The organism is Litchfieldella anticariensis FP35 = DSM 16096 (assembly GCF_000409775.1).
Lineage (GTDB): Bacteria > Pseudomonadota > Gammaproteobacteria > Pseudomonadales > Halomonadaceae > Litchfieldella > Litchfieldella anticariensis.
Genome location: NZ_KE332392.1, coordinates 1 through 102,409 on the forward strand (window position 1 = coordinate 1; position 102,409 = coordinate 102,409).

Annotated in this window: 92 protein-coding genes; 61 read left to right on the forward strand and 31 right to left on the reverse strand. The window is 60.0% G+C overall.

Going from position 1 to position 102,409, the window contains the following annotated elements:
* The 6 genes from L861_RS24810 to L861_RS15590 form a co-directional block, all read left to right on the forward strand.
* The coding region (locus tag L861_RS24810; RefSeq protein ID WP_371828297.1) for a bacteriophage T4 gp5 trimerization domain-containing protein at positions 1–674 on the forward strand (674 nt) is incomplete at its 5' end.
* Positions 675–791: 117 nt separating this feature from the next.
* A complete protein-coding gene (locus L861_RS15570) occupies positions 792–1,337 on the forward strand; it encodes a DUF4123 domain-containing protein (protein ID WP_016417586.1) in 546 nt (181 codons plus the stop codon).
* Positions 1,334–3,307 carry a toxin VasX gene (locus tag L861_RS15575; protein ID WP_016417587.1) on the forward strand — a complete coding sequence of 658 codons (1,974 nt, stop codon included), beginning with the start codon at positions 1,334–1,336 and terminating at the stop codon, positions 3,305–3,307. Before L861_RS15570 ends, L861_RS15575 begins: the two co-directional genes overlap by 4 nt.
* 2 nt (positions 3,308–3,309) lie before the next feature.
* On the forward strand, positions 3,310–3,894 hold the full coding sequence (locus L861_RS15580) for a hypothetical protein (protein ID WP_016417588.1): 585 nt from the start codon (positions 3,310–3,312) through the stop codon (positions 3,892–3,894).
* Between the two features lie 5 nt (positions 3,895–3,899).
* On the forward strand, positions 3,900–4,895 hold the full coding sequence (locus tag L861_RS15585; RefSeq protein WP_016417589.1) for a DUF6708 domain-containing protein: 996 nt from the start codon (positions 3,900–3,902) through the stop codon (positions 4,893–4,895).
* Positions 4,896–4,898: 3 nt separating this feature from the next.
* Entirely contained in the window at positions 4,899–5,885 is a 987-nt protein-coding gene (locus tag L861_RS15590) for a DUF6708 domain-containing protein (protein ID WP_016417590.1), read from the forward strand.
* 139 nt (positions 5,886–6,024) lie between these two features.
* Here L861_RS15590 and L861_RS15595 read toward each other — a convergent pair whose 3' ends face one another.
* Both L861_RS15595 and L861_RS15600 read right to left on the reverse strand, forming a co-directional pair.
* Positions 6,025–6,825, reverse strand: coding sequence for a TraX family protein (locus tag L861_RS15595; protein WP_016417591.1), 801 nt, complete (start codon positions 6,823–6,825; stop codon positions 6,025–6,027).
* Between the two features lie 46 nt (positions 6,826–6,871).
* The gene (locus L861_RS15600; RefSeq protein ID WP_016417592.1) at positions 6,872–7,294 is read right to left on the reverse strand and encodes a gamma-glutamylcyclotransferase family protein; all 423 of its coding nucleotides are present in this window, start codon (positions 7,292–7,294) and stop codon (positions 6,872–6,874) included.
* A gap of 230 nt (positions 7,295–7,524) precedes the next feature.
* Between L861_RS15600 and L861_RS15605 the strand changes: the two genes are divergently transcribed.
* The 9 genes from L861_RS15605 to L861_RS15645 all read left to right on the forward strand — a co-directional run bounded on the left by L861_RS15605 (position 7,525) and on the right by L861_RS15645 (position 18,498).
* Positions 7,525–8,064, forward strand: a complete 540-nt coding sequence (locus tag L861_RS15605) for a TRAP transporter small permease subunit (protein WP_016417593.1) — start codon at positions 7,525–7,527, stop codon at positions 8,062–8,064.
* The gene (locus tag L861_RS15610) at positions 8,061–9,389 is read left to right on the forward strand and encodes a TRAP transporter large permease (RefSeq protein ID WP_016417594.1); all 1,329 of its coding nucleotides are present in this window, start codon (positions 8,061–8,063) and stop codon (positions 9,387–9,389) included. Before L861_RS15605 ends, L861_RS15610 begins: the two co-directional genes overlap by 4 nt.
* A 129-nt stretch (positions 9,390–9,518) precedes the next feature.
* Complete coding sequence (locus L861_RS15615) at positions 9,519–10,574, forward strand: TRAP transporter substrate-binding protein (protein WP_016417595.1); 1,056 nt, start codon at positions 9,519–9,521, stop codon at positions 10,572–10,574.
* A gap of 99 nt (positions 10,575–10,673) precedes the next feature.
* A complete protein-coding gene (locus L861_RS15620; protein ID WP_016417596.1) occupies positions 10,674–11,633 on the forward strand; it encodes a LysR family transcriptional regulator in 960 nt (319 codons plus the stop codon).
* Between the two features lie 230 nt (positions 11,634–11,863).
* On the forward strand, positions 11,864–13,327 hold the full coding sequence (eat, locus tag L861_RS15625) for an ethanolamine permease (protein ID WP_027948090.1): 1,464 nt from the start codon (positions 11,864–11,866) through the stop codon (positions 13,325–13,327).
* A 98-nt stretch (positions 13,328–13,425) separates the two neighbouring features.
* Positions 13,426–14,805 (forward strand): glutamine synthetase family protein, encoded by a 1,380-nt coding sequence (locus L861_RS15630; protein ID WP_021029212.1) that lies wholly within the window; start codon positions 13,426–13,428, stop codon positions 14,803–14,805.
* A gap of 194 nt (positions 14,806–14,999) precedes the next feature.
* Complete coding sequence (locus tag L861_RS15635) at positions 15,000–16,385, forward strand: aldehyde dehydrogenase family protein (RefSeq protein WP_016417599.1); 1,386 nt, start codon at positions 15,000–15,002, stop codon at positions 16,383–16,385.
* Positions 16,386–16,527: 142 nt separating this feature from the next.
* A complete protein-coding gene (locus L861_RS15640) occupies positions 16,528–17,709 on the forward strand; it encodes an iron-containing alcohol dehydrogenase (protein ID WP_016417600.1) in 1,182 nt (393 codons plus the stop codon).
* 69 nt (positions 17,710–17,778) lie between these two features.
* Complete coding sequence (locus L861_RS15645; RefSeq protein ID WP_016417601.1) at positions 17,779–18,498, forward strand: glutamine amidotransferase-related protein; 720 nt, start codon at positions 17,779–17,781, stop codon at positions 18,496–18,498.
* On the opposite strand, the gene L861_RS15650 is transcribed toward L861_RS15645, so the two are convergent.
* Both L861_RS15650 and corA read right to left on the reverse strand, forming a co-directional pair.
* On the reverse strand, positions 18,467–20,713 hold the full coding sequence (locus tag L861_RS15650; RefSeq protein ID WP_016417602.1) for a heavy metal translocating P-type ATPase: 2,247 nt from the start codon (positions 20,711–20,713) through the stop codon (positions 18,467–18,469). The two genes, L861_RS15645 and L861_RS15650, sit on opposite strands and share 32 nt — an antisense overlap.
* A gap of 78 nt (positions 20,714–20,791) precedes the next feature.
* Positions 20,792–21,745 carry a magnesium/cobalt transporter CorA gene (gene corA / locus L861_RS15655; RefSeq protein ID WP_016417603.1) on the reverse strand — a complete coding sequence of 318 codons (954 nt, stop codon included), beginning with the start codon at positions 21,743–21,745 and terminating at the stop codon, positions 20,792–20,794.
* Between the two features lie 163 nt (positions 21,746–21,908).
* Here corA and cadR point away from each other — a divergent pair, with 163 nt between their 5' ends.
* Positions 21,909–22,373, forward strand: a complete 465-nt coding sequence (gene cadR / locus L861_RS15660) for a Cd(II)/Pb(II)-responsive transcriptional regulator (RefSeq protein ID WP_016417604.1) — start codon at positions 21,909–21,911, stop codon at positions 22,371–22,373.
* A 100-nt stretch (positions 22,374–22,473) separates the two neighbouring features.
* On the opposite strand, the gene L861_RS15665 is transcribed toward cadR, so the two are convergent.
* From L861_RS15665 to L861_RS15690, 6 genes are all read right to left on the reverse strand, one after another.
* Positions 22,474–23,250, reverse strand: coding sequence for an ABC transporter substrate-binding protein (locus tag L861_RS15665; RefSeq protein WP_016417605.1), 777 nt, complete (start codon positions 23,248–23,250; stop codon positions 22,474–22,476).
* Between the two features lie 133 nt (positions 23,251–23,383).
* On the reverse strand, positions 23,384–24,115 hold the full coding sequence (locus L861_RS15670; RefSeq protein ID WP_016417606.1) for an ABC transporter permease: 732 nt from the start codon (positions 24,113–24,115) through the stop codon (positions 23,384–23,386).
* Positions 24,115–24,819 carry an ABC transporter permease gene (locus L861_RS15675; protein WP_016417607.1) on the reverse strand — a complete coding sequence of 235 codons (705 nt, stop codon included), beginning with the start codon at positions 24,817–24,819 and terminating at the stop codon, positions 24,115–24,117. Before L861_RS15675 ends, L861_RS15670 begins: the two co-directional genes overlap by 1 nt.
* A gap of 10 nt (positions 24,820–24,829) precedes the next feature.
* Complete coding sequence (locus L861_RS15680) at positions 24,830–25,600, reverse strand: ABC transporter ATP-binding protein (protein ID WP_027948089.1); 771 nt, start codon at positions 25,598–25,600, stop codon at positions 24,830–24,832.
* A 245-nt stretch (positions 25,601–25,845) separates the two neighbouring features.
* A complete protein-coding gene (locus L861_RS15685; protein WP_016417609.1) occupies positions 25,846–26,844 on the reverse strand; it encodes a succinylglutamate desuccinylase in 999 nt (332 codons plus the stop codon).
* Position 26,845: 1 nt separating this feature from the next.
* Positions 26,846–27,658, reverse strand: a complete 813-nt coding sequence (locus L861_RS15690; protein ID WP_016417610.1) for a DUF1338 domain-containing protein — start codon at positions 27,656–27,658, stop codon at positions 26,846–26,848.
* 307 nt (positions 27,659–27,965) lie between these two features.
* Here L861_RS15690 and wrbA point away from each other — a divergent pair, with 307 nt between their 5' ends.
* On the forward strand, positions 27,966–28,571 hold the full coding sequence (wrbA, locus tag L861_RS15695; RefSeq protein ID WP_016417611.1) for an NAD(P)H:quinone oxidoreductase: 606 nt from the start codon (positions 27,966–27,968) through the stop codon (positions 28,569–28,571).
* A 136-nt stretch (positions 28,572–28,707) separates the two neighbouring features.
* Here the strand turns inward: wrbA and L861_RS15700 are convergent, their stop codons facing one another.
* Both L861_RS15700 and L861_RS15705 read right to left on the reverse strand, forming a co-directional pair.
* Positions 28,708–29,397 (reverse strand): GntR family transcriptional regulator, encoded by a 690-nt coding sequence (locus L861_RS15700; RefSeq protein ID WP_016417612.1) that lies wholly within the window; start codon positions 29,395–29,397, stop codon positions 28,708–28,710.
* A gap of 119 nt (positions 29,398–29,516) precedes the next feature.
* Complete coding sequence (locus L861_RS15705) at positions 29,517–31,250, reverse strand: IlvD/Edd family dehydratase (protein ID WP_016417613.1); 1,734 nt, start codon at positions 31,248–31,250, stop codon at positions 29,517–29,519.
* A 182-nt stretch (positions 31,251–31,432) separates the two neighbouring features.
* Here L861_RS15705 and L861_RS15710 point away from each other — a divergent pair, with 182 nt between their 5' ends.
* Genes L861_RS15710 through L861_RS15740 form a run of 7 tightly spaced genes read left to right on the forward strand, consistent with a single transcriptional unit; the run spans position 31,433 to position 38,792 of the window.
* Entirely contained in the window at positions 31,433–32,410 is a 978-nt protein-coding gene (locus tag L861_RS15710; protein ID WP_016417614.1) for a tripartite tricarboxylate transporter substrate binding protein, read from the forward strand.
* Positions 32,411–32,455: 45 nt separating this feature from the next.
* Entirely contained in the window at positions 32,456–32,935 is a 480-nt protein-coding gene (locus L861_RS15715) for a tripartite tricarboxylate transporter TctB family protein (RefSeq protein ID WP_016417615.1), read from the forward strand.
* Between the two features lie 36 nt (positions 32,936–32,971).
* Positions 32,972–34,480 carry a tripartite tricarboxylate transporter permease gene (locus tag L861_RS15720; RefSeq protein WP_016417616.1) on the forward strand — a complete coding sequence of 503 codons (1,509 nt, stop codon included), beginning with the start codon at positions 32,972–32,974 and terminating at the stop codon, positions 34,478–34,480.
* Positions 34,481–34,512: 32 nt separating this feature from the next.
* Positions 34,513–35,634: a mandelate racemase/muconate lactonizing enzyme family protein gene (locus L861_RS15725; protein ID WP_016417617.1), complete on the forward strand. Its 1,122-nt coding sequence runs from the start codon at positions 34,513–34,515 to the stop codon at positions 35,632–35,634.
* 48 nt (positions 35,635–35,682) lie between these two features.
* Positions 35,683–36,621 (forward strand): dihydrodipicolinate synthase family protein, encoded by a 939-nt coding sequence (locus L861_RS15730; protein ID WP_016417618.1) that lies wholly within the window; start codon positions 35,683–35,685, stop codon positions 36,619–36,621.
* Positions 36,614–37,597 (forward strand): 2-hydroxyacid dehydrogenase, encoded by a 984-nt coding sequence (locus L861_RS15735; protein WP_016417619.1) that lies wholly within the window; start codon positions 36,614–36,616, stop codon positions 37,595–37,597. The genes L861_RS15730 and L861_RS15735 overlap by 8 nt, the downstream gene beginning before the upstream one ends.
* Positions 37,598–37,625: 28 nt before the next feature.
* Positions 37,626–38,792, forward strand: coding sequence for an alpha-hydroxy acid oxidase (locus L861_RS15740; protein WP_016417620.1), 1,167 nt, complete (start codon positions 37,626–37,628; stop codon positions 38,790–38,792).
* A gap of 8 nt (positions 38,793–38,800) precedes the next feature.
* On the opposite strand, the gene L861_RS15745 is transcribed toward L861_RS15740, so the two are convergent.
* Positions 38,801–39,874 (reverse strand): tartrate dehydrogenase, encoded by a 1,074-nt coding sequence (locus L861_RS15745; RefSeq protein ID WP_016417621.1) that lies wholly within the window; start codon positions 39,872–39,874, stop codon positions 38,801–38,803.
* 105 nt (positions 39,875–39,979) lie between these two features.
* On the opposite strand from L861_RS15745, the gene L861_RS15750 reads away from it, so the two are divergent.
* Positions 39,980–40,924: a LysR family transcriptional regulator gene (locus tag L861_RS15750; RefSeq protein WP_016417622.1), complete on the forward strand. Its 945-nt coding sequence runs from the start codon at positions 39,980–39,982 to the stop codon at positions 40,922–40,924.
* On the forward strand, positions 40,921–42,234 hold the full coding sequence (locus L861_RS15755) for a glycosyltransferase (RefSeq protein ID WP_016417623.1): 1,314 nt from the start codon (positions 40,921–40,923) through the stop codon (positions 42,232–42,234). The genes L861_RS15750 and L861_RS15755 overlap by 4 nt, the downstream gene beginning before the upstream one ends.
* Before the next feature lie 4 nt (positions 42,235–42,238).
* Here the strand turns inward: L861_RS15755 and L861_RS15760 are convergent, their stop codons facing one another.
* The 3 genes from L861_RS15760 to L861_RS15770 form a co-directional block, all read right to left on the reverse strand.
* Complete coding sequence (locus L861_RS15760; RefSeq protein ID WP_016417624.1) at positions 42,239–42,937, reverse strand: TVP38/TMEM64 family protein; 699 nt, start codon at positions 42,935–42,937, stop codon at positions 42,239–42,241.
* A gap of 104 nt (positions 42,938–43,041) precedes the next feature.
* Positions 43,042–43,851 carry a M90 family metallopeptidase gene (locus L861_RS15765; RefSeq protein WP_016417625.1) on the reverse strand — a complete coding sequence of 270 codons (810 nt, stop codon included), beginning with the start codon at positions 43,849–43,851 and terminating at the stop codon, positions 43,042–43,044.
* Between the two features lie 9 nt (positions 43,852–43,860).
* Positions 43,861–45,432: a carbon-nitrogen hydrolase family protein gene (locus L861_RS15770; RefSeq protein ID WP_016417626.1), complete on the reverse strand. Its 1,572-nt coding sequence runs from the start codon at positions 45,430–45,432 to the stop codon at positions 43,861–43,863.
* Positions 45,433–45,695: 263 nt separating this feature from the next.
* Here L861_RS15770 and L861_RS15775 point away from each other — a divergent pair, with 263 nt between their 5' ends.
* The 6 genes from L861_RS15775 (at position 45,696) to L861_RS15800 (ending at position 51,352) form a co-directional block, all read left to right on the forward strand.
* A complete protein-coding gene (locus L861_RS15775) occupies positions 45,696–46,868 on the forward strand; it encodes an ABC transporter ATP-binding protein (protein ID WP_016417627.1) in 1,173 nt (390 codons plus the stop codon).
* Positions 46,865–48,154 carry an ABC transporter substrate-binding protein gene (locus L861_RS15780; protein ID WP_016417628.1) on the forward strand — a complete coding sequence of 430 codons (1,290 nt, stop codon included), beginning with the start codon at positions 46,865–46,867 and terminating at the stop codon, positions 48,152–48,154. The genes L861_RS15775 and L861_RS15780 overlap by 4 nt, the downstream gene beginning before the upstream one ends.
* A gap of 169 nt (positions 48,155–48,323) precedes the next feature.
* Positions 48,324–49,211: a carbohydrate ABC transporter permease gene (locus tag L861_RS15785; protein WP_016417629.1), complete on the forward strand. Its 888-nt coding sequence runs from the start codon at positions 48,324–48,326 to the stop codon at positions 49,209–49,211.
* A gap of 19 nt (positions 49,212–49,230) precedes the next feature.
* Positions 49,231–50,082, forward strand: coding sequence for a carbohydrate ABC transporter permease (locus L861_RS15790; RefSeq protein ID WP_016417630.1), 852 nt, complete (start codon positions 49,231–49,233; stop codon positions 50,080–50,082).
* Between the two features lie 39 nt (positions 50,083–50,121).
* Positions 50,122–50,649: a YciI family protein gene (locus tag L861_RS15795; protein ID WP_016417631.1), complete on the forward strand. Its 528-nt coding sequence runs from the start codon at positions 50,122–50,124 to the stop codon at positions 50,647–50,649.
* Between the two features lie 73 nt (positions 50,650–50,722).
* Positions 50,723–51,352, forward strand: a complete 630-nt coding sequence (locus tag L861_RS15800; protein ID WP_016417632.1) for a glutathione S-transferase family protein — start codon at positions 50,723–50,725, stop codon at positions 51,350–51,352.
* Between the two features lie 496 nt (positions 51,353–51,848).
* On the opposite strand, the gene L861_RS15805 is transcribed toward L861_RS15800, so the two are convergent.
* The 3 genes from L861_RS15805 to L861_RS15815 all read right to left on the reverse strand — a co-directional run bounded on the left by L861_RS15805 (position 51,849) and on the right by L861_RS15815 (position 54,025).
* Entirely contained in the window at positions 51,849–52,292 is a 444-nt protein-coding gene (locus tag L861_RS15805; protein ID WP_016417634.1) for a VOC family protein, read from the reverse strand.
* Between the two features lie 122 nt (positions 52,293–52,414).
* Complete coding sequence (locus L861_RS15810; RefSeq protein ID WP_016417635.1) at positions 52,415–52,981, reverse strand: gamma-glutamylcyclotransferase; 567 nt, start codon at positions 52,979–52,981, stop codon at positions 52,415–52,417.
* Between the two features lie 186 nt (positions 52,982–53,167).
* Entirely contained in the window at positions 53,168–54,025 is an 858-nt protein-coding gene (locus tag L861_RS15815) for a LysR family transcriptional regulator (protein ID WP_201766427.1), read from the reverse strand.
* A gap of 107 nt (positions 54,026–54,132) precedes the next feature.
* On the opposite strand from L861_RS15815, the gene L861_RS15820 reads away from it, so the two are divergent.
* The 10 genes from L861_RS15820 (at position 54,133) to L861_RS15865 (ending at position 64,292) form a co-directional block, all read left to right on the forward strand.
* On the forward strand, positions 54,133–55,242 hold the full coding sequence (locus L861_RS15820; RefSeq protein WP_016417636.1) for an ABC transporter ATP-binding protein: 1,110 nt from the start codon (positions 54,133–54,135) through the stop codon (positions 55,240–55,242).
* 40 nt (positions 55,243–55,282) lie between these two features.
* On the forward strand, positions 55,283–55,981 hold the full coding sequence (locus tag L861_RS15825; RefSeq protein ID WP_016417637.1) for an HAD-IA family hydrolase: 699 nt from the start codon (positions 55,283–55,285) through the stop codon (positions 55,979–55,981).
* A 1-nt stretch (position 55,982) separates the two neighbouring features.
* Positions 55,983–57,290, forward strand: coding sequence for an NAD(P)/FAD-dependent oxidoreductase (locus tag L861_RS15830; RefSeq protein WP_016417638.1), 1,308 nt, complete (start codon positions 55,983–55,985; stop codon positions 57,288–57,290).
* A 47-nt stretch (positions 57,291–57,337) separates the two neighbouring features.
* Positions 57,338–58,393, forward strand: a complete 1,056-nt coding sequence (locus tag L861_RS15835) for an ABC transporter substrate-binding protein (RefSeq protein ID WP_016417639.1) — start codon at positions 57,338–57,340, stop codon at positions 58,391–58,393.
* A gap of 76 nt (positions 58,394–58,469) precedes the next feature.
* Entirely contained in the window at positions 58,470–59,372 is a 903-nt protein-coding gene (locus tag L861_RS15840) for an ABC transporter permease (RefSeq protein WP_016417640.1), read from the forward strand.
* Entirely contained in the window at positions 59,369–60,160 is a 792-nt protein-coding gene (locus L861_RS15845; RefSeq protein WP_016417641.1) for an ABC transporter permease, read from the forward strand. The genes L861_RS15840 and L861_RS15845 overlap by 4 nt, the downstream gene beginning before the upstream one ends.
* A 107-nt stretch (positions 60,161–60,267) precedes the next feature.
* Positions 60,268–61,191 (forward strand): 2-hydroxyacid dehydrogenase, encoded by a 924-nt coding sequence (locus L861_RS15850; protein WP_016417642.1) that lies wholly within the window; start codon positions 60,268–60,270, stop codon positions 61,189–61,191.
* 81 nt (positions 61,192–61,272) lie between these two features.
* Positions 61,273–62,724: an NAD-dependent succinate-semialdehyde dehydrogenase gene (locus L861_RS15855; RefSeq protein ID WP_016417643.1), complete on the forward strand. Its 1,452-nt coding sequence runs from the start codon at positions 61,273–61,275 to the stop codon at positions 62,722–62,724.
* A 206-nt stretch (positions 62,725–62,930) separates the two neighbouring features.
* Positions 62,931–63,818, forward strand: a complete 888-nt coding sequence (locus tag L861_RS15860) for an NAD(P)-dependent oxidoreductase (protein ID WP_016417645.1) — start codon at positions 62,931–62,933, stop codon at positions 63,816–63,818.
* 174 nt (positions 63,819–63,992) lie between these two features.
* On the forward strand, positions 63,993–64,292 hold the full coding sequence (locus tag L861_RS15865) for a hypothetical protein (protein ID WP_016417646.1): 300 nt from the start codon (positions 63,993–63,995) through the stop codon (positions 64,290–64,292).
* Between the two features lies 1 nt (position 64,293).
* Here the strand turns inward: L861_RS15865 and L861_RS15870 are convergent, their stop codons facing one another.
* The 4 genes from L861_RS15870 to betC form a co-directional block, all read right to left on the reverse strand.
* Positions 64,294–64,560, reverse strand: a complete 267-nt coding sequence (locus L861_RS15870) for a DksA/TraR family C4-type zinc finger protein (protein ID WP_016417647.1) — start codon at positions 64,558–64,560, stop codon at positions 64,294–64,296.
* Positions 64,561–64,701: 141 nt separating this feature from the next.
* Entirely contained in the window at positions 64,702–66,351 is a 1,650-nt protein-coding gene (locus L861_RS15875; protein ID WP_016417648.1) for a BCCT family transporter, read from the reverse strand.
* Positions 66,352–66,481: 130 nt separating this feature from the next.
* A complete protein-coding gene (locus tag L861_RS15880) occupies positions 66,482–68,131 on the reverse strand; it encodes a SulP family inorganic anion transporter (RefSeq protein WP_016417649.1) in 1,650 nt (549 codons plus the stop codon).
* Positions 68,128–69,675 (reverse strand): choline-sulfatase, encoded by a 1,548-nt coding sequence (gene betC, locus L861_RS15885; RefSeq protein ID WP_016417650.1) that lies wholly within the window; start codon positions 69,673–69,675, stop codon positions 68,128–68,130. Before betC ends, L861_RS15880 begins: the two co-directional genes overlap by 4 nt.
* A 139-nt stretch (positions 69,676–69,814) precedes the next feature.
* On the opposite strand from betC, the gene L861_RS15890 reads away from it, so the two are divergent.
* Entirely contained in the window at positions 69,815–70,732 is a 918-nt protein-coding gene (locus L861_RS15890; protein ID WP_021029214.1) for a choline sulfate utilization transcriptional regulator, read from the forward strand.
* 18 nt (positions 70,733–70,750) lie between these two features.
* Here L861_RS15890 and L861_RS15895 read toward each other — a convergent pair whose 3' ends face one another.
* Entirely contained in the window at positions 70,751–71,002 is a 252-nt protein-coding gene (locus L861_RS15895) for a PA2433 domain-containing protein (RefSeq protein ID WP_016417652.1), read from the reverse strand.
* Positions 71,003–71,265: 263 nt separating this feature from the next.
* Here L861_RS15895 and metX point away from each other — a divergent pair, with 263 nt between their 5' ends.
* Positions 71,266–72,369, forward strand: a complete 1,104-nt coding sequence (gene metX / locus L861_RS15900; RefSeq protein ID WP_016417653.1) for a homoserine O-acetyltransferase MetX — start codon at positions 71,266–71,268, stop codon at positions 72,367–72,369.
* Between the two features lie 9 nt (positions 72,370–72,378).
* On the opposite strand, the gene L861_RS15905 is transcribed toward metX, so the two are convergent.
* The 4 genes from L861_RS15905 to glcD form a co-directional block, all read right to left on the reverse strand.
* Positions 72,379–72,780, reverse strand: a complete 402-nt coding sequence (locus L861_RS15905; RefSeq protein ID WP_016417654.1) for a GlcG/HbpS family heme-binding protein — start codon at positions 72,778–72,780, stop codon at positions 72,379–72,381.
* 81 nt (positions 72,781–72,861) lie between these two features.
* Positions 72,862–74,133 carry a glycolate oxidase subunit GlcF gene (glcF, locus tag L861_RS15910; protein WP_016417655.1) on the reverse strand — a complete coding sequence of 424 codons (1,272 nt, stop codon included), beginning with the start codon at positions 74,131–74,133 and terminating at the stop codon, positions 72,862–72,864.
* Positions 74,134–74,136: 3 nt separating this feature from the next.
* On the reverse strand, positions 74,137–75,222 hold the full coding sequence (gene glcE, locus L861_RS15915; RefSeq protein ID WP_016417656.1) for a glycolate oxidase subunit GlcE: 1,086 nt from the start codon (positions 75,220–75,222) through the stop codon (positions 74,137–74,139).
* A gap of 9 nt (positions 75,223–75,231) precedes the next feature.
* Positions 75,232–76,731 carry a glycolate oxidase subunit GlcD gene (gene glcD, locus L861_RS15920; RefSeq protein WP_016417657.1) on the reverse strand — a complete coding sequence of 500 codons (1,500 nt, stop codon included), beginning with the start codon at positions 76,729–76,731 and terminating at the stop codon, positions 75,232–75,234.
* Positions 76,732–76,917: 186 nt separating this feature from the next.
* Between glcD and glcC the strand changes: the two genes are divergently transcribed.
* A complete protein-coding gene (glcC, locus tag L861_RS15925) occupies positions 76,918–77,700 on the forward strand; it encodes a transcriptional regulator GlcC (RefSeq protein ID WP_016417658.1) in 783 nt (260 codons plus the stop codon).
* A gap of 27 nt (positions 77,701–77,727) precedes the next feature.
* On the opposite strand, the gene L861_RS15930 is transcribed toward glcC, so the two are convergent.
* Positions 77,728–78,411 carry a GntR family transcriptional regulator gene (locus L861_RS15930; RefSeq protein ID WP_016417659.1) on the reverse strand — a complete coding sequence of 228 codons (684 nt, stop codon included), beginning with the start codon at positions 78,409–78,411 and terminating at the stop codon, positions 77,728–77,730.
* Positions 78,412–78,732: 321 nt separating this feature from the next.
* Here L861_RS15930 and L861_RS15935 point away from each other — a divergent pair, with 321 nt between their 5' ends.
* From L861_RS15935 to ltaE, 9 genes are all read left to right on the forward strand, one after another.
* Positions 78,733–79,194 carry a GlcG/HbpS family heme-binding protein gene (locus tag L861_RS15935; RefSeq protein ID WP_016417660.1) on the forward strand — a complete coding sequence of 154 codons (462 nt, stop codon included), beginning with the start codon at positions 78,733–78,735 and terminating at the stop codon, positions 79,192–79,194.
* A gap of 336 nt (positions 79,195–79,530) precedes the next feature.
* On the forward strand, positions 79,531–80,508 hold the full coding sequence (locus tag L861_RS15940; protein ID WP_016417661.1) for a TRAP transporter substrate-binding protein: 978 nt from the start codon (positions 79,531–79,533) through the stop codon (positions 80,506–80,508).
* 87 nt (positions 80,509–80,595) lie between these two features.
* Positions 80,596–81,177 (forward strand): TRAP transporter small permease, encoded by a 582-nt coding sequence (locus L861_RS15945; RefSeq protein WP_016417662.1) that lies wholly within the window; start codon positions 80,596–80,598, stop codon positions 81,175–81,177.
* 32 nt (positions 81,178–81,209) lie between these two features.
* The gene (locus L861_RS15950) at positions 81,210–82,493 is read left to right on the forward strand and encodes a TRAP transporter large permease (protein WP_016417663.1); all 1,284 of its coding nucleotides are present in this window, start codon (positions 81,210–81,212) and stop codon (positions 82,491–82,493) included.
* 60 nt (positions 82,494–82,553) lie between these two features.
* Positions 82,554–83,339, forward strand: a complete 786-nt coding sequence (locus L861_RS15955; protein WP_016417664.1) for an enoyl-CoA hydratase/isomerase family protein — start codon at positions 82,554–82,556, stop codon at positions 83,337–83,339.
* A 23-nt stretch (positions 83,340–83,362) separates the two neighbouring features.
* Positions 83,363–84,550: a CaiB/BaiF CoA transferase family protein gene (locus L861_RS15960; RefSeq protein ID WP_016417665.1), complete on the forward strand. Its 1,188-nt coding sequence runs from the start codon at positions 83,363–83,365 to the stop codon at positions 84,548–84,550.
* A 57-nt stretch (positions 84,551–84,607) separates the two neighbouring features.
* Positions 84,608–85,816 (forward strand): pyridoxal-phosphate-dependent aminotransferase family protein, encoded by a 1,209-nt coding sequence (locus L861_RS15965; RefSeq protein WP_016417666.1) that lies wholly within the window; start codon positions 84,608–84,610, stop codon positions 85,814–85,816.
* A 38-nt stretch (positions 85,817–85,854) separates the two neighbouring features.
* Positions 85,855–88,851, forward strand: a complete 2,997-nt coding sequence (locus L861_RS15970) for an FAD-binding and (Fe-S)-binding domain-containing protein (RefSeq protein ID WP_016417667.1) — start codon at positions 85,855–85,857, stop codon at positions 88,849–88,851.
* Between the two features lie 127 nt (positions 88,852–88,978).
* The gene (gene ltaE / locus L861_RS15975) at positions 88,979–89,992 is read left to right on the forward strand and encodes a low-specificity L-threonine aldolase (protein ID WP_027948081.1); all 1,014 of its coding nucleotides are present in this window, start codon (positions 88,979–88,981) and stop codon (positions 89,990–89,992) included.
* 93 nt (positions 89,993–90,085) lie between these two features.
* Here the strand turns inward: ltaE and L861_RS15980 are convergent, their stop codons facing one another.
* Positions 90,086–91,786, reverse strand: a complete 1,701-nt coding sequence (locus tag L861_RS15980; RefSeq protein WP_016417669.1) for an L-lactate permease — start codon at positions 91,784–91,786, stop codon at positions 90,086–90,088.
* A gap of 302 nt (positions 91,787–92,088) precedes the next feature.
* Between L861_RS15980 and L861_RS15985 the strand changes: the two genes are divergently transcribed.
* The 6 genes from L861_RS15985 (at position 92,089) to proX (ending at position 97,695) form a co-directional block, all read left to right on the forward strand.
* Positions 92,089–92,799: a glutathione S-transferase N-terminal domain-containing protein gene (locus L861_RS15985; protein WP_016417670.1), complete on the forward strand. Its 711-nt coding sequence runs from the start codon at positions 92,089–92,091 to the stop codon at positions 92,797–92,799.
* Positions 92,800–92,858: 59 nt separating this feature from the next.
* Positions 92,859–93,548, forward strand: a complete 690-nt coding sequence (locus L861_RS15990) for a glutathione S-transferase N-terminal domain-containing protein (RefSeq protein ID WP_016417671.1) — start codon at positions 92,859–92,861, stop codon at positions 93,546–93,548.
* A gap of 69 nt (positions 93,549–93,617) precedes the next feature.
* Positions 93,618–94,142, forward strand: coding sequence for a gamma carbonic anhydrase family protein (locus L861_RS15995; protein WP_016417672.1), 525 nt, complete (start codon positions 93,618–93,620; stop codon positions 94,140–94,142).
* Between the two features lie 219 nt (positions 94,143–94,361).
* Positions 94,362–95,663: a quaternary amine ABC transporter ATP-binding protein gene (locus tag L861_RS16000; protein WP_016417673.1), complete on the forward strand. Its 1,302-nt coding sequence runs from the start codon at positions 94,362–94,364 to the stop codon at positions 95,661–95,663.
* Positions 95,656–96,588, forward strand: coding sequence for an ABC transporter permease (locus tag L861_RS16005; protein ID WP_016417674.1), 933 nt, complete (start codon positions 95,656–95,658; stop codon positions 96,586–96,588). Before L861_RS16000 ends, L861_RS16005 begins: the two co-directional genes overlap by 8 nt.
* Before the next feature lie 57 nt (positions 96,589–96,645).
* Entirely contained in the window at positions 96,646–97,695 is a 1,050-nt protein-coding gene (proX, locus tag L861_RS16010) for a glycine betaine/L-proline ABC transporter substrate-binding protein ProX (protein ID WP_016417675.1), read from the forward strand.
* A gap of 88 nt (positions 97,696–97,783) precedes the next feature.
* Here proX and L861_RS16015 read toward each other — a convergent pair whose 3' ends face one another.
* Entirely contained in the window at positions 97,784–98,731 is a 948-nt protein-coding gene (locus tag L861_RS16015; protein WP_016417676.1) for a threonine ammonia-lyase, read from the reverse strand.
* A gap of 329 nt (positions 98,732–99,060) precedes the next feature.
* On the opposite strand from L861_RS16015, the gene putA reads away from it, so the two are divergent.
* Positions 99,061–102,409 (forward strand): bifunctional proline dehydrogenase/L-glutamate gamma-semialdehyde dehydrogenase PutA (gene putA, locus L861_RS16020; protein WP_016417677.1); only part of this gene is annotated, 3,349 nt, incomplete at its 3' end.

Genomic DNA, 102,409 nt, shown 5'->3' on the forward strand with positions numbered 1-102,409 from the left:
GCGGTGGCTACGGCATGTTGGCGCTGCCGCGGATCGGCCACGAGGTGATTGTCTCGTTCCTGGAGGGCGATCCCGACCAGCCGCTGATCACCGGGCGCACCTACCATGCCGCCAACATCCCGCCCTACGCGCTGCCCGAGCACAAGACGCGCACCGTGATTCGTACCCAGACCCACCAGGGCGACGGCTTCAACGAACTGCGCTTCGAGGATGCCAAGGACCGCGAGCAGATCTGGCTGCACGCCCAGAAGGACCTCGAACTGCTCACCGAGCACGACCGTACCGAGGAGATCCGCAACGACAGCCACCTCACGGTCAAGCGCGACCGTATCGGCGAGATCGACCGCGACGACCACCTCAGCGTGGCGCCAAGAAAAGCCCGACGGCAGCCGACACCTGATCGTCGAGGGCAGCCTGCACGTCCGGGCCGGCCAGGCCTGGCTCAGCGAGAGCGGGCGCGAACTGCACATCAAGGCCGGCCAGCAGGTGGTGCTGGAAGCCGGCAGCGAGCTGACCCTCAACGCCGGCGGCAGCTTCCTCAAGCTCGATGGCAGCGGCGTGACCATCGTCGGCCCGACGGTACGAATGAATGCCGGTGGCAGCCCCGGCCGGGGCAGCGGCCAGGCGGTGGAGAGCCCGCTGCTGCCAGGGCATGCGGTCCCGGAAACCAGTGAAGACGTCACGCTCAAGGCGCCAGCGGCCTTGCTCAAACAGGAGTATGCGTTGCACGAAGCGGCACAAGTGGGTGATGGGGTATGCGAGGTTTGCGAAGCCGCCAAGGGGGATAGCTGATGTCCAGCACCTGGATGATGATCGATGGCAAACTCAATCCGCAGGCCATGCAATCGCTCTACACCCAGGGCATGGCGGAGGAAGTCCGGCCCATTCTGCTGGGCACCCCCTATGCTCCCATTGCCGCGTCAGGACCTCTGCTGGCGCGTATTGGCGATGACAGCCAGCTTCATGAGCACTGGCGCGCCAACGAGTCACCGGCGCTTCATGCGTGGTGCCTGAATAGTTCACTACCTGCCTTGTCACTGGTAGCGCATTGGCGTCGGCGCCTTCTGCTTCAGGGGCCACAGGGGCGCCGCCTTTGGTTGCGTTATGCCGATGCTCGTGTCATTACGCGTGGTCTCGCACACGCCGTCTTTCCCCGCGGCTTCTGGCATGCCACGACATCGCTGCAACTCGCCGCTAACCAGGGTGCCTGCTCCCTGCTTCCCGAGCCGGACTGGGAGGAGCCCAGCACCCCCACGATGACACCACACTTCTCTCTCGGTGAGCAGCAACTGGCCTTGCTGTCACCTCTCTCCAGGACTCAGGAGATGCCGACATGAGCGCTGCCCAATGCCCTCTGCTGGCCGCTATCATCCCGGTGCGTTACGCCATTGGCCATGAAGGGCTGACCAGCGATTTCCTCGATGACCTGCCACTCCCCGCCCTCGAAGGACGATGCTTGGCTGAAGACGCCGACGCGGACACCCGAGCGCTGCGCTATGTCGCCCGCCCGCTTCGCGATGGCTGGTGCTATGTATGGCTGGACAGGCAGCAACGCCTGGTGGAATACGAAGTGGCCCAAGGACGCCTCGATGAAACAGCGCGTGGCGGTCCGGTGATAATGCCAGGAGGTGGGCCCTACCTGTTCCTGCCAGCGGGCGAGACGGCCAGGCTCGCCTGGTCCCCAGTGCGTTGGAGCGATACGCATTATGCCGAACTAAGCGCTCAAGCGAGTCGACGCCAAGCCTTGATGCGAGCCATCATTCCTGGCCAGGGCCCAGCCAGCGGGCCCCTGGAATGGGCCGCGCAAGTACCGGAACTGAGCGACGCACCGCCTGCCTCATTCGCCTGGAGCAGTGAGCCCGACGTTGATCTCCCTCGCTGGGAGACATTGACGCCAACCCTGACCCAGGCCGAGGTTCAGGCCGTGGCGGTGCTCGACGACCCTTGGGGCGTCGTCATCGATCTGGCCTTTCTCGTTCGGCGTGGCTATGCCCGCCGTGAGGATTGGTTCGCCAAGGAGGGCGAAGAGCGGACCCTGGCTCAGCATATCCTGGCGCTGGCCAGGCAGAACCGCGAATTCTGGGCCGAACTGCCCACCCTGGCGGACCAGCCGCGAATCGAGGAAGCCGCCAAGCGTTACGATGCCGAGATCGCCGAACTGGAAGTGATGATAGGCAGCGTCGTTGCCGACTGGCGGCGCTGGATGGAAACGTGCTGGGAGGACGGCAATCCCGCCACCCTGGCCGCCGCGCAAAGCCACTTCGAACCTTCGCGCGCCGAGGATCACGATGCCATGGAGACCCTGTGGACCGCCGCCCTGCTGGGCCCCACCCAAAGCCAGATCGGCGCCGCCCTGGTCGAAAGGCTGATGGATCCCGAGCAAGGCCCCCAGGACCCGGAGGCGGGACACTCGCTGTGGACGGTGCTGCTCGGCCAATCCCGGGCCATGACGCTCTCCGATGTCACACGGCTGCTGACGGCGGGCGACCTAAGCGGTGAGAATGACTGGCAGGGCTGGGCCACCAACCTCAACCAGCTTTCCAGCCAGATGGGCAACGGCGTAGTCGCCGCGCGTGAAGGCTTGTTCCTGGCCCTGGGCAGCGTCGTAGGCCCTCACCTGAACGCGCTGGGCGCCACCTCGCTCCACAAGCCCCTGGTGGCGGGGTACTTCGCCGCGGCGCTGGCGCGCAGCGGTCAACGCGTGTTCGCCGAACCGGTACCCGCCAAACAGGTGATCGACTGGCTCAATAGGCCCATGGCAAGCGCCGTCGGCGCGCCGGAATCACTGGCCCGGCTACGCCCGGACCTGCTGCCCGATCTCGAAGGCAAAAATGTCACCACGCTACGCCTGGCCGCCAACGATGCCAGCGCGCCGCCGCGCGGCAACCCCTTCGTCGAGGCACTTAGCGACGCGCCGCTCAAGGGCATATTGTTAGGGCTCAATGGGTGGATGCTGGGAGATGCTTTGGACGACTTCATTCAAGATGTTACGACTGAAACAAGCTTGTCTTTGGGATCCAGCTTGTTTGGTACTGGGGCGGCAACCATGGCCTTGGCTCAGCACACACGACAACTGGAGGCGGAGAAGCTGCGGATAACTACGGGCATGTCTGCGGAGTGGGTCGAGCGTTACCGTCAGTTTCTGGTCCTGGGTCAGGCGACCAACTTTGCCCTGGCGATGGCTGCCGTCCTGGATACCTTCTCCTTTGGCCGTCAGGCCCTGGATAGCCTGGGCAGGGGCGACCGCGACAGCGCCGCCGTGCAAGCTGGCATGAGCGCCGCCAGCGCCGGTCAGACCGCGCTGTGACCATGGGCCAGGCCGCCGAAGCCGCCGCCCTGGCCAGTCGTGCCAGCACGCCGGGCCTGATGCTCAGCCTGGTGATCCTGGTCATCGGCGGGGCGATCAGCCTGCGCTACACGCAGGAAACGCCGCTCCAGAACTGGGTGCGCCGGACCCGCTTCGGCACCCACCCCGCCGCCTGGGCCGGCGACCTGGAAAAGGAACTCGACCACCTGTTCCAGTTGCTCTATGCGCCGCGTATCCGCCTGGAGCGCCGCGCCGAGTGGAACCAGCGGCTGAATACCCACTATACGGCGGTATGGCTGCTGGTCGAATTCCCCGCCGCCAGGGCGCGCTTCCCGGGCATGTTCACCCTGGAAGCCTCCGAGCGCTGGAAAGCCGGCTGGTTCGGCACCGAAACCCGCCGGGTGGTGCTGACGGAAAAGGACCTGGAGCTGGATATCGGCGGCAGGCACCGGCATGATCGGCCCGTCTACCGCAAGGTCTACCATGCCACCCCCGAGGACGAGACGCTGCGCGAGATCGTCGGCACACTGTACTACCGCCCCCTGCCGGAGCTGACCCTGTCGCCGGTGGACATCAGGATCGATTGAGGCCCATGCACAGCATCCATAACTTCTTCGCCGACCTCTCCCAAAAACTCGGCCTGGCCGACGAGGTCATCCGGCTCTCGCCGCGCCGGCCGGCGGCCAAACAGCCGTTCCAGCTCGGCGACGTCCAGGAGCAGAACGAGGTCTATCTCGACCTGGGCACCGGCGCCGATTTCAGCAAGGGCGGGATGACCGGTACGCTGGCCTGGGGAGCCTTTTATATGGCTATGTTCGGACTCCTCGCTTTGCGTCATGAAGGACAACTCGACAATTACCTGATTTTAATTAGTGTTCTGTTCGGTATTGTCTCTGCGATCTTTCTAATCGAGGTATTGTTGCCCTTTCCCATGCCGGTGCGCTTCAACCGCCGCACCCGCGAGGTGTACTTCCAGGACCGCCACAAGCTCTACCATGTGCCGTGGGACGAGGCGGTGGCGTGGATGCAGCAGACCCGTCAGGTCACCCAGTACACCGGCGCCACGCGCATGACCCTGCTGCAGTTGCTGCTGCAGCGCTTCCGCCGCCCCGAGGAGGTGATCGCCCTGCAGCTCTCGCTGCCGTTGGGCAAGACCCCGGAGATCCAGGGCATGCTGTGGGAGTACCTGCGCTGCTATATGGAGAAGGGCCCGTGGTTCGACGATCACGGCACGCCGTTGGCGGAATCCAACCGTGGGGAGGTGCTCAAACGCCGCGCTGGAAACAAGGCCAATCTGCGAGGGTTGTGGCGAAATTACATGAAAGGCCTGGAAATAGGCGTCGATACCAAGGCGTCCGTCGCGTTCTCGGTAGCCATCCACTTGCTTTTATACCCCAATTTACTGGTGCAGGACTGGACCACCGCCGTGGCCCGGCGCCGCGCCGAGAAGAATCAGTGGCACGCGCTGGTGCGGGAACGCTGCCGCGCGGACGGCCCCACCACCCGGCTCTACGACCTGGAACTGGCCGAGGGGCTACATCCCGAAGCGGGTGACGATGCCCCGGCCGCGTCCTCCACAGGCGGATAGGCCATGCACAGCATCCGCACCTTTTTCGCCGATCTCTCCCAAAAAGCGGGCCTCGTCGACGAGGTCATCCGGCTCTCGCCGCAGCGGCCGGCCGCCAAACAACCCTTCCAGCTCGGCGATGTCCAGGAGCAGAACGAGGTCTATCTCGACCTGGGCACCGGCGCCGATTTCAGCAAAGGGGGGTTGACCGGAATACTGGCCTGGGGGGCTTTTTATATGGCACTACTCGGACTTCTCGCCTTGCGTCAGGAAGGACAACTCGACAATTATCTAATTTTAATTGGCACTCTGTCCGGTGTCGTCTCAGTAATCTTTCTGATCGAGGTGTTGCTGCCCTTTCCCATGCCGGTGCGCTTCAACCGCCGCACGCGTGAGGTGTACTTCCAGGATCGCCACAAGCTCTACCATGTGCCGTGGGACGAGGCGGTGGCGTGGATGCAGCAGACCCGTCAGGTCACCCAGTACACCGGCGCCACGCGCATGACCCTGCTGCAGTTGCTGCTGCAGCGCTTCCGCCGCCCCGAGGAGGTGATCGCCCTGCAGCTCTCGCTGCCGTTGGGCAAGACCCCGGAGATCCAGGGCATGCTGTGGGAGTACCTGCGCTGCTATATGGAGAAGGGCCCATGGTTCGACGATCATGGCACGCCATTGGCGGAATCCAACCGTGAGGAGGTGCTCGAACGGCGGCGGGGAAAGAAGGCCGATCTCAAGGGCATCTGGCGAATGCATATGGACGACCTGAGAAAGGGCACGGAAACCAGGTCGGGCGTGGCGATGTTCGTGGCCGTCCACTTGCTTTTCTACCCAAATTTCCTGGTGCAGGACTGGACCACCGCCGTGGCCCGCCGCCGCGCCGAGAAGCGCCAGTGGCACGCGCTGGTGCGGGAGCGCTGCCGCGCGGACGGCCCCACCACCCGGCTCTACGACCTGGAACTGGCCGAGGGGCTGCATCCGGAAGCGGCTGCGGCCGCTTCCTCCACAGGCGGATAGGCCATGCACAGCATCCATAACTTCTTTGCCGATCTCTCCCGGAAACTCGGCCTGGCCGACGAGGTCATCCGGCTCTCGCCGCAGCGGCCGGCTGTCGCCAGCGGGCGGCAACTCTTCTCGGGACAGGAACTATCAGGTGTCAACCGAGCCCTCCGGTTAACCACAACCATAGGGCGATGGCAGCAAAATGACCTGGGTACCACGCCAGCCACAAGCGGCGCGGCATCTTCATGCCGATCTTGGGGATATGCCGTGCGGCACCGGTTGCCAGCAGCAACATTACCAGGCTGGTGGCGACGGTAAATGACTTGGCCATGTCCGAACTGTTCATGAGCCCTGCAACGACCAGCAAGGGGAGGGCGGCGCTCACCGCCAGCAGGCGTTCAGTCAGTGTTTCTCCTCCATGACTCAGGTGATGCATCGCCAGCATGTACAGCGGCACCATCAATAGGCCGCGATGACCGTATTCCACCCAGTTTCCGAGCAGGAGCCATGCCACCAGGGACGCCGTCATTGCCAAGCCCAACCAAGCGGTGCTCAGTTCCTGGCGCTGGTAGCGTTCGAGTAGATCGCGCCACCAGGCGCTCCAGGCGAGTCCGGCGGACAGGGTGAAGCAGATATTGAGGATCAGAGCATCGGAGACCCTGGGCATCAACATGTAAGGGAGTTGGGCGATCAGGCCGATCACCAGGATCCGGCGTGCATAGCGCAGCGGGTTACGGGTATTGAACAGGGCGTGCCAGGCGACCATGGCGGCGAACAGCGGAAAGGCGATACGCCCGATGGAGCCTCCTGTCCAGCCCATATCCCAACTGGCTGGCACGACATAGCGGCTCAGATGGTCGATCGACATGGTGACGAGCGCTAGCCACTGTCCCCAGCCGGTCCAGTTCGAAGAAGGGCGCGTGTCATCGGTTGCCACAATGGCGGGTGCGGGCATCGTTACCTCCGGTTTGTAATCGATGTCGGGGAAGCAGGGCATGCCCTCAAGGCGTGCCAATATTACCGTAAAGTGGGCGATCATGGCGCTTATCATAGACGGCCAGCGGTTGGCTCCTGACATCTTCCGCCCTGGCCGGCGACTTGAAATAACCCCATACGGAGTGCATGCCGCCCCGGCTATCGGTGATCATTAGCCGCTGGCGCCGATAGCCATCCTGTTCATTGACACCTTCCAGGCGATCGAGTTTACCCAATGTCGGGTTGTCGACCCGAAAAAGCTCACCGCTTACCCGATGTCCTCGACCGCGAGCATCGATCAGCACCGGCGTATGGGATACGCCATGTAGCACCAGGGGAAAGGGATGACAGGTCGTTGCCGTGTCGAGGAACCTGGCCGTCGTCATGTAGGGCCCATGGTTGGTGAAGCCGCGTTTGAGTGTGCCGTAGACGAACAGGAGATGTCGCATCGTTGGCCTCTTCGGGACGCTAGTGAACGGCTGGAGGTTGGCCGGTCGCCCAGATTTCGTATCGCTGCATCATGGTGAAGTTGACATGCTTCAGGGCGCTCGATAGGTGCACTATCGATTTTATCGATAGGCAAGGCGTCACCGTTACTGATGTTTATTGCGGTTTTTCAAAACCTCTGCAAACACTGAAGCGTATCGAATTGTTACCTACTACAGGGCAATGAGACGAGATGCCAAGAACAATAAGACTCTATGTACGCTTCGTCGACGCTTTCAGTCGACGAGTGGGGCGCTTCATCATGTACCTGATATTCGTGATGATCGGCGTCCTGTTGGCTTCCTCGATCGCACGCACGGTTTTCAACAGCCCATTCAACTGGGTGGTGGAGTCGTCGCAATTCATGATGGTGGCCTACTTCCTGCTCGGTGGCGCCTACTCCATGCAAATGGAAGCCCACGTCAGGATGGACCTGATCTATGGTCGCCTCTCGCAGCGGCGGCGTGCCTTGCTCGACGTGGTGACCATCCTGTTCCTGATAACGTTCCTGGTGACGCTGCTGCTGGGCGGCATTTCCAGCACCCAGTACGCGTTGCAGTACGGTGAGCGCAGCTATTCCGCCTGGGCACCGCCCCTGGCGCCGATCAAGATCATCATGACCTTTGGCATCTTCCTGATGCTGTTGCAGGCGATATCGACCTTCTTCAAGGACCTGGCGTGCGCCCTTGGTCGTCCCCTTGAAGGCAGCTCCCCCGCGGAGGCGCGTTCATGAGCTACCAGATGATCGCGCTTAGCATGTTCTCGAGCATGATGGTGCTGCTGCTCACCGGGCAGCGGGTATTTGGGGTGATCGGCTTCGTCGGTGCCGTTTCTGCTCTGCTGCTATGGGGCAACGGTGGGGTAGAGATGCCGTTCAATGCCAGTTTCATACTGCTCAACTGGTATCCGCTGCTGACCTTGCCGCTGTTCATTTTCATGGGCTACATGCTCTCCGAGTCGGGCATTGCCAGCGAACTCTACGACATGTTCCACGTGTGGATGGGCTCGCTGAAGGGCGGCCTGGCCGTGGGCACCGTCGGCTTGATGGTCATCGTCTCGGCGATGAACGGGTTGAGCGTCGCCGGTATGGCGATCGGTGCCAGCATCGCACTGCCGGAACTGCTCCGGCGTGGCTACGACAAAATCATGGTCACTGGCGTCATCCAGGCGGGCAGTTCGTTGGGCATCCTGGTGCCACCCAGCGTGGTGCTGGTGCTTTACGGCATGATCGCTCGGCAGCCGGTGGGCAAGCTATGGATGGCCGGGGCGATTCCTGGGTTGCTGCTCGCGGCATTGTTCATTCTTTATATCGTGATTCGTTGTCACCTGCAGCCGCAGCTGGCGCCGACATTGCCCGAAGAGGAACGTCGTCACACCACACGCGAGAAACTTCTCGTGCTACGTGCGGGCATCCTGCCGCTGCTGATCTTCTTCGCCATGACCGGGCTGTTCATCCTCGGCGTGACCAGCCTGGTGGAGAGCGCTGCCGTCGGCGCGACCTCGGCGCTGGTGGCGGCCTGGATCAAGGGTCGCCTGACCCGGCAGGTGATCGAAGCCACTGTGCACAAGACGCTCGGCATCACCTGCATGTTCATGTGGATCATCCTCGCCGCGCTATGCTTCGGCGCCGTGTTCGACGGGCTGGGGGCGGTACGTGCCATCGAGGGGCTATTCCTCGACCGCATCGGCATGAGCCCGTGGGAAATCCTGCTGATGATGCAGCTCTCCTACATCCTGATGGGCATGTTCCTGGACGATACCGCCATGCTGGTGATCGTGGCCCCGCTCTATGTACCACTAGTGATCAGTCTGGGCTTCGATCCTGTGTGGTATGGCGTGCTGTATACCATCACCGTGCAGATCGCCTACATGACACCGCCGTTCGGCTACAACCTGTTCCTGATGAGGGCCATGGCGCCGCCGGAGATCTCGCTCGGCGATATCTACCGCTCGGTGTGGCCCTTCGTCACGATCATGCTGATTGGCTTGGCTCTGGTCACGGCTTTCCCGCAGATCGCCATGTGGCTGCCCGACAACTTTTATGGGATACGACGCTAAAGGTATGGGATGCGCCGCTAAAGGTGGCGTCTTTTATCACTCACGTTACGCAGGCAAGGAGACCGAGCGACCCGTCAGCCGACACCCAAGACGCGACAACAACAACCTTCCACAGCAGGAGTCGAAGCAATGACCAATAACAGACGCGATTTTCTCAAGAAGGCGGGGGTGGCTACCGCCGCCAGCGTGGGTGCGGCGGCTTTCCCGGCCCCATACGTGCATGCACAATCCAAGATTCGCTGGCGTTTGCAGACCTATGCTGGCCCCGCGCTCGCCGAACATGTCATCAAGCCGTCGATCGAAGCCTTCAACAAGGCGGCCAATGGCGAGATGGAAATCGAGCTGTACTACTCGGACCAACTAGTGCCTACCAGCGAGCTGTTTCGCGCCATGCAGCGTGGCACCATCGACGCCGTGCAGAGCGACGACGACTCCATCAACGCCCCCGTGGACGTCTCGGTGTTCGGTGGTTATTTCCCGTTCGCCTCGCGCTACAGCCTCGATGTTCCCACGCTGTTCCATCACTACGGCCTCAAGGAGATCTGGGAAGAGGCCTATGGCGAGATCGACAACGTCACTTGGTTGGGTTCTGGCTCCTGGGACCCCTGCAACTTCGTGACTCGTGACCCGATCCGTACCCTCGAGGATCTCAAGGGCCAGCGCGTGTTTACCTTCCCTACCGCGGGACGCTTCCTGGAACGTTTCGGTGTGGTGCCGGTAACCCTGCCGTGGGAAGACATCGAAGTGGCCATGCAGACAGGCGAGCTCGATGGTATCGCCTGGGCGGGGATCACCGAGGCCTACACCGTGGGCTGGGCCGATGTCAGCAACTATTACCTCACCAACAACATCTCGGGGGCTTGGTCGGGTTCCTACTTCGCCAACACCGAGCGCTGGGAGGCGTTACCCGAGCATCTCAAGACCCTGTACAGGCTGTGTATGGACAGTTCGCACTACTACCGTCAGCACTGGTATTGGTGGGGCGAGGCGCACTACCGCACCAAGGGTGGCAAGCTCGAGCTGACCTCGATTCCCGAAGAGGAATGGCAGACCATCGAGGACGAAGCGCTCAAGTTCTGGGACGAGATCGCCCAGGAAAGCGAGCGCAGTGCCAAGCTGGTGCAGATCCTCAAGGATTATCGTCAGACCATGCAGCAGGCAGGGCCTCCGTACCGATACAGTTAAGAGGGTGTTTATAAACTACTGCGCTCGGCCATGCTGTGTCGCGAGACAGTTACGGGATAGGCTTGGAACGATGAGCTTCCCGAGTGTAAGGAGACAGGCATGCGTAGCGGTTTCGGGTTCGATTTGCGCAGTATGGAGATCTTCGTCGAGACCCTCGAACGTGGCAGCCAAACTGCCGCAGCCGAGAGTCTCGGCCTCAAGCAGTCATCGGTATCCCAAAGCCTGGCCAACCTCGAGGAAGCCATGGGTGTGGCCTTGCTGAACCGTCATTCACGACCGCTGGAACCTACCAGCGCCGGTCGATTTTTCTACGATCGTGCCAAACGTCTGCTCAATGAGGCGCGCAGCACACGGCGCGAGTTGGTCTCGGGAGCGTTCGGCCGCTTGCATCAGGTACGCATGGCGCTGGTAGATTCGTTGGCCACTGCCGTGGGCCAGCCATTGATCGAGGTCATCAAGCGCCATACCAGCGACTATACCCTGACTACCGGTTTGTCCCACATGCATGGCCATGCACTGTTGACGCGCCATGTGGATATCATCATCTCCGACGACCGCCTGGAGAACTACGACGGCCTGGAACGTCATGCCATCCTCGGCGAGCCTTTCGTGTTGGTATTGCCCGCCGATTGGGCCGGTCCGGTCGACAACCTGCGCTGGCTGACCCGCAAGCTGGACTTCGTTCGCTACACACCGCAGTCGCTGATAGGGCAGAGCATCGAGCGGCATCTGCGGGTCCACCAAATGGAATTGCCAGCTCGGCTACATCTCGACAATACCTATGCCGTGTTGAGTCTGGTCAGCGCCGGTGCCGGCTGGACCATCACCACGCCATTGTGTCTCTACCAGGCCGGTCTCGATCGCTTGAACGTCAGGGTCGTGCCGCTACCGACCGAACCACTGCGCCGCGAGTTGACATTAGTGGCTCGACGCGACGAATTGGGCGACCTGCCTTCGCAACTGGCGCGTGATAGCCGTCGCCTGTTGGAGCGTCGTTATCGTGGCGAACTGGAACGGCATTTGCCCTGGGTGTTATCCGATGTCGTCACCTCGCGCTGATCTGGCAGGAAATGTCTCCCCATACTGGCACCGAAAGGGAGTTCGACTGCCCATTGCGAGGGCATTATCGGGCTTTTCGATAGCGATGCTGTCAGCCCCACTGATGCTGTTTGCGCCTGGTCTTGGCCCCCACTCACACTGCCTGGGCGTACCCATGATTGGCAGCGGTGGGACATCTACGTCACCTCCGCGACTTCGACCATGACAATTACAAGCATTGGGGGTATTCGATGAGTCATTCCCGCACATCCACGGCTTCGGTGGACTATGAAACGGTCGACAAGGCGTATCTCGACAAGCGCAAGTTGAAAAAGGGCGCGGCTGGTTGGATCCTGCTAGCCAGTCTCGGCGTGTCCTATGTGATCTCAGGCGATTATGCCGGCTGGAACTTCGGCCTCGCCGCCGGTGGCTTCGGTGGCATGCTGGTGGCCACCATCCTGATGGCGATCATGTATACCTGCATGGTGTTATCGATTGCCGAATTGTCCTCTTCATTGCCCACTGCCGGAGGTGGCTACAGCTTCGCTCGACGCGCCTTCGGCCCCTGGGGAGGCTATATCACCGGCACGGCGATCCTGCTGGAATACGCCATTGCGCCGGCAGCCATCGCCATCTTCATCGGCGGCTATGTCAACGAACTCATAGGCCTCAATGGCCCGCTGGTCTACGCCGCCTTCTATGCACTATTCGTCGGTATCCATCTGTGGGGGGCTGGTGAAGCCCTGAAGATCATGATGGGAATCACCGCGCTGGCGGTCATTGCCATCGTCGTCTTCGCCGTCGGTATGCTGCCGCACTTCAGTTTGGGCAACCTGTTCGATATCCAGGTCAATTCCAGCGCGGTGGGGGCTTCGGCCTTCCTGCCTGAAGGTTTCATCGGTATCTGGGGCGCGTTGCCGTTTGCCATCTGGCTGTTCCTGGCGGTGGAGGGGGTGCCCCTGGCCGCGGAAGAGGCCGGCGATCCGGCCCGTGACATGCCGCGTGGCATCATCACCGCCATGCTGGTGCTGTTGGTGTTTGGCGCCTGCGTGCTGTTGTTGGCGCCGGGCGGTGCCGGTGCGGCGGCAATGAGCGAGCACGCCGCCCCTCTGGTCGGTGCCCTGCAAGCGGTCTACGGCATCGACTCCTGGGCGGCGGGGTTCGTCAATCTGGTGGGCCTGGCCGGCTTGATCGCCTCCTTCTTCTCGATCATCTATGGCTACTCGCGTCAGACCTTCGCCTTGTCGCGGGCCGGTTACCTGCCGCGCTGGCTGTCGGTCACCGGCGGCCGCAAGGTGCCCTTCCTGGCGCTGATCGTGCCGGGGGTGATCGGTTTCCTGCTGTCACTGACCGGCAAGGGCGACCTGATGATCACCATGGCGGTGTTCGGGGCCACCATCTCCTACGCCATGATGACCCTGGCGCACATCCTGCTGCGTCGTCGCGAGCCGGAACTCGAGCGTCCCTATCGTACCCCGGGAGGCACCTTGACCTCGGGCGTGGCCTTCGTGCTGGCTATCGTTGCCTTCCTCTCGACCTTCGTGGTCAGTGTGGAGGCGGCACTGTGGTCGGCCGTGTTCTACGCCGTCATGCTCGCCTATTTTGGTTTTTATAGCCGTCATCATCTGGTAGCCCAGGCACCGGAGGAAGAGTTTGAAGCCATCGCCCTGGCCGAGCGGGAACTCTCGGGCGAAGTGGCCACCAAAGGCGCCTAGGCAAGCGGCGTCTCGGCAATGTGTTCAGGCACAGGGACGTGCCGGCTTACCGCGAATCGGTGAGCGCAACAACAACAGTCAAGATTGAGGGTAGCTCGATGAGCCGAATGCAAGCGAGAGACATCAAGACCGCGGAAGAGGCCCGACGTATCGTCGAGGAGCGTGGCTTGAGCCACGTCAAGGTGGGCATGTTCGACATCGATGGCGTGATGCTCGGCAAGTACATGCAGCGCGACAAGTTCTTCTCGGCCCTGGAAGACGGTTTCGCCTTCTGCGACGTGGTGTTGGGGTGGGATAGCAAGGATGAACTCTACGACAACGTCAAGTTCACCGGCTGGCATACCGGCTATCCCGATGCACCGTTGAAGATCGTTCCCGACAGTTGCCGCGAGCTACCCTGCGAGGGCGACATGCTGCTGTTTCTGGCCGAGTTCGCCGGCCCGGCCGGGGAGCTTTGTCCGCGTGGTCTGTTGAAGCGGATATTGGAACGCGGCCGTGGGATGGGCTTCGAGGCTTTCGGTTCACTGGAATACGAGTTCTTCATGTTCCAGGAGACGCCGGAGTCGGTGCGCGAGAAGGGCTTCCGCAATCTCAAGCCGCTGACGCCGGACATGATGGGCTATTCGATGCTGCGCAGCTCGGTGCACAGCGAACTCTATCGCGAGTTACTGGCGCTGGCGGAAAGCATGGATTTTCCGATCGAGGGGTTGCATACCGAAACAGGCCCCGGGGTGATCGAGGCGGCGATTGGTGTGGATAGTGCCCTGGCGGCCGGTGACAAGGGCGCGTTATTCAAGGTCTTCACTAAGGTTTGGGCTCAACGGCGTGGCCTGATGGCCACCTTCATGGCCAAGTGGTCGCCCGACTATCCCGGCCAGAGTGGGCATATCCACCTGTCGCTACGCGAAATCGACAGTGGCAAGTCGGCGTTCTTCGATCCTGAGAAGCCCTATCAGATGAGCGACGTTCAGCGTCACTTCGTAGCCGGACAGCAGAAGCTGATGCCGGAATTCCTGGCCATGTTCGCACCGACCATTAACAGCTACACGCGCTTGATCCCCGGCTTTTGGGCGCCTACCGATGCCACTTGGGGGGTGGAGAACCGGACTACGGCGCTGCGCGTGATTCCCGGCAGTGACAAATCGCAACGGGTCGAATACCGCCTCGGCAGCGCCGATGCCAACCCCTATCTGGCGCTGGCGGCAGCGATCGGTGCCGGCCTGTACGGCATCGAGCACCGACTCGAGCCCGATGAGCAGGTCAAGGGCAATGCCTATGAGCTCGACCATCCTGAGCATCAAGCCTTACCGCGAACCCTGTGGGAAGCCGCCCAGCGGCTGAAGGCTTCCGAAGCGGCCCGGACACTGTTTGGTGACGCCTTCGTTGAGCACTTCGCCGCTACCCGGGAATGGGAGGAGCGGCAGTTCCGAAGGCATATCACGGATTGGGAGTTGGATCGCTATTTCGAAATCATCTGAGACTTCAATCGCGCAGAAATCTGCGCTCCCACGAGAGTTGGGCTTGTGATTTATGGGTGGGAGCGCAGCTCCGCTGCGCGATGGCTCTGGCGCTGTTGTAGAAGATGCCGACCTGGCGGTCGGATCGCGCAGAAATCTGCGCTCCCACGAGAGATTCGATGGTGGCTCGGGATGGCAACGAATGAGGACAAGTAATGACCACACAGAAAACGATTTCCCCGGTCGACGGCTCGGTCTACGTCGAGCGTGAACAGGCCGATGCGGCTCAGGTGGAGGCGACCCTCGAGCGGGCGGTGGCAGCACAGCGATCTTGGCGCGAGGTACCGCTGGGGGAGCGGGCCAGGCTGTGCTCGGCGATGGTCGATGCCTTCGTCGCTCGCCGCGACGAACTGGCCGAGGAATTGACCTGGCAGATGGGCCGGCCGATCGCTGCCGCTGGTGGCGAGATTGGTGGTTTCGAGGAGCGTGCGCGTACCATGATCGGTCTGGCCGAGTCGGCACTGGCGCCAATCGAGCTCCCCGGCAAGCCGGGCTTTACCCGCTACATCACCCGCGAACCGCTGGGGGTGTCGTTCATCGTCGCGCCCTGGAATTTTCCGTTCATGACGGCGGTGAACGCCATCGTGCCGGCGATCATGGCTGGCAACTCGGTGATTCTCAAGCACTCGGCCCAGACACCGCTGTGTGCCGAGCGTATCCAGCAGGCCTTCGATGAGGCCAGGGTGCCGGAGGGTGTGTTCCAGTACCTGCACCTGTCGCACGAGGCCACCGAGGCGCTGATTCGCGATTCACGCATCAAGCATGTCTCTTTCACCGGCTCAGTAGGTGGTGGCGAAATGGTCGAGCGCAATACAGCGGGACGCTTCATCGCCACCGGACTCGAGTTGGGTGGCAAGGATCCGGCCTATATCCGCGCTGACGTCGATCTCGACAGTGCCATCGAGGGTGTGATGGACGGGGCCTTCTTCAATTCCGGCCAGAGCTGCTGTGGCATCGAACGGATCTACGTGCACCGCGAAATCTTCGAAACTTTCGTCGAGCGTGCGGTGGCTTGGGTCAAGCAACTCCGGCTCGGTAACCCGATCGACCCTGCGACCACCCTGGGGCCGATGGTCAAGCCAGCAGCGGCGGATTTCGTGCGCGGCCAGATCGAAGAGGCGGTCACTGCCGGTGCCAAGGCCTGGATCGATCCTGGTGATTATCCATTGTCTACCCCTGGCAGTGCCTATCTGGCGCCACAGGTCCTGACTGGCGTCGACCATTCGATGCGGATCATGCATGAGGAGAGCTTCGGCCCGGTGGTGGGGATCATGCCGGTGGATTCCGACGACGAGGCCGTGCGCTTGATGAACGACAGTGACTTCGGACTGACCGCGGCGGTCTTCACCCGCGATATTGCTGCCGGTGAGGCCATCGCGCGGCGCTTGGAGGCTGGCACGGTGTTCACCAATCGTTGTGACTACCTGGACCCTGAACTGGCCTGGACCGGCGTCAAACACTCCGGGCGTGGCTGTTCGTTGTCACGACTGGGATACGAAACCCTGACAAGGCCCAAGTCATTTCATTTGAAGCATGGATAAGGGGGGAGAAAGAAGTGAGAAGAATGAAGAGGGAAGAAGGAAGGTAATATTCCGCTTTTTCTTCTTCCTTCAAGGCACGAAGTGCCGTTTCTTCCAGCCGCACAGCGCGGTCTTCCATCTACCAAATTTGTGTGAGGGTGCTATGAGCCACGATATCGATTACTTCACCACCGGCTGGAACTATCCAGCCAACATCCTTACCGGTGCCGGGCGTATTCGTGAGTTGCCCGAGGTGTGCAAGGCACTTGGCATGAAAGCGCCATTGCTGGTCACCGATCCGGGGCTGGCGGGGTTGGCGATGGTACGCGACCTGGTACTGGCTTGCCATGACGCTGGCTTGGGCATCGCCGTGTTCAGTGAGATCAAGGGCAATCCCACTGGCAAGAACGTCTTGGATGGGGTGGCGGCGTTCCGTGATGGGGGACACGATGGGGTGATCGCCTTCGGCGGTGGTTCGGGATTGGATGCCGCCAAGGCGGTGGCGTTGATGGCCAACCAGCGCCGGGAGCTGTCGCTATGGGCGCTGGAAGACGTCGGCGACAACTGGAAGAACGCTGATGCCGAGGCCATCGTGCCCATCGTCGCCGTGCCCACTACCGCAGGCACCGGTTCCGAGGTTGGCCGTGCCTCGGTGATCACCGATGAGGTCGAGCACGTCAAGCGCATCATCTTCCACCCAGGCATGGTGCCAGCCACGGTGATCCTCGACCCTGAGCTGACCGCTGGTTTGCCGCCCTCCATCACTGCCGCTACCGGCATGGATGCGTTATCGCATTGCATGGAAGCCTGGTGTTCGCCGCTTTACCACCCCATGGCCGAGGGCATCGCCGTGGAAGGTATGCGTAGGATCCGCGATTTCCTGCCACGCGCTCATGTCGATGGCAACGATCTCGAGGCGCGCATGAACATGCTGGTGGCATCGATGATGGGGGCGACCGCCTTCCAGCGCGGGCTGGGCGCCATGCATGCCTTGGCACACCCGCTCGGTGCTTTGTACGACGCCCACCATGGTACTCTCAACGCCATCCTCATGCCCTATGTGTTGCGTGCCAACGAGTGTGTCATCGGTGAACCCATGGTGCGGCTGGGGCGCTATCTCGATCTGCGTCAACCGGGGACGGCGGCGGTGATCGACTGGGTGCTGGAGTTGCGTGAGCGGCTGGGGATTCCTCACACCCTGGCCGAACTCGACATCGATGCTCATCAGGCCGACAAGGTCGGGCAGATGGCAGTGGTGGACCCTTCATCCGGTACCAATCCCGTTGCCTTCAATGCTGATCAGTACCGCGAAATCTTCGTCAACGCCGTCGAAGGGCGCCTCTAAGCCGCAGCTTAGAGGCAGCATGAACATGAGCCGCAGTTTCGGGCGGCATGAATAGAAGGAGATTCGCCGATGCGTATAGGGCTTCTGCAATGCGACGACGTGGCGCCGGAATTGCGCGATGAGCATGGCAATTACCCCGAGATGTTCCAGCGACTGTTCACATCGGTGGATCCGACCCTGACGTTTCGCGTGTGGCGCTGTCTGGACGGCGAGATCCCCGACGATGTGGATGCCGTGGATGCTTGGCTGACTACCGGCTCCAAGTTCGGTGTCAACGACGGTCTGGCCTGGGTCGACGAGCTGTGTGGCTTCGTGCGCAAACTATGGGATGCCAGCAAGCCGTTGGTCGGAGTGTGCTTCGGGCATCAGGTGATCGCCAAGGCTCTGGGTGGCAAGGTGATCAAGAGCCCCCGTGGATGGGGGGTGGGAATGTCCTTCAACCGGGTCAGCGAACGTGCCGGATGGATGGAGCCTTGGCAACCGAGCCTGGATTTGTTGGTCAGCCATCAGGATCAGGTGGAGGAATTGCCGCCGCACACCAGGGTGCTGGCGGAAAGTGATTTCTGCCCCTTCTATCTGATGCAGGTCGGTGAGCATTTCCTCGGCGTGCAGGGCCACCCGGAATTCCCCAAACCCTATTCACGCGACTTGATGCAGTTACGCAGCGATCTGGTGGGCGCCGAGCGGGTCCGCGAGGGATTGGCATCCCTGGAGGCCCCGGTCGACGACCAGTTGATGGTGCGCTGGATCCTCAACTTCATGCGCTCGCCACAGCAGCGTTCTGGCTAGTCTGCTGAGAGCGGCTGGAACGCATGACGCGCAGCAGCCGTAGCCCATTGGCCACCACCAGCAGGCTAGCGCCCATATCGGCGAACACTGCCATCCACAGAGTGGCATGACCACTGAAGGCCAGCACCAGGAACACCAGTTTGATGCCGATGGCGAACGCGATGTTCTGGACCAGCACCGAGCGCGTGGCTCGAGAGAGTCGCACGAACGTCGGCAGCTTGCGCAGGTCGTCGTCCATCAGTGCCACGTCGGCGGTTTCGATGGCCGCGTCGCTGCCGGCTGCACCCATGGCGAAACCGATATCGGCACGCGCCAGCGCCGGAGCATCATTGATGCCATCGCCGACCATACCGATGGTGGTGTGCCGGGCGCGTTCCTCGATAGTGGCCAGTTTGTCGTCGGGCAGCAGGTGCCCCCGGGCTTCGTCGATGCCGGCTTCACGGGCGATGGCATCGACGCTGGCGGTGTTGTCGCCACTGAGTATCAGTGTCTTCACGCCGAGTTGGTGAAGATCATCGATCGCCTCCCGGCTCGTGTCCTTGAGCGGGTCGGCAACGGCGAACAGTGCCAGTGGACGTCGGGCATCGCCCAGCACCACTACTGTATGGCCCTGGCGTTCCCAACTATCGAGCAGGGCTTCGAGTTCCGATGAACACAGACCACGCTCTTCCACATAGCGATGATTGCCGAGCCATAGCGTTTCGCCGTCGATGCAGCCTTGAACGCCGCGCCCGGCGTGCTCGGTGAAGGCTTCCACTTCGCTGGCGACAATGCCATCGTCCTGTGCCGCTTCATGCACGGCGCGGGATACCGGATGATTGGAACGTCCGGCCAGACTTGCCGCCAGTTGCTGCAGTCGCCTGCGTTCAGTGGCATCCGCATCGGATGATAGCGGCTGCCAGTGGTGCTGACGCGGTTGGCCACGGGTCAGGGTGCCAGTCTTGTCGAATGCCAGCCAAGCAAGACGATGCCCCAGTTCGAGGAAGCTTCCTCCCTTGATCAGGATGCCGGCACGTGCAGCGGCCGACAAACCGCTGACGATGCTCACCGGGGTCGAAATCACCAAGGCGCAGGGGCAAGCAATCACCAGCAGCACCAGGGCACGATAGATGCCATCTAGCCAGGCACCCGCAAACAGCAGTGGCCAGATCAGTGCAGTGGCGACAGCCAGCACGAACACCGCCGGTGTATAGATGGCAGCAAACCGGTCGACCAGGCGTTGCGTCGGGGCGCGATTTGACTGGGCTTCTTCCACGGCATGAATGATACGTGCCAGGGTGGTGTCGCTGGCCGCGCGGGTGGTGCGATAGTCGAATTCGCCATTGTGGTTGATGGTGCCGGCGAAAACCGTATCGCCAGGAGCCTTGTCACGGGGCAGGCTCTCGCCGGTGATCGGCGATTCGTCCAGCGCCGGATTGCCACGCACGACGTCGCCATCCAATGCTACCCGCTCACCGGCACGCACGCGCACGAGGCTACCGACGCTGACCTGGTCGGCCTCCATCTCTTGCCAGTTGCCGTCGAGTTGCTGGACACGGGCCCGCTGTGGTGCCAGTGCCAGCAGATCGCGAATGGCGTGGCGGGCACGGTCCAGTGAACGGGCCTCGATACGTTCGGCGAGAGTGAAAAGCACGAGAACCATGGCCGCTTCGGCCCACTGACCGATCAACAGAGCACCGGCTACCGCCACGCTCATCAAGGCGTTGATATTGAGGGTACGGTGGCGCAAGGCGACGAAGCCCTTGCGCCAAGTGGGCAAGCCGACCATGGCGATGGCGGCCAAGGCCAGGATCGGCGGCGCCCAGGGCGTGGCCAGCTCAAACCAATGACTGGCTTCTGCACCAAGGGCGAACAGCGCCGCTATCACGAGGGGCCACCAGCGTTCGCGTCTTGCGGGAGCGGACTCATCGCGGCGAGAGGTGGAGTCTATCTCGTCAGGCGTCATGCCAAGGCTACGGACATTCGCTTTCAGGGCTTCGGGGTCGGCATTACGATGATGGATCGTCAGCACGCGATCCATCAGGTTGAAGTCCAGCGCCGCTACACCTGGCTGCCCGACCAGCGCCTTGCGCAGCAGAGTCTCCTCGGTGGGACAATCCATCTCTTCAATGCGTAGACGTAGCGTCTCGCTGTCCTCCGGGGCAGCAGCGGTAGATGGCTGCTCCTTGACTTGCTGTCCTTCACAGCAGGTATGGCAGTGCGAGTGTTTGGACATGCCGAACTCCTGATAGATGCGTGCATGTCCAATCACACACCCTGTAGTCACTACAGGGTCAAGTAAAGATGGAAGAGTCTAAAGCCAGTTCTTGTGCTTGAAGTACAGATAAGGCGAAATCCCGGCAACCGCCATCAGGCCTAGCGCCAGGGGGTAGCCGAAGGGCCAGGACAGTTCGGGCATGATTTCGAAGTTCATGCCGTAGATACTGGCAATCATCGTGGGGGGCAGGAAGACAACGGCGGCGATCGAGAAGGTCTTGATGATCTGGTTCTGCTGGATGTTGATGAAGCCTTGGGTGGAATCCATCAGGAAGTTGATCTTGTCGAACAGGAAGGTGGTATGTGTCATCAGCGTTTCGACATCGCGCATCACTTCGCGGGCGGTGTCCTGGAGTTCGGGTTCTCCGCGCAGGTGGCGGATCAGGAATGACATCGAGCGCTGGGTATCCATCAGACACAGGCGGATCTTGCCGTTGCTGTCCTCGAGTTTCGCCAACTGGTCGATGGCATCCTCGAGGTCGGAGTCTTCTTCTTCCAGTACCAGATGGCTGACATCCTCGAGCTTACGGTGTATGTCCTCCAGGGTGTCGGCGAGATTTTCCACCTTCTGCTCGAAGATCGTCAGCATCAATGACTGTGCCGAATCGGTTTCCACCTGACCGCTGCGCGCACGCAAGCGTAGAAGACGGAAGTCGGCGATCTCCGTATCGCGGAAGGTGATCAGTCGCTCGGGTTGCAGGATGAAGGCCACAGTGGTGTTGCCGTGGCGACCTTCGCTCTGCGACAGGAACAACGAGTGCACGTGAATGCCATCGGCATCGACGAAATAGCGTGCCGATGATTCGATTTCCTCGACGTCGTCGGTAGCTGGCAACTCGTCGGCGAGGAAGGCATTGAGCCGTTCGCGCTCTTCCTCGTCGGGTTCGTGGGCGTCGATCCAAGTGGCATTGACTAGGCGCTGGGACAGCGGCTGGGCGTCTTTGGTGACTTCTTGAATGGCCTGGCGGTTAAGCTGAAAGGTGCGGATCATCGACGTCCCTGAGTTGTCTCGTTACACCCGCACAGATTAGGCGTTTGCGACCACCAAGCCAACCGTGGCGATCAAGTCCTCACGCGGAACTCCTCATTATTCCTCTTTGTCTGATGACATACCCTATAGTTACTATAAGGTGGTATCCAGGAGAGGGCGATATATGAAAATCGGCGAACTGGCCAAGCGCACGGGCTGCCAGGTAGAGACGATCCGCTATTACGAACGTGAAGGTCTGCTGCCTCAACCAGTGCGCAGTACGGCCAACTATCGCCTGTATGGCGAGTCTCACGCTGAGAGGCTGGGATTCATTCGTCACTGTCGCGCGCTGGACATGACGTTGGGCGAAATACGCTCACTGCTCGATTATCACGATCATCCCCAACAGCCCTGCCACGAGGCCGATACCCTCATCGACGAGCATTTGGCCCATGTGGAATCACGTATCGCCCAGCTACAAGCGCTCAAGCAAGCACTGGTCAAGCTACGTGCGAGATGTAACGGCGAAAGTGCGGCGGGCGAGTGCGGCATTCTCAATGAACTGGCCAGGCCACTCGATGCCGAAGAGTTGCCTTCGGTCGAGCCTGGGGATGTACATGTGCCGGGGGCTCACCGCAGTGTGAGTTAATTGGCGTGAGCTAATCGCGCAAGGAACATGGCGACCAAGGAAATGGAGCGACAGGAGGGACGTCATGCCTCCCCCAGCCTGGCCGGGGGAGGCAATCAGATTATTCGGCGTTGTTGTTACCGAAGTAGCGGTTGTAGATGTCGTCGTAGGTGCCGTTTTCGCGCAGGGTGGCCAGGGCCTCGTTGAACTTGGCAGCCAGTTCCTCGTCACGTTGACGGAAGGCGATGCCGAAACCATCGCCGAAGTATTTCTTGGGTTCGGTGATCATTTCGCCGACCACCTTGTAATTGCCTGCTTCGCTGTCGAGCAGGGTGGCCTTGCCTACCGGGAAGTCGAGGAACACGATGTCCAGACGTCCGGCATCCATGTCCAACACCATATCGTCGGCAGTGGCGTAGCGGTTGACGTCAGCTACGTCGCCGAAGTTGTCGGTCACGTAGTTGTCCTGCAGGGTACCGCGCTGCACGCCGATGGTCTTGCCTTCCAGCGTCTGCGGGTAAGGCATTTCGATCTCACTCTCGGCAGGAGCGAACCATGCGGACGGCGGGGTGAAGTACGGGTCGGAGAACAGTACCTGTTCACGGCGTTCGTCGTTGATGGTCATCGACGACATGATGGCATCGTACTTGCGCGACAGCAGGCCGGGGATGATGCCATCCCAACCTTGCACGATCCATTCGCATTCGATGTTCATCTCTGCGCACAGGGCATTGCCGAGATCGATGTCGAAACCGGTCAGTTCGCCATCCGGGGTGCGATACTCCATCGGTTCGTAGGGAACGTCGACGCCGAAACGGACTTCTTCGTAGTCGCGGGCCTGGGCTGTACCGGCCAACAGTGCGGTACCCAGGATAGAGACGATCAGTAGTTTTTTCATGGTGTATTTCCCTGTCATTGTATGTATTCACTCAAGTTGAGGACCGAATCACGGTAGCGCAGCTTGGTGTGACTCGGAAGAGGGGAAATCCGTCTGTCAGGCCGATTTCCCAACGCTCGTTTGACGCTCGCTGTCATTGGCTGGCTGGCTTGAGATGGGCCAGTAACCGCTTCTCCAGAAAACGGAAGAGAAATAGGATGGCGAACGTCAGGCACAGATAGATCGCGGCCACGAACAGAAAGGCCTCGAAGGGGGCGTAATAACGGGCATAGACGAAGCGTGCCGCCCCGGTGAGATCCATGATGGTGACCACGCTGGCGATGGCACTGGCGTGCAACATGAAGATCACTTCGTTGCCATAGCTAGGCAAGGCGCGACGGAAGGCGCTGGGAAGCACGATGCGCCGCATCATCAAGCCCCATGACATACCGTAGGCCCGCGCCGCTTCGATTTCGCCACGTGGCGTGGCCTTGATCGCCCCATGGAAGATTTCTGTGGTGTAGGCCGCCGTGTTCAGGGTGAAGGCGATAAGCGCTGGATAGAAGGGCTTCTCGAGAATCAGCCACAACCAGGTGTCCTGGATACCTTCGACGAATACCACCCCGTAGTAGATCAGATAGAGCTGAACCAGCAGCGGCGTGCCGCGGAACACGTAGGTGTAAAAGAAGATCGGTAACTTGATCCACTTGCGCTTGGAACCGCGTCCGATAGCCAAAGGCACTGCCAATACCAAGCCAATGACCAGCGCCAGGAACACCAGTTGCACGGTGGTGGCCAGCCCTTGGCCGTAATAGCCGAGTGTCTGCATGTTGAAGATGGTGTTGTCGGACAGCAGCTCGGTGATGTTTGCGATTAGTGCTTCCATCAGTGCGACTCCCCGAAACCAACGTTATAACGCTTCTGCAGGCGCGCGAACCCCCACTCGGAGAAGCTGGCGATCAGCAGGTAGATGGCCGCGACGATGATCATGAAGGTGAACGGTTCGCGGGTGGCCTTGGACGCCTCCGAAGCGACGCGCACCATGTCCGACAGCCCGATCACCGAGACCAGGGCGGTGGTCTTGAGCAGCACCATCCAATTGTTGGACAGGCCTGGCAGGGCATGACGCATCATCAGCGGGAAGCGGACACGTCGGAACACCATCCAATGGCTCATTCCATAGGCGCGACCGGCCTCGATCTGGCCGCTGTCGACCGCCAGGAACGCGCCACGAAAGGTCTCGCCCATGTAAGCCCCGAAGATCAGGCCAATGGTGATGACGCCAGCGACGAACTCATTGACGTTGATGAAGATGTCGATGTCATAGTGGGCATAGAGCATGTCGGTGAACATGTTGATGCCGATCTGGCCACCAAAGAACAGTAGCATCATCAGCACCAGATCCGGCACGCCACGGATGATGGTGGTATAGAGCGTACCCAGGCGATGCAGTAGCCAGTTACGCGACATCTTGGCACTGGCGGTGAGTAGGCCGAGCACGACAGCCAGGATCAGCGACAGTATTGCCAGCTCGATGGTGATCAGAGCGCCTTCGAGCAATCGTGGACCATAACCATGCAGATCTATCATAGGGATCCCCTCAATGCTTGGGCGCCAGGAACTGCTTGAGGCGCTCCGATCTGGGGTTGCCGAGCACCTCGGCGGGAGGGCCGGCTTCTTCCACTACGCCCTGATGTAGATAGATTACTTGACTGGATACATCGCGGGCGAAGGCCATCTCATGCGTTACCACGATCATGGTGCGGCCTTCTTCGGCCAGGTCGCGCATGACCTTGAGCACGTCGCCGACCAGCTCCGGGTCGAGCGCTGAGGTGGGTTCGTCGAACAGCATCACTTCCGGGTCCATGGCCAGCGCTCGGGCAATGGCGCCGCGCTGCTGCTGGCCGCCGGACATCTGGGCAGGATAGTAGTCGGCTCGTTCGGCCAGGCCAACCCGCTCGAGCAGGGCCCGGGCGTGCTCTACCGCTTCCTTTTTCGACTTGCCGAGCACATGGACTGGGGCTTCGATGACATTCTCGAGCAAGGTCATATGTGCCCACAGGTTGAAGTTCTGGAACACCATCGACAGCTTGGCACGCATGCGCACGACCTGTTTCCAGTCGGCGGGTTCGCGTCCATGGCGTGTTTCCTTGAAGCGGATTTCCTCGCCATGCACGATCAGGTCGCCTTCGTTGGGCTGTTCGAGCAGGTTCATGCAGCGCAGAAAGGTGCTCTTGCCGGACCCGGAAGCGCCGATCAGCGTGATTACATCGCCTTTGTGGGCTTGCAGGGAGAGGCCCTTGAGGACCTCGGTATCGCCGAAGCGCTTCTTGATGTTGCGCACTTCCAGTGGAATGGGGGTAACGGCCATATCGGACTCCAGAGCTTGGTTCACCGCCAGCATGGGTGCGTGCGGCATGAAGGATCGTGGCTGGCGCGAAAAGGGGGCGATTCTAGCAGGCCAGCCGCCTCTGGGCAGAGCTCGATGTCGATATATTCTTACAACTTTCGTCGTGGGTAGGGTGGCTATTGATCATGGGGAACGCCTGTAACTTGTTGTTGTGATGAATGAATGGACTGCCTTTTAAGGAACCAGCGGCGAAAAGCACTTTTTCGTCATGTCGGTGATGGCGAAGGTACGACCAATAATGCGGCACGTGCGCCGCGTTCCACCTGCGCATTGGGAAAGACGACTGACAATGGTCGGTCACCGACCACGAAATTGCCCGCCACGGCATCACGTGCCAGACATGTGCCGGGGCTGAACTCCGTAAAGTTCGGCGTATCGTCAGCGAAGCACAGGGTGAAGTCCTCGGCCTCGCGCATCAACTCATGCTCGACCCGGAAGAACGCCATGCGCTGAGGCTCGGCGCCAGGCGGCTCGCGTCCTTCGACCAGCGCTTCGAGTAGGGCACGCATAGGACGCAGGACCGTCAGGTCATTGTCGCCGAATGCCGCAACCTTTCCCAATTCCAGGGTAAAGGCCTGAGCACCATGATAATGCTTGGAGTAATGCGAGAAGGTCCAGCTATGTTGATGCTGATGCAGCACCGCTTGGATATCCGCCGCTGCCAGCCAGCGCCACTGTTCGTCATCGATGGCGGTGGTGGCGAAGGGCTCGACGGCGAAACGCGGGAAGCGGCTATCACGAATTGCCGTATGCAAATCGTAGTGCAAACGTGCTCGCGGGGAGTGCCGGGAATAGAAGCCATCTACCGCCGCCATCAGTTGGCGGGCTCGCTCGGGCTCGTCACCGCGCTCTTCGAGATCGCGGCGAAACAGCCGGTTGAGGTTGGTGGAAACGAAGCGCAGCCCCACTTGGATGGCGGGGATGTTGCCGAGCACGACCAGTACCGGAGCGCCCAGACGAATCAACCCGGCTTCCAGGCGTGCCAGCACTTCGCCCATCAGCTCGATGGGAGCCGTTTCGTTGCCGTGGATACCCACCGACAACACACAAGCCCGTGCCTCGGGCCGAGCAACAGCGGGAGTCAGCTCGAGGATACCCGGCCCATGGAGGGTATAACGCCCGAAAGGCAATCGTCCCTCTTGGGTGTCGGGTAGCGACTCCCGTGGCGGCTCCGCCAGGGTGAAATCGAGCCAGTGACCCAGCATGTCAGGTTCCATACCGTTTGGTATCGGTCGACTCGAAGATCTTGTCGGCGCTGGCGGCGACAAAGCCTTGATAGAGCTTGCCTTCGGCATCCGGGTAGCGCTTGGCGAACTCGTAGTAGCAAGTGGGTATTTCCTCGACCTGACCGCCCGCGAAAGTGAAGGGCTGACGATCGGCCAGGGTCGAGCCCTGCTCTAGCAGCACCTCGGGTGAGCCTTTGATGCGTCCGCCGGAGTGATTGATGCCCAAACCCAGGGATTCGATCTTGGCCAGTACCTTCTCGAGAGTGTCGTAGTGACGGAAGTGATTGACGCTGATGGTGAAATGATTGGCACGCAGGCCAATGATCGATAGCCAGGCGGCGTATTCGCTTTCCGCCATCAGAGTCCGGTAGTCATCGAAGCTCGGTGCCTGCCACAGCCGACCGGCCCACATCACATCGGGGCTTGTCACCCGCTGAGGATCGACCTGGGCCAGCAGGTCATCGATGATGATCTGTGCCTTGGTGGAGAGTTCGCTGCACTTGAGTTCCGATAGGAATACCCGCGGCATCTCCTCGGAAGGGGGGAGATAGCCATAGGCGCGCAGTTTCTTGGCCTCGAACTCGTAGGGCTCGAAGCGGCTATACCCCAACGCCAGCAGGTGGGGTTCGAGAGCGGCCAAGGTAATGGCGCCGCGGTCGAAGGTGCGAAAAGCCACGTGGTCGTTGACGATGGTCTCACCTTCAGTAACGAAGGCATCGTGAATACGGCTTGCTTGGGGCGTCATGGCGATGTAATCGTCCCACAGCCGGGTGAAAAACGTATGGATATCCATGGGTAGTATGCTGCCTGCTGGGTTGTTGTTGCGTGGCCTAACCTTCCCGGTGACGCGTGGAGGTCACAAGAGGGTACGTCGAGCTGATGAAAATGCCGGGTGCGATAATGAAAACCCGCTACTACTGATGGCGTGATGCGAAGACGTCGATGGCGAGGATGCCCTTTGGCTCCATGCATGGAAAAAATCGCATGCAAGGCTCGAAATCATTCGCTTAACTTGGCCAAAGCCTTCACTAGACTGGTGAGTGACTGTTGGTTTACTCAGCTATGTCTCGAAGCGCTGCCTAGCGCAAGGAGCGATAACGATGACCAAGGTGCTGGTTCTCTACTATTCCATGTACGGACATATCGACACCCTGGCACATGCCGTGGCAGAAGGTGCTCGCCAGGTCAGTGGCGTTGAAGTCACCATCAAGCGGGTACCGGAAACCATGGATCCCGAGGCCTTTGCCAAGGCCGGCGGCAAGCAGGACTACACCACTGAGGAAGCCAAACCGGCTGAACTCGCCGATTTCGATGCCATCATTTTCGGTACCCCGACCCGTTTCGGCAATATGACCGGCCAGATGCGTACCTTCCTTGACCAGACCGGGAGTCTCTGGGCCAAGGGGACGCTACGTGGCAAGGTGGCGAGTGTCTTTACTTCCACCGGCACTGGTGGTGGCAACGAGTCCACTATCCTGACGGCCTGGACTACCTTGGCCCACCACGGCATGGTGATCGTACCCATCGGGTACGGCCTGGAGGCGCAGTTCGACATCTCGGAGGTCAACGGAGGCTCTCCCTATGGCGCTGCGACCATTGCCGGTGCCGACGGTTCGCGTCAACCCAGCGAATACGAGCTCAATCTGGCCCGCTTCCAGGGAGAACATGTGGCAAAGATTGCGGCAAAATTAGTAAACGCTGAATAAATGCCTACTCAGAAGGAGGTATGAGTATGCCGTGGTACGCATCGAGAGAGCTCCAGCGCCACTCTAGAGAGCGCCGGAGGGGGGAACTGGCTATCGAGCTAGAAGACTAGCGGGAGGCAGGCTGGTGTCGGGGCGATCACGTCTCGCCCAAGCGGAAGCGATACATCTTGATATAACGTTCCTTGGAAGGCACGAGATGTTGGCGGCATAGCTCGCGCAGACGTTCTCGGTCCTGCCGCTTAATGGCCTCGATCATTGCCACGTGTTCGTCACGTGCGCGTTCCAGGCTGGCTTCGTCCGAGATTGCCGTGAAGCGGATGGCATGTGCCTTCTGTGCGAACTCGTTGATGCTATCCGACAGATAATCGTTACCCGTAGCGGCGAACAGGGCGCGGTGGAAGGCGATATTGAGGCGGAAGACGCGGCGCAGGTCCTGGCATTCCACTGCTTCGCTATGCTGGCGCTGAATGGTCTCGAGCCGCTCGATCATCTCGGGAGGGGCCGGCAGGGGGATGGCCTCTGCACCGGCGAGTTCCAGCAATTCGCGCATGGCATACAGGTCTTCTACCTCCTTTGGGGAGTAGACCTTGACGAAGGCCCCGCGATTCTTGATGCGCTCGACCAGTCCAATGTCCTCAAGCTGGAACAGAGCCTGACGCACCACGTGGCGCTTGCAGCCGAACTGTTCCATCAGATCTTCTTCCACGAGCCGCTCCTTGGGGTTCAGACGGCCGAGAACGATGTCTTCCTCTATCGCCGCTACAATATCCTCGACGCCGAGAGGTTCCACCGGGGTATAGGGTTCGCTGCGTTGAATGTTAGTCATGCGCATGCATCCTAGCCGGATTGTTGTGGTCTGGTCCTGATGGATCTCGATAACGAGGGCTGGCGATTTTACCTGTTTCTAGGCTCCTCATGTTATCAAGTTCTGCCTCGACGCTGGAATCAACCGCGTCTTGGCACCTTGATGGTCGGCTCGAGGCGACAGTAACGGAAATCGCAGCCTTCTTCCGCTTGTAGAATCTGTTCCAGGAATAGCCGCCGATAACCCCCTCCCTGCTGGGGGGGCGTCACAGGCGTCAGCGACTGGCGGCGCCGTGCCAATTCGTCTTCATCCAAGAGCAGTTCCAGCCGCCTGGAGCCGACATCCAGTCGAATGCGATCGCCAGTGCGCACCAGGGCCAAGGGACCTTGGTCAGCCGCTTCAGGTGAAACGTGCAACACGATGGTGCCGGCGGCCGTGCCGCTCATGCGGCCATCGGAAATGCGCACCATGTCCTTCACACCTTGGGCTGCCAGTTTCTTGGGAATGGGAATATAGCCCGCTTCCGGCATGCCAGGGGCGCCCTTGGGGCCAATGTTCTGCAACACCAGGATGTCTTCTGCGTTGACGTCCAGATCCGGGTCGTCGATACGCTTGGCGAGGTCTTCCATGCAAGAAAAGACCACCGCTCGGCCAGTGTGATCCATCAGTGCGGGCGAGGCGGCCGATTGTTTGATGATGGCGCCACGAGGGGCCAGATTGCCCTCGAGCACCGCTATCCCGCCTTGGCCGTAAATGGGGTTGTCACGTGGACGAACGACTTGCTGATTGAGAATGCGAGGCGTGGCGTCGAGGTTTTCGCCCAAGGTCTTGCCGTTGATTGTCACGACATCAAGATCGAGCAGTGGCTTGATCTCGTGCAGCACGGCTGCCAGCCCTCCTGCCTGGTGCAGGTGTTCCATATAGTGTTCACCGGAGGGTTTGAGGTCGACCAGGACCGGTGTCTCGCGGCTCATCCGGTCGAAGGACTGCAGGTCGATATCGATACCTAAACGCCCGGCAATGGCAGTGAGGTGTATCAGCGCATTGGTGGAGCCCCCTAGGGCCAGCAATACACGCAAGGCATTTTCGAAGGCTGCCGGTGTCATGATGTCGGCCGGGGCGATTTTCTCCTTCGCGATTCTAACAGCCTCGGCTCCGGTATGTTCGGCGATGCGGCGGCGATCGGCATAGACCGCTGGGGCCGTTGCGCTACCGGGCAACATCATGCCCAAGGCCTCGGCAAGGCAAGCCATGGTGCTGGCGGTACCCATCACTGAGCAGGTGCCAACGGTGGGCACCAGCTTGTCATTGACTTCAGCGATCTCCTGATCGTCGATCTCCTGGCCTCGATAGGCTGCCCAATAACGACGACAGTCGGTACAAGCGCCAACGCGGGTGCCTCGGTGGGAGCCGCTGAGCATAGGGCCGGTGACCAGTTGAATGGCAGGGGTGCCGGCGCTGGCCGCTGCCATCAACTGGGCGGGTACGGTCTTGTCGCAGCCGCCGATCAATACCACCGCGTCCATGGGCTGGGCGCGAATCATCTCCTCCGTATCCAGTGCCATCAGATTGCGGAGGTACATGCTGGTGGGGTGGGAAAAGGACTCATGTAGAGAAATGGTGGGGAAGTCGATGGGCAGCCCGCCGGCAAGCATGACACCTCTCTTCACACTTTCCACCAGAGCGTCGACGTTACCGTGGCAGGCATTGTAGCCGCTATAGGTATTGGCGATACCGATCACCGGGCGTGACAGGGCGTCGTCGGTATACCCCATTCCCTTGATGAAAGCCTTGCGCAGGAACAGCGAAAAGCCTTCATCGCCGTAATTGGTCAGGCGGGTACTCATGCCTTGCTTGGTGTCGTTCTTGCTCATTTCTATCTCCTTCACGAAGCGGCGCGTCAATCACTCATTTCTTGTGCCATCAAGGGCTCAGAGTGAGCTTGTTAGACTTTAGCATTATCGTCAACAAGATTATTGACAATATGATTAACAGAATACTACGTTCTCAGAGCACCTGACAAATACAAGCAGCAAGCTTTTAGGAGAACGTCACAATGAAAATGAAGATTTTGGCTGTTTCCATCATTGCTTCGGTATCAGCGGTAATGGCTTCACCTATGGTTCTTGCCGATTATTCGGCCAGTAATGAGATCAAGGTGCTTCAAGGCTTCAAGCCGGGAGGGGGAAGCGATACCTTGGCACAATTGACTCAGCCCTATCTGAAGGAATTGCTCGGTGTCGACTTCGTCAATGAGTATATTCCTGGCGCAACAGGTGCCATTGCCTGGACACGACTGACCAAGCAATCGCCCAAGGATGGAGGCACCATCAGTATCACAAATACCCCGATGCTGATGACCAACTACATCATGAACGATTCGATTACCTACTCTATCGATGAGCTGACGCCCATCGCCAATGTGGTAACCGATCCCGGCATTATCGTCGTTCCTAGCGATAGTCCATATCAGACGGTAGAAGATCTATTTCAGGCCGCCGAAGAAAATCCTGGCACTGTGACCATCGGAAATTCCGGAGTTGGCGGTGACGATTTCTTTTCCACTATCATCGTCGAACAGGCTACGGGACTGGCATTCAAGAAGGTTCCTTTCCAGGGGGATGGTCCGTCGGCGACCGCAGCAATGGGCGGCAAGATAGATGCCAGCTTCAATAACCTGGGTAACGTCTATGGGCATATTCAATCTGGCAGCTTGCGAGCCTTGGCTGTGTTCACCAAGGAGCGGTTGGAAATGTTACCGGATGTTCCCACACTGCGTGAAAAAGACATCGATGTGGTGGCTGGTTCATCGCGTGGTTACAGTGCCCCGGCAGGGATTCCCGATGAAGCGCGTCAAGAGCTGATCGCGGCATTCGAAACCCTGAAACAGGATCAGGAATTCCAGGCTGTGGCCAGGGAACGCGCACTCAATCTCGATATCGTCACTGGTGACGACTACCAACAGATGATGAAAGACATGGAAGACCAGTACGGTGTTATATGGAATGAGGTTAAAGAAGAAGTATCCGGTTAACCCTGACTTTTCATCTCTTTTCGTGAGAATTTACGAGGTAGGAAAATGAACAAGAGTCGCTTTGCCTTAGGGCTTTTAGGGATCGGCATTGCCATCGTATTTTATGTCGATGCCCTTGGGTATCCTGAGCAAGCGGCTCAGATGCCTCTGATCTATTCTGTAGCAGTGGCATTGCTTTCATTGGCGATGGTCGCACAGGAAATGTATAGCCATGTCCAGCAGAAGCGTATCCAAGTGAATGAGGGGGAGACGGGAGATATAAGATACAGTGATGGGGATGGTGCGCCAAAGCGTAAGTTTGCTGTCGTCAGTATATTTGCCATGGCAATCGTCTACGTTTCAGCCATATCAAGTGTGGGGTATTTGTTGGCAACTGCTGTTTTTATGTTGGCATCTCTAGCCGTCATACGAACAGTGTCACTGACCTTCTCTCTGGTAGGGATTGCCATATTGGTGACCGTTATCTGTCTTGTCTTCATCCAATTTCTTGGACTTCCGATCCCTCTTCTTCCCACGTTCCTCTGAATGACATTTTCCATGCCTGAATGGGATTGACTGATCATGGATACTTCGCTTGTCCTCACGGGACTAAGTAATGTTGTCACGCTGACGAATATTTCATTGATTCTCGGTGGCACGTTGCTGGGACTTTTCGTTGGTGCTATGCCGGGGCTGTCGGCCACCATGGCATTGGCTTTGCTGTTACCGCTGACCTTCAGCATGGACCCGGCGACGGGCTTGAGCATGCTGGCATCACTCTACGTCGGAGCCTCCTATGGCGGCTCCATCGCTGCGATACTGTTGCGCACTCCTGGTACGCCAGCGGCAGCAGCGACAGTGCTGGATGGTTTTCCGCTATCCCAGCAGGGACATGCCGGCAAGGCGCTAGGGATTTCCTTGTTCGCCTCGTTTTTCGGCGGGTTAATGAGTGGTGTGGCGCTGCTGACGGCGGCACCGTTGCTGGGGGTGATGGTGCTCAAGTTCGGCCCTGTCGAGCTGTTTGCCATCGCCGTGTTGGGGATCACTATTATCGGTTCTCTGTCACAGGGCTCGGTCATCAGCGGGTTGCTCTCTGGAGCACTGGGGCTGCTGGTCAGTACCATAGGGATGGATTTGACCACCGGAACGCCACGCATGGCGTTCGGCAACATCAACCTGTTCTCGGGGATCGAGTTCACCGTAGCACTGATCGGACTGTTCTCCATTCCGCAGGCTCTGACGCTGATCGAGCACTCGCACGGTGCTGGTAAAGTGGCCAGCAAGATCACCGACCGCTTGATTCCCCGCTTCCGGGAAATCACGCAACTCATGCCCAATATTCTGCGTTCTGGCTGCATTGGTATCGCAACCGGTCTGATTCCCGGCACTGGTGGCGATACTGCCAGTTGGTTCGCCTATAACGAGTCCAAGCGCTTCGCCAAGGACAAGAGCCGCTATGGCAAGGGTGAGATCGCTGGGGTGGCGGCACCTGAAGCGGCCAACAATGCCGTGGTCGGCGGGGCCCTGATTCCCACTATCGCACTTGGTATTCCCGGCAGTTCGTCCACGGCAATTCTGCTGGGGGCGCTGATGGTCCAGGGCATCCTGCCTGGCCCGAACCTGCTGACCGATTATGGCGATGTGACCTACACCCTGATATGGGCGGTGATCTTCGCCAATGTCGGCCTGCTGCTCGTAGGCCTGCTATTCACCAAGGCGTGCGTGAGCGTGACCAAGGTGCCCGACGCTTTCGTTGCCTGCGCCATTATTACGCTGTGCATTATCGGGGCCTTCGCCATCAACAATAGCTTGTTCGAAGTCGGTTTGATGCTGGGTTTTGGGCTGTTCGGCTACTGGCTTAACAAAGCGGGTGTATCACCGGCGCCAATGGTCATTGGCCTGATCTTGGGACCAGTGATGGAAACCAGCTTCCAGCAGTCGATGCTGATCGGCAACGACAGCTACACCGTATTTCTGGAAAGTCCGATTGCCGTCGTGCTGTTGTGCATTGCTGCGCTCTCGGTTCTCCAAGCCACACCGATCTTTCGTTGGGTACAGGTCTCGTGCCGCCGACGGATCAAACAAAGCTGAAGAGTCGCAAGTAACTCTAAGGAGACAAGAACATGACGCGTATCACCGACGTACGTGCTAGAACCGTGAATGTTCCGCTGGACAGTCCGACCAGTTTCTCTAACCGCCAAGTGTTAAAGCGTGACTATGCCTTGGTCGAGGTAATGGGTGACGATGGTGTGAGGGGGATCGGTTTCTGCTACGGCGGCAACAATGCTGGTGCCCTGGTCACGCAGGCAGTGAGAGATCTGCTGCGCCCGGTGCTGATCGGCCAGGATGCCCATCGCGCCGAAGGGCTATGGCAGGAAATGTATCAGGAGTCCTTGCTTCATGGCCGTACCGGCTCGGTGATGCGTGCCATCAGCATCATTGATACGGCGCTGTGGGATCGTAATGCCAGGGCAGCTAATCTGCCGCTATACAAGTTTCTCGGCGCGAGCGAGACCGATAGTGTGCCGGCCTATGCCAGTGGCGGTTATTACCTTGAGGGCAAGACGCCGCAGAAGTTGGCGGAAGAGATGACCGGCTATGTCGCGAAGGGCTTCAAGGCGGTGAAGATGAAGGTCGGCCGCGAGGACTTGGCTGGGGAAGAGGCACGCCTGGCTGCCGTGCGTGAGGCGGTGGGACCAAATGTGCAGGTAATGCTGGATGCCAACAACGCGTGGCGGGATCTGCCTTCGGCACTTGCTTTCATGCGCATGGCCGAACCCTATTCGCCGTATTGGATCGAAGAGCCGTTCAGCCCCGATGACATCGATAACCATCGCCGACTCGCGGAGCGTACGCCGGTGCCGGTGGCAACCGGCGAAATCGAGGCTGGTCGCTGGCGCTTCAAGGAACTTCTCGACAAGGAAGCTGCCATGATTCTGCAGACCGATGCGGCAGTGTGTGGTGGCATCACCGAGTTTCGGCGCATCGCCGCGACCGCAGCCAGCTACGGCGTCGAGCTCTGTCCGCATTGGTTCCATGATCTACATGTCCATCTGGTAGCCGCGACGCCCAATGCTTCGTTGGTCGAATTCTTCGCTGACGACCAGGTACTCAACTTCCGCAAGTTGATCGACACTCAACTCGAGTTCACCGAGGGACGGCTTAGGCTGCCCAGGACGCCGGGACTGGGGTTCGACTTTGATGAAGCGGCACTGACACGTTATGCGATCGAGCCTTGGAGCTGACAGGGGTATCACCCTGCGTTCTCTCCGTCATGTAAACACGAGGTGAATATGTCCAAGTCCATAGGTGATGTCTGGTCGCCGGTGATCACTCCTTTCGGCGACGACCTCTCGCCAGATGCCGCACGCCTGATATGCCATTGTCATTGGTTGCTGGATAACAAGGTTGGTCTGGCTGTGTTTGGCACCAACTCGGAAGCCAACTCGTTAACCGTGGGAGAGAAGGAAGGCTTGCTGGAGGTGCTGGCCGCTTCCGGCGTGCCCGGCAGTCGGCTCATGCCTGGTACCGGCAGTTGCGCGATTGGTGATGCTGTGAGCCTGTCGCGCCGTGCCGTGGAACTGGGGTGTGCTGGAGTATTGATGCTGCCGCCTTTTTACTACAAGGGCGTGTCGGACGAGGGACTGTATCGTTTCTATGCCGAGGTGATCGAACGCATCGGCGACGACCGCTTGCGCATCTACCTCTACCACATCCCTCCCGTCGCCCAGGTTCCGATCGGCCTGTCGCTGATCGAGCGCCTGCTCAAGGTTTATCCCGACACTGTAGTGGGCATCAAGGATAGCTCCGGCGATTGGCAGAATACCCAGGCATTGATCGATGCCTTCGCCGGGCAGGGGTTTAAGGTTTATGCTGGCAGCGAGCGCTTTCTGCTGGATACGCTCCGCGCGGGAGGGGCCGGTTGCATCAGTGCCACGGCCAACGTCAACCCGGGGCCGATTGCGGGGTTGGCGCAGACCTGGCAACAAGCGGGGGCCGATGAGCGACAGACTGGCCTAAACCGAATCCGCGATATCTTCGAGCACTTCCCGATGATTCCCGCACTGAAGGCGGCCGCTGGTCACTATGGCGGCGACGCAAATTGGTATCGCACCAGGCCGCCCCTGGTCGAGCTCGATGATAACAAGCGTGATGAGCTCATCGCCTTGTTGGATGAGGCAGGTTTCGACATGCCGGGGCTCAAGACGCGAGCGGGAGTCGTCAATGGCTAAGCGCGTGGTTGCGGTGCGTCGCATGCATGAGGAGCACCTGGCGCAACTGCGCCAGGCATTCCATGTCGATTATTTCGACGACCTGACACCCGACAATGTCGCAGCGTTTCATCGGGCGCTGGGTCAGGCGCATGGCTTGATTGGCGGTAAGCTGACCATTACCGGCGAGATGCTTGACGAAGCCGTACATCTCGAGGCGATCTCGACGATTTCAGTTGGCTACGACAACTTCCCGCTGGAGGCGCTCACCCGACGCGGGATCTTGTTGTGCAATACACCCAATGTGCTCACCGAGACCACGGCCGATACTGCTTTCGCCTTGATCATGGCGATAGCGCGGCGTGTGGTGGAACTGGCCGAGTTCGTCAAACAAGGACAGTGGGTCAGCCATATCGATGAACCGCAATTCGGTAGCGATGTGCACGGTAAGACATTGGGCATGGTCGGCATGGGGCGTATTGGTGCGGCAGTGGCCAGACGTGGTGCACTCGGTTTTGGCATGCGCGTGTGCTATTCCAACGCCTCTCCCAAGCCGGTCTTGGAGGCGGAGTTGGGAGCCAGGCGCTGTGAGCTGGACGAGCTACTGTCGCAGTCGGATTTCGTTTGTGCCACCGTGCCACTCACTACCGAGACGCATCACCTGCTCGGCGCTGAAGAATTCCGGCGGATGAAGCCATCGGCGATCTTCATCAACATTGCACGCGGCAGTGTGGTCGATGAACAAGCGTTGATTGCTGCCTTGCAGGCAGGACAATTGCGTGGCGCCGGCCTAGATGTATTCGAGGAGGAGCCTGTCTCGCTGGATTCCCCTCTCCTGCGCATGCCCAGCGTCGTGGCACTGCCACATATCGGTTCGGCCACTCACGAAACACGGGCCGCGATGGCCCAACTCGCGGTGGATAATCTGACCTTGGCCTTGCATGGCGGTACACCGGCTAATGCTGTGAATGGGCATGTGCTGGCTACTGTTCGGTGACCAATGATGACATAACAAGGGATCATGGATGAAAGATCAGCGCAGGCGCTTGGCCTCGATTCTTAATTTGCACGATTTCGAGAGGGCGGCGCGAAGGCACTTGCCGCGCCCCATCTTCGGCTATGTGGCCAATGCGGCAGAAGATGGCAAAACCCTCGACACCAATCGCCAGGCATTCGACGATTACTGCTTTTTGCCTCGTGCATTGGTCGATGTCTCGAGGGTATCCCTGGACACGGAACTGTTTGGCAAATGCTATGACGCGCCTTTCGGCATCGCCCCGATGGGTATCAGCGCCTTGTCAGCCTACCGTGGCGACAAGGTGCTGGCGCAGGCAGCCGCCAAGGCCAATATTCCCATGATCATGAGTGGCACCTCGTTGATCCCCATGGAGGATGTCGCCGGACCGGAAGGCACCGACTGGTTCCAAGCGTATCTACCGGGCGACCGGGAAGGTATCGAGGCCCTGATCGCTCGTATCGAAAAGGCGGGGTTCAAGAATCTGGTGATCACCGTCGATTATCCTGTACCGCCGAACAGTGAGAACAACGTTCGTAGCGGCTTCTCGTCGCCGCTGCGTCCCAGCCTGCGTCTAGCTTTGGATGGTCTATTGCGGCCCCGATGGCTAGTCGGTACCTTCGTCAAGACACTGCTCCATCATGGAATGCCGCACTTCGAGAACAACTACGCGACGCGGGGCGTTCCGATCATATCGAAGCACGTCAATCGGGATTTCTCTGGCAGGAGTCATTTGAGCTGGGAGCATCTGGCCCTGGTCAGAAGTCTTTGGACAGGGCGGCTCGTGGTCAAGGGCATTTTGCATCCGCAGGATGCCGTCAGAGCCAGGTCGGCCGGTGTCGATGGCATCATTGTATCCAACCATGGTGGGCGCCAGTTGGATGGTACCGTGGCTCCCATGAGGGCATTGCCATCAATCGTTCAGGCGGTGGAAGATTTGCCTGTCATGATCGATAGCGGCTTCCGACGCGGTAGCGATGTTCTCAAGGCCTTGGGATTGGGTGCCAGATTCGTGTTCATCGGGCGTCCGTTCAACTATGCCGCGGCCTATGCTGGTAAGGCGGGAGTGGCACACGCCATTCACTTGCTGTCCGATGAAATCTCACGCAACACAGCATTGCTGGGAATTACACGGACAGCAGAGATGAGCCAAGCTCATCTCTGCAGGAATTGCTGAGTCGCACCTCAACCAGCAATCCGCTCGGCAATTGCCTTGCCCAGGCTCTCGGTGCTGCCCTGGCCACGGAGATCCGGTGTCAGCGTCTGGGCATCGCCTTCGGCCAGCACGCTTTCAATGGCGTCGACGATGGCCGTGCCGGCCTCCTGATGTCCCAGGTGCTCCAGCATCATGGCCGCCGACCAGATCTGGCCGATGGGGTTGGCAATGCCTTTGCCGGCGATGTCCGGGGCGCTGCCGTGGACCGGTTCGAACAGGCTGGGAAAGGTGCCTTCCGGGTTGATGTTGGCCGATGGTGCCACCCCGATGGTGCCGGTGCAGGCAGGGCCCAGGTCGGAGAGGATATCGCCGAACAGGTTGCTGCCCACCACTACATCGAACCAATCAGGATGCATCACGAAGTTGGCGGTAAGGATGTCGATATGGAACTTGTCGACACTGACCTCCGGGTATTTCTTGGCCATCTCCTCCACCCGCTCGTCCCAGTAGGGCATGGTGATGGAGATGCCGTTGGACTTGGTGGCCGAGGTCAGTTTCTTGCGCGGGCGGGTTTGGGCCAGGTCGAAGGCATACTTGAGCACCCGGTCGATGCCGGTGCGAGTCATGACGGTTTCCTGGATCACCACCTCGCGTTCCGTGCCTTCGAACATCTTGCCACCGATGCTGGAATATTCGCCCTCGGTATTCTCGCGTACCACGTAGAAATCGATATCGCCTGACTGGCGATCGGCCAGTGGGCTCTTGATGCCGGGCATCAGCCTGCAGGGCCGCAGGTTGATGTACTGGTCGAAGCGACGGCGAAACTGTAGTAACGACCCCCACAAGGAAATGTGATCCGGCACTTTCTCCGGCCAACCCACAGCACCATAGAACAGCGCGTCGAAATCCTTGAGCTGATCGAACCAGTCGTCCGGCAGCATCTGACCGTGTTCGAGATAGTAGTCGCAGTTGCCGAACTCGAAGTGCCGGTATTCCAGATCAATGTCGAAACGCTTGGCGGCGGCTTCCAGGGCACGCAGTCCCTCGGGCATCACTTCGGTGCCGATGCCATCCCCGGCGATAACGGCGATTCTGTGGGTCATGTCGTTCTCCTCTGGCTTGGTGAACCTAGTCTAGCCCTTGTTGTCGATTTGATAATCAGGCTAGAGTGAAACCCATTCTTGCGTTCAAGTGGATAATGAGAGGCCATGGCCCAGCTCGACGATCTGGCTTTTTTCCAGCGCTTGGCTCAATGCGGAAGCCTCACGGCCACGGGGCGTGAGCTGGGGTTGTCGCTATCAGCGGTAAGCAAACGCTTGAAGCAACTCGAGGAGCGTCTGGGTGTCGAACTGGCTAGCCGCACCACGCGCCGGCTGACGCTGACTGCCGAAGGGGAATTGTATCTTGCCCGAGGTGCCATCATCCTCGACGAGCTCAGCGAGCTGGAAGAAACGCTGGGGGATCGTCAGGCCGAGTTGAGCGGGCGATTGCGGATCAATGCCACCTTTGGCTTCGGACGCCGCCATGTTGCGCCGTTGCTTTCTTCCTTCTGTGCGCGACACCCGCGCCTGGATGCGTGGCTAGAATTGACCAATTTTCCGCTTAACCTCAGTGACCATGGCTTCGACATCGGTATTCGGGTCGGTGAACCTCCCGATTCGCGATTGGTGGCGAGGCGCATCCTGGCCAACCGTCGGGTATTATGTGCCGCCCCCACTTATCTTGCCGGTAGAGTTGCCCCGCAGCATCCGAACGATCTGGGCGACCACCAGTGTCTGGTGCTGCGTGAAAACGATAGTGACTATGCGCTATGGCGCTTCGTGAGCTGCGACGACAGCGGGGAAGAACGTTCGGTCAAGGTTGGGGGTCGCTTGGCCAGTAACGATGGCGAGGTGATCACTCGTATGGCCCTGGACGGCCACGGTATCATGCTGCGTTCCTGGTGGGACGTGCACGAGCACCTTGTCAGCGGTCGGTTGGTGGAACTGTTGCCCGGCTGGCAGGGAGTGAGGGCGGATTTCTTTGCTGTCTACGATCAGCGTCGTCACGTCCCGGTACGAATACAAGCCTTCATCGCCTATCTTGAGGAAACAATGGCCGGACGGATTCCGCCATTGTCGTGTGCCTCGCAGCAAAGGGAGTCCATGATGTGAATATCTTGATGTTCACTAATACCTATCGGCCTATCGTAGGTGGAGTCAGTGAGTCGGTGCAGCGGCTCAAGAATCGCTTGCAGGCCGAGGGGCACCGGGTGTTGGTGGTGGCTCCCAAGATGCGTGGCCAGCCCCGACGTGAAAAAGACGTGGTGCGAGTGGCGGCGGTCCAGCATTTCAATGGCAGCGACTTTTCCTTACCGGTACCGATTCCCGGCCAGCTTTTCGAGGCCATCGAAGATTTCGATCCTGATATTATCCATTCCCATCATCCCTTCCTGCTCGGTGACACGGCCGCTAGGGCGGCGGATACCTACGGGTTGCCCCTGGTGTTCACTCACCACACGCTTTATGAGCATTACACTCACTATGTTCCCGGCGATTCGCCGCGTATGCAGCGATTCGCGGTAGCGCTCTCCACCGAATACACCCGACTATGCGAAGCGGTGATCGCGCCTAGTGAAAGCATTCGCGATTTGCTATTGCGACGTGGGGCCAATGTGAATATCACCGTGGCCCCTAGCGGGGTCGATACGCGACGGTTTGGCCGGGGGGATGGCACCATGTTGCGCCTGCGTTTGGGTATTCCCCGGGGTGCCTACGTGGTCGGACATGTCGGCCGCCTGGCCAAGGAGAAGAATCTTCCCTTCCTTGCCGAAGCCGTGGCGCGCTTACTGCAGTGGCAACGCGACGCCCATTTCCTGGTGGTGGGTGACGGCGATGCACGTGAATGCATGCAGCAGGAAGCGAGACGGTATGGGGTGGAGTCGCGTTTCCATTTCACCGGCCGTTTGCAAGGGCAGGCCTTGATCGACGCCTACCATGCCATGGATGTCTTCGCTTTCGCTTCGCATAGCGAGACCCAGGGCATGGTGTTGGTCGAGGCCATGGCGGCTGGCTTGCCAGTGGTGGCGATAACGGCACCAGGCGTTCGCGAAGTGCTGCGTGATGGCAGTAACGGCCGTCTGCTGATGCATGACGACAGCATGGGCATGACCATGGCGCTGGACGATTTGGCCGACCCTGAGCGTCGTCGCTCCATGAGCGTGGCAGCACATGGAGTCGCCGCCATGTTTGACGAAAGCCGCTGTGCCGCACGCTGCCTGGAGGTCTATCGTCGCGCTATTGCTGTAGGCGGTGCCTTCAGTCACGCCGACGACAACACGTGGGAGCGGGTGAGAAGTCGCCTCGGTGCGGAATGGCACATGCTGCTCCATCGTGGCCGCGTATTGCGGTCACTGCTGCAGGATGAACCGAGCGATAGAGCAACAGGTATCGATAGCGAGATTCACGATACGGCCCCCAAGTGATCCGTCACTCCGGGGATCGCGAGCGGCGCTGGCGTTGGCGCCAGTCGGCATAACGCTTCAACCCATACAACAGCGCGATCCCTACGACAATACCTCCCCCCGCCCATATCAGATCCTTGCGGTCGTCGGCAGTCAGCAGTGAACCGAGCTGACTGCCCAACAGTGTGACGCCGACCAGGCCGGGCAGGATGCCGATCAACGAGCCCAACATGTAATCGCGAAAGCGCAAGTGAAAGGCGCCGGCCAGCATGTTGGTCAGGGTGAAGGGGGCCAGGGGCAGCAGGTTGACCAAGGTCATGGTGCGTACGCCGCGACCCGAGAGGTAGCGTGACAACCCTTGGAGACGTTGGCCGCCATGGCGCAGCAAGGCCTCACGTCCAAGGCGGCGCCCCACCCAGTAGGTGCACATCGAGGTGGCGAGCGTGCCGGCCAAGGCATAACCGAATCCCCATACCGGCCCGAACATCAGGCCGGTCAAGGCAACCAGAATGCTCAAAGGGAACATCACGAGAGATGTGCCGATATAGATAGCCACGACGACGATAATGGCCCAGGCACTGTCTCGCCATGCCATCGAACCCTGGAGTAAGGCATAGAGCGTGCGGGCATCGAGTAGGTCCTTCATCGCCAGCCATTGCCACAGCAAGCCTAGGGCGGCCAATGTGGCCAACGCCACTAGGGTTACAGTGAGGGATCGGGACATGGGATGGTGGTCCTGCGCTGTATTACGTGAGCTACAGGATACGGACAACGTGCACTATGGCAATGTTCACCGAGCAGGTCAGGCTAATGTGTGCACCGAGTCAGTCAGGCTGATGTGGCGCCGGGCAGACGAGACAGCGGATCCTGGCGGAAGTAACGTGCGAGTAGGGCATAGAGCTCGGGATAGGCGTTATGGAGGACATCCGGCGCACTGAAGAAATGCTCGCAACACACCGCATAGCATTCACCGGGGTGGCTGGCGGCGTAGTCGTCTATCGGCGTGTCCTCACCGCGCTCGAGCCGAGCCTGCAGATCGTCCCATACGGCCGTGAAGATACGGTGCCACTCGCGTGGATCGATGTCGCGCGGCAGTGGTGGGAAACCGGCGATATCGCTGGCGTTGCCCATGTCGAGCTTGTGTGCCAGTTCGTGGATCAGCACGTTGAAGCCGGTCCAGTCGCCGCTCTCCATCAGGTCGGTAAAGGAGACCACTATCGGCCCTTGATAGGAGGTTTCGCCGGCGCGCTCGTCGACGTATTCGTGCATGATGCCGAATTCGTCCATTTCTTCCACCTGGCGCTGGAAAGAATCAGGCAGTACCAGTATCTCGTGAACGTTGGCAAAAGCATCCTGATGCTCGTGGTCGCGCCAGTTGAGGGTCAGCAGGCAGGCCTGGGCAGCCAGCGCGAGACGCGCCGACAGGTCGAAGTTGGTGGTTTCCGCCAGGTCAGGGTGCAGTGTCAGGCGTTTGTGGTGGGCGAAGTACCAGGCACGGCGACCCAGGCGCGCTGCCTCATCATCATCGAGCGCGGCGAGTAGGGGAATGCGGCTGAGGGCTTCGCGCCAGGCCTCATCGGGAAACGGGTGGCGGGCCTCGAAGCGTTCGGCCCGCCAGCGGCGCCATTTATCGAGCATGACTGAGTCTCAATTTTCTTCCTGCCTTCCCCCGGACTTCCACGACCAGTCACGCCAACGCAAGTCGAACAGATCCTTGCGGCGGTCCTTGAGGTTGGTCACGGAGCCCTCGGCACGCACCACGGTCAGCCGCGTCAGGTCGAGATCGGAGAACATGATCATCTCGGTGTTGGGGGTGGTCTCGGAGAGCACGGCATCGTGCGGGAAAGCGAAGTCCGACGGCGAGAACACGGATGACTGGGCATACTGGATATCGAGATTCTCGATCGATGGCACGTTGCCCACGCTGCCGCACAACACCACGTAGCACTCGTTCTCGATGGCTCGCGCTTGGGAACAATGGCGTACACGCAAGTAGCCGTTCTTGGTGTCGGTCCAGAACGGCACGAACAGGATATCCATGTCTTGGTCAGCCAACAGCCGCGAGAGTTCGGGAAATTCCACGTCGTAGCAGATCTGGATGCCTACACGGCCGGCATCGGTCTGGAATACGCGCAGTTCGTCGCCACCCTCGATCACCCAATCACGCCGTTCCTGAGGCGTGATGTGGAGCTTGGCCTGGGATTCCAGGCTGCCGTCACGATGGCACAGATAGGAGACATTGTAGAGGTTGCCATTCTCACCGATCTCGATCATCGAGCCGGCCACGATATTGATGTTATAGGACACCGCCATGCGCGACAGTTCGGTTTTGAACTGCTCGGTGAAACCTGCGAGGTAACGAATGGCGGCCAATTGATCCTGCTGGGCGGCGCGATCTTGGAGGCCCATCAGCGGCGCGTTGAACAACTCCGGGAATACGGCGAAGTCGCTTTGGTAACCGGACAGGGCATCAACGAAGTATTCGACCTGTTGCAGCACCGCTTCCACCGAGGCGAATTCACGCATCTGCCACTGTACGGCACCGACCCGCACCTGGGTGGGGCGAGTTTCCAGCACCCGCTCGGCTGGCTCGTAAAGGATGTTGTTCCACTCCAACAGAGTGGCGAAGCCCTGGGATTTCTCGTCTTCCGGCAGATACTTGCGCAGCAAGCGCTTGACCTGGAAGTCGTTGGCCAACTGGAACGACAGGATGGGGTCGTGAATCTCCTTGCGCGACACCTTGTCGATGTACTCGGTTGGCGAGAGTTCGTCTGCGTGCTGGTGATAATTGGGGATACGACCGCCGGCGAGGATCGCGCGCAGGTTCATCGAGCGGCATAGCTCCTTACGCGCCTCGTACAGGCGTCGCCCCAGCCGGTAGCCGCGGTAGGCCGGGTCGATCAGCACGTCGAGCCCGTACATGGCATCGCCATCGGGGTCGTTGAGAATGGTCTCACGCTTGCCGATCAGATCGTCGTACTTGTGCGGATTGGAGAACTCGTCGTAGTCGACCAGCGCGGTCAGGGCCACGCCAACTACCATCTCGTCGTCCTCAATCACGATCTGGCCATCGGGAAATTCGTCAATCAGTTTGTCGATGGTGAGCTTCGGCCAGGCGCCGCCGATATCCTCGTAGACCCGATCCATCAACGTCTTGAGCTGTGGGTAGTCGTCCGAGGTCAGGTTGCGCAGGTTGAGGTGCAGATCGTCGAGGGACATGGGCGTGTTCCTGATCGAAGTGTGTGATCGAGAGGCGATGGCGCATTCTAGCATGGGCATTGAATGCGCTTTGAGGGCCTGGAGCGTCATGCCGTTGTCATCATGTCATCACGCCATGGTCATACGCGACCGCGACGATAAATCAAGACAATGACGCCTGAGTGGCTACGCTTGAGATAAAGCAGGGATGACCGATATGCCGTATCCAGACACTTATTCAGTGTTTCCTGTGATCGGCGAGTGCAATCAATACCAGGCAAATCATGACCGATAACAACAACAAGCGTATCCGACTAGAAGGCGTCAGCAAGGTATGGAGGGACGTGCCGGCCGTTGACCAGGCGTCCTTCGAGGTGATGCCCGGCGAGTTCGTGATCCTGTTGGGGCCGTCCGGCTGTGGCAAATCCACCACGCTGCGCATGATTGCGGGCCTCGAACGCGTCTCGGCGGGGCGTATCCATATCGGCGAACGCGAAGTGACGTCGATGCCGCCGGGAGATCGCGGTATCAGCATGGTATTCCAGTCCTATGCACTGTTCCCGCACCTGAACGTCGCCGACAACATCGTCTTCGGCTTGCGCAGCCGCAAGGTGCCCAAACCCGAACGCCAAGTGCGTCTCGATAAGGTGGCCCGGCTGGTGGGCCTCGAGAACTACCTGGATCGCAAGCCGGCCCAGCTCTCCGGCGGTCAACGCCAGCGCGTGGCACTGGCCCGGGCTATTATTTCCGAGCATCCAATATGTTTAATGGACGAGCCGCTTTCCAACCTCGATGCCCGGCTGCGCGGCGAGATGCGACGCGAGATCAAATCACTTCAGCAGCGCCTGGGCATGACGGTGATCTACGTTACTCACGACCAGGTAGAAGCCATGAGCATGGGCGACCGCGTGATCCTGATGCAGGACGGTCGCATCGTGCAGGATGGCACGCCCGGCGATCTTTATAACCACCCGGCCACGGCATTCGCGGCAAGCTTCATCGGCAGCCCGGCGATGAACCTGGTGCCACTCGTCGCCAGTCGTGATGGCGCCGCTATCGAGGGTGAACCGCGTTGTGCCATCGCCCCCCATCGGGCAGCCGGCTGCCAACTGGGCATTCGTCCGGAAGACATCCACATCGAGCCAGCGGAAGCTGCCGGCGTGCCGGCCGAGGTGCTTGATGAGGAGTACCTTGGCGCCGACACCATTATTCGACTGCGGGTAGGGAAGCAGGAACTGCGCGCTCGTCTGCCTGGGGTGATGTCGCTTAGTGGTGAAAGGTCCTGCCGCCTGCAGTGGACGCCGAAAGCGGCTCACTTCTTCGCCAGTGAGGATGGGCGCCGGCTGGATCTCCAAGGTTATGACTTCGCAGCTGCCCGTGGCTGCGATTCTAGGGAAGACGAGGCCCAGACCTCGACTGCACATGATGGGAACTACCCTCCAGGAGTGAACCGATGAGCTCGCGACTTCCTCATGCATTGAGTGGTTTGGCCGCTGCCGGCCTACTGATGGCTGCCGGTCAGTCATCCGCCCAGGACCAGGTCGAACTGACCATGTACTACCCTATCGCGGTTGGCGGTGCCCTGACCGAAGTGATCGACGGTCTGGTCACCGACTTCGAGGCCGAACATCCGGACATCTCGGTGGATGCCATCTACGCCGGCAATTACGACGACACCCGGGTGCGCGCGATGTCGGCCATCGAGGCCGGCGATATCCCGCAACTCTCGGTGATGTTCTCGATCGATCTCTACGAGCTCATCGAACAGGATGTCATCGTCCCCTTCGACGACCTGGTGCAGAGCGATGAAGAGCGGGCATGGCTCGACAGCTTCTATCCGGCCCTGATGGAGAACGGCCGGCTCGACGGCAAGACCTACGGCATTCCCTTCCAGCGCTCGACCATCGTCTTCTACTGGAACAAGGATGTTTTCGAAGCGGCTGGCCTCGACCCCGAACGCCCGCCGGAAACCTGGCAGGAAATGGCCGAGATGGGCGCCGCCGTTCGCGAGGCAAGCAATGGCGAGCAGTGGGGCGTGATGGTGCCCTCCACCGGTTACCCCTACTGGATGTTCCAGGCCTTTGCCTTCCAGAACGGCCATCGCCTGATGAGCGACGACGGTACCGAGGTCTATTTCGATGATCCGGCTGCCATCGAGGCGCTGGAATACTGGGTGTCGCTGGCCAACGAGCATAACGCCATGCCTGCCGGCGCCATCGAATGGGGCACTCTGCGCCAGAATTTCATCGAACAGTCCACGGCGATGATGTGGCACAGCACCGGCAACCTCACCGCCGTGCGCAACGAGGCCAATTTCGACTTCGGCGTGGCCATGTTGCCCATGAACACCCAACGCGGCAGCCCCACCGGCGGTGGCAACTTCTATATCTTCAAGGGTACCAGCGACGAGGAACAGCGTGCCGCCATGACCTTCATCCGTTGGATGACGGCACCGGAACGTGCCGCGGCTTGGTCGATGGAAACCGGCTACATGGGCGTGAGTCCGGCCGCCTACGAAACCGAGGCGCTGAGCAATTACGTCGAGGAATTCCCACCGGCGGCAGTGGCTCGCGATCAACTCGAGCATGCCACCGCCGAACTAGCCACCTACCAGGGCGGCCGGGTGCGGCGTGCGCTCGACAATGCCGTACAGGCGGCGCTGACCGGGCAGATGTCGCCCGAAGAAGCGCTGAAGCAGGCCCAGGCCGAGGCTGACGCCGCGCTGCGCCGTTATGCACGCTGACGCTGAAGGCGCTCAGTCGGGGTCTGGGTTAGACGCAAACAGCGGTGCCGGGGGCGAGAGTCAATGAGGAGGCGCTGTGAATCCCTCCTTGGACGCTACATTTGCCATCCATGGCAAATGACCTCCTCATTGACCTGCCCCCGGCTCAGCTCCAGGCAGGAGACGTGACATGGCGAAACGGACCTCCGATCGCCGCATGCAGGTCTACGGTGCGCTGTTGTTGCTGCCGGCAGCAGTGTTGCTGGGTACTTTCGCCTATCTGCCGACGGTCGCCACCCTGATCAACAGCCTGTTCCTGCCCGGTTTTCGCGGCTCGCCACCGGAATTCGTCGGACTCGAAAACTATGCACTGCTGATCGAGGACCGTACCTTCTGGAAGGTGGCGCGCAACAACCTGATCTATGCGCTGGGCACCATTCCCACTGCAATCGCCCTGGCGCTGGGCATGGCATTGTTCGTCAATGGTCGGCTGCCGGGGCGAGGCCTGGTACGCATGGCCTATTTCACCCCGACCATTCTGCCAATGATCGCCGCGGCGAATATCTGGATGTTTTTCTACGCGCCGCAGATCGGCTTATTCAACAACCTGCTGGGTGCGTTGGGTGTCACCGGCCCCAACTGGCTGGGCGACCCCAGCGTGGCACTTACCTCAGTGATCGCGATGGCCGTGTGGAAGGAAGCCGGTTTCTTCATGATCTTCTACCTGGCGGCGTTGCAGAGCATTCCGCCTGAGCTGGAGGAGGCCGCCAACCTGGAAGGCACCAGCCGCTGGAGTTTCTTCTGGCGGGTAACCTTCCCGCTGTTGATGCCGACCACACTGTTCGTGCTGATCAATGCACTGATCAATGCGGTACGAGTGGTCGATCACCTGTTCATTCTCACCAAGGGCGGGCCCAACAACGCCACCAATCTATTGCTCTATTACGTCTACGAGAACGCCTTCTCGTTCTTCGACCGCACCTACGCCGCGACCATCACTGTGATCATACTGCTGGTGCTCGCCGTGGTGGCCACTGTGAAGTTCACCGTGCTCGATCGACGCACGCACTATCAGTGAATTCAGCAAGGACCAGGCCATGACCACGCCAACTGCCGCCGCACCCACGACGCCATCACGTCGCCTGGTTCGTGTTCCAAGCCTGGAGACCACTGCTGCGTGGCTGTTGGCGATTGTCTGGATATTCCCACTGCTATATGCCCTATGGGCAGCCTTCCATCCGCTGGCGTTCATGGTGCGCTTCGATCTGCTGGCACCGCTGACACTGGATAACTTCACCAATGCCTGGAACCAGGCCCCATTCGAGCGCTACTACCTGAATACCTTCCTGCTGGTTACTGGTATCGTCGCCGCCCAGTTCGTGGTCTGCACCCTGGCTGGCTTCGCCTTCGCACGCTTCCCGATCCCCGGCAAGGATACGCTGTTCATGCTGGTGTTGATTCAGCTATTCGTGTTTCCCGAAGTGCTGATCGTCGAGAATTATCGCATCGCCAGCGGCTTGGGGTTGGTCGACACCATCACCGGCATCGGCTTGCCCTATGTGGCCAGTGCCTTCGGTATCTTCCTATTGCGCCAGACCTTCAAGACCATTCCCCGCGAACTGGAAGACGCCGCCCGTGTGGAAGGCTGCGGTTGGATGGCGGTGCTACTCAAGGTCTACGTGCCGCTCGCCAAGCCCACCTACCTGGCCTATGGTCTAGTGTCGATCAGCCACCACTGGAACAACTTCCTGTGGCCGCTGGTGGTCACCAACTCGGTGGAAAGCCGCCCGCTGACGGTAGGGTTGGGGATTTTCTCGGCACCGGAAACCGGCGTCAACTGGGCCACCATCAGCGCCGCCACCCTGCTCAGCATTGCCCCATTACTTGTTGCCTTCCTGCTGTTCCAACGCCAGTTCGTGCAGTCATTCCTGCGAGCAGGGATTCGCTGAATCCGCTCGAGTCAGCCGATTCATGGAAGATCACCAAGAATGGCTCCTGGCTGTCGATTCCAGACTGGCCTGTTCGACAAGGAAGTGAACAACCCCACCAGCGGAGCGACGACCATGCGATTCATGATCATTGTGAAGGCAAGCCAGGACTCGGAAGCCGGCAAGATGCCGAGCCATGAGTTACTGGAGGCAATGGGCAAGTACAACGAGGAACTGGTCAAGGCCGGCATCCTTCTCAGCGGCGAAGGGCTGCAGCCGAGCAGCAAGGGCGCGCGGGTACGCTTCTCGGGCGACCAGCACACCGTCATCGACGGCCCATTCCCCGAGACCAAGGAGTTGATTGCCGGCTTCTGGCTGTGGCAGGTGAAATCGAAGGAAGAGGCCATCGAGTGGGTCAAGCGTTGCCCCAACCCGATGCCTGGCACTGAAGCCGAGATAGAGATTCGCCAGGTATTCGAGGATGAAGATTTCGGAGAGGAGTTCACGCCGGAGTTGCGCGAACAGGAAGAGCGTTGGCGTGCCCAGGCCGCTCAGAACGCTGAAGAAGCGAACCGCAAACCCCAATGACCTGGCAAGCTTCCTATGCTGGCCTCGTTGCTGATAGACGTGGCCAGCGCCTTCGGCATCTTGGAGGATCAAAATGAAACTGTATGGATTTGGTCCCACCCGCTCGCTTCGTGTCCTTTGGGGATTGGGAGAGCTTGGTGCAGAATTCGAGTTTGTGTCGGTCAACCTGGTAGAAGGGGAGCACCTTCATCCAGAGTTTCTTCGCCTCAATCCTGCCGGCAAGGTCCCGGTATTGGTTGATGGTGACCTCGTGCTCACCGAGTCGGCGGCGATCGTTCTGTATCTGGCGGAAAAATATCCTGCCAAAGGATTGCTGCCTAGCGATATCAAGGAACGGGCACAGGTATATCGCTGGGTAATGTTTGCGGTGACCGAGCTGGAACAGCCCCTGTGGCGGATTGCTAAACATACGATGTTATATCCAGAAGAAAAGCGTTTGCCCGCTGATATCGCGCTCGCAAGACAGGATTTCGTGGATATGGTCTCTGTGCTGGATCGACATATGGATGGGCGGCAATTCATCATAGGCGATGACATCACAGTCGCCGATTGTGTGACTGCCTATCTCATGGATTGGGCAAATGAGCTAGATTTTCTCAGCGACCTTCCACAACTTCGCGCGTATCTGCAACGCATGTATGCACGTCCCAGCGCACCCCCACGTATCGCAGAGGCGTTCAGGGAGGTTTCGAAGAGTCCGTAAGTCCTGTGAAGCAGGCGTCTTGCCCCCGAGGGGGCTTCATAAAGATGCGGTTTATGTTGTCTATGCGTTGAAATTGCGTATTAAGGGAAAAGCCAGCAGGGGCGAGGACCAATGCCCGTCGTTCGATGGCGGTAAACAGCGAAGCTATGCTGGTGGTGAGGATCGCGTCCGAACACCGGCTGGCCGTTAGGGTCTGGGCCGGACATGCCATGGAGAAGGATGGCGGCGCGATCCTCACCAGTTTCAGTTAGTACCTGGTCGTTGAGGATGGTAAGCGTCATACGTCGAGCACCACACAATTCCTGCATACAAAAGGATACAATTGCGTAACAATATGCAATAGGAGCAGGGAGGTTCGAAGGGAACGACCGAGCAGGGAAACTCAATGTAGCAAGGAGGCACGAACAGGGGGTTCGTGGTGACTTGTGCAGGGAATAGCTCTCAAAGCCCGGCCGGTGGTATGACGGTCGGGCTTTCTCGTTAGAGAAACACTAAATCACTTGGCAAACAGCATTGAAATATTGGCGAAGGCCTTGATCTCCAGTGCGTTGCCGGAGGGATCGGAGAAAAACATCGTGGATTGTTCACCGGGCTGTCCCTTGAAGCGGGTGTATGGCTCGATGATGAACTCGATGCCTTGGGCCTGCAGCCGGCTGGCGATTGCTTCCCACTCGTCCACCGGGAGTACGATACCGAAATGGCGCACCGGCACATCGTGTCCGTCGACAGCGTTACGTTCGGCAAGGCCGGTTTCAGCGGGCGCCAGGTGCGCAACGATCTGGTGACCGTAGAAGTTGAAGTCGACCCAGTCGTCCGAGCTGCGCCCTTCGGGACAGCCAAGGATTTCACCGTAGAACTTACGTGCCAAGGTGAGATCGTGCACCGGAAACGCGAGATGGAAAGGGGACATCATAGCGGGATTCGTGGTGGGAACCTGCATGGCGGCGCTCCTACGAGTTGAGAGAATGACTGCCATGATAGGGAGACTCGACAAAAATAAAAATCCATATTGCTTAGTGCCGCCTATAGCGCCCTGGGGCAGTAGGCCGGGACTCATTCCCTCTATGGCGGGCAACGACGCACCCGCTCCGCCAACTCGAATACGTGCCGATCCTCGGCGCCTAGCCCCTCGAGCGAGGTGGCCAGGTTCAACAGGTAGTCGCGGTTGGGGCCGCTGGGGCCGTGGGCGCTGGCGATTTGCTCCGCCATGGCATTGAGCGGTGCTTCACCGAGGAAGGCGGCGTTGTCTTCGGTGGCGATGTAGACCAGCCCTTCGGTGTGGCTGCCGTCGGTGAAATGTAGTGTCACGATCTCACGCAGGTAGCCGTTCTTCTCGCGAATATCCAGCGGACGCAGGGTCTCGGCATCAATGCGATAGGCCATGCCCTGGCAGATGGCGTCGGGTTCGTTAACCAGCGTGACGACGCGCCCAGGCGCTTTCGGCGTACCGCGGTGGTCATGCGAGCCTTGCCAGAAACGCCGTGCCCAGCCGCAAATGTGGGCGGGGTGGCGCTCATGGTAAGGAAACTCGGCCTTCCAGATCAGCGAGCCATAGCCGAATAGCCAGAGTTCGGCCTGGTCGTCGAAGGGCATGCGCTGTTGGTTGATATGTGTGGTATCGAGTGTCATGTCGCCAACATTATTGGGACTTTGCCGCCATTCTCAAGCATTTATTCAGTTGCATGCCCTGCGGGGAAAGAAAACCTATGTCTCCATGGAGACATAGGCTTTTGTACGGTCTCCAGTCAGCCCTCAAGTGCCATGAATTTGTGCAATTCCAAGTCGGGGTAGCGTTTCGAAACACTGCGACAGTCGCTACGCGTTTCTTCGATGATCCAGTCGCGCACTTCCGTGGCTGCAGGGCTTAGTGGTTTTTTGCGCGAGTGGATCAGGTGGCATAGACGTTCGGTAGCGATAGCCATGGGAGTGGCGGGGACCAGCGAGCCGACCGACCGCGACGCCTTGCCCCAACAACGCCGCTTGCAGGACCACGGCATAATCGGAAAAGACCAGCGAATGTGCCGTGCCATGTGTTTCTTGATGGAACTGGGGAAAGTGCTCGAACCAATTGATTCGGCTGTCACTCAAGCTGATCAGGGTGGTCGTGTTCTCGCTGGTCGTTTCTTGCAGGTGTTGTTCACGGTACGCAGGGCTACATACGGGCAGTAATATTTCGGGGAGTATGAGAGCCGCCTGATGATGGACATCTTCACCGCTCACGAAGCGTACCCCCAGATCGACATCGTCCACCGAGCCTTTGACGGAGCCGGAAATCAGCTGAAAACGCAGGTCAAGGGACGGAAACTGTTCCTGTAGTTTATGCATGCGTGGCATCAGCCAATGCGTCGTGAAGGCGGTGGAAACGGAGAGTGTCACGGTCTCCAATCCCGTGCTGCGCGCACGAATCTCCTGAATTGCCGCTTCGATATTGCGAAAGCCATCCACCACACCCTGATACAGGATTTCGCCATTTTCCGTCAGTACGGTGCCTGCTGGCGTACGCACGAATAGCTTCGCTTCCAGATACTCCTCCAGAAGCGAGAGCATGCGGCTGACCGCCGGTTGGGTGACGCCCAACTCGGCAGCTGCCTTGGTGAAATTGCCACAGCGAGCGGCTGACTCGAAGACGAAGAGTGCGTTGGCGCTGGGTAATTGTCGGCGTAAGGTCGGCATAACTTCACGTTATGACAGTTCCAAGAATTTTGCAATTGCCCCGCATTCACCAATCTGCTGTACTCGGTTGCAACTCACGAATTCATAAGTATAAGACGAGGAATTTCATGAGCGAATACGAAAATGTCGGTGTGTCCATACGTTCGGTCAGCAAGCGTTATGGCAACACCCTAGCCTTGGATGACATAACCTTAGATATTGAGCCGGGTGAGTTTGTCTCGCTGCTGGGACCATCGGGCTCGGGCAAGACCACTTTGCTTGGCGCCTTGGGCGGTTTTGTGATGCCGTCGTCAGGGTCGGTATGGATCGGCGATCAGGACGTGACCTACATGCCGCCCCACAAGCGCAATATAGGTGTGGTCTTCCAGAGTTATGCACTCTTCCCCCACATGACCGTTGGCGAGAACGTGGCGTTTCCGCTGCGCGCCCGACGCTTGCCCAAGTCCACCTGGCCAGAACGGGTGCGCCAGGCGCTGGCAATGGTAGAGCTGGAGGGCTACCAGGACCGAGGCATCTCCCAACTTTCGGGCGGCCAGCGCCAGCGAGTGGCACTGGCTCGTGCCATGGTCTTCGAGCCACGCCTGATTCTCATGGATGAGCCCTTGTCGGCGCTGGACAAGCAGCTTCGCGAAACGATGCAGATCGAGCTGCGCCAACTGCACCGCAAGCTTGGCGCGACGATCGTCTATGTTACCCACGACCAGCGCGAAGCACTGACCATGAGCGACCGGGTGGCCATCCTCAAGGACGGCAAGCTGGTACAGATCGGTGCTCCCGAGACACTGCACAACGATCCCAAGGACTCCTTCGTGGCGAGCTTCATCGGTGACTCCACCCTGTTGCCGGTGACCCGGGTCGATGCCCACAGCGTCAAGCTAGGCAAGTTCACCCTGCACTCGGCCAGGCCTGTGTCCACGCACCCGGAGCTGCTTCTGGCAGTACAGACCGAGAAGCTGTTGATCGATGACGAGCGGCATGAGGCCGGCGTCAATCGCCTGAATTGCCGTGTCCGCGAGGTGGTGTATCAGGGCGACAGCTTGAGGCTGTTCCTCGAGTTGGAGGACGGAACCCACATCAGCTTGCGCCAGCCTAGCCATCACCTGGGCCAGCAGAAGATTCCACCGATCGGCGAAAGCCTGACAGTGGTCCTGCATCCGGAGGACACCATCATCGTGCCCCGCGCCGGATGCCAATACCCGGCGGCCAACGTCGCCTGACATCACCTCGAAGCACAAGAAACAGGAGTCATTGACGATCATGGATCTTTCCAATTTCAAGGTTCTGACGTTCGACGTCGTGGGTACGCTGATCGATTTCGAAACAGGTGTGCTGGAAGCGGTCCGTCGCATCGGTGGAAACGCTGCCCAGGACTTGAGCGACACGACCATTTTCGATGCCTATAAGCGGGGACGCGATCGTTTCCCAGGACGCTCGAGCAGTGCCATGGCGAATGTCTACCGTTCGCTGGCCGAGGAGTTGCAGCTGCCTGCCGATACGGATTCAGCGGAGGCCTTCCAGATGGCGGTATTCCGTTGGCCGGCGTTTGAGGATTCGGTGGCAGCGCTCAAGCGCCTGCGCAAGCACTTCCGGTTAGTGGCCATGACCAATGCCGATCGCACCGCCTTTACCTGCTATTCACACACGCTCGAAGACCCGTTCGACGACAGCGTGACCTGCGACGATACCGGGGTAGCCAAGCCTAACCCGCAGTTCTTCGCTTACAACCGTGGCCGTCAGGCAGCCAATGGCTACAAGTTCTCGGAAATCCTGCATGTCGCGCAAAGCCAATATCACGACATCGGCATCGCCAAGGAACTGGGCTACACCACCTGCTGGATCGAGAGGCGTCAGGGACTGCAGGGCTTTGGCGGTACGCCCGAGCCGAAGCAGATGACCAAGCCGGACTTCCACTTCCCCACGCTCAAGGCTTTGGCCGACGCCGTGGAGGGTGTGTGACATGAGTGGGCCGCTGCCGGGTGCCGGGATCGCCTCGTTATGGCGCGACACAGCAGACACGGAGCTCGACTTGCCGTGCCTGAATGGCGATACCCAGGCTGATGTCGCCATCATCGGAGCGGGCTATACCGGACTAGCGGCGGCCCACCGCCTGGCACAACGCGGCGTTTCACCCATCGTGGTGGATGCCAACCCAATCGGCTGGGGGGCCAGTGGACGAAATGGCGGCGTAGTATCGGCCAAGTTCCGCTTGTCGTTCCCCTCCATCGCGCAGGCCCATGGCATGGCGGTGGCGCGCATCATGCATCGTCTTTGTCATCAGGCAGTGGACGAGGTGGAGGGGTTGATTGATGACTATGGTCTGTCAGGCGCCCGATTTACCCGCTGTGGCAACCTGCGTTGTGCCCACACCGAGCGGGCGTTTCGCTGCATCACCGAAGAGGCCGAGTGGATGCGGCGCGAGCTGGGTGACGACTCGCTGCGTTGCCTGTCGGCAGGTGAGGTGGCGGAGGAGACCGGTTCTCATGCGTTCACCGGCGGCGTATTGAGTAGTGGCGTTGGTACGTTGCATCCACTGGGTTACGTACGTGGGCTGGCCGAAGGCCTGACGCAACGCCATGGCGAGATACTCTTCGAACGGTCCCCGGCAACCGGCATTCATCGCGAAAGTGACGGCGTTCGAGTCGTCACCACAAGCGGAGAGATCCGTGCACGACAGGCGATCATGGCTACCAACGCCTATTCGGATCTCACCTCGGTCAGCGCCATGATCAAGTCGCGCCTGGTGCCGTTCAGGAGTTCGATCATCGCCACCGAGGTACTGCCGACGACGTTGCAGGAGCGGTTGCTGGTCAATGCCAGGAGCTATGGAGAGACCCGTCGCATGATGCGTTGGTTTCGCAAGGTGGACGGGCGCTTCGTGTTCGGGGGACGAGGCGCGTTTGGTAAACGCGACTCGAAATCGGCTTTCGATGCCCTGCAGCGGGCCATGGTATCGATGTTCCCCGACCTGGCCGGTATCGATATCACGCATCGCTGGTCAGGCCATGTCGGCATGACGCTGGACGCCTTGCCTCATGTTGGCCGGTTTGACGACCGGCTGTGTTACGCCGCCGGTTACAACGGCGCCGGCGTGGCAATGTCCACGTTGCTCGGACGCCTGGCAGCGGATTTCGCCATTGGCGAGACGCCGGAAGTAGCGCTGCTGGAGACGAGCCGTCTCAAGGCTGTTCCGTTCTATCCCTTGCGTGAGGTGGGTATTCGTCTGGTAGCAGGTTGGTACCAGTTCCTTGATGCGGTCGGGCGCTAGGCGCCCCAAGCGCGCATCGACATATCAGCAGAAGCGGAGACTACAAGATGAAATATACGCAATGCTTGAATGCTCTGGTGGGGTCGGCTGTTGTACTGGCGGGAGCCTTGGGTACATCCCATAGCCTGGCAGCGGAGCAGATCACTTTCGTTTCCCAAGGAGGGGCTTATCAGGACGCCCAGACAGAGGCCATTCTCGATCCTGTCGCCGAGGCGTTGGGTATCACCATCCATCAGGACAGTGCGCCTGACGCCTGGCCAATGATTCGCACCCAGGGCACGACCGGTCAGGCGGTATGGGATGTCGTCGATACGCCGCCTCTGAACTGCATACGCGGTGGAGATCAAGAACTGATCGAGCCACTCGATTTCAGCCGTATCCCCAATGCCGAGTCGATGCCCGAGGCGTACAAGACTCCTTACTCCGTTGCCTATGAATTTTACTCCAGCGTATTGGCATACAATCCCGATGCATTCGACGGTAATCCGCCCCAGAGTTGGGAAGATTTCTGGAATGTCGAGGAGTTTCCCGGCAACCGCGCATTGCGCAATCACCCTCTGGGTACGCTTGAGGCCGCACTTCTGGCGGATGGGGTGGCGCCTGAAGACCTCTACCCGCTGGACGTCGACCGGGCCTTCGCCAAGCTCGAGGAAATCAAACCGCATATTACTACCTGGTGGACCTCAGGCGGCCAGTCAGCCCAACTGCTTTATGATGGTGAAGTGGACATGCTGATGATGTGGAACGGCCGGGTCAGCGCCATCATGAATGAGGGAGCGAGTGCCGATTTCACTTACAATGAGGGCATCCTCCAGACCACGCACCTTTGCATTATCAAGGATGCCCCCAACCTGGACACGGCGTTCAAATTCGTCAATGCCGCCATCGATCCCCAGTACCAAGCCAACTTGCCTCTCCATATCGACTATGGCCCGGGCAATCCCGCCGCTTTCGATACCGGCAAGATCTCCGAAGAACGCTCCCAGGAGCTACCTAGTTTTCCGGAGAATGCCGAGCGTCAGGTGCTGATGTCCTACGAATGGTGGTCGTCTCCTGAAGGTGAAGAAGCCGAGCGGCGTTGGCTCGAGTTCATGCAGCAATGAACGTGCCGGTGCTGCACGCCGTTACGGCGTGCAGCACCTGACGTGTCGTCTCCGATTTTCAGACAGGAGAAGTGTCTTGAAAGCCACCGCCGTCAATGATCGTTACGCTCCCATTAGCAGCATCGATCCCTCATCACGTCATCACCGCCGAGAACATGCACTGATGCTGCTGCTGATGTCACCAGCCGTGCTGGTGGTATTTTTGCTGCTCATCGTTCCTTTGACCTGGTTGATCGGGCAGTCCTTCTATGCCGAGGGGGTGCTTAGCCTGGAGCATTACCGTCGAATCTTCACTGAGGGGATCTACTGGAATACCTTCGCGTTGACGTTTCGGATTAGCATCATCGTGACGCTTCTGGCATTGCTGATGGGCTATCCGATCGCTTATGCCGCCTCGATACTTCCGCAACGTTGGGCAATGCTGGTGTTGGCTCTGGTCATCCTGCCGTTCTGGACCAGTGTACTGGTCAGGGCCTACGCCTGGTTGATCCTTCTGCAACGCTCCGGAGTGATCAACAAGACCCTGCTAGGAACCGGCGTCATCGATTCTCCCCTCTCCCTAGTGCATAACGAGCTGGGGACGATCATTGCCACCGTGCATATCCTGCTCCCATTCATGGTCTTGCCGCTATACGCCACCATGCAGAAGATCCCGCGCGACCTGTTGCTGGCCGGCGCCAGTCTCGGCGGCAGTCCGTTGCATGTGTTCCTGCGTGTGTTCCTACCGCTGTCGCTGAGTGGTGTCCTGGCAGGCATGACATTGGTGTTCGTGCTGTGTCTCGGCTTCTACATCACCCCTGAGTTGATGGGAGGCGGCCGCACGGTCATGGCGTCGATGTTGGTGAGCCGTAATATCCAGCTTTACAGCGATTGGGGAGCGGCCAGTGCGGTTAGCGTGGTGCTGTTGATATGCGTTCTGGCCATCTTCTACGTGGTCAGCCGCTTGATCTCCCTTGAGAAGATACTGGGGGTGAAATGAACAAGTTATCCCTGAGCCGAATTGTCTTTATCGGTTACGTTGTCCTGGTGCTGGTCTTCCTGATCCTGCCGGTCTTGGTGGTGATACCGATGTCATTCTCGGACAGCCGATTCCTGTCCTTCCCACCTCCCGGCTATTCAGTGCGCTGGTACGACACTTTCTTCAGCAATCTAGGCTGGATGTCGGCGGCCAAGACCAGCCTCACCGTGGCGATTGCAACGACGTTGATTGCTACGCCAGTGGGCGTGGCGGCGGCCTATGCCATCAATTGTTCAACACACTGGAGCATGCGTTACCTGAAGATCGTGCTGCTGTTGCCATTGATCGTGCCGATCATCATCGTCGCTGCGGGAGTATTCTTCATCTACGCCTTCTCAGGAATGTTGCATACCATTTCTGGCTTGGTCATGGCCGATGTGATGCTGGCGCTGCCATATGTCGTCACTGCCGTGACAGCGGGTCTGCACGGCTTCGATCAGACGCAGGAGATGGTGGCCAGGAGCTTGGGAATGAACCGCTTCCGCAGCTTCATGGCCGTGACATTGCCGCAGATCAAACCCAGTGTGATAACCGGTGCCATCTTCGCTTTCATACAGGCACTGGATGAAACCATGGTGGCACTGTTCATTTCCGGCGGTCAGAACCAGACCCTGACGGTACGCATGTTCACCGCGCTGCGTGACGAGATAGACCCGACCATCGCGGCTATCAGCACGCTGCTGACTGCCACCTCTTTTGCTCTGGTGATAATGATGGCAATGGCTCGCAAGCAGGCGTCGGCCCGTTGATCGCCGTTGGGTAGAAGATAGCGTCTGGCGGCAGTTCTATTCCAAGTGGACTCGTCGCACGGTAGGTCCTGGCCAGTCACGCGCTGGGTTGATGGGAGAATCTTGTCATGAGTTTCGTCTACAACGCTGACCCTGAGCGTGGTCGGGAGTGGCAGCGCCTGTTCGCCCTGCGCGCGCCGGATATCGACTTTCGCTTTTGGCCGGATGTCGGTTGCCCCGCAGACGTGCGCTATCTGGGCACGTGGGCGCCGATAGAGGATTTGGCCCGTTTTCCAAATCTCGAGGTGGTGTTTTCACTCGGTGCGGGTGTCGATCAGTTCGAGTTCGATAGCATCCCCTCTCGTGTGCCGCTGGTGCGCATGCAGGAGCCGGGCATCGTCACCACCATGCAAGAGTACGCCATCATGGCGGTACTGGCACTGCATCGCGATCTGGTCCATTACATTGCCCAGCAGCGAAAGCGTATCTGGGAGCCACGTCGGGTATTGCCGGCGGCACGACGCAGGGTTGGCATTCTGGGTCTGGGGCAACTCGGTGCGGCAGTCGCAGAGCGCTTGAGTGGTCTGGGTTTTGCCTGCCGGGGCTGGAGTCGTTCCCCACGTGACATTCCCGGCGTGGAGTGCTTTTCGGGCGAAAAGGAGCTACCGGACTTCCTTGCCGAAAGCGAGATTCTTGTTTGCTTGCTGCCGCTGACCGGGCTTACCCGCGGCATCCTGAATGCCGCACTGTTTTCCCAACTGCCGCGTGGCGCTTCGCTGGTCAATGTCGGCCGTGGCCCGCACCTGATCACGCCGGATCTGCTGGACGCCCTGGACTCCGGACAGCTATCGGCAGCGGTGCTGGATGTGTTCGACCCCGAGCCGCCACCGGAAGAGCATCCCATCTGGTCCCATCCACGAATATTGCTGACACCTCATGTGGCTAGCATGACGCAGCCGGAGAGTGCGATCGACATGGTGCTGGACAACATTGCCCGACACCGCGCAGGGCAGGAAATGCTCGGCACCGTAGACCGACAGCGCGGTTACTGATTCACCGATAACATATTGCCACGAATAGCGATCGTTGCGCCGCTCGTCGGCGCCCTTGTGCCACAACGACAGGATAACGACATGAACCAAGCGACATCCCTTCTTCGTCAACAGTGCTATATCGATGGCACTTGGGTCTCGGCCGCCGATGGCCGTACCGTGCCTGTTTACAACCCCTCGACCGGTGAGGCCATCGGCAGCGTACCCAGTCTCTCGGCACAGGAGGTGCGTAGCGCCATTCGCGCCGCTGAAGTTGCTGGCGCCTTATGGGCGGCGCTGACCGCCAAGGCGCGTGCCGTGATCCTACGTCGCTGGTTCGAGCTGTGCATGGAGCAGCAGGAAGCGCTGGCCCAGCTGTTGACCCTGGAGCAGGGCAAGCCGTTGACTGAGGCCCGTGGTGAGATCGCCTACGGCTCGGCCTTCATCGAATGGTTCGCCGAGGAAGCCAAGCGGGTCTACGGCGACATCATCCCCAGCACCGGCGAAGGCCGCCGCATCATGGTTCTCAAGCAGCCAGTAGGCGTGGTGGCGGCGATCACGCCGTGGAACTTCCCCAATGCCATGATCACCCGTAAGGCTGCTGCCGCCCTGGCGGCGGGCTGCAGCATCGTGATCAAGCCGGCCAGCGCCACGCCGTTCTCGGCTCTGGCGTTGGCCGAATTGGCCGAGCAGGCGGGCGTCCCCAAGGGGGTGTTGAATATCGTTACTGGGCAGGCCTCCGTGGTCGGCAACGAACTGGCCGATAACTCGACGGTGCGCAAGCTCTCCTTCACCGGTTCCACTGAGGTCGGCAAACTGCTCATGGAGCGCTGCGCCAAGACCGTGAAGAAGGTTTCCATGGAATTGGGCGGCAACGCGCCCTTCATCATCTTCGACGATGCCGACCTGGATGCCGCCGTGGCAGGGGTAATGGCCTCCAAGTTCCGCAACACCGGTCAGACCTGCGTGTGCGCCAACCGGGTGTTCGTGCAGAACGGCATCTACGATGCCTTCGCCGACAAGCTCAAGGCCGCCGTCGAGGCGCTGGCGGTGGGTGACGGCTTCGAGGAAGGTATCACGCTTGGGCCGCTGATCGACGAGCGCGCCGTGGCCAAGGTCAAGGAACATATCGGGGATGCCGTGGCGGGTGGTGCCCATCTACTGACGGGAGGCACGGCTCATCCGCGTGGTGGCAACTTCCTGCAACCGGCAATTCTCACCGACGTCCCCCGCGACGCCCTGCTGATGCGCGAAGAAACCTTCGGTCCGGTGGCACCACTGATCCGCTTCGACAGTGAAGAAGAGGCCATTGCCCTGGCCAACGATACGCCCTTTGGCCTGGCCAGCTACTTTTATACCCGCGACCTGGCGCGCTCCTGGCGTGTCTCGGAAGCTCTCGAATTCGGCATCGTCGGCTTGAACGAGGGCATCATCTCCAGCGAGGTGGCACCCTTCGGCGGCATCAAGGAGTCGGGCATCGGTCGCGAAGGCTCGAAGTACGGTATCGACGACTACATCGAGATCAAGTACCTGTGTGTAGGTGGTATTCGCTGATGTATCTCATCGGACAAGGATAATCGTCATGCATAACGCAGAACTCAAGCTACATTATGTCGTCAGTGGCGACGACGATAGTTGGTCGATAAGGCCTAGCTCGACAAGGTGATGCATGTCTGCCGCTTTCGTGCCGACGAGGATTTCGAGATGATCGTCCAGATACATGTCGAGGACGAGGGAATCAAGGTGCCACGAGGTGACGCATGAACAACAAACGTATCGGGTTTATCGGAACGGGACTGATGGGCGAGCCCATGGCGCTCAACCTGCTGGCAGCCGGCTATGAACTGCAAGCCTGGAACCGCTCCCCGGAAAAGCTGGACAGGATCGTGGCGGCCGGGGGCATGGCATGCGATACGCCCACCGCAGCTGCTACCGGCGTGGATTTCCTGATCTGCATGCTGAGCGATGGCCCGACCTGCGACGCGGTGCTGTTTGGCAGCGAAGACAAGAGTGCCGTCGACGCCCTGACGCCCGGCGCCATACTGATCGTGATGAGTTCGATTCCGGTGGAAACGGCCGTCGAGCAGGCCAGGCAATGTGAAGACCGCGATGTGGGCTACCTGGATGCCCCGGTATCGGGTGGTCAGAAAGGCGCCATGGATGCCACCCTGGCGATTATGGTGGGTGGTGCCAGTAAGACGTTCGATCAGGCGCAGGACGTGCTCTCTGTCATGGGCCGCACGGTGCATGTCGGCCCCGCCGGCACTGGCCAGCAAACCAAACTGGCCAACCAGATGATTGTCGCCAGCACCATTGCCACTGTGGCCGAGGCCTTACTGTTCGCCGAGCGAGGAGGGGCCGACCCGGTGAAGGTGCGAGATGCCCTGGCCAGAGGTTTCGCCGATTCGCCGATACTTCGCCAGCATGGTCAGCGCATGCTCGAAGAGAATTACGAGCCGGGCGGTGCAGCCAAATATCAACTCAAGGATACCCGTACCGCACTAGAGCGGGCCGAAGCGTTGGGACTGGAACTACCCATTGCACGTACGGCCGATGCGCTGTTTGCCGCCATGGTCGAGCATGGCGATGGCGACCTCGACCACAGCGGTTTGATGCGCGAGCTCAGGCGTCTCAATTCACAACCGTAGCGGTGCAAGGCCAAGGCCCAGCAACTGATTCTTCATAGAAACACCCCGAAGGTTGGATTGGGTGTCCAACTGATGTTGTGCTGCAAGCGATGAGAACAGGGAATGAAGTTACAACACTCTTGGTGGGTGGCAGTGGGCACTATGCTGATATCGGCCTGTAGCGGGGGCGAGAGGATGTCCAACGATTCCGCAGACTTGCTCTACGGCCGCTGGGCAGCCGAGCCGGCCTGGTGTGAGTCTGATGGTGAGGGCACACCGATTACCCTCTCGAAAGGGCGCTTCGAAGGACGTGAAAATGTCTGCGAGATGGAAACGTCTCCAGTGGGCGAAAGCGAATGGACGGCCGAACTGCAATGTTCGGGCGAGGGAATGGCCAGCAGCGAACGCCTTCGCATGCATGTCGAAGATGACGCCATGACGCTGACCTATCTCGACCGCGATGGTGCCGTGGTGTCACTCACGCGTTGCCCTTGATTCAGCGCAGTTGACTGTCCTTGCTGCCGCGTCGATTGTAGCCGCTGAACACGGTGCGTTGCTTGTCGCGCTCGCTCTGGCAGCCGATGCACAGGCGTACGCCCTTGATGGCGTCGCGGCGTGCTTGCGGGATCTCGTCGCCGCACTCCTCGCAGTGACTCAGGCTTTCGCCTTGAGGTAACTCGCTGCGCGCCCGCTGCAGCGCGTCCTCGATGGTGCTGTCGATCTGCTCCTGCACGGCACCGTCCCTCGACCAACCTCCAGCCATGATGTCGTCTCCTTCGGCTCTCGATGAGCCGTCTACCGATCCTGACAGTCTGGGCTATTCGAACGGTTCGGACCACTCCTCCCGGTCCCGTCTCGCCGGGCCCGGGGGAGCAAGTCGTTTCAATGACGTATTCAGCGTTCTTCAGGCAGGTTTGCGGCGCAGCTGGCGCAGCTCGCCATTCAGCGCTTTGATGATGGTGTAGCACATCAACAGCATCACGATAGAGAACGGAATCGCCGTCGCCGTCACCCCGGCCTGAAGCGCCGACAGGCCGCCGCCGAGAAGCAACACGATGGCGATCAATCCTTCCACCGTTGCCCAGAACATCCGCTGGGGCCTGGGAGCATCGATCTTGCCGCCGGCCGTGATGGTATCGATCACCAGGGAGCCGGAATCCGACGAGGTGACGAAGAAAATCAACGCCAGAATGATGCCAAGCGTCGACATCAGGCCCGTCAGCGGCAGTTCGTTCAGCATGCCGAACAGCGACAGCTCGGGGCTGTAATTGTCGATCACGTGGGCTTTGACCAGGCTGTTGCCGGGGTCGGCATAGAGCTGATCGAGCGCGATGCCACCGAAGACGCCCATCCAGATGAAGATGAACAGACTGGGAATCACCAACACACAGATCACGAATTCCCGAATCGTGCGCCCACGAGACACCCGAGCGATGAACATGCCGACGAACGGTGCCCAGCTGACCCACCAGGCCCAGTAGAAGACTGACCATGCTTGACGATAGGCATCATCGTCACGACCGAAGGGGGCCGACAACGGCACGAACTCCGTCACATAGGTCGAGAGCCCCGACCAGAACCCGTTCAGGCCCACCAGCGTAGGGCCGGCGAACAGTACGAAGAAGAAGAACAACACGGCCAGGATCATATTGATCTCGGAGAGCTTTTTCACGCCGCCCTCGAGGCCACGCCAGACCGACACCAGTGCCACTGCCGTTACCAGCAGGATAACGATGACCTGAAAGGTGGTGCTGATCTCCAGACCAAAGACGAAATTCATCCCTGCATTGGCCTGCTGTGCCCCGAGTCCAAGCGCCGTGGCCAGTCCAAACAAGGTGGAAAACACCGCCAGGATGTCGATCACATGCCCCCACCAACCCCAGACACGATCGCCGAGGATCGGGAAAAACGCCGAACGAATGGAGAATGGCAGGCCCTTGTTATAGGAAAAAATGGCCAGAGCCAACGCCATGACCACATAGACGGCCCAACCATGTATGCCCCAATGGAGAAAGGTGCCGGCAAGGCCCAGGGCAGTTGCTTCAGGAATGGCCTCCGGGTTCAGTTCACCATCAGCCCCGAAAGGAGAAGCAATGCCCAATGGCAAGGAGACGTTGGCATGATAGACCGGCTCCAGCACACTGAAGAACAACAGTCCGATACCGATGCCAGCGGTGAACAGCATCGCAAACCAGGACAGGTAACTGTGCTCCGGTCGGGCATTGGGCCCCCCCAGCCTGACCGACCCATAGGGCAGGACGACGAGCGCTATACAGAACAGGATGAAGAAATCCACCACGATCATGAAATACCAGTCCAGCGTCCCGGTAGAGAAACCGACAATGGACTGGAAAAGGCTCCCCGCTCTCTCCGGAAACAACAGGGTGAGAACTATGAAGACGATCGAAGCGAGCGCCGATACGATAAAGACTCGATTGTGTATGTCGAAGCCGATAGGCCCCAGTCGACCTTTGACATTGTCTTGGCCAACGATGTAATCCGTTTGCATGTCGCTAGTCATGGGAGGCGACACCGGGTCGCTCGGAATGTTCATGAGTACTTCTCCTTATTATAATACGATGTAGAACTTAAGGTTGTTGTCATAAGCCCACACTGTTGGAGTCATGGAATAACGGCAGTACTTTTCTCGTGTTTGAATTGTCTGTGTGTCATGGGGTTTCCTCTCATATTGTTATTGCTATTGGCTTGTCATGGTGGTGGTCGTTGTCGACGAGGCCCGCCCGTTGCAAGCGAGCCATGACGTCAGGCTTTGTCCAGGCCAGGTACAGTTTTCCGCCTCGGGCATGGCAAAGGCGTGCTTGGCGCTGGAGTAGATGGATGCCGCTCAGGTCGATGAAGTTGATGCCCGCCGCCAGAACCACCAGGGTTGGTTGGTCGAAACGTTCGAGCCGTCGGGAGACCGATTCGCAGGCACCGAAGAACAGCGATCCGTCGATTCTGACTACATTACAGCATGGCTCCTCCACGGCTTGCTGGATGGTTTGTGGAGCTTGTGACAGCGTGCATTCGACCACCGGCGGCCGGGTGGTGCGGCGCAGGTAGAGTGCCAACGAGGCCAGCACGCCGAAGTAGATGGCGATTTCCAAGGCCAGCAGCAGGGTGCTGAAGAAAGTGATCAATAGCACCGCCGCTTCCGAGCGGCTGATAGCCAGTGCCTCGCGAATGCTATGCCGATCGACCAGCTTGGCGGCGATCAGCAACAGCTGGCCGGCCAGGGCGGGCATCGGTATGTGGTGCAGCAGTGGTGCTGCGAGCAGCACGATCGGGATCAGGAACAGCGCGGATAATACCGCTGCCAGTGGCGAACAGGCTCCTGCACTGGCGTTGAGTCCCGCGCGGGTGAGCGACCCCGACGAGACATACCCGGAGAAGAAGGCGCCGCCGAGATTGGACAGCCCCTGGCCGATGAACTCCTGGTTATTATTCAGCCGCTCGCCCGAGCGCGCAGCGAAGGCCCGTGCGATCGCTGCGGTTTGGACCAATCCCAGAAGCCCCAGGGCGATGGCGCCAGGTGTCAGTAAGCGCAGGGTATCGAGGGAAAGGTCTGGCGCCGAGAGCGGGGGCAGGCCGGCCGGCACCTCAGCAATGCGCAGGATCTCGACTCGCTGCGGATCGAGCCAGGCGGCCAGCAGCGAGGCGGTCACGAGCGACAGCAGCATGCCCGGCCAGCGTGGCAGCCAGCGTTGGAACGCCAGACAAGCGGCGAGTGTGAACCCGGCGATCAGCACGGCATCGGGGCGGATGTCGCCGAGCCGTGCGAACAGCTGGGGCCAGACATCGAGAAAGCCGCTGCTCCCCAGGGGGGCTAGCCCCAGTGCATAGGGTAGCTGGCTGGTGGCGATGATCAGTGCGGCACCGGCGGTGAAACCCGTCACCACCGAATGCGAGACGAGATCGACCAGCACTCCCAGTCGTGCCAGGCCCAGCAACAGCTGGAAGGCGCCGGCAAGAAAGGTCAGCGTCAGCACCAGGGTGATGAACTCACTGCTTCCCGCCTCGGCGAAGGGGCGGAGGGTGGCGAACAGCGCGATCGACAGTGCCGCCGTCGGCCCGCAGACCATCTGCCGTGAAGAACCAAACAACGCAGCCAGAATGGCCGGGACGATGGCAGTGTACAGGCCATACTCCGGGGGTAGCCCGGCTAGCAAGGCATAGGCTACCCCTTGAGGCACGACCAGCACCGCACCAGTCAAGCCGGCGATGGCATCGGCACGCAGCGAACGCGAGGTCTGCTGCGGCAGCCAGCCGAGAAACGGCAACCAACGCTGTAGCCTGGCCGGTTGCCGGCGGAGGTCGGTCGGCGACGTCATCATGGCTGATCAGAAGAGACTACCGGGAAGCGTGCACGCCGCTCGAGATCGTCCAGGTCGATGGTGTTGCGCATGTATTGCGTGCTGGCATCGAATGCTGGCTGGTGATCCCAGGGGGTGACCTTGCCCTGCATGAGCGCGCGTGAGACCAGCTTGCGGCGTCGCTGGCTGGCAATCACCTCGTCATGCAGTCGTTCATAGTCCCAGCGGCTCGCGACCTCGTTGCGGAACTGCTTGCACAGATCCAGGTGCGCCGGGTCCTCGGCCAGGTTGTTGAGTTCCAATGGATCGGCCTCGAGGTCGAACAACTGGTCCGGGTCCGGTGCCGTGTGGACGAACTTGTAGCGTCCACGGCGAATCATCAGCAGCGGCGCTATGGCGCCTTCACCAAGGTATTCGCCAATCACTTCGTCGTGGCCACCGTTGCCGGTCAGATGCGGTAACAGGCTGCGACCGTCGACGGGCACCGCATATTCTGGAGCCTTGCCGTCATGGGCGATCTCGGCAAACGTGGGTAGCAGATCCATGGTCGATACCGATTCGCTGACCCGCCCTGGTGCGAAGTGCCCCGGCGCACGGATGATCATCGGCACGCGTGCCGAGTCCTCAAACCAGCTCATCTTGTACCAGAGGCCACGTTCTCCCAGCATGTCGCCGTGGTCGCCGGAGAATACGATGATGGTGTCTTCGTCGAGCCCGGTTTCTTTCAAGGCCTTCAGCACGGAGCCGATCTGATCGTCGACATAGCTGATCGCCCCGTAATAGGCATGGCGTGCGTTGCGAATCTGCTCGTCACTGACGGTGTCCTCGTCGAGCTGATAGACATGGCGCAGGCGCTTGGAATGTGGGTCCATCAGCTCGCGTGAGTAGGGCACACGAGGCATATCGATGTCGTCGTGGTCGTAGCGATCCCAGTACTCCTGCGGGATGGTGTAGGGATCGTGGGGATGAGTCAGCGATACGGTCAGGCAGAAGGGACGCTGCTCGCCATTGCGTGCCGGGTTGTTACGAACATAGTCGTAAAGAAAGCGCTTGGCACGGAAGGCGACCTCGTCGTCGAAGTCGAGCTGGTTGGAGCGCACGCAGGGGCCAGCCTGGGTGACCGAGGACATGTTGTGGTAGTAGGTTGGTCGGGTTTCGAAGTTCTCCCAGTCGACGAACCAGCCATAGTCGGCCGGATAGATGTCGGTCGTCAGGCGTTCCTCGAAGCCATGGAGTTGATCCGGACCGCAGAAGTGCATCTTGCCGGACAATGCGGTGTAGTAGCCGGCGTCGCGCAGGTAATGGGCGAAGGTCGGAGTGTCGGCGGAAAAGTCGGCGGCGTTGTCGTAGCCACCGATGCGCGATGGTAGCTGGCCGGCCATCAATGTGAAACGTGATGGCGCGCACAGTGGGCTGTTGCAATATGCCGAATCGAAGACCACGCCTTCCGCGGCCAGGCGTGACAGGTGCGGCGTCTTGACCAGCGGGTGACCGTAGATGGGCAGGGCCGACGCCGTCATCTGATCGGCCATCAGGAACAGGATGTTAGGTTGCTTGCGCGACATGGGGCCTCCTCTTGTTGTAGAAGCGAGCTGTAATTGCGGGTGCTCGAACCGCGTCTTGACTGGCTGTCGCAACAGTCTCTCTGCTAATCTCAAGGTCTGTAAACTCGGTAAATTTTTATGGGAGGCATTAGTCAAGCTAATGTCGTGGATAGCTAGGGCGGCGTCGCCCAACAGTTTGCGGGTGTTCGAGGCGGCGGCTCGGCATCTGAGTTTCACTGCCGCGGCACGCGAACTGCGCTCGACGCAGTCGGCCGTCAGCCAGCAGATACGTACCTTGGAAGAGAATCTCGGCTTGCCGTTGTTCGAGCGTATTTACCGTGGGGTGCAGTTGACCGAGGCGGGGCAGGCGCTTTTCGTCGGTGTGCAGGAAGGCTTTGCGACCATCGATCGCACGATCGACCGTCTCCAGCATCGGCATCGCCATCCGCACGTGAACATTCTCACCGACTTTTCGTTCGCGGCTTACTGGCTGATGCCGCGGCTGCCGCGCTTCCGTGAACAGCATCCGCATATCGACGTGCGCATCGTGACCAATCAGGGCGTTCTCGATTGGCGTACTCAGGAAGTGGACATCGCCATCCTGTTTTGCGATGAGCGGACTTTGGCGAGTGGGGTGCCACAGTTGTTCCAGGAAGAGGTCTTACCGGTCTGCAGTCCGGGCTTCCTGCAGCAGCATGGGCCGCTCGAAAATCTCGAAACACTCAGCGAGGCGCCACTTTTGACATTGACCGCCGAGCAGGGACAGAGCTGGCTGGACTGGCCGAGCTACTTCGAGCAACTGGCGGGCACCGGCTATCTGGGTTCGTCGGAACTGACGTTCAATAACTATACGTTGCTGATCCAGGCAGCGATCGCCGGTCAGGGTGTCGGAATGGGATGGCGAGGACTGATCGACGATATGCTCGACAGCGGGATGCTGGTCGGTTTGCAAGACCTCCGTCTGTGCACGCCGCGTGGCTACGGATTGATCGATGCCCGGCCGGATTCCCCTGGCGAAGCGAAACGGGCTTTTCAGGAATGGGTACTGGCCTGTGCGGAGGGGATGAGGGTCGAGTGACCCCCATCCAGCATGCGGTCAAATACCCAGAATTCCCTTGGCATCGTTCAGTGTCTCCACGGATTGGTCATGCTCGCCATCGTTGTGATATTGCTCACCTTGCTGGCGTAGTTCGCGAACCTTCTCGAGCTGACCCTCGTCGAGTTCGGCAACCACGGCTTCATCGGCCAGTGCCTCGTCGATTTCCCCCATCAACGAGGGGCACATGTGGGCCCAGGCCGGTGACATGAACAGCATGAGCGCAAGTGCGGCAAACAGTTTTTTGATCATTTTCCATCCTCCCTGCGGTGGTAGTAGGACGTTCGATCCCAAGCACATTGACTCACTGGCCATATCGCCGTCGCATTGATGAGGCGATGGCTCAGGCAGCGTCCAACCCGCTGAAGTATAGTTCCAAGTAGAGAAAACGGCTTTTGCCGTGCTCTCATCGTTACGCCGATCGATCGACTCATGTCGGCTTGGCGTCTTGGCCGAACTCTGGGACGATTCCTATTCCTAAATATAATGATTGGCTGGCGAGGAGCGAATTACCGATGCCTGATGCACGCCGCTTCATTGAATTGCCAGGCCCTGTGCGCATGTATCGTGGTGGCGAACTGCCATCCGTGACCATTGCCTATGAGACCTGGGGCGAGCTTCGCGGCCAGGGCGACAACGCGCTGCTACTGTTCACTGGATTGTCGCCCAGCGCACACGCGGCGTCCTCGATGGCTGATCCATCACCTGGCTGGTGGGAATATATGATCGGGCCGGGCAAGCCCATCGACACCGAGCGGTTCTTCGTCATTGCCATCAACTCGCTCGGCAGTTGCTTCGGTTCCACCGGCCCTGCTTCGATCAATCCGGCTACCGGGCAACCCTATCGACTCGACTTCCCCAAGCTTTCGGTGGAGGACATCGTGGCGGCCGCACGCGGCGCGTGCCGTGCCCTTGGCATCGACCATGTACACACCGTGGCCGGCGCTTCGCTAGGCGGTATGGACGCGCTCGCCTACGCCGTCATGTATCCAGGCACCTACCGCGACATCATCAGTATCTCGGCGGCTGCCCATGCGACCCCGTTCACCATTGCCCTGCGCTCCATTCAACGCGAGGCGGTACGTGCCGACCCGGCCTGGGCCGGTGGCAACTACGCACCGGGCGAGGGCCCGAAAGATGGCATGCGTGTGGCACGCCAACTCGGCATTCTCACTTACCGTTCCGCCGAGGAGTGGTTACAGCGCTTCGATCGTGAACGACTCGAAGGCTCAGACGACAGCGCGAACCCGTTCGCGATGGCGTTCCAGGTACAGTCCTATATGGAGGCGAACGCACGTAAATTCGCCGACAGGTTCGATGCCAACTGCTATCTCTATCTGTCGCAGGCAATGGATCTGTTCGACATGGCCGAGCACGGCGACGGCTCGCTGGAGGCCGCTGTCCGACGAATCGATGCGAAGCGTGCGCTGGTTGCCGGTGTGACGACCGACTGGCTGTTCCCGCTGTGGCAGCAGCGGCAGGTCGCCGAATTGCTGGAGCATGCCGGGGTAGCCGTCAGCTACCACGAACTCGGCTCGATTCAGGGGCATGATGCCTTCCTGGTCGATAGCGAACGCTTCGCGCCGATGGTGGCGGAGTTTCTAGCGCATAGTTCCTGAACCCCAAGCTCAGCCGATGGCGGCGACTCCTGCCTTGGCGATCTGCACGTCCTGATCCGGCTTGACGCCGGAAACGCCCACGGTGCCAGCGACCTGGCCATCGACCAATACCGGCACGCCGCCGGAGAGCATGCCCGAGAGCGGAGCGGAGAGGAACGCGTTGCGGCCGCCGTTGATCATCTCTTCGAAGGCCTGCGTCTCGCGGGCGCCGAGGGCGGAACTACGTGCCTTCTCGGTGGCCACGCTTGGGGTCATCGGTGCAGCGCCATCGAGGCGGCGCAGGCCGAGAAGATGGCCGCCATCGTCGGCCACGGCGATGGTCACTGCCCAACCATTGGCCTCGGCTTCCTGCTGCGCGGCATCGAGGATGGCGTTGACGTCGGCGAGGGTGAGTACGGTTTTGGTTTTCATTGTGGTGCTCCTTGGTTGATATTGGCTTCGGGCTTCGGGCTTCGGGCTTCGGGCTTCGGGCTTCGGGCTTCGGGCTTCGGGCTACGGGCTGCTCGTAGCCCGAGGCTCGTTGCTCGTAGCTGGTGTCAATGCCTCATCGACGATTTCGATCCAATGCCTGACGGGCGTTCTACCGGCACCGGCGAGATGGGTCTGACAGCCGATATTGGCGGTGACGATCAATTCTGGATCGCCGGCTTCCAGGGCGTCGAGCTTGTTGTCACGCAACTGGGTCGCCAGTTCCGGCTGGGTGATCGAGTAGGTGCCCGCTGAGCCGCAGCATAGATGGGCATCCTGTACTGGTGTCAGCGAGAACCCTAACTGCGTCAATACAGCTTCCACGGCACCACTGAGCTTCTGGGCATGTTGCAGGGTACAGGGGCAGTGAAAAGCCAGTCGTTTGCTCTCTTTGATGGCCAGGGCGTCGAGATCCTCGCCGCGTAGGACTTCCACCAGGTCCTTGGCCAGCTCGCTGATGCGCTTGGCCTTTTCGGCGTAGTCAGGGTCGTCGGCGAGCATTTCGCCGTACTCCTTGACGAAGGCACCGCAGCCGCTGGCGGTTTGCACGATGGCCTCACAGCCGTTCTCCACGTGCGGCCACCAGGCATCGATATTGGCGCGCATGCGGGCGCGGCCATCGTTCTGGGCATTCAAGTGATAGTCGATGGCGCCGCAGCAACCGGCTTCCGGCGCCGGGGTCAGGCCGATGCCCAGCCGGTCGAGCACCCGAGCGGTGGCGGCATTGGTGTTGGGTGACAGACCCGGTTGCACGCAGCCTTCGAGAATCAGCATCTGACGGGTGTGGCGCTTACCATCCGGGCGCTTGCCGGCATCCACCGGCGCTAGCGGCATCTTGTCCCTGAGCGTGCCGGGCACCAGCGGTCGGAAGGTCAGTCCCAGCTTGAGCAGTGCCTGGAAACGCTTGGGGTCGACCAGTGCCTTGCGTAACCCATAGAGCAACGCGCGTTCGCTGGCCTTGCGTGGCACCCGACGTTCGATCTCGGCGCGGCCGATGTCGAGCAGCTTGTGGTATTCGACACCGGAGGGACAGGTGGTTTCGCAGTTGCGGCAGGTCAGACAACGATCCAGGTGCAGTCGGGTCTCCTCGGTGACCTGGTCGTCGTCGTCACGGCTCTCCAGTAGTTCCTTCATCAGGTAGATGCGCCCGCGTGGGCCGTCCCGCTCGTCACCCAGTAACTGATAGGTGGGGCAGGTGGCGTTGCAGAACCCGCAGTGCACGCAGGTGCGCAGTACTCGGTCCGCCTCGCGGATGTGCGGCTTCTTGAGGTCTTCCTCGGTGAAATGGGTCTGCATGTCTTAGAGCTCCGCGTACAATCGGCCGGGATTGAAGATCCCATGGGGATCGAGCTCGGCCTTGAGATTGCGGTGATATTTGGCGACCACCGGCGCTAGCGGTGTGAATGGCTCGATGCAGCCTCCCTCTTCGTAAGGGGTGTAGCAGGTGGCGTGACCGCCGGCGCGGATTGCCGCGTCACGAATGGTGTCGGCCGAAGCCTCGCTTCGCAGCCAGCGCTGGGCGCCCGCCCAGTCGTAGACGGTGTCTCCTTCGATCTTCAACTCGGGGATATGGTTGGGCAGCGACAGCCGCCATAGCGGACGGGTATCGTCACTGGAGAAAAACGCCAGGCGTTGTTCGCGCAGATCGATCCAGAAACCGTTGTCGAGGTCGTCACCGCCCAGGTGCTCACGAGTCGCAGCCACCGAGCTGGGGCCGCCTTCCAGGCGCAGATGCAGGGCGCCGTCATACCAGGCGGCAGCTGTCACGGGAAGTGGCTGCCGGCCCCATTCGGCGAGTTTGTCCAGCGCCTCTTGCAGTGGCATTTCCAGGCGCAGGCTGTGGTGGGCGCCCGGCTTGGGCAATACCTTTAGCGAGACTTCGGTCAGTACGCCCAACGTTCCTTGGGCACCGACCATCAGGCGCGACAGGTCATAGCCGGCAACGTTCTTCATTACCTCACCACCGAAGCGCAGCTCCTTGCCTTCGAAGGTGATCACCTTCGAACCAAGCACGAAGTCGCGCACCGCGCCGGCCCAAGGACGCCGTGGTCCGGATAGGCCGGTGGCGATCATGCCGCCGACGGTGGCGGCTTCGCCGAAGTGAGGCGGTTCGCAGCCGAGCATCTGGCCCTCAGCATCCAGCGCTGCCTCGAGTTCCATCAGTGGGGTCCCGGCGCGTACCGAAACGATCAGCTCCACTGGGTCATAGTGGCGAATTCCACGATGCGCCAGGGTGGAGAGCGTCTCGCCTTCCACTCGGCGGCCGTAGAAGGCCTTGGTATCGCCGCCGACGATCTTGAGCGGCGTCTTGTCACGATGGGCCTGGCGCACGCGTTCGCAAAGCGCCTCGGCCATGTCTTGATCGTTCTGCTGTGTCACGGTCATGGTTATCTCTTAAAAGCGCGGCAATTCCGGAAACGGCAGCTCGTTGTTATGCACATGCATGGCGCCGAACTCGGCGCAGCGCTGCAGCGTGGGGATGTTCTTGCCCGGGTTGAGTAGACGATGCTTGTCGAAAGCCGCCTTCACCGCGTGGAAGACGGTAATTTCGTCGGGCTGGAACTGGGCGCACATCTGGTTGATCTTCTCGCGTCCCACGCCGTGCTCGCCGGTGATGCTGCCGCCGGCCTCCACGCACAGTTCGAGGATCTTGCCGCCGACCTCTTCGGCCAGTTCCAGTTCACCAGGCTTGTTGGCATCGAACAGGATCAACGGGTGCATATTGCCGTCGCCAGCATGGAAGACATTGGCCACTGGCAGGCCGGATTCTTCGGACAGCGCCGCGATGCCCTTGAGCACGTGCGGCAGCTCGCGACGAGGAATGGTGCCGTCCATGCAGTAGTAGTCCGGTGACATGCGGCCCACGGCGGGGAAGGCATTCTTGCGCCCGGCCCAGAATTTGGCACGTTCGGCGTCGTCGTGGGCCTGGCGGATATCGGTAGCACCGGCAGCCTCGAGCACGCCACGTACCGTGGCACAGTCGTCGTCGACATCGGCTTCCACGCCATCGAGCTCGCACAACAGGATGGCTTCGGCTTCCACCGGATAACCGGCCTTGACGAAGTCCTCGGCGGCCTGGATCGCCAGCTTGTCCATCATCTCCAGCCCACCGGGGATGATACCGGCAGCGATGATGTCGCCAACCGCCTTGCCGGCCTTCTCGATGTCGTCGAAGCTGGCCATCAGTACCTTGGCGGTCTCGGGCTTGGGCAGCAGCTTGACGGTGACTTCGGTGACCACACCCAGCATGCCTTCGGAACCGGTGAACAGGGCAAGCAGATCGAAGCCGGGGGAGTCGAAGGCCTCCGAGCCGAGTGTCATGCGCTCGCCCTCGATGGTGATCACCTCGACCTCGAGCACGTTGTGCACGGTCAGGCCGTACTTCAGACAGTGCACGCCGCCGGCGTTCTCGGCCACGTTGCCGCCAATCGAGCAGGCGATCTGTGACGAGGGGTCTGGTGCGTAGTAGAGCCCGTAAGGCGCGGCAGCCTCGGAGATGGCCAGGTTGCGCACCCCAGGCTGGACGCGGGCGATGCGTGCCTTGGGATCGAGCTCGAGGATCTGCTTGAAGCGCGACATCACCAGCAGCACACCTTGCTCCAACGGTAGTGCACCACCTGAGAGACCGGTACCGGCGCCCCGGGTAACCACTGGTACGCCCAGCGAATGGCAGGTCTTGAGCAAGGTTTCGACCTGGTCGAGGGTATGCGGCAGCGCGACCAGCATCGGTAGTACCCGATAGGCGGACAAACCATCACATTCGAAGGGGCGCAGATCCTCTTCGCGGTGCAGTAGGGTCATGTCTGGCAGCGCCTGGCTGAGCGTCGCCAACACCTGCTGTTTGTCGTTGTCCGGCAACTCACCGTCGAGTTGCGCGTCGTAGAGGATATTCATGTCATGTCCTCTCTAAGCGATGAGACAGGTCTTGTCTGCTGTTATTTGGATGGTGCCAACAATCTGCGCGTTCGAGGCTTACCTGTCCAGTCTGTGGTGCACTGGTCTGACCAGTTGTTTTGCGTTATTGTGGAAAGTATTTCCAATTTACACTCTTGAGATTCGAATGAAAGGGCTAAACTGAAAATGTTGCCTCCAGGCGAACGCATCGTGACCGCACGCACACCCGATACCGTGGCCGCCCAGCTCGAGCAACTGATCCTCGATGGAGTCTTCCGGCCCGGACAGCTGCTTCCTTCCGAGCGGCGTCTGTGCGACCGGTTGGACGTGTCGCGCTCCTCGCTGCGTGAGGGACTGCGCATCTTGCGTAGCAAGGGCATTATCGAAACTCGTCAGGGCAGGGGGTCGGTCGTTGCCCAGCTAGTACCGCCGCGTGACGATAATCCGCTGATGCACCTGTTCCGCGATCATCCGCGCACCCTCTACGATCTGCTGGAAGTTCGTGCCCTGCTCGAAGGCGAATCGGCGCGTCTGGCGGCCAGCCGTGGCACCCCGACGGATCGAGTGCTGATCACGCGCCGTTACGACGAGATGGCCGACTACGTGGCCAAGGCGGGCGCGGACAGTATCGATGTCGAGCGTCTGGCCCGCCTCGACCACGCGTTCCATTTGGCGATCTGCCAGGCCTCGCACAATCCGGTGCTCGTGCATACGCTGCAGAGCCTGACCGACCTGCTGCTGAGCTCGGTCTTCGCCTCGGTGAAGCATCTCTACCATCGTCCACGCTCGCGCGAGATGCTCAATCGCCAGCATGCGCGTTTGCATCGTGCGGTGATCGAAGGCAAGCCGGAGCTGGCGCGGCGCGTAGCGCTGGAACACCTGTCGAGTATCGGTGAGAGCCTGCGCGAGATCGACGCCGAAGATCGCCGGCTGGAGCGCTCGGCGATGCGGCTGGAGGAGTGGGAGTGAGTGTTTAGCGGCGTCCTCGAAGCCAGTTCAGGAATTGGCAGCGCTGGGAGAGGCTTCTTCCTCAATAACGCCGGAAAGCGAGGCGACCTCGAGTTTGTTGCACAGGTGGTCGCGCAGGATCTGTCCGAGCAGGGGCCCGTCGCGTTTCTTTAGGGCCGCGATCATGTTCTCGTGATCCTCGACCGCTTGGCGCCAGAAGGTATCGGTCATCTGCTTGGAGTAACGCACGCGTTTCACGCGTTGGCTCAGATTGTTGTACATCTCCTGAAGCACCTCGTTGTTGGAGGCGGCCAGGATACTTTCGTGAATCTGTTGATTGACCTGGAAGTATTCCTGCAATTCCCGTTTGCGATAGTGATCGAGCATGCGCTCGTGCAACCCGCAGATCTTGTCTATCTCCTTGTCGCTGATGTGCTGGCAGGCCAGCTCTCCCGATAGCCCTTCCAGCGCACTCATCAGGTCATAGGTGTCCTTGACCATCTTTAGGGTCAGGCGCATCACCCGAGCGCCACGATTGGGCAAGAGTTCGACCAATCCTTCCGAGGCCAGTACCTTCAGCGCTTCACGCAACGGAGTGCGCGATACCCCAAAACTCTCGCAAAGCTCCTTCTCGGAGATGCGCTCGCCGGGCATCAATTCGCCGCGCTCGATCAGGTCACGAACACGGTCTGCCACTTCACGGTAAAGGTTTCGGTGCTGAATCTTGCTCATGATCAGGTTCCTTTGATGTGGGCGCTGTGTGCCACTCCCGTGTTGCCTTAGAGGGTGTTTACAAACTACTGCGCTAGGTCATGCTGCGTTGAAATCAGCCTTAAAATGCTCATTTACAACCTCGTAAACTCCGCTTTTTCGGCTGATTTCGCCTTGCCTGACCGTCGCTCGTCACATTTGTAAACCCTCTTGCCGCTGCTGAAATATTCACCTTGCCGGTGGTGAGCTTGCCATTGTCATTTGGTGGTATTATGAATTCAAAATGCTAAAAGGTATAGCCACCCGTTCCACAAGAACACATCGACAATCACAGGAGTTCCCATGGCAGGCAAGGTTTTCCGTTGTAGCGTACAACTTTCACGCCTCCAGGGCAGGGCGATCCTCGACGGCGCTTTTGCCAAGGCTCAGGAAGAGGAGATGGAGCCGCTAAGTGTGGTCGTGCTGGATAGCGGTGGGAATATCGTGGCGGCCGAGCGTGAAGATGGATGTGCACCGCTAAGGATACCGGTTGCTCGGGGCAAGGCCTTTGCCGCGCTTGGCAATGGCGCTGCCAGTGGCGTGGTGGGTGAACGTAATGCCGAGCGTCCCGCGTTTCTGGCCAGTGTGGCGGCGGCGTCGGGAGGCCAGTTCATCCCGGTGGCGGGCGGCGTGTTGATTCTGGATGACGGTGAACGGGTCATTGGTGCCGTAGGGGTCAGTGGCGCGTCTTCCGCCGAGGATGAAAGTGCGGCCATTGCCGGTATCGAAGCCGCTGGTCTGGCTTGGGGGCTAGAGCCGGATTGATTTCGATGTGCTTCAGAGGTCATGACCATGTACTGGCCATGGCCTCTGGTTCTCATGCCCTTTTCCTACCTCCTCACATTCCTCTCTCCCTGCTTTTTACTGCAACCAACTGATCTGGAAGTCTTCTTCCGGACTCGTCAAAGCGCCGAGACTAAAGTTTAATACCTAATTCTTAATTTTGAATTCAAATTGAGGCGGTGAGGTTGGAACGCAGAATATCCCGACCTGAAAGTCCGGCCTGTCCGCAGGCTGTCTTTCGCGATGGAGTACGCCATCGCGGGTAACCTCTCCCGATGGCGAAATCGATACAAAAACAAGCCCGAAGTGGAGTTCAGCATGAAATTCCTCAAGACAGCTCTTGCCGCGACCGTCGTGGCACTCGGAGTCCACGCCACTACTGCCAGTGCCCAAGAAATCGAGATCAAGTTCGGTCATGTAGGGGGGCCAGGCTCCCTGTTCGAAAAATCCGCCAACGAATTCGCCCGCCTGGCCAACGAACGCCTCGAAGGAAAGGCAGAAGTGGTGACCTACGGCTCCAGCCAGTTGGGTACCGATGCCCAACTGCTCAATAAGCTCAAGCTCGGTACGGTGGACCTGGCACTGCCGTCGTCGATCATGAGCAGCGTGGCGCCCGAGTTCTCTCTGTTCGAAATGCCCTATCTCGTCGAGGATCGCGATCACATGCGGCGGATACGGGATGAGGTACTGAGAGATGTCTTCTACGATGCGGCCGAAAGCAAGAATTACCGCATCATCGGCATCTGGGAGAACGGTTTCCGCCAGATCACCAACAACGTCAGGCCGATCAACGAGCCTGCCGACCTCGAAGGGATCAAGTTGAGGACCCCGAATGGCGTTTGGCGCGTGGACATGTTCAAGACCTACGGCGCCAATCCGGCACCGATGGCACTCTCCGAAGCATTCGTGGCGCTACAGACGGGAGCCATGGATGGGCAGGAGAACCCCTTGGTGCAGATCTACTCCCAGCGCTTCCAGGAAGTGCAGGACTATCTCTCCCTTTCCAATCACGTCTACACCCCGGCCTATGTGTTGGCAGGGGCGAGCTGGAGCCGCTTGCCCGAGGATGTACAGCAGGTGCTGATCGAGACCGCCGAGGAAGTCGAGGCGTATGCCCTGCAACAGGGCGCCATGCTCGACGATAACCTCCTCGCCAAATTCGAAGAGGCTGGGATGGAGATCAACGAGGTGGATACCCAGGCCTTCGTCGACGGCTCCTCCGTGATCTACGAACGGTTTGCCGGCGAAGTCGAGGGTGGCCAGGAACTCCTGGAGCGAGTGGACGAGCTGCGCTAGGAATCGTGTAGCCCAGCTTCCTATGGGGCATGTCTCATGAATGGCGCCGCCGTTACGAGGCATGTCCATCCCTCAACTTTTCAGGAGATGAACATCGTGTCCTTGCGTAATGTCAAGGCTGCCTACCAGAGGCTGCTGGAAGTCATTGTTTTCCTGAACATGCTGGCGCTGTCACTGGTTGTCATCGTCGGCTTCATGTCGCGCCTGCTGGGCTCACCGTTCAGTTGGTACGACGAGGTCGCCTCCATCGGTCTCGCCTGGCTCACCTATTACGGGGCAGCCCTGGCGGCGGCGAAGGGAGCGCACATCACTTGCCCCAGCATCATCAACATGGCGTCTCCGCGTATTCGGCTGCCTGTAGCGTTGCTGGCCGTGGCCATCACCATCGCGTTCTTCGTGCTGCTCGGCTACACGGGATGGCAGGTCGTGATGATCCTGGAGGGATCGACCCTGGTGAGCCTGACCAGTATCCCCTTGCAGCTGACCCAATCGGTCATTCCCATCGGTGCTGCACTGTTCATCATCGCCGAGTTGCTGCGTCTACCGGAGGTGATCGAAAGTGCCCGCGGTGCGGGGTTCGTGGATCACGAGTTGGAAGAGGCGGGCATCAACCCTGACGATATCCACGCGACAGGACCGGACGGGATCAAGATTCCCGACCGTGCCTGACGGACATCAGAGAACCATCAGGAGCATAGGAAATGATCATTCTATCGATGTTCGTTGGGCTGATTCTGCTGATCTTGATCAACGTGCCGGTCGCAATTGCCCTGGGAATCGTCGGTGCGCTGGCGACCGTCGCCAGCTTCGGCACCTTGGCTCTACCCAACGTGGGTATGGTGATGTTCGATGGTGCCACCAAGTTTCCCTTGATCGCGATTCCGCTCTTCATCCTGGCCGGCGCCATCATGAACGCGTCGAGTATTTCTCGCCGCCTGATCGATCTAGCCATGGCCATGGTGGGTTTCATCAAGGGCGGCCTGTCCATGGTGACGATCGGGGCATCCATCTTCTTTGCCGAAATATCCGGATCGGCCGTGGCGGGGGTATCGGCCATTGGCAGCATTCTGATCCCGGCAATGCGCAAGAAGGGATACTCGAAGGAATTCTCCGCTGCCATCTCATCGTCGGCTGCCAGTCTTGCCATCATCCTTCCGCCTTCCATTCCCATGATTCTCTATGCCGTCATGTCCGGGGAGTCGGTGGTGAAGATGTTCATCGCCGGGATATTCCCTGGCTTGCTCGGGGCGATGGGCTTGGCCGCCATGTGCTACTACCTGGCGAGGAAGCATGGTTTTCCCTCGGAAGGGAAATTCCAGGCGATGCGGCTATGGGAGGCGTTCAAGAATGCCATCTGGGCCCTGCTGATCCCGGTCATCATCCTGGGCGGTATCTTCGGCGGTATCGTTACCGCGACCGAAGGCGCGGCATTGGCAGTGGTCGTCGCCATCTTCATCAGCGCCGTGATCTACCGGGAATTCAATCTGAAGATCTTCTACAAGTCGTGCATCGATGCTGGTGTTCAGACAGCGGTGGTCATGCTGCTGGTGGCCAGTTCAGCAGTGGTGGGGTTGTACCTGACGGAGACGCAGATTCCCCAGCAACTGGCGAACTCCATCAGCGATCTGACCAGCAACAAGTACATCATTCTGGCGCTGCTTAACATCATCTTCCTGATTCTCGGCATCTTCCTGCACTCGGCGGCCGCCATCATCCTGGTGGTGCCTATCGTGCTGCCGCTGGTCGTCGAAGTGGGTATCGACCCGCTGCATTTCGGTCTGATCGTGACGCTGAACCTGGCCATCGGGCAGCAGACGCCGCCGGTGGCAAGCGTATTGATCGCGTCATGTTCGATCGCACGCTCGGATATCTGGGCCACGACTCGTACCAACCTGTGGTTCATCGGCGTGCTGTTCGCGATCCTGATGATCAATACCTACATCCCGGACTTCGCCCTGGCTCTCGTCAACCTGATCTATGGCTGATTGGAGCGGTGCTGACGGCAACCCATGCCGACAGCATTGTCGTGAAAACGGAGAAGCTAAATGAGCAATGACAGTCTCTTGTACGAAGAGAAGAATGGCGTGGCCTGGATCGGTTTCAACCGTCCTCAAAGCCGTAACGCCATGACCTGGGCCATGTACGACGCGCTCGAAGAACGCTGCGATCGACTTGTCGAGGACGATGGCGTTCACGCCGTGGTGCTCTATGGCGTCGGTGGCGAAGCCTTCGTGGCAGGCACCGACATTACCCAGTTCACCCACTTCTCGGAGCCGCATGATGCCATCGACTACGAGCGGCGCATCGATCAGGTCGTCGGTAAGCTCGAATCGCTCGACAAACCCACCATCGCGCTGATCGAAGGGGCCTGTGTCGGCGGCGGCGCGGCGCTGGCCATGGTCTGCGACTTCCGCTACTGCACACCGTCGATGAAGTTCGGCGTACCCATCGCCCGGACCCTCGGCAATACCTTGTCGATCACCAATGTCTCGCGGCTGGTCGACATGATCGGCATCGCCCGCACCAAGGAAGTACTGATGATGGCCAAGCTGTTCGGCGCTGACGAGGCGCATCGGATCGGTCTGGTCAACGGGGTCTTCTCAGCGCAGACAATCGAGGACGAGGTGTCCGCCATCGCTGCCGAATTCGCCAAGCGTGCTCCGCTGACGGTTCAGGCCAGCAAGGCGTTGGTGGGGCGGGTTCAAGCCCATCGCAGAGCGGCTTTCGACGCCAGCGACGACTGGGTCACGACCTGCTACATGAGCCGGGATTTCAAGGCGGCCGTCGACAAGTTCGTCAACAAGACGACGTTCGAATGGGCGGGAAACTAATATACGACATCGAGAATGAACGAATGCTGCCACTCCAAAAGCTGAAAGTATTGGACGTCTCACAGATCATGGCCGGCCCTTATTGCACCATGGTGCTGGCTGATATGGGCGCGGACGTCATCAAGGTCGAGAAGCTCAAGGGCGGTGACGACAGTCGCCAGATGGGGCCTTACGTCAATGATGAGTCGACCTGCTTCTCGCAGATCAACCGCAACAAGAAAAGCATCTCGCTCAATCTTAAGGACGAGCGGGCCCGCGAGATATTCTACCGTCTGGCCGCCGATGCGGATGTGGTCGTCGAGAATTACCGGCCGGGTGTCACCCAGTCGCTCAAGATCGACTACGAGACACTCAAGGAGATCAATCCAGGCATCATCTACTGCTCGATCTCCGGTTACGGACAAACCGGCCCTTATAGCCACCGGGGTGGTTTCGATCTGGTTGCCCAGGGGATGACCGGACTGATGTCGATGACCGGTGAGAAGGGCGGGCGTCCGCTGAAGACCGGCATTGCCGTGTATGACATTGGTGCGGGTATCACGGCGGTCTATTCCATCCTCGCGGCCTATATTCACAAGATGACTAGTGGCGAAGGGCAGCACATCGACATTGCCATTGCCGAGTGCGGACTCCCCTGGTTCACCTGGGAAGCAGCGGCCTACTTTGCCGAGGGCAAGGTGCCCGAGCCAACCGGTTGGCGACATCGCGTTTCCGCTCCCTATCAGGCGATCAAGGCACGCGATGGCTACCTGATGCTTGGCTGCGCCAACCAGCGTACCTGGGAGCGTTTCTGCCAGGACGTGCTCGAACGCGAAGACTTGCTTGCCGATGAACGGTTCCTGACCAATTTCGACCGCGGCCAGCATGTCGAGGAACTGGAGGCGCTGCTCGAATCGATCATGGCCGAGCGGGATACGGCGTACTGGCTGGAACGTTGCGACAAGGCCGGTGTCCCGGCGGGTCCGATCAACGACTTCGCCGAGGCCATGCAGGACGAGCACTATCTGGCGCGTGGCATGGTGCAGGAGATGGAGCATCCGGTGATTGGCAGGATGAAGACCATTGGCTTCCCCAGCAAGTTCTCGGCGACGCCGTCGCAGATTCGCAGTCCCGCGCCATTGTTCGCTCAGCATACCGATGAAGTGTTGCTGGAGCTGGGGCTTTCAAGGGATGAGCTAGGAGCCTTGCGCGCGGATGGTTGCATCAAGTAACGCTTTTTTTAAACGAATATATTGAATTCATTATCAAAAATACAAAGAGGCGCTTCCATGCTGAAACTCGACTTTCATCCGTCCGGCCGCCACTTCCTGCAAATTCCCGGCCCCTCGCCTGTACCGGATCGTATCCTGCGTGCCATGAGCCTGCCGACCATTGACCATCGGGGACCGGAATTCGGTGCTCTTGGATTGGCGTTGCTGGACAAGATCAAGCGGATCTTCAAGACCGAAAGCCCGGTGATCATCTACCCGGCTTCCGGTACCGGTGCCTGGGAAGCGGCGCTTTCCAATACCCTTTCACCCGGTGACAAGGTGTTGATGTTCGAGACCGGCCATTTCGCCACCCTGTGGCACAAGATGGCGCGTCGCCTGGGACTCGAGCCGGAATTCATCGGTCTGCCGGGGTATGAAGGGTGGCGCCACGGGGTCCAGGCTGACATGATCGAGTCACGTCTCAAGGACGATGTTCGCCACGAGATCAAGGCGGTCTGTGTGGTGCACAACGAAACTTCCACCGGTGTGACCAGCGATATCGCCGCGGTGCGCCGGGCCATCGATGCCGCCGGGCATCCGGCGCTACTCATCGTTGACACCATTTCCGGCCTGGCTTGCGCTGATTATCGCCACGACGAGTGGGGCGTCGACGTCACCGTATCCGGTTCGCAGAAGGGGCTCATGCTGCCGCCGGGGATCAGCTTCAATGCGCTTTCCGACAAGGCGATCGCTGTTAGCCAGAAGGCACGACTGCCCAAGAGTTTCTGGGCCTGGGACGAGATTCTCGAGGCCAACAAGAACGGCTACTGGCCTTATACCCCCAATACCAATCTACTTTACGGCCTCAACGAGGCGCTCGACATGCTACTCGAAGAGGGCTTCGATCATGTGCTCGAACGCCATCAGCGTTGGGCGGCCGGGGTGCGTACCGCCGTGGAGGCATGGGGGCTCGAGATCCAGTGCCAGGATCCAACGGTCTACTCACCGGTATTGACCGGCGTGGTAATGCCAGAAGGAATCGATGCCGATGAGGTGCGACGGATCATCTACGAACGCTTCGATCTGTCGCTGGGCATGGGGCTCGGCAAGGCCAAAGGCAAGATGTTCCGCATTGGCCATCTGGGAGATTGCAATGACCTGACACTGATCGCCACCCTCGGCGGCTGTGAAGCTGGCATGAAGCTCGCCGGGGTGGCGCTCAAGGGCAGTGGGGTGACCGCTGCACTTGACTATTTCGCCAATCACCCGCTCAAGGGCGACAACTGATCCGCCGGTACCGTGCTAGGTATGGCTAAGGAGGAACAATGACGTCCTTGACTGATAACCACCACGCGCGAGATGCCAGGATCAAGCCAGTGACCGAGATGGAAGCCCGGCTCAAGCGGGAACTGGCCGGTGACGTGCTGTTCGATCATGCCTCGCGGGGGCGCTACTCGACGGACGCATCGATCTACCAGATTACACCGGTTGGCGTGGTGATTCCCCGTCATCAACGGGATCTGGGGCTTGCCCTGGAGATCGCCAGGGATGCAGGGGTGCCCGTACTGGCGCGTGGCGCTGGTACCAGCCAGTGTGGCCAGACGGTCGGCGAGGCGCTGGTGATCGACACCACGCGCCATCTCAATGGCGTGGTCGAGTTCGATGCCGAAGCACGTACCGTGGTGGTCGAACCGGGTATCGTGCTCGATCACCTCAATGCCTGGCTCAAGCCCCATGGGCTTTGGTACCCGGTGGATGTTTCCACCAGTGCTCAATGCACCATCGGTGGCATGGCCGGCAATAACTCCTGCGGCTCACGTTCGATCCGTTACGGCAATATGGTGCACAACGTGCTCGGCGTGGATGCCGTACTGCCCGATGGTAACGAGGTGGGCTTCGGCTTCGTCGACGAACTGGCCGAAGGGAGCAAGGCGCGTCATTTGGCCGACCGGGTTCGGGCGATTGCCGAGCGTGTGGGTCCCGAGATTCGCGAGCATTTCCCCAAGGTGCTGCGCCGCGTCGGTGGCTATAACCTGGATCTGTTCGATTGCCAGAACCCCAAGCCCTACGACCCGGATGGCCGGGCCAACCTGGCGCACCTGCTGGTCGGTTCCGAGGGCACGCTAGGGGTGAGTCGACGGATCAAGCTGCGGCTCTCACCTCTTCCCAAGCACAAGGTACTGGGAGTGGTGAATTTCCCCACTTTCTACCAGGCCATGGATGTCACGCAGCATATCGTCAAGCTCGATCCTTCCGCCGTGGAGTTGGTCGACCGCACCATGATCGATCTTTCACTGGAGAATCCGGCCTTTCGTCCGGTGATCGAGAAGGCCTTGATCGGTCGGCCCGACGCGGTGCTGCTGGTGGAGTTTGCAGGGCAGGATCGCGATGCCCAGCTTCAAGCGTTATCCCGTCTCAATGAGCTAATGGCCGATCTGGGCCTGCCGGGCTCTGTGGTCGACATGCCCGAGCCAGCCGAGCAGGCAGCATTGTGGAACGTGCGCAAGGCGGGACTCAACATCATGATGAGCATGAAGGGGGATGGCAAGCCGGTCTCCTTCATCGAGGACTGCGCAGTACCGCTTGAACATCTCGCTGAGTATACCGACAAGCTGACCCAGGTATTCCACCGCTACGGTACCGAAGGCACCTGGTATGCCCACGCCAGTGTGGGGACACTGCATGTACGTCCCATTCTCGATATGCGCCGCGACGGTGCGGAGAAGATGCGCGAGATCGCTGAGCAGGCCTCAGCACTCGTGCGGGAGTACAAAGGGGCCTATTCCGGCGAGCACGGCGATGGTCTGTGTCGAGGCGAATGGGTGGCCTGGCAGTTCGGCGAGACGATCAATGATGCCTTCCGGGAGATCAAGGCGCTCTTCGACCCGGAAAACCGCTTCAATCCGGGCAAGATCGTCGACACGCCGCAGATGGACGACGATCGCTATTTTCGTTTTCCCCGGCATTACAAGACGATTCCGTTGACGCCCGTATTCGACTGGTCGGCGTGGAACGTCAAACGCGATCCACTCACCGGCGAACAGAGTGCACCGGGCAGCGCTGGCGATCCCACCCATGGCCTGGCCATGGCAGTGGAGATGTGCAACAACAACGGCCATTGCCGCAAGTTCGATGCCGGTACCATGTGCCCCAGCTATCGGATCACCAAGGAGGAGCAGCACCTGACCCGCGGCCGAGCCAATACCTTGCGCCTGGTGCTTTCCGGTCAGCTGGGCGAGGAGGGGTTGGCCGGTGACGATGTGAAGGAGGTGCTGGATCTGTGTGTGTCCTGCAAGGGTTGCAAGCGCGACTGCCCGACGGGCGTCGACATGGCCAAGTTCAAGATCGAGGCGCGGGCCGCTCGAGTGAGCGCCAAGGGGTTGTCACTGCGCGATCGCTTCGTCGGTGAACTGCCGCGCTATGCGCCTTGGGCCTCACGCTTTTCGAGCTTGGTGAACGCCACGGAGCGGGTGCCGTTCATTGCCAGCCGCATCAAGCGGGGGTTGGGTCTTGCTCCACAGCGTACCTTGCCGACCTTCCATGGCAATTTCCTGGGTGAGTCACATGCTACTCAGGGCAACACCACCCGTGAGGTGATGCTGTTCGTCGATACCTTCAACAACTATATGGAGGGCGATAATGCACGAGCAGCCAAGCGTGTGCTCGAGGCTGCCGGTTACCGTGTACATCTCAATGTCCGAAAGGGAGAGCGACCACTGTGCTGTGGACGCACCTATCTCTCCTCGGGCCAGTTCGACAGGGCAAAGAGGGAGGCACGTCGCACGCTGGACCACCTGATGCCCTATGTGGATCGTGGTGTGGCCATCGTCGGGCTCGAGCCATCGTGTCTGCTCACCATGCGCGACGAGTTCCTGCAGTACGGGTTCGGCGATGAAGCCAAGAGACTGTCGGACGCGGCCTACCTGTTCGAGGAATTCCTGGTCAAGGCACGAGCCGCCGATGAGTTGCCCTTGGAACTCAAGCCAGTTGGGCACAGGCGTGCCATGCTGCATGGGCACTGCCATCAGAAGGCCTTCGATGCCGTGCGCCCTGTCGAGCAGGTATTGAGATGGATTCCTGGCCTCGAGGTCACGACCATCGAATCCTCCTGCTGTGGCATGGCGGGCAGCTTCGGCTATGAGGTCGAACACTACGAAGCCTCCATGCAGATGGCCGAGCTGTCGCTCCTGCCGGCGATTCGTGAGTCGGACAACGACGCTGTGCTGGTGGCCGACGGGACCAGCTGTCGGCACCAAATTCATGATGGTAGTGGCCGCGAGGCGATTCACGTGGCCAGGCTCCTGGAGCAGGCGTTGGCTTGAACCATGGTCCATTGTTGGGAAGGGGCTTGAGAGGGTCGCAAGGCTCTCTCTTTTTTATTGGCATGACGTTTCTATCGGCACGACGAGGCCTCGGCAAGGGGCGCCGGAGATTTGGGATGACAACATGATGATCGATCTACGCAGCGATACCGTGACACGGCCGACACCTGGCATGCGTGAGGCGATGCTCGACGCACCGGTAGGCGACGATGTGTGGGGTGACGACCCCAGTGTGGCAGCGCTCGAGGCTATACTCGCTGAACGCGCCGGCTACCCATCGGCGCTGTTCTTCCCTTCCGGCACACAGAGCAACCTGGCGGCCTTGATGTCGCATTGTGGGCGAGGCGATGAATTCATCGCCGGACAGTACTCGCACATCTACCGTGACGAGGGCGGAGGAGCGGCAGTACTCGGCGGCATCCAGCCGCAGCCCATCGAGCAGGACGCGAATGGCTGTCTACCACTCGATAAGGTGGAGGCGGCCGTCAAGGGCGAGGATATTCACCATGCCCGTACGCGGCTGATCGCCTTGGAGAATACCTTTCGCGGCAAGGTACTGTCTCAAGACCATGTCGAGCGCCTGGTGAATTTTGCCGCCGAACATGGCTTGGCGACACACCTGGATGGCGCCCGTCTGTTCAATGCTTGTGTCGAGACAGGACAGCCCTTGTCAGCCCTATGTACTGGATTCGATTCCGTATCGGTGTGTTTTTCAAAGGGACTGGGGGCACCGGTCGGTTCGCTATTGATGGGTGGCGAGGCATTCATTGCCCAAGCGCGTCGCTGGCGCAAGACATTGGGAGGTGGAATGCGCCAGGCCGGCATTCTGGCCGCCGGATGTCGCTATGCCTTGGAGCATCAGGTCGAACGCCTTGCCGATGATCACCGCCATGCCCGGCTACTGGCTGAGGGGCTATCGCAGATCGACGAGGTCGAGGTGCTGGCCTGTGATACCAATATGGTTTTCATCGAGATTCCGGAGTGCCATCGAGAAGAACTGAAGATATTTCTTCAGATGCAGGGAGTGTTGATTGCGGTCTCGACACGCCTTCGCCTGGTGACCCACCTGGATGTCCGTGAGGACGATATCCGATACGTCATACGCTGCATAGGCGACTATTTTGCCGGGCAGCGAGTTTGAGAGGAGGGTCGCAGAGACTACGGCGATCTATCGAGATGGTGGTGCGCGATGCCCGCAGCCGTTCGGCCGCGGGCATCGAGGCCGTGAGCCATCTCAGCCCAACTGCATCAGGGCATCGCTGATGCCAAACCCATAGAAGGCGATCAACGCAATGATGCCGGTGAAGATGACGTAATAGAGCGTCGGCAGGATGGTCTTGCGCAACGTCGTTCCCTCACGTCCCAACAGGCCAACTGTCGCCGAGGCCGCCACCACGTTGTGGATGGCGATCATGTTGCCCGCCGCGGCACCTACCGCCTGTAGAGCTACCATCATTGCCGTGGACAGCCCGAGTTGCTGGGCCACGTTGAACTGGAAGTCGGACAGCATCAGGTTGGACACGGTGTTGGAGCCAGCAATGAAGGCACCCAAACCGCCCACGGCCGGGGCGAAGAACGGGTAGATGCTGCCTACGCTATCCGCCACGGCTTGTGCCATGGCCACTGGCATGGATACCAGGTCGGCGGCATTGATGCCCGAGTTGATCAGGATCCGCACCATGGGGATGGTGAAGATCAGCACGAAACCAGCACCAAGAATGGTCTTGGTCGACTCGCCAAAGGCCTCCTTGACTTCGCCCGTGCGCATGCGGTGCAGACCGATGGTCAGCAGCACCACGATCAGCAGGATACCGCCTGGCAGATAGAGGGGTTCGATACTGCCGGATACTCCGGCTTCGCCGAGGATATTGCTCCAGCCAACACTCAATGAGGTCAGCGCGCTCTTCACCGGTTCCACGGTGCGTGAGATCACCAGCAGCACCGCCAGCAACACGTAGGGAACCCAGCCCATGAAGGTCGAGATGGGAGCCTTGCCGACGACCTCGTCCATCTTGATCTCGAGCTTGCCGATCCATTCGTCCGGCCAGGACGTGCTTTCCGGGAAATCCCAGACATCCTTGGGTATCAGGAAACCCTTGCGCGCTGCCGGCACGACGATGGCCAGGCCAACCATAGCGCCGATCATCGACGGGAATTCCGGTCCCAACAGTACCCCTGCCAGCATGTAGGGCACCACGAAGCAGATGCCGGCAAAGATCGCGAACGGTGCGATCGACAGGCCTTCCTTCCAGGAGCGGTTGGCCCCGAAGAAGCGCACCATGATCAGCACCAGGATCAACGGCATCAGAATGCCCACGATGCCGTGCACGATGGCCACTTCCGCAGCGATCAAACGGAAGTACTCCAGCCATGAGGCGCCTCCGGCCGTCAGTTGCTCGGTGATGCCGGCTTGATTGATGCCACCCGAGACACCAACCACGATCGGCGTGCCCACGGCGCCGAACGACACCGGTGTGGATTGGATCATCATACCCACCACCACGGCAGCCAGTGCCGGGAAGCCCAGCGCCACCATCAAGGGAGCAGCCACCGCCGCTGGCGTTCCGAAGCCCGAGGCCCCTTCGATAAAACAGCCGAACAGCCAGGCAACGATGATCGCTTGTACGCGCCGGTCGGGGCTGATGCCCGAGAAACCATTGCGAATCGCCTTGATGCCACCGGAGTGCTTCAAGGTGTTGAGCAGCAGAATGGCGCCGAAAATGATCCACAGGATCGATACCGTGAGGATCAAGCCTTGGAAGGTCGAAGCAACGACCCGATTGAAACTCATCTCCCAGCCGAACAAGGCGATTAGTGCGGTGACGATGAACACGATGGGCATGGCCACCTTGGCGGCCATACGAAACCCGATCAACAGCACGCCTGCCAACACCAATGGCAGGAAGGCGAGCAGTGGGAGCAACGTGGAATCCATGAAACGAACGTCCTCTTGTCGTTATCAGCGAGTGTTTAGCGAGAGCACGATAATCGGAGTAGCCTAGGCTTGGCTATATCTGGATAATTGGTATTACCAATTATGAATTATTCGGAAAATATGGGATAACTCGTTATATTTAAAATGCTTTCATGCGTACATGGGGCTGAGAAACGAGGTGAATGAAAGAGCGGAGTTCGACTAATGGACAAGGACTTGGACCGAAGCCTTGCTGTCATGCTGGGGTATGAGGGAACGGGCCCAACGGCTGAGATGTCCGACTGATGACGCGAGGAGGCGATATGACCAGACGACTATATGACTTATGCGGTATCGACGAAGAGCTGCGCTTTTCGCCCTATTGTTGGCGTGTCAAGTACGCCTTGGCACACAAGGGGCTTGATTACGAGACACAGCCTTGGCACTTCACCGACAAGCAGGAACTGGCTTTCGCCAACCATGACAAGGTCCCGGTACTCGTCGACGGCGATGAGGTGGTTACCGAAAGCTACGAGATTTTGCATTACCTTGATCGCGTCTATCCCGACAGGCCGCTGTTGGGCGATACCCAGGCCGAGGCCCGGGCGCGTTTCTTCAAGTTCTATGCCGAGCGCTCGCTGGCACCTGGCATGATGCGCACCATCATCATGGATCTGCTCAACGCCATACATCCCAAGGATCGCGATTATTTTCGCGAGACGCGGGAGAAGCGCTTTGGACGTACTCTCGAAGAGTTCCACTCACCAGCCAAAGGTCTGTCCCAGCTCGATCAGGCACTGGAGCCATTGCGAGGCCTATTGGGCGAGAGCAATTTCGTCGATGGCGATGCCCCAGCAGCGGCAGATTACCTATTGTTTGGCCCCTTCATGTGGGCGCGTATCGTGTCCACCGCGGACCTGGTTTCCAATGCCGACCCAGTCTATGCCTGGATGGAACGCATGCTCGACCTGCATGGCGGTTTGGGGCGCAGTGCCATGCGCATCGTCGATATAGAAGGAGCCTACGACGCTTGATAGTCCGCTATGTCGGGGAATGTGTAATGTTGTCGGGATAAGAGACACGGGAGGTTGTTATGATCGATCTTTACTACTGGACGACACCCAACGGCCACAAGATCACGATCTTCCTCGAGGAAGCGGGTCTCGAATACCATATCCGGCCGGTCAATATCGGTCGCGGTCAGCAGTTCGCGCCGGAGTTCCTGGAAATTGCCCCCAACAACCGCATTCCGGCCATCGTCGACCAGACGCCTATGGATGGCGGTCAACCGCTGCCTCTGTTCGAATCGGGAGCCATTCTCGAGTACCTGGCCGACAAGACCGGCAAGTTCCTGCCCAAGACCGGGCGTGAGCGCTACGTGACCCTGCAGTGGCTCTACTGGCAGATGGCGAATCTGGGGCCCATGGCTGGACAGAACCATCATTTCCGCAATTACGCGCCGGAGAAGATCGAATACGCCATCGAGCGCTATGTGCGAGAGACTGCCCGGCTCTATGGGGTGCTCGACAAACGCCTCGACGATCATGAATTCGTCGGTGGTGTGGATTATTCGATTGCCGATATGGCGATCTGGCCGTGGATTCGCTCCCACGACAACCAAGGTCAGGATCTCGAGGATTATCCCAATCTGCAGCGCTGGTTCCGTGCCATCGAAGATCGCTCCGCGGTCAAGCGCGCGATTGCACGAGCAGAAGAGGTCAATCCCAAGGATGGCGTGGAAATGGACGATGAAGCGCGCCGTTATCTGTTCGGGCGGGAGTGACGTTATTTTCCCTTTGCAGTAACACGAATCGCCCGGCCCTTGGTTGGGCGATCACTTAGGAGACGTTGAGTGGCGATCTATCAATACGATGAACTGGTGCCTGAGGTACATGACGAGGTGTTCGTTGCCGAAACCGCCGATGTGATGGGCAATGTGATTCTGCGTTCGGGTTCCAGCGTGTGGTATCAGGCCGTCATCCGTGGCGATAACGACATCATCGACATCGGTGAAGGTAGCAATGTGCAGGATGGTGCCATCATGCACACCGACCCGGGATACCCGCTCAAGGTTGGCGCAGGGGTGACCATCGGCCATCAGGCCATGCTGCACGGTTGCACCATTGGTGACGGATCCCTGGTCGGCATTCAAGCCGTCGTACTGAATGGGGCGGTGATCGGCAAGAACTGTCTGGTGGCGGCCGGTGCCGTGGTAACCGAGGGCAAGGAATTTCCGGACAATTCGTTGATTGTCGGAGCACCGGCCCGAGTGGTCCGTGAGCTTTCCGAGCAAGCGATCGAAGGCTTGCGGGAAAACGCCCGACATTACGTGTCGAATGGCCAGCGACACAAGGCAAGGATCAAACGGATCGATTGATCAGCCAGTCTACCCTACCCGCCCCGTCTGCTTGACGGGGTATGGCCTGCGACCTAGGTTGTGGATAACGACGACAAGACAACCAACAAGTCGAGCCTGGTGATATGGCTCGTGACGCTTTCCTTCTCGATGGCTCCGTCAATAGTCGACGTCACCTGAAGTGGCTCGAGTCACCAGTCAGATTGCCATATCACGGGGTATGAGAGCCCAGGCAATGGTATGGGTGATGATACCGATCTTACCGCAGGGACGGAGGAGAAGATCCGTGTAGAGCATCTGTTCAAGATTTTCGGCGCGGACCCTCAAGATACCATAAGGCGAATACGGGACGGCGCCTCGAAAGAGCAGATCTATGCCGAAACGGCATCGGTGGCTGCTGTCTCTGATGTTTCCTTCAGCGTCAATCAGGGGGAGATCTTCGTCGTCATGGGATTGTCCGGTTCGGGCAAGTCGACGTTGATCCGCTGTATCAACCGCCTGATAGAGCCGACAGAAGGGCGCATCCTGCTCGATGGGGAAGACATCGTCGGCATGGATGTCGAAGGCCTGCGTCGTTTGCGGCTAAACAAGCTGTCCATGGTCTTCCAACACTTCGCGCTGTTTCCTCACAAGACCGTCGGCGAAAACGTCGAGTACGGCCTGAAGATTCGTGGCTTGTCCGCTCGTGAGCGTCGCGAGAAAGCCGTAAGGGCGCTGGAACAGGTCGGGCTGGCGGCTTATACCGATGTCCCTCCCGATAATCTTAGCGGCGGCATGCAGCAGCGTGTCGGTCTGGCCCGCGGCTTGGCGGTGGATCCCGAAATCATGCTGATGGACGAACCGTTCAGCGCCCTCGACCCCTTGATCCGGCGTGACATGCAGGATGAGTTGTTGGCCCTTCAGCAGCAGTTGCACATGACCATCATCTTCATCACCCATGATCTCCACGAGGCACTGCGCATCGGTGACCGCATCGCGATCATGAAGGATGGACGTTTCGTGCAGATGGGCACGCCGGAAGAGATCGTGGCCAATCCCGCCGACGATTACGTCTCTGCCTTCACGCGTGATGTCGACCGTAGCCGTGTCTTCCGTGCCCATTTGCTACGTCGCGACGCCCATGCTCTGAGCCCGGATACTGCCATCGAGACGGCTCTCGAGCGCTTCGAAAGCCTGGGGCGCGAGGCATTGTACGTGGTCGATGGACACGGCCGTCCCTTAGGCGTGGTGCGACGCCATGATCTCGAGCGAGCGGGGCAGACGATCCTGCAAGACTCGCTGATCGATGACTTCCCCTCGGCTCAGGAATCCCAGGAGTTGATCGAACTCTATACCGCTTGTGCCAAGGGCTTACCGGTTGCGTTAGTCGACGATGATGGCCACCTCGATGGCGTGATCGATCCATTGGAGGTATTCCAGATACTGGGCGGCGGGAGCGACGTGAGCGTCGAGGAGGGCAACACATCGGTGCAGAGTGGCAAGCCGGGTCGGTCGACCATTCACACGGGCACGCTCGAGACGAGGAGGACAGACCATGGCTGACCAGATCTCCGACTACTATACGCTGCCACTCGATGATTGGATCGAGTTCTTCGTCAAGGACTGGCTGGTGCCGAATTTCCGCCCCGCCTTCCGCGCCGTACAGTGGCCGATCGACCAGGTGCTGAGCGGCCTCGAGGATTTCCTGCTGTGGTTGCCGTATCCGGTATTCGTGGTGGTGGTGCCGTTGATTGCTTGGCGCGTCGCCGGTCGAGGCGTAGCAGGCTTCACATTGCTGTCGCTGTTATTCCTCGATCTGTTGGGGATCTGGCGGGAAACCATGGTGACGCTGGCGATGATTGTCACCGCTGTCACCTTCTGTGTGATCGTGGGGGTACCGCTGGGAATTCTCGCCGCGCGTAGCGATCGTTTCTACAGCTTCATCCGTCCGATTCTGGACATCATGCAGACGATCCCGCCCTTCGTGTATCTGGTCCCAATCGTCATGCTGTTCGGGGTTGGCATCGTTCCAGGTGTCATTGCCACCATCATCTTCGCCTTGCCGCCGGTAATTCGCTTGACCAACCTCGGCATTCGTCAGGTGCAGGCCGAACTGGTGGAGGCAGGGCTTGCCTTCGGATCGACGCGACGCCAGCTACTGTTCGAGATCCAGATTCCCCTGGCGCTGCGTACCATCATGGCGGGTCTCAACCAGACGCTGATGCTGTCGCTATCGATGGTGGTGATTGCAGCCCTGATCGGGGCTGGCGGCCTGGGACTGACGGTGTTCACCGGGCTGGGGCGCCTCGATGTTGGTCGTGCCTCGCTGGGCGGCATCGGCATCGTGCTGTTGGCGATCATGCTGGATCGGATTACCCAAGCGCTCGGCGAAGGAGGACGCTCGAAGGCCTCAGGTCAAAAAGATACCTTGACCCGTTTGTTCAAGGGACTGGTGCAAGGGAGCAAGGCATACAACAAGAAGTCGTGACCGGATCGCTCGACAGGCTTCTTCGTTGGGAGGTCCCACAACAGAGGAGGATGCCTTATGAAGACGACGTTCAAGACATGTCAACGGTTCCTGCTGGCTGGAGCCGCCACGATGCTGTTGTTGGCGCCGGCTTGGCAAGCCGTTGCGGACCAGCATATGCCTGGCGAAGGCGTGACGGTGACACCGGCACGTGCCACTTGGGACACCGGTTGGTTTCAGGCCGCCGTCTACAGCCAAGTCCTGGCGGAACTGGGCTATGAAGTGGACCGCCCCACCACCTTGGACAACCCGCCGTTCTACCAGTCGGTGGCCCAGGGCGATGTGGATTTCTGGGTCAATGGTTGGTTCCCGCTGCACAATACCTATCGCGATACCTTCGAGCAGGGAGCTGAATTGATTGGTTATGTCGCCAAGGGGGGGGCTCTTCAGGGCTATCTGGTCGACAAGAAAACTGCCGACGAACACGGCATTACCAATCTCGAGGACTTCAAGAAACCCGAGATCAAGTCGCTGTTCGATTCCAACGACGACGGCAAGGCCGAAATGGTTGCCTGCCCTCCAGGCTGGGGCTGTGAACTGGTGATCTCCCACCATATGGAGGCCTATGCTCTCACCGAGCATATCGAACCGATCAAGGCCAGCTATTCCGCCTCCATGGCCGATGCCATGGGACGTTACCAGCAAGGAGAACCGATCTTCTTCTACACCTGGACGCCCAACTGGACGGTGGGCATGCTGAAACCAGGAGAGGACGTGGTCTGGATTACGGTCGAGGAAGCCAACTTGCCCGAAGACCAGAAACAGTTCGAGGATGCCACCGTGGTCGAGGGGGTCGAAGGTTGTGTCGAGGACCCCTGCAACCTGGGTTGGCCGGCTAATGATATTCGGCCGGTGGTAAACAGCGAGTTCGCGAAGAACAATCCGGCAGCGGCCAAGCTATTCGAAGTGATGAGTATTCCTCTTGACGCTATCTTCGCCCAGAACGCCAAGATGTTCGATGGTGAAGATAGCGAGGAAGACATTCAACGTCACGCTCAGGAGTGGGTCGAGGAGAACCGGGAGCAAGTGGACGGATGGCTGGAGCAGGCGCGTCAGGCCGCAATGTAAGTCTTCCCGACAACACGATGTTCGAGCAATCAGCGGGGCCTCACGAGGCCCCGCTTTCATGCTGCACTAGGCGGTTTCCAGAAAAAGCTTACAGCAGCTCCGCGAGTTCATCCCAGCCCATGTTGCCACCGGTCACCACCACCACGACATCTCCCTGTGGTGGTAGCTCGGATGTACCTTTCAACAATTCGGCGGCGCCCACCGCTGCACCGGGTTCGACGAACAGCTTGGCATTCAGCATCAGGTGGCGCATGGCGTCGACGATGGCGTCGTCATCGACACTGGTCAGGGCATCGACATGCTGGCGACACAAGGGATAGGTATGCTCACCGACAATCGCCGCAGCCAGGCTCTTGGCGCAGGTGTCGACCTTGTCCAGTTGCTGAGGGCCGTTGTGTGTCCAGGCGTGAGCCATGCTTGCCGCCCCTATCGGCTCCACTCCGAGCAAGCATAGTTCCGGGCGTAGCGTGCGCACGGCAACGCCAATGCCGGAGATCAGGCCGCCACCGCCGATCGGGCAAAGAATGGCGGAGGTGTCCGGCGCCTGCTCGAGGATCTCCAGACCCACAGTGCCCTGGCCGGCGATGATGCGTGGGTTGTCGTAGGGATGCACCAAGGTGAGTCCACGTTCTTCCACCAGACGATGCATCAGTACCCAGGCATCATTGATGTCACCATGCAGAATCACCTCGGCACCTAGCGCGCGGCTGCCTTCGATCTTGACCGGGCTGGCGTTCTCGGGCATGACGATGGTCACCTCGACCCCCGCATCGCGTGCCGCCCAGGCCAGGCCCAAGGCATGATTGCCTGCCGACACGGCACCCAGCCCCCTGGCCAGCTCCTCGTGGCTGGCGGTGCGCACCCAGTTAAGTGCCCCTCGGGCCTTGAACGAGCCGGTGCGCTGGAACAGTTCTCCCTTGAGCCATACTCTTCGCCCCAGACGTTCCGACAGGACATGGTCGGCGACCAAAGGTGTTGCCTCGAGGGTATCGCTGATGGTGTCTCGGGCGTTCTGGATGTTCTCGAGGGTGATCATGGGCTCTCCTTGAGAGGGAAGAGTGCGGAGCCTCGAACAACGGTTCAGGAGCCAGGGGCAAGAGTCCAATCAGTGCGCTATCTAAACTAGCATGTCAATATCGTTGAAACGAGGTTGACCTGAATCTCGACGTCGACCAAGCCATCAGTCATCGTCTTCAAGTCGGTGGGTGTCTCAGTGAAGGATCTGGCGGCCGCCATTGTGGCGCTGGAAACGGTGGGCGCAACCTGAGCCGGAACGCCACATCTACAGCATTGCCTTTCGACAAGAACGACAACATCCGAACCGGCGCATCGACGATGCGTTTCGGGTAGCTAGGGGGATCGACCATGAGCGAAGATACCATGCGCCACCATGACACTGTGAGCGAGTCACGGGCGCGCATCCGCGCCTACTATGCAGCCGACGAGGCAGAGGTGCTGCGCGGGCTGGTCGAACGTATCAGGCTGTCGGAGGACGACCGTCGGAAGGTGGCCGCCGTCGGCGCCAACTATGTGGAGCGCGTGCGCAAGGAAACCTCGCCCTCGATGATGGAGGCGTTCCTGGCCGAATACGGGCTCTCGACCGCCGAGGGCGTCGGTCTCATGTGCCTGGCAGAGGCGCTGCTGCGCGTGCCCGACGCGGAGACCATCGACGATCTTATCCACGACAAGATCGAGCCGTCCGACTGGGGCGCGCATCTGGGCAAGTCGTCGTCGTCGATGGTCAACGCCTCGACCTGGGCACTGATGCTGACCGGCAAGGTGCTGGAGGACGATCCTAAGGGCCCGGTGCGGGCGCTGCGCGGCCTGGTGCGCCGGATGGGCGAACCGGTGGTGCGCACCGCGGTCGGTCAGTCGATGAAGATCCTCGGACGCCAGTTCGTGCTCGGCCAGACCATCGAGGAGGGCATGAAGAATGCCCGCGAACTCGAGAAACAGGGCTACACCTATTCCTACGACATGCTGGGCGAGGCGGCGCGTACCGACGCCGATGCGGTGCGCTATCACGAGGCCTACGCCAAGGCGATCGCCGCGATCGCCAAGCAGGCCAAGGGCGACGTGCGGGGAAGCCCCGGCATCTCGGTGAAACTCTCGGCGCTGCATCCGCGCTATGAATACACCCACCGCGACACGGTGATGACCGAACTCGTGCCGCGTGCGCTGGAACTGGCGCAGCAGGCGGCCAAGGCCAATATCGGCTTCAACATTGACGCCGAGGAACAGGACCGGCTGGATTTGTCGCTCGACGTGATCGAGGCGCTGCTGTCCGACCCCCGCCTTGCCGGATGGGACGGATTCGGGATCGTGGTGCAGGCCTACGGGCGTCGCGCCGCGCCGGTGATCGAGACGCTCTACGACCTCGCCGAGCGGCTCGACCGCAAGATCATGGTGCGGCTGGTGAAAGGCGCCTACTGGGACACCGAGATCAAGCTGGCGCAGGAGATGGGCGTCGAGACTTTCCCGGTCTTCACCCGCAAGGTCAACACCGATGTCAGCTACATGGCCTGCGCGCAGCTGCTGCTTGACCGGCGCGACCGCATCTATCCGCAGTTCGCGACCCACAACGCCCATACCTGCGCCGCCGTCGTCGCCATGGCGGGCGACGACAAGGACAGCTTCGAGTTCCAGCGCCTGCACGGCATGGGCGAGTCGCTGCACCACATCGTGAAGCAGTCGGAGGGCACGCGATGCCGTATCTACGCCCCGGTCGGCGCGCACCGTGATCTGCTGGCCTATCTGGTACGCCGCCTGCTGGAGAACGGGGCGAACTCCTCGTTCGTGAACCAGGTAGTGGACAGCTCAATTCCCTCGAGCGAGGTCTCAAAGGACCCGGTGGCCGAGATGCAGCGCCTGGGCGACGCCATCTCCAGTCCGTCGATCTCCCTGCCCGGCCAGCTCTTCGCTCCCGAGCGGAAGAACTCCCGTGGTTTTCGGATCAACGAACCCGCCTCGATCCTGCCATTGTTGGCAGCGCGCGAGGAATTCGCTGACACCACCTGGATCGCCGGGCCCATGCTGGCAGGAAACCCAGCGCCGCAGGGGCCGGCTCGCGATGCCATTTCCCCTGCCGACAGCTCACGCGTAGTCGGAAAGGTGCATGAGGCGACTCCGTCCGAGGTGTCGGCCGCGCTCGACGCCGCCGAGGACGGCTTCCGCGACTGGTCGGCGCGGCCGGTGGCCGAGCGGGCCGAGATGCTGCGCCGGACCGCCGATCTCTACGAGGAACACATCGCTGAGCTGACCGTGAGCGCGACGCGCGAAGCCGGCAAGATGATTCTCGATGGCATCGCCGAGGTGCGCGAGGCGGTCGATTTCCTGCGCTACTACGCAAACGAGATCGAGCGGCTGGAGATGGAAGAGCCCGGCGGCGCCCGCGGTATCTTCGTCTGCATTAGCCCGTGGAACTTTCCGCTCGCCATCTTTACCGGCCAGATCGCGGCAGCGCTGGCGGCAGGCAACGCGGTGCTCGCCAAGCCCGCCGAGCAAACGCCACTGATCGCCGCTCGTGCTGTGGAACTGATGCGTGAGGCTGGCCTGCCGGAGGCGGCGCTGCAATTGTTGCCCGGCGACGGGCCGACGGTGGGCGGGCCGCTGACCAGCGATCCACGGATCGCCGGTGTCTGCTTCACCGGCTCGACTGAGGTGGCGCAGATTATCCACAAGACCCTGGCGCAGAACGCAGGCCCGGATGCGGTGCTGATCGCCGAGACCGGCGGGCTGAATGCCATGATCGTGGACTCGACGGCACTGACCGAGCAGGCGGTGCGCGACATCCTGATCTCATCCTTCCAATCGGCCGGCCAGCGTTGTTCAGCGCTCAGGATGCTCTATGTCCAGGAAGAGGCGCGAGACCGGCTGCTGACGATGCTCGACGGGGCGATGGACGCGCTCGCCATTGGCGACCCGTGGCGTACCGACACCGACGTCTCGCCGGTCATCGACGCCGAGGCGCGGGACAGCATCAGCGCCTATGTGGCGGCGCAGGAAAAGACCGGCAATGTACTGAAGAAGCTGCCCGCGCCGGACGGCGGCACCTTTGTCACTCCAGCCGTGGTCAAGGTCGGGGGCATCGATGATCTCGAGCGCGAGATATTCGGCCCGATCCTGCACGTGGCCACGTTCAAGGCGCGGGATATCGACAAGGTGGTCGATGCGATCAACGCCAGGGGCTACGGGCTGACCTTCGGCCTGCATACCCGGATCGACGACCGCGTGCAGCAGATCGTCGAACGTATCCATGTCGGCAATATCTATGTCAATCGCAACCAGATCGGCGCCATCGTCGGCTCCCAGCCCTTTGGGGGCGAGGGCCTCTCGGGCACCGGGCCCAAGGCCGGCGGCCCGCTTTACGCCAATCGGTTCCGCCGCACCGCCACCGCCGAGAGCTACGAGGCGCCCCAGGGCGACGCCGTGACACTCGGGGATCTCCAGTCGGCCATCGACGGGCTGGATTCGCGCAACTGGGCAGCGCGACCCGATCGGGTCGAGGTGCTGCGCAAGGCGCTCTCCGGTAAACGCGGCGTGATCCGCAAGGCACTCGCCGAGACCGCCGCCCTGGACATGACGCCACATACGCTTCCGGGGCCGACGGGGGAAAGCAACCGGCTGTCGTTTTATCCGAAGGGCCCGGTGCTCTGCCTCGGGCCGACGCTCGATATCGCCGTCGCCCAGGCGGCGCAGGCGCTCGGCGCGGGCT

What these genes read in the sequence shown, in the direction of transcription:
- L861_RS15735 (WP_016417619.1), top strand. Translation starts at nt 36,614, where the DNA reads ATGGCTAAGCGCGTGGTTGCGGTGCGTCGCATGCATGAGGAGCACCTG.
- glcC (WP_016417658.1), top strand. Translation starts at nt 76,918, where the DNA reads ATGTTGCCTCCAGGCGAACGCATCGTGACCGCACGCACACCCGATACC.
- L861_RS15670 (WP_016417606.1), bottom strand. Translation starts at nt 24,115, where the DNA reads ATGGAAGCACTAATCGCAAACATCACCGAGCTGCTGTCCGACAACACC.
- L861_RS15905 (WP_016417654.1), bottom strand. Translation starts at nt 72,780, where the DNA reads ATGAAAACCAAAACCGTACTCACCCTCGCCGACGTCAACGCCATCCTC.
- L861_RS15780 (WP_016417628.1), top strand. Translation starts at nt 46,865, where the DNA reads ATGAGCTCGCGACTTCCTCATGCATTGAGTGGTTTGGCCGCTGCCGGC.
- L861_RS15775 (WP_016417627.1), top strand. Translation starts at nt 45,696, where the DNA reads ATGACCGATAACAACAACAAGCGTATCCGACTAGAAGGCGTCAGCAAG.
- L861_RS15705 (WP_016417613.1), bottom strand. Translation starts at nt 31,250, where the DNA reads ATGAGCAAGAACGACACCAAGCAAGGCATGAGTACCCGCCTGACCAAT.
- L861_RS15830 (WP_016417638.1), top strand. Translation starts at nt 55,983, where the DNA reads ATGAGTGGGCCGCTGCCGGGTGCCGGGATCGCCTCGTTATGGCGCGAC.
- L861_RS15970 (WP_016417667.1), top strand. Translation starts at nt 85,855, where the DNA reads ATGACGTCCTTGACTGATAACCACCACGCGCGAGATGCCAGGATCAAG.
- L861_RS15955 (WP_016417664.1), top strand. Translation starts at nt 82,554, where the DNA reads ATGAGCAATGACAGTCTCTTGTACGAAGAGAAGAATGGCGTGGCCTGG.
- L861_RS15675 (WP_016417607.1), bottom strand. Translation starts at nt 24,819, where the DNA reads ATGATAGATCTGCATGGTTATGGTCCACGATTGCTCGAAGGCGCTCTG.
- wrbA (WP_016417611.1), top strand. Translation starts at nt 27,966, where the DNA reads ATGACCAAGGTGCTGGTTCTCTACTATTCCATGTACGGACATATCGAC.
- ltaE (WP_027948081.1), top strand. Translation starts at nt 88,979, where the DNA reads ATGATCGATCTACGCAGCGATACCGTGACACGGCCGACACCTGGCATG.
- L861_RS15740 (WP_016417620.1), top strand. Translation starts at nt 37,626, where the DNA reads ATGAAAGATCAGCGCAGGCGCTTGGCCTCGATTCTTAATTTGCACGAT.
- eat (WP_027948090.1), top strand. Translation starts at nt 11,864, where the DNA reads ATGAGTCATTCCCGCACATCCACGGCTTCGGTGGACTATGAAACGGTC.
- L861_RS15600 (WP_016417592.1), bottom strand. Translation starts at nt 7,294, where the DNA reads ATGCGACATCTCCTGTTCGTCTACGGCACACTCAAACGCGGCTTCACC.
- L861_RS15730 (WP_016417618.1), top strand. Translation starts at nt 35,683, where the DNA reads ATGTCCAAGTCCATAGGTGATGTCTGGTCGCCGGTGATCACTCCTTTC.
- L861_RS15985 (WP_016417670.1), top strand. Translation starts at nt 92,089, where the DNA reads ATGACCAGACGACTATATGACTTATGCGGTATCGACGAAGAGCTGCGC.
- L861_RS15865 (WP_016417646.1), top strand. Translation starts at nt 63,993, where the DNA reads ATGTCCAACGATTCCGCAGACTTGCTCTACGGCCGCTGGGCAGCCGAG.
- L861_RS15845 (WP_016417641.1), top strand. Translation starts at nt 59,369, where the DNA reads ATGAACAAGTTATCCCTGAGCCGAATTGTCTTTATCGGTTACGTTGTC.
- L861_RS15570 (WP_016417586.1), top strand. Translation starts at nt 792, where the DNA reads ATGTCCAGCACCTGGATGATGATCGATGGCAAACTCAATCCGCAGGCC.
- glcD (WP_016417657.1), bottom strand. Translation starts at nt 76,731, where the DNA reads ATGAATATCCTCTACGACGCGCAACTCGACGGTGAGTTGCCGGACAAC.
- L861_RS16015 (WP_016417676.1), bottom strand. Translation starts at nt 98,731, where the DNA reads ATGATCACCCTCGAGAACATCCAGAACGCCCGAGACACCATCAGCGAT.
- L861_RS15945 (WP_016417662.1), top strand. Translation starts at nt 80,596, where the DNA reads ATGAACATCGTGTCCTTGCGTAATGTCAAGGCTGCCTACCAGAGGCTG.
- glcF (WP_016417655.1), bottom strand. Translation starts at nt 74,133, where the DNA reads ATGCAGACCCATTTCACCGAGGAAGACCTCAAGAAGCCGCACATCCGC.
- L861_RS15890 (WP_021029214.1), top strand. Translation starts at nt 69,815, where the DNA reads ATGTCGTGGATAGCTAGGGCGGCGTCGCCCAACAGTTTGCGGGTGTTC.
- L861_RS15860 (WP_016417645.1), top strand. Translation starts at nt 62,931, where the DNA reads ATGAACAACAAACGTATCGGGTTTATCGGAACGGGACTGATGGGCGAG.
- metX (WP_016417653.1), top strand. Translation starts at nt 71,266, where the DNA reads ATGCCTGATGCACGCCGCTTCATTGAATTGCCAGGCCCTGTGCGCATG.
- L861_RS15605 (WP_016417593.1), top strand. Translation starts at nt 7,525, where the DNA reads ATGCCAAGAACAATAAGACTCTATGTACGCTTCGTCGACGCTTTCAGT.
- L861_RS15770 (WP_016417626.1), bottom strand. Translation starts at nt 45,432, where the DNA reads ATGTCCCTCGACGATCTGCACCTCAACCTGCGCAACCTGACCTCGGAC.
- L861_RS15590 (WP_016417590.1), top strand. Translation starts at nt 4,899, where the DNA reads ATGCACAGCATCCGCACCTTTTTCGCCGATCTCTCCCAAAAAGCGGGC.
- L861_RS15875 (WP_016417648.1), bottom strand. Translation starts at nt 66,351, where the DNA reads ATGAACATTCCGAGCGACCCGGTGTCGCCTCCCATGACTAGCGACATG.
- L861_RS15640 (WP_016417600.1), top strand. Translation starts at nt 16,528, where the DNA reads ATGAGCCACGATATCGATTACTTCACCACCGGCTGGAACTATCCAGCC.
- L861_RS15805 (WP_016417634.1), bottom strand. Translation starts at nt 52,292, where the DNA reads ATGCAGGTTCCCACCACGAATCCCGCTATGATGTCCCCTTTCCATCTC.
- L861_RS15685 (WP_016417609.1), bottom strand. Translation starts at nt 26,844, where the DNA reads ATGCTGGGTCACTGGCTCGATTTCACCCTGGCGGAGCCGCCACGGGAG.
- L861_RS15710 (WP_016417614.1), top strand. Translation starts at nt 31,433, where the DNA reads ATGAAAATGAAGATTTTGGCTGTTTCCATCATTGCTTCGGTATCAGCG.
- L861_RS15635 (WP_016417599.1), top strand. Translation starts at nt 15,000, where the DNA reads ATGACCACACAGAAAACGATTTCCCCGGTCGACGGCTCGGTCTACGTC.
- L861_RS15990 (WP_016417671.1), top strand. Translation starts at nt 92,859, where the DNA reads ATGATCGATCTTTACTACTGGACGACACCCAACGGCCACAAGATCACG.
- L861_RS15820 (WP_016417636.1), top strand. Translation starts at nt 54,133, where the DNA reads ATGAGCGAATACGAAAATGTCGGTGTGTCCATACGTTCGGTCAGCAAG.
- L861_RS15895 (WP_016417652.1), bottom strand. Translation starts at nt 71,002, where the DNA reads ATGATCAAAAAACTGTTTGCCGCACTTGCGCTCATGCTGTTCATGTCA.
- L861_RS15665 (WP_016417605.1), bottom strand. Translation starts at nt 23,250, where the DNA reads ATGAAAAAACTACTGATCGTCTCTATCCTGGGTACCGCACTGTTGGCC.
- L861_RS16000 (WP_016417673.1), top strand. Translation starts at nt 94,362, where the DNA reads ATGGGTGATGATACCGATCTTACCGCAGGGACGGAGGAGAAGATCCGT.
- L861_RS15870 (WP_016417647.1), bottom strand. Translation starts at nt 64,560, where the DNA reads ATGGCTGGAGGTTGGTCGAGGGACGGTGCCGTGCAGGAGCAGATCGAC.
- L861_RS15610 (WP_016417594.1), top strand. Translation starts at nt 8,061, where the DNA reads ATGAGCTACCAGATGATCGCGCTTAGCATGTTCTCGAGCATGATGGTG.
- L861_RS15575 (WP_016417587.1), top strand. Translation starts at nt 1,334, where the DNA reads ATGAGCGCTGCCCAATGCCCTCTGCTGGCCGCTATCATCCCGGTGCGT.
- L861_RS15800 (WP_016417632.1), top strand. Translation starts at nt 50,723, where the DNA reads ATGAAACTGTATGGATTTGGTCCCACCCGCTCGCTTCGTGTCCTTTGG.
- glcE (WP_016417656.1), bottom strand. Translation starts at nt 75,222, where the DNA reads ATGACCGTGACACAGCAGAACGATCAAGACATGGCCGAGGCGCTTTGC.
- L861_RS15850 (WP_016417642.1), top strand. Translation starts at nt 60,268, where the DNA reads ATGAGTTTCGTCTACAACGCTGACCCTGAGCGTGGTCGGGAGTGGCAG.
- L861_RS15785 (WP_016417629.1), top strand. Translation starts at nt 48,324, where the DNA reads ATGGCGAAACGGACCTCCGATCGCCGCATGCAGGTCTACGGTGCGCTG.
- L861_RS15825 (WP_016417637.1), top strand. Translation starts at nt 55,283, where the DNA reads ATGGATCTTTCCAATTTCAAGGTTCTGACGTTCGACGTCGTGGGTACG.
- L861_RS15940 (WP_016417661.1), top strand. Translation starts at nt 79,531, where the DNA reads ATGAAATTCCTCAAGACAGCTCTTGCCGCGACCGTCGTGGCACTCGGA.
- L861_RS15650 (WP_016417602.1), bottom strand. Translation starts at nt 20,713, where the DNA reads ATGTCCAAACACTCGCACTGCCATACCTGCTGTGAAGGACAGCAAGTC.
- L861_RS15980 (WP_016417669.1), bottom strand. Translation starts at nt 91,786, where the DNA reads ATGGATTCCACGTTGCTCCCACTGCTCGCCTTCCTGCCATTGGTGTTG.
- L861_RS16005 (WP_016417674.1), top strand. Translation starts at nt 95,656, where the DNA reads ATGGCTGACCAGATCTCCGACTACTATACGCTGCCACTCGATGATTGG.
- L861_RS15950 (WP_016417663.1), top strand. Translation starts at nt 81,210, where the DNA reads ATGATCATTCTATCGATGTTCGTTGGGCTGATTCTGCTGATCTTGATC.
- proX (WP_016417675.1), top strand. Translation starts at nt 96,646, where the DNA reads ATGAAGACGACGTTCAAGACATGTCAACGGTTCCTGCTGGCTGGAGCC.
- L861_RS15630 (WP_021029212.1), top strand. Translation starts at nt 13,426, where the DNA reads ATGAGCCGAATGCAAGCGAGAGACATCAAGACCGCGGAAGAGGCCCGA.
- cadR (WP_016417604.1), top strand. Translation starts at nt 21,909, where the DNA reads ATGAAAATCGGCGAACTGGCCAAGCGCACGGGCTGCCAGGTAGAGACG.
- L861_RS15615 (WP_016417595.1), top strand. Translation starts at nt 9,519, where the DNA reads ATGACCAATAACAGACGCGATTTTCTCAAGAAGGCGGGGGTGGCTACC.
- L861_RS15815 (WP_201766427.1), bottom strand. Translation starts at nt 54,025, where the DNA reads ATGCCGACCTTACGCCGACAATTACCCAGCGCCAACGCACTCTTCGTC.
- L861_RS15750 (WP_016417622.1), top strand. Translation starts at nt 39,980, where the DNA reads ATGGCCCAGCTCGACGATCTGGCTTTTTTCCAGCGCTTGGCTCAATGC.
- L861_RS15790 (WP_016417630.1), top strand. Translation starts at nt 49,231, where the DNA reads ATGACCACGCCAACTGCCGCCGCACCCACGACGCCATCACGTCGCCTG.
- L861_RS15595 (WP_016417591.1), bottom strand. Translation starts at nt 6,825, where the DNA reads ATGCCCGCACCCGCCATTGTGGCAACCGATGACACGCGCCCTTCTTCG.
- L861_RS15585 (WP_016417589.1), top strand. Translation starts at nt 3,900, where the DNA reads ATGCACAGCATCCATAACTTCTTCGCCGACCTCTCCCAAAAACTCGGC.
- L861_RS15835 (WP_016417639.1), top strand. Translation starts at nt 57,338, where the DNA reads ATGAAATATACGCAATGCTTGAATGCTCTGGTGGGGTCGGCTGTTGTA.
- L861_RS15700 (WP_016417612.1), bottom strand. Translation starts at nt 29,397, where the DNA reads ATGACTAACATTCAACGCAGCGAACCCTATACCCCGGTGGAACCTCTC.
- L861_RS15715 (WP_016417615.1), top strand. Translation starts at nt 32,456, where the DNA reads ATGAACAAGAGTCGCTTTGCCTTAGGGCTTTTAGGGATCGGCATTGCC.
- L861_RS15965 (WP_016417666.1), top strand. Translation starts at nt 84,608, where the DNA reads ATGCTGAAACTCGACTTTCATCCGTCCGGCCGCCACTTCCTGCAAATT.
- L861_RS15680 (WP_027948089.1), bottom strand. Translation starts at nt 25,600, where the DNA reads ATGGCCGTTACCCCCATTCCACTGGAAGTGCGCAACATCAAGAAGCGC.
- L861_RS15855 (WP_016417643.1), top strand. Translation starts at nt 61,273, where the DNA reads ATGAACCAAGCGACATCCCTTCTTCGTCAACAGTGCTATATCGATGGC.
- L861_RS15720 (WP_016417616.1), top strand. Translation starts at nt 32,972, where the DNA reads ATGGATACTTCGCTTGTCCTCACGGGACTAAGTAATGTTGTCACGCTG.
- L861_RS15690 (WP_016417610.1), bottom strand. Translation starts at nt 27,658, where the DNA reads ATGGATATCCATACGTTTTTCACCCGGCTGTGGGACGATTACATCGCC.
- L861_RS15745 (WP_016417621.1), bottom strand. Translation starts at nt 39,874, where the DNA reads ATGACCCACAGAATCGCCGTTATCGCCGGGGATGGCATCGGCACCGAA.
- L861_RS15645 (WP_016417601.1), top strand. Translation starts at nt 17,779, where the DNA reads ATGCGTATAGGGCTTCTGCAATGCGACGACGTGGCGCCGGAATTGCGC.
- L861_RS15620 (WP_016417596.1), top strand. Translation starts at nt 10,674, where the DNA reads ATGCGTAGCGGTTTCGGGTTCGATTTGCGCAGTATGGAGATCTTCGTC.
- L861_RS15930 (WP_016417659.1), bottom strand. Translation starts at nt 78,411, where the DNA reads ATGAGCAAGATTCAGCACCGAAACCTTTACCGTGAAGTGGCAGACCGT.
- L861_RS15760 (WP_016417624.1), bottom strand. Translation starts at nt 42,937, where the DNA reads ATGTCCCGATCCCTCACTGTAACCCTAGTGGCGTTGGCCACATTGGCC.
- L861_RS15960 (WP_016417665.1), top strand. Translation starts at nt 83,363, where the DNA reads ATGCTGCCACTCCAAAAGCTGAAAGTATTGGACGTCTCACAGATCATG.
- L861_RS15765 (WP_016417625.1), bottom strand. Translation starts at nt 43,851, where the DNA reads ATGCTCGATAAATGGCGCCGCTGGCGGGCCGAACGCTTCGAGGCCCGC.
- corA (WP_016417603.1), bottom strand. Translation starts at nt 21,745, where the DNA reads ATGATCCGCACCTTTCAGCTTAACCGCCAGGCCATTCAAGAAGTCACC.
- L861_RS15810 (WP_016417635.1), bottom strand. Translation starts at nt 52,981, where the DNA reads ATGACACTCGATACCACACATATCAACCAACAGCGCATGCCCTTCGAC.
- L861_RS15580 (WP_016417588.1), top strand. Translation starts at nt 3,310, where the DNA reads ATGGGCCAGGCCGCCGAAGCCGCCGCCCTGGCCAGTCGTGCCAGCACG.
- betC (WP_016417650.1), bottom strand. Translation starts at nt 69,675, where the DNA reads ATGTCGCGCAAGCAACCTAACATCCTGTTCCTGATGGCCGATCAGATG.
- L861_RS15725 (WP_016417617.1), top strand. Translation starts at nt 34,513, where the DNA reads ATGACGCGTATCACCGACGTACGTGCTAGAACCGTGAATGTTCCGCTG.
- L861_RS15795 (WP_016417631.1), top strand. Translation starts at nt 50,122, where the DNA reads ATGGCTCCTGGCTGTCGATTCCAGACTGGCCTGTTCGACAAGGAAGTG.
- L861_RS15935 (WP_016417660.1), top strand. Translation starts at nt 78,733, where the DNA reads ATGGCAGGCAAGGTTTTCCGTTGTAGCGTACAACTTTCACGCCTCCAG.
- L861_RS15880 (WP_016417649.1), bottom strand. Translation starts at nt 68,131, where the DNA reads ATGATGACGTCGCCGACCGACCTCCGCCGGCAACCGGCCAGGCTACAG.